97 protein-coding genes and 1 tRNA gene are annotated in these 108,703 nt (G+C 70.7%); 61 read left to right on the forward strand and 37 right to left on the reverse strand.

The features are described 5' to 3' along the window. Positions 1-101: 101 nt before the first annotated feature. Positions 102-548: a DUF4383 domain-containing protein gene (locus tag DEJ06_RS18290; protein WP_171907796.1), complete on the reverse strand. Its 447-nt coding sequence runs from the start codon at positions 546-548 to the stop codon at positions 102-104. 340 nt (positions 549-888) lie between these two features. Here DEJ06_RS18290 and DEJ06_RS18295 point away from each other — a divergent pair, with 340 nt between their 5' ends. Together DEJ06_RS18295 and DEJ06_RS11590 are read left to right on the forward strand one after the other, a co-directional pair. Beyond that, on the forward strand, positions 889-1,683 hold the full coding sequence (locus DEJ06_RS18295; RefSeq protein WP_181437344.1) for a phosphatase PAP2 family protein: 795 nt from the start codon (positions 889-891) through the stop codon (positions 1,681-1,683). A 160-nt stretch (positions 1,684-1,843) separates the two neighbouring features. Continuing rightward, positions 1,844-2,983, forward strand: coding sequence for a CE1758 family FMN-dependent luciferase-like monooxygenase (locus DEJ06_RS11590; protein WP_071404914.1), 1,140 nt, complete (start codon positions 1,844-1,846; stop codon positions 2,981-2,983). A 229-nt stretch (positions 2,984-3,212) separates the two neighbouring features. Here the strand turns inward: DEJ06_RS11590 and DEJ06_RS11595 are convergent, their stop codons facing one another. Together DEJ06_RS11595 and DEJ06_RS11600 are read right to left on the reverse strand one after the other, a co-directional pair. After that, complete coding sequence (locus tag DEJ06_RS11595; RefSeq protein ID WP_111039385.1) at positions 3,213-3,554, reverse strand: multidrug efflux SMR transporter; 342 nt, start codon at positions 3,552-3,554, stop codon at positions 3,213-3,215. A 1-nt stretch (position 3,555) separates the two neighbouring features. Beyond that, positions 3,556-3,870: a multidrug efflux SMR transporter gene (locus DEJ06_RS11600; protein ID WP_027464946.1), complete on the reverse strand. Its 315-nt coding sequence runs from the start codon at positions 3,868-3,870 to the stop codon at positions 3,556-3,558. 106 nt (positions 3,871-3,976) lie between these two features. On the opposite strand from DEJ06_RS11600, the gene DEJ06_RS11605 reads away from it, so the two are divergent. Genes DEJ06_RS11605 through DEJ06_RS11620 form a run of 4 tightly spaced genes read left to right on the forward strand, consistent with a single transcriptional unit; the run spans position 3,977 to position 7,813 of the window. Next, positions 3,977-4,555: a TetR/AcrR family transcriptional regulator gene (locus DEJ06_RS11605; protein ID WP_164941264.1), complete on the forward strand. Its 579-nt coding sequence runs from the start codon at positions 3,977-3,979 to the stop codon at positions 4,553-4,555. Positions 4,556-4,604: 49 nt separating this feature from the next. Next, the gene (locus tag DEJ06_RS11610) at positions 4,605-5,618 is read left to right on the forward strand and encodes a permease (protein WP_071246228.1); all 1,014 of its coding nucleotides are present in this window, start codon (positions 4,605-4,607) and stop codon (positions 5,616-5,618) included. Beyond that, positions 5,605-6,426: a TIGR03943 family putative permease subunit gene (locus tag DEJ06_RS11615; RefSeq protein WP_111039386.1), complete on the forward strand. Its 822-nt coding sequence runs from the start codon at positions 5,605-5,607 to the stop codon at positions 6,424-6,426. The genes DEJ06_RS11610 and DEJ06_RS11615 overlap by 14 nt, the downstream gene beginning before the upstream one ends. Then, positions 6,416-7,813, forward strand: coding sequence for a hypothetical protein (locus DEJ06_RS11620; protein WP_111039387.1), 1,398 nt, complete (start codon positions 6,416-6,418; stop codon positions 7,811-7,813). Before DEJ06_RS11615 ends, DEJ06_RS11620 begins: the two co-directional genes overlap by 11 nt. A 72-nt stretch (positions 7,814-7,885) precedes the next feature. Here DEJ06_RS11620 and DEJ06_RS11625 read toward each other — a convergent pair whose 3' ends face one another. The 4 genes from DEJ06_RS11625 to DEJ06_RS11640 form a co-directional block, all read right to left on the reverse strand. Then, positions 7,886-8,932: an NAD(P)-dependent alcohol dehydrogenase gene (locus tag DEJ06_RS11625; RefSeq protein ID WP_071404920.1), complete on the reverse strand. Its 1,047-nt coding sequence runs from the start codon at positions 8,930-8,932 to the stop codon at positions 7,886-7,888. Between the two features lie 136 nt (positions 8,933-9,068). After that, positions 9,069-10,148, reverse strand: coding sequence for a glycerate kinase (locus DEJ06_RS11630; RefSeq protein WP_111039437.1), 1,080 nt, complete (start codon positions 10,146-10,148; stop codon positions 9,069-9,071). A gap of 194 nt (positions 10,149-10,342) precedes the next feature. Then, a complete protein-coding gene (locus DEJ06_RS11635) occupies positions 10,343-11,479 on the reverse strand; it encodes an FAD-dependent oxidoreductase (protein ID WP_111039388.1) in 1,137 nt (378 codons plus the stop codon). Positions 11,480-11,501: 22 nt separating this feature from the next. Further along, positions 11,502-11,572: transfer RNA gene (locus tag DEJ06_RS11640), tRNA-Gly, on the reverse strand. A gap of 195 nt (positions 11,573-11,767) precedes the next feature. Between DEJ06_RS11640 and DEJ06_RS11645 the strand changes: the two genes are divergently transcribed. Continuing rightward, positions 11,768-12,877, forward strand: coding sequence for a DUF6177 family protein (locus tag DEJ06_RS11645; RefSeq protein WP_071404923.1), 1,110 nt, complete (start codon positions 11,768-11,770; stop codon positions 12,875-12,877). A 25-nt stretch (positions 12,878-12,902) separates the two neighbouring features. Next, a complete protein-coding gene (locus DEJ06_RS11650) occupies positions 12,903-13,214 on the forward strand; it encodes a hypothetical protein (RefSeq protein WP_146243392.1) in 312 nt (103 codons plus the stop codon). Positions 13,215-13,250: 36 nt separating this feature from the next. Here the strand turns inward: DEJ06_RS11650 and DEJ06_RS11655 are convergent, their stop codons facing one another. Beyond that, a complete protein-coding gene (locus DEJ06_RS11655) occupies positions 13,251-15,296 on the reverse strand; it encodes a cytochrome c oxidase assembly protein (RefSeq protein ID WP_111039389.1) in 2,046 nt (681 codons plus the stop codon). Positions 15,297-15,348: 52 nt separating this feature from the next. Beyond that, the gene (locus tag DEJ06_RS11660) at positions 15,349-16,440 is read right to left on the reverse strand and encodes a GNAT family N-acetyltransferase (protein ID WP_181436759.1); all 1,092 of its coding nucleotides are present in this window, start codon (positions 16,438-16,440) and stop codon (positions 15,349-15,351) included. 83 nt (positions 16,441-16,523) lie between these two features. On the opposite strand from DEJ06_RS11660, the gene dcd reads away from it, so the two are divergent. The 3 genes from dcd to DEJ06_RS11675 are packed head-to-tail and all read left to right on the forward strand — an operon-like array spanning position 16,524 to position 18,025. Beyond that, complete coding sequence (gene dcd, locus DEJ06_RS11665) at positions 16,524-17,111, forward strand: dCTP deaminase (protein WP_071404926.1); 588 nt, start codon at positions 16,524-16,526, stop codon at positions 17,109-17,111. Between the two features lie 54 nt (positions 17,112-17,165). Continuing rightward, positions 17,166-17,681 carry a helix-turn-helix domain-containing protein gene (locus tag DEJ06_RS11670; protein ID WP_110864943.1) on the forward strand — a complete coding sequence of 172 codons (516 nt, stop codon included), beginning with the start codon at positions 17,166-17,168 and terminating at the stop codon, positions 17,679-17,681. Then, a complete protein-coding gene (locus tag DEJ06_RS11675; protein WP_084740843.1) occupies positions 17,678-18,025 on the forward strand; it encodes a DUF86 domain-containing protein in 348 nt (115 codons plus the stop codon). The genes DEJ06_RS11670 and DEJ06_RS11675 overlap by 4 nt, the downstream gene beginning before the upstream one ends. Positions 18,026-18,202: 177 nt before the next feature. Here the strand turns inward: DEJ06_RS11675 and DEJ06_RS11680 are convergent, their stop codons facing one another. The 6 genes from DEJ06_RS11680 to idi form a co-directional block, all read right to left on the reverse strand. Then, a complete protein-coding gene (locus DEJ06_RS11680; RefSeq protein WP_111039391.1) occupies positions 18,203-19,306 on the reverse strand; it encodes a sugar-binding protein in 1,104 nt (367 codons plus the stop codon). 62 nt (positions 19,307-19,368) lie between these two features. Next, positions 19,369-20,661, reverse strand: a complete 1,293-nt coding sequence (gene mmsB, locus DEJ06_RS11685; RefSeq protein WP_111039392.1) for a multiple monosaccharide ABC transporter permease — start codon at positions 20,659-20,661, stop codon at positions 19,369-19,371. After that, positions 20,658-22,181 (reverse strand): multiple monosaccharide ABC transporter ATP-binding protein, encoded by a 1,524-nt coding sequence (gene mmsA, locus DEJ06_RS11690; RefSeq protein ID WP_111039438.1) that lies wholly within the window; start codon positions 22,179-22,181, stop codon positions 20,658-20,660. Before mmsA ends, mmsB begins: the two co-directional genes overlap by 4 nt. 818 nt (positions 22,182-22,999) lie before the next feature. Next, a complete protein-coding gene (locus DEJ06_RS11695) occupies positions 23,000-24,019 on the reverse strand; it encodes a LacI family DNA-binding transcriptional regulator (RefSeq protein WP_017886425.1) in 1,020 nt (339 codons plus the stop codon). Positions 24,020-24,135: 116 nt separating this feature from the next. Next, positions 24,136-25,185 (reverse strand): magnesium and cobalt transport protein CorA, encoded by a 1,050-nt coding sequence (locus DEJ06_RS11700; protein WP_071404930.1) that lies wholly within the window; start codon positions 25,183-25,185, stop codon positions 24,136-24,138. A 246-nt stretch (positions 25,186-25,431) separates the two neighbouring features. Beyond that, positions 25,432-25,974 carry an isopentenyl-diphosphate Delta-isomerase gene (idi, locus tag DEJ06_RS11705; protein ID WP_110864939.1) on the reverse strand — a complete coding sequence of 181 codons (543 nt, stop codon included), beginning with the start codon at positions 25,972-25,974 and terminating at the stop codon, positions 25,432-25,434. A 21-nt stretch (positions 25,975-25,995) separates the two neighbouring features. Here idi and DEJ06_RS11710 point away from each other — a divergent pair, with 21 nt between their 5' ends. The 7 genes from DEJ06_RS11710 (at position 25,996) to DEJ06_RS11740 (ending at position 32,426) form a co-directional block, all read left to right on the forward strand. Beyond that, on the forward strand, positions 25,996-27,054 hold the full coding sequence (locus DEJ06_RS11710) for a polyprenyl synthetase family protein (RefSeq protein WP_163343195.1): 1,059 nt from the start codon (positions 25,996-25,998) through the stop codon (positions 27,052-27,054). Next, entirely contained in the window at positions 27,051-27,989 is a 939-nt protein-coding gene (locus tag DEJ06_RS11715) for a squalene/phytoene synthase family protein (RefSeq protein ID WP_111039393.1), read from the forward strand. Before DEJ06_RS11710 ends, DEJ06_RS11715 begins: the two co-directional genes overlap by 4 nt. Further along, entirely contained in the window at positions 27,986-29,626 is a 1,641-nt protein-coding gene (crtI, locus tag DEJ06_RS11720; protein WP_111022696.1) for a phytoene desaturase family protein, read from the forward strand. The genes DEJ06_RS11715 and crtI overlap by 4 nt, the downstream gene beginning before the upstream one ends. Further along, on the forward strand, positions 29,626-29,958 hold the full coding sequence (locus DEJ06_RS11725) for a lycopene cyclase domain-containing protein (protein WP_027464925.1): 333 nt from the start codon (positions 29,626-29,628) through the stop codon (positions 29,956-29,958). The genes crtI and DEJ06_RS11725 overlap by 1 nt, the downstream gene beginning before the upstream one ends. Further along, positions 29,955-30,386, forward strand: coding sequence for a lycopene cyclase domain-containing protein (locus DEJ06_RS11730; RefSeq protein WP_181436760.1), 432 nt, complete (start codon positions 29,955-29,957; stop codon positions 30,384-30,386). The genes DEJ06_RS11725 and DEJ06_RS11730 overlap by 4 nt, the downstream gene beginning before the upstream one ends. Continuing rightward, positions 30,383-31,309 (forward strand): prenyltransferase, encoded by a 927-nt coding sequence (locus DEJ06_RS11735; RefSeq protein ID WP_071404934.1) that lies wholly within the window; start codon positions 30,383-30,385, stop codon positions 31,307-31,309. The genes DEJ06_RS11730 and DEJ06_RS11735 overlap by 4 nt, the downstream gene beginning before the upstream one ends. A gap of 73 nt (positions 31,310-31,382) precedes the next feature. Then, positions 31,383-32,426, forward strand: a complete 1,044-nt coding sequence (locus DEJ06_RS11740) for a Gfo/Idh/MocA family protein (protein ID WP_111039395.1) — start codon at positions 31,383-31,385, stop codon at positions 32,424-32,426. A 170-nt stretch (positions 32,427-32,596) separates the two neighbouring features. On the opposite strand, the gene DEJ06_RS11745 is transcribed toward DEJ06_RS11740, so the two are convergent. After that, complete coding sequence (locus tag DEJ06_RS11745; RefSeq protein WP_111039396.1) at positions 32,597-33,337, reverse strand: MBL fold metallo-hydrolase; 741 nt, start codon at positions 33,335-33,337, stop codon at positions 32,597-32,599. Between the two features lie 63 nt (positions 33,338-33,400). Here DEJ06_RS11745 and DEJ06_RS11750 point away from each other — a divergent pair, with 63 nt between their 5' ends. The 4 genes from DEJ06_RS11750 to DEJ06_RS11765 all read left to right on the forward strand — a co-directional run bounded on the left by DEJ06_RS11750 (position 33,401) and on the right by DEJ06_RS11765 (position 36,211). Continuing rightward, entirely contained in the window at positions 33,401-33,916 is a 516-nt protein-coding gene (locus tag DEJ06_RS11750; RefSeq protein ID WP_111039397.1) for a hypothetical protein, read from the forward strand. 4 nt (positions 33,917-33,920) lie between these two features. Continuing rightward, positions 33,921-34,952, forward strand: a complete 1,032-nt coding sequence (locus DEJ06_RS11755; RefSeq protein ID WP_111039398.1) for a YihY/virulence factor BrkB family protein — start codon at positions 33,921-33,923, stop codon at positions 34,950-34,952. Positions 34,953-35,013: 61 nt separating this feature from the next. Next, positions 35,014-35,505: a DedA family protein gene (locus DEJ06_RS11760; protein WP_111039399.1), complete on the forward strand. Its 492-nt coding sequence runs from the start codon at positions 35,014-35,016 to the stop codon at positions 35,503-35,505. Positions 35,506-35,515: 10 nt separating this feature from the next. Next, the gene (locus DEJ06_RS11765) at positions 35,516-36,211 is read left to right on the forward strand and encodes an SDR family oxidoreductase (RefSeq protein WP_111039400.1); all 696 of its coding nucleotides are present in this window, start codon (positions 35,516-35,518) and stop codon (positions 36,209-36,211) included. A 41-nt stretch (positions 36,212-36,252) separates the two neighbouring features. Here DEJ06_RS11765 and DEJ06_RS11770 read toward each other — a convergent pair whose 3' ends face one another. Beyond that, positions 36,253-37,884 carry an ABC-F family ATP-binding cassette domain-containing protein gene (locus DEJ06_RS11770; protein WP_111039401.1) on the reverse strand — a complete coding sequence of 544 codons (1,632 nt, stop codon included), beginning with the start codon at positions 37,882-37,884 and terminating at the stop codon, positions 36,253-36,255. A 274-nt stretch (positions 37,885-38,158) separates the two neighbouring features. Between DEJ06_RS11770 and DEJ06_RS11775 the strand changes: the two genes are divergently transcribed. After that, positions 38,159-38,584 carry a DUF3151 domain-containing protein gene (locus tag DEJ06_RS11775; protein WP_111039402.1) on the forward strand — a complete coding sequence of 142 codons (426 nt, stop codon included), beginning with the start codon at positions 38,159-38,161 and terminating at the stop codon, positions 38,582-38,584. Between the two features lie 49 nt (positions 38,585-38,633). Here the strand turns inward: DEJ06_RS11775 and DEJ06_RS11780 are convergent, their stop codons facing one another. The 8 genes from DEJ06_RS11780 to DEJ06_RS11815 form a co-directional block, all read right to left on the reverse strand. Beyond that, positions 38,634-39,530, reverse strand: a complete 897-nt coding sequence (locus DEJ06_RS11780) for a hypothetical protein (RefSeq protein WP_146245841.1) — start codon at positions 39,528-39,530, stop codon at positions 38,634-38,636. A gap of 86 nt (positions 39,531-39,616) precedes the next feature. Then, on the reverse strand, positions 39,617-40,129 hold the full coding sequence (locus tag DEJ06_RS11785; RefSeq protein ID WP_111039404.1) for an SdpA family antimicrobial peptide system protein: 513 nt from the start codon (positions 40,127-40,129) through the stop codon (positions 39,617-39,619). Between the two features lie 63 nt (positions 40,130-40,192). After that, complete coding sequence (locus DEJ06_RS11790) at positions 40,193-40,867, reverse strand: hypothetical protein (protein WP_111039405.1); 675 nt, start codon at positions 40,865-40,867, stop codon at positions 40,193-40,195. Between the two features lie 92 nt (positions 40,868-40,959). Further along, a complete protein-coding gene (locus tag DEJ06_RS11795) occupies positions 40,960-41,271 on the reverse strand; it encodes an SdpI family protein (protein ID WP_181436761.1) in 312 nt (103 codons plus the stop codon). Positions 41,272-41,585: 314 nt separating this feature from the next. Further along, the gene (locus DEJ06_RS11800) at positions 41,586-44,627 is read right to left on the reverse strand and encodes a glycoside hydrolase family 2 TIM barrel-domain containing protein (protein ID WP_111039407.1); all 3,042 of its coding nucleotides are present in this window, start codon (positions 44,625-44,627) and stop codon (positions 41,586-41,588) included. Beyond that, positions 44,624-45,559 carry a carbohydrate ABC transporter permease gene (locus DEJ06_RS11805; RefSeq protein WP_027464914.1) on the reverse strand — a complete coding sequence of 312 codons (936 nt, stop codon included), beginning with the start codon at positions 45,557-45,559 and terminating at the stop codon, positions 44,624-44,626. Before DEJ06_RS11805 ends, DEJ06_RS11800 begins: the two co-directional genes overlap by 4 nt. Further along, positions 45,556-46,677: a carbohydrate ABC transporter permease gene (locus tag DEJ06_RS11810; RefSeq protein WP_071404944.1), complete on the reverse strand. Its 1,122-nt coding sequence runs from the start codon at positions 46,675-46,677 to the stop codon at positions 45,556-45,558. The genes DEJ06_RS11805 and DEJ06_RS11810 overlap by 4 nt, the downstream gene beginning before the upstream one ends. Next, on the reverse strand, positions 46,674-48,032 hold the full coding sequence (locus DEJ06_RS11815) for an extracellular solute-binding protein (RefSeq protein WP_111039408.1): 1,359 nt from the start codon (positions 48,030-48,032) through the stop codon (positions 46,674-46,676). The genes DEJ06_RS11810 and DEJ06_RS11815 overlap by 4 nt, the downstream gene beginning before the upstream one ends. A 208-nt stretch (positions 48,033-48,240) precedes the next feature. Here DEJ06_RS11815 and DEJ06_RS11820 point away from each other — a divergent pair, with 208 nt between their 5' ends. The 3 genes from DEJ06_RS11820 to DEJ06_RS11830 all read left to right on the forward strand — a co-directional run bounded on the left by DEJ06_RS11820 (position 48,241) and on the right by DEJ06_RS11830 (position 50,683). Next, complete coding sequence (locus DEJ06_RS11820) at positions 48,241-48,582, forward strand: hypothetical protein (RefSeq protein ID WP_111029698.1); 342 nt, start codon at positions 48,241-48,243, stop codon at positions 48,580-48,582. Continuing rightward, positions 48,563-49,729, forward strand: coding sequence for a Vms1/Ankzf1 family peptidyl-tRNA hydrolase (locus DEJ06_RS11825; protein ID WP_111039409.1), 1,167 nt, complete (start codon positions 48,563-48,565; stop codon positions 49,727-49,729). Before DEJ06_RS11820 ends, DEJ06_RS11825 begins: the two co-directional genes overlap by 20 nt. A gap of 111 nt (positions 49,730-49,840) precedes the next feature. After that, positions 49,841-50,683, forward strand: coding sequence for a formate/nitrite transporter family protein (locus DEJ06_RS11830; RefSeq protein ID WP_111039410.1), 843 nt, complete (start codon positions 49,841-49,843; stop codon positions 50,681-50,683). Positions 50,684-50,740: 57 nt separating this feature from the next. On the opposite strand, the gene DEJ06_RS11835 is transcribed toward DEJ06_RS11830, so the two are convergent. Further along, on the reverse strand, positions 50,741-51,952 hold the full coding sequence (locus tag DEJ06_RS11835; protein WP_071404949.1) for an MFS transporter: 1,212 nt from the start codon (positions 51,950-51,952) through the stop codon (positions 50,741-50,743). 98 nt (positions 51,953-52,050) lie between these two features. On the opposite strand from DEJ06_RS11835, the gene DEJ06_RS11840 reads away from it, so the two are divergent. Further along, a complete protein-coding gene (locus DEJ06_RS11840; protein WP_239001395.1) occupies positions 52,051-52,752 on the forward strand; it encodes a GntR family transcriptional regulator in 702 nt (233 codons plus the stop codon). Between the two features lie 79 nt (positions 52,753-52,831). On the opposite strand, the gene DEJ06_RS18300 is transcribed toward DEJ06_RS11840, so the two are convergent. Continuing rightward, entirely contained in the window at positions 52,832-52,981 is a 150-nt protein-coding gene (locus DEJ06_RS18300; protein WP_155896754.1) for a hypothetical protein, read from the reverse strand. 228 nt (positions 52,982-53,209) lie between these two features. On the opposite strand from DEJ06_RS18300, the gene DEJ06_RS11845 reads away from it, so the two are divergent. The 7 genes from DEJ06_RS11845 (at position 53,210) to DEJ06_RS11875 (ending at position 62,055) form a co-directional block, all read left to right on the forward strand. Continuing rightward, complete coding sequence (locus DEJ06_RS11845) at positions 53,210-54,310, forward strand: LacI family DNA-binding transcriptional regulator (RefSeq protein ID WP_071250632.1); 1,101 nt, start codon at positions 53,210-53,212, stop codon at positions 54,308-54,310. Between the two features lie 202 nt (positions 54,311-54,512). Beyond that, complete coding sequence (locus tag DEJ06_RS11850; RefSeq protein ID WP_258366988.1) at positions 54,513-56,273, forward strand: ABC transporter substrate-binding protein; 1,761 nt, start codon at positions 54,513-54,515, stop codon at positions 56,271-56,273. Beyond that, positions 56,270-57,250, forward strand: coding sequence for an ABC transporter permease (locus DEJ06_RS11855; protein ID WP_111039412.1), 981 nt, complete (start codon positions 56,270-56,272; stop codon positions 57,248-57,250). Before DEJ06_RS11850 ends, DEJ06_RS11855 begins: the two co-directional genes overlap by 4 nt. Then, entirely contained in the window at positions 57,247-58,188 is a 942-nt protein-coding gene (locus DEJ06_RS11860) for an ABC transporter permease (RefSeq protein ID WP_111039413.1), read from the forward strand. Before DEJ06_RS11855 ends, DEJ06_RS11860 begins: the two co-directional genes overlap by 4 nt. After that, a complete protein-coding gene (locus tag DEJ06_RS11865; protein WP_111039414.1) occupies positions 58,185-59,981 on the forward strand; it encodes an ABC transporter ATP-binding protein in 1,797 nt (598 codons plus the stop codon). Before DEJ06_RS11860 ends, DEJ06_RS11865 begins: the two co-directional genes overlap by 4 nt. Next, positions 59,978-60,850 (forward strand): alpha/beta fold hydrolase, encoded by an 873-nt coding sequence (locus tag DEJ06_RS11870; RefSeq protein WP_111039415.1) that lies wholly within the window; start codon positions 59,978-59,980, stop codon positions 60,848-60,850. The genes DEJ06_RS11865 and DEJ06_RS11870 overlap by 4 nt, the downstream gene beginning before the upstream one ends. Before the next feature lie 8 nt (positions 60,851-60,858). Further along, the gene (locus tag DEJ06_RS11875) at positions 60,859-62,055 is read left to right on the forward strand and encodes a glycoside hydrolase family 1 protein (protein ID WP_111039439.1); all 1,197 of its coding nucleotides are present in this window, start codon (positions 60,859-60,861) and stop codon (positions 62,053-62,055) included. A gap of 107 nt (positions 62,056-62,162) precedes the next feature. Here the strand turns inward: DEJ06_RS11875 and DEJ06_RS11880 are convergent, their stop codons facing one another. Both DEJ06_RS11880 and DEJ06_RS11885 read right to left on the reverse strand, forming a co-directional pair. Then, positions 62,163-63,350 (reverse strand): ankyrin repeat domain-containing protein, encoded by a 1,188-nt coding sequence (locus DEJ06_RS11880; protein ID WP_111039416.1) that lies wholly within the window; start codon positions 63,348-63,350, stop codon positions 62,163-62,165. A 9-nt stretch (positions 63,351-63,359) separates the two neighbouring features. Beyond that, positions 63,360-64,427, reverse strand: a complete 1,068-nt coding sequence (locus DEJ06_RS11885; protein ID WP_181436762.1) for an acyltransferase — start codon at positions 64,425-64,427, stop codon at positions 63,360-63,362. A gap of 141 nt (positions 64,428-64,568) precedes the next feature. Between DEJ06_RS11885 and DEJ06_RS11890 the strand changes: the two genes are divergently transcribed. Next, entirely contained in the window at positions 64,569-66,221 is a 1,653-nt protein-coding gene (locus tag DEJ06_RS11890) for a glycosyl hydrolase (RefSeq protein WP_181436763.1), read from the forward strand. Between the two features lie 48 nt (positions 66,222-66,269). Here DEJ06_RS11890 and DEJ06_RS11895 read toward each other — a convergent pair whose 3' ends face one another. Genes DEJ06_RS11895 through DEJ06_RS11905 form a run of 3 tightly spaced genes read right to left on the reverse strand, consistent with a single transcriptional unit; the run spans position 66,270 to position 69,669 of the window. Further along, complete coding sequence (locus tag DEJ06_RS11895; protein WP_181436764.1) at positions 66,270-67,187, reverse strand: glycosyltransferase family 2 protein; 918 nt, start codon at positions 67,185-67,187, stop codon at positions 66,270-66,272. Continuing rightward, a complete protein-coding gene (locus tag DEJ06_RS11900; RefSeq protein WP_111039419.1) occupies positions 67,184-68,260 on the reverse strand; it encodes a polysaccharide pyruvyl transferase family protein in 1,077 nt (358 codons plus the stop codon). The genes DEJ06_RS11895 and DEJ06_RS11900 overlap by 4 nt, the downstream gene beginning before the upstream one ends. After that, on the reverse strand, positions 68,260-69,669 hold the full coding sequence (locus DEJ06_RS11905; protein WP_111039420.1) for a polysaccharide biosynthesis tyrosine autokinase: 1,410 nt from the start codon (positions 69,667-69,669) through the stop codon (positions 68,260-68,262). The genes DEJ06_RS11900 and DEJ06_RS11905 overlap by 1 nt, the downstream gene beginning before the upstream one ends. An 83-nt stretch (positions 69,670-69,752) precedes the next feature. Here DEJ06_RS11905 and DEJ06_RS18065 point away from each other — a divergent pair, with 83 nt between their 5' ends. From DEJ06_RS18065 to DEJ06_RS11915, 3 genes are read left to right on the forward strand one after another with little or no spacing between them, the layout of a single operon-like run. Then, on the forward strand, positions 69,753-71,090 hold the full coding sequence (locus DEJ06_RS18065; protein ID WP_146245842.1) for a hypothetical protein: 1,338 nt from the start codon (positions 69,753-69,755) through the stop codon (positions 71,088-71,090). Beyond that, the gene (locus DEJ06_RS18070; protein ID WP_146245843.1) at positions 71,087-71,680 is read left to right on the forward strand and encodes a low molecular weight phosphatase family protein; all 594 of its coding nucleotides are present in this window, start codon (positions 71,087-71,089) and stop codon (positions 71,678-71,680) included. Before DEJ06_RS18065 ends, DEJ06_RS18070 begins: the two co-directional genes overlap by 4 nt. Further along, entirely contained in the window at positions 71,658-72,782 is a 1,125-nt protein-coding gene (locus DEJ06_RS11915; RefSeq protein WP_258372427.1) for a glycosyltransferase, read from the forward strand. The genes DEJ06_RS18070 and DEJ06_RS11915 overlap by 23 nt, the downstream gene beginning before the upstream one ends. 83 nt (positions 72,783-72,865) lie before the next feature. Here DEJ06_RS11915 and DEJ06_RS11920 read toward each other — a convergent pair whose 3' ends face one another. Continuing rightward, positions 72,866-74,011, reverse strand: a complete 1,146-nt coding sequence (locus DEJ06_RS11920; protein ID WP_111039422.1) for a glycosyltransferase — start codon at positions 74,009-74,011, stop codon at positions 72,866-72,868. A 97-nt stretch (positions 74,012-74,108) separates the two neighbouring features. Here DEJ06_RS11920 and DEJ06_RS11925 point away from each other — a divergent pair, with 97 nt between their 5' ends. Beyond that, a complete protein-coding gene (locus tag DEJ06_RS11925; protein WP_111039423.1) occupies positions 74,109-74,570 on the forward strand; it encodes a DUF3060 domain-containing protein in 462 nt (153 codons plus the stop codon). A 151-nt stretch (positions 74,571-74,721) separates the two neighbouring features. Here DEJ06_RS11925 and DEJ06_RS11930 read toward each other — a convergent pair whose 3' ends face one another. Then, complete coding sequence (locus DEJ06_RS11930) at positions 74,722-77,976, reverse strand: Ig-like domain-containing protein (RefSeq protein ID WP_181436766.1); 3,255 nt, start codon at positions 77,974-77,976, stop codon at positions 74,722-74,724. Between the two features lie 1,409 nt (positions 77,977-79,385). Between DEJ06_RS11930 and dnaK the strand changes: the two genes are divergently transcribed. From dnaK to DEJ06_RS11950, 4 genes are all read left to right on the forward strand, one after another. Then, entirely contained in the window at positions 79,386-81,251 is a 1,866-nt protein-coding gene (dnaK, locus tag DEJ06_RS11935; RefSeq protein WP_071246129.1) for a molecular chaperone DnaK, read from the forward strand. A gap of 2 nt (positions 81,252-81,253) precedes the next feature. After that, complete coding sequence (locus DEJ06_RS11940) at positions 81,254-81,913, forward strand: nucleotide exchange factor GrpE (protein WP_111039425.1); 660 nt, start codon at positions 81,254-81,256, stop codon at positions 81,911-81,913. 41 nt (positions 81,914-81,954) lie between these two features. Next, positions 81,955-82,959, forward strand: a complete 1,005-nt coding sequence (locus DEJ06_RS11945; protein WP_017886377.1) for a DnaJ C-terminal domain-containing protein — start codon at positions 81,955-81,957, stop codon at positions 82,957-82,959. Between the two features lie 184 nt (positions 82,960-83,143). Beyond that, the gene (locus tag DEJ06_RS11950; protein ID WP_111039442.1) at positions 83,144-83,554 is read left to right on the forward strand and encodes a heat shock protein transcriptional repressor HspR; all 411 of its coding nucleotides are present in this window, start codon (positions 83,144-83,146) and stop codon (positions 83,552-83,554) included. 70 nt (positions 83,555-83,624) lie between these two features. Here DEJ06_RS11950 and DEJ06_RS11955 read toward each other — a convergent pair whose 3' ends face one another. Next, positions 83,625-85,682 carry an Ig-like domain-containing protein gene (locus tag DEJ06_RS11955; RefSeq protein WP_146245844.1) on the reverse strand — a complete coding sequence of 686 codons (2,058 nt, stop codon included), beginning with the start codon at positions 85,680-85,682 and terminating at the stop codon, positions 83,625-83,627. A 122-nt stretch (positions 85,683-85,804) separates the two neighbouring features. On the opposite strand from DEJ06_RS11955, the gene DEJ06_RS11960 reads away from it, so the two are divergent. Next, positions 85,805-86,950, forward strand: a complete 1,146-nt coding sequence (locus DEJ06_RS11960) for a class I SAM-dependent methyltransferase (RefSeq protein ID WP_258372428.1) — start codon at positions 85,805-85,807, stop codon at positions 86,948-86,950. Positions 86,951-87,022: 72 nt separating this feature from the next. On the opposite strand, the gene DEJ06_RS11965 is transcribed toward DEJ06_RS11960, so the two are convergent. Together DEJ06_RS11965 and DEJ06_RS11970 are read right to left on the reverse strand one after the other, a co-directional pair. Further along, positions 87,023-87,853, reverse strand: a complete 831-nt coding sequence (locus tag DEJ06_RS11965; RefSeq protein ID WP_111033081.1) for an aldo/keto reductase — start codon at positions 87,851-87,853, stop codon at positions 87,023-87,025. Between the two features lie 73 nt (positions 87,854-87,926). Further along, the gene (locus tag DEJ06_RS11970; RefSeq protein WP_027464885.1) at positions 87,927-88,346 is read right to left on the reverse strand and encodes a hypothetical protein; all 420 of its coding nucleotides are present in this window, start codon (positions 88,344-88,346) and stop codon (positions 87,927-87,929) included. Positions 88,347-88,584: 238 nt separating this feature from the next. Here DEJ06_RS11970 and DEJ06_RS18305 point away from each other — a divergent pair, with 238 nt between their 5' ends. The 17 genes from DEJ06_RS18305 to DEJ06_RS12065 all read left to right on the forward strand — a co-directional run bounded on the left by DEJ06_RS18305 (position 88,585) and on the right by DEJ06_RS12065 (position 108,660). After that, positions 88,585-91,302 (forward strand): glycoside hydrolase family 2 protein, encoded by a 2,718-nt coding sequence (locus tag DEJ06_RS18305; protein ID WP_181436767.1) that lies wholly within the window; start codon positions 88,585-88,587, stop codon positions 91,300-91,302. Positions 91,303-91,413: 111 nt separating this feature from the next. Beyond that, positions 91,414-92,946 (forward strand): sugar transferase, encoded by a 1,533-nt coding sequence (locus tag DEJ06_RS11990; protein WP_111039429.1) that lies wholly within the window; start codon positions 91,414-91,416, stop codon positions 92,944-92,946. Between the two features lie 151 nt (positions 92,947-93,097). Continuing rightward, the gene (gene tatA / locus DEJ06_RS11995; RefSeq protein ID WP_111039443.1) at positions 93,098-93,382 is read left to right on the forward strand and encodes a twin-arginine translocase TatA/TatE family subunit; all 285 of its coding nucleotides are present in this window, start codon (positions 93,098-93,100) and stop codon (positions 93,380-93,382) included. A 104-nt stretch (positions 93,383-93,486) separates the two neighbouring features. Continuing rightward, entirely contained in the window at positions 93,487-94,905 is a 1,419-nt protein-coding gene (locus DEJ06_RS12000; RefSeq protein WP_111029728.1) for an MFS transporter, read from the forward strand. 53 nt (positions 94,906-94,958) lie between these two features. Then, positions 94,959-97,127, forward strand: coding sequence for an ATP-dependent Clp protease ATP-binding subunit (locus tag DEJ06_RS12005; RefSeq protein WP_111039430.1), 2,169 nt, complete (start codon positions 94,959-94,961; stop codon positions 97,125-97,127). A gap of 74 nt (positions 97,128-97,201) precedes the next feature. Continuing rightward, positions 97,202-97,756, forward strand: a complete 555-nt coding sequence (locus DEJ06_RS12010) for a DUF2231 domain-containing protein (protein ID WP_071404319.1) — start codon at positions 97,202-97,204, stop codon at positions 97,754-97,756. Positions 97,757-97,801: 45 nt separating this feature from the next. Then, the gene (locus DEJ06_RS12015) at positions 97,802-98,455 is read left to right on the forward strand and encodes a response regulator transcription factor (RefSeq protein ID WP_111029730.1); all 654 of its coding nucleotides are present in this window, start codon (positions 97,802-97,804) and stop codon (positions 98,453-98,455) included. Continuing rightward, the gene (locus DEJ06_RS12020; RefSeq protein WP_111039431.1) at positions 98,452-99,660 is read left to right on the forward strand and encodes a HAMP domain-containing sensor histidine kinase; all 1,209 of its coding nucleotides are present in this window, start codon (positions 98,452-98,454) and stop codon (positions 99,658-99,660) included. Before DEJ06_RS12015 ends, DEJ06_RS12020 begins: the two co-directional genes overlap by 4 nt. Next, the gene (locus DEJ06_RS12025) at positions 99,657-100,187 is read left to right on the forward strand and encodes a hypothetical protein (protein ID WP_111039432.1); all 531 of its coding nucleotides are present in this window, start codon (positions 99,657-99,659) and stop codon (positions 100,185-100,187) included. The genes DEJ06_RS12020 and DEJ06_RS12025 overlap by 4 nt, the downstream gene beginning before the upstream one ends. Next, the gene (locus tag DEJ06_RS12030) at positions 100,184-101,320 is read left to right on the forward strand and encodes a peptidoglycan-binding protein (protein ID WP_111039433.1); all 1,137 of its coding nucleotides are present in this window, start codon (positions 100,184-100,186) and stop codon (positions 101,318-101,320) included. Before DEJ06_RS12025 ends, DEJ06_RS12030 begins: the two co-directional genes overlap by 4 nt. An 8-nt stretch (positions 101,321-101,328) precedes the next feature. After that, positions 101,329-102,045, forward strand: coding sequence for an ABC transporter ATP-binding protein (locus DEJ06_RS12035; protein ID WP_258372598.1), 717 nt, complete (start codon positions 101,329-101,331; stop codon positions 102,043-102,045). Then, on the forward strand, positions 102,042-103,229 hold the full coding sequence (locus DEJ06_RS12040; RefSeq protein WP_181436768.1) for an ABC transporter permease: 1,188 nt from the start codon (positions 102,042-102,044) through the stop codon (positions 103,227-103,229). Before DEJ06_RS12035 ends, DEJ06_RS12040 begins: the two co-directional genes overlap by 4 nt. Positions 103,230-103,516: 287 nt before the next feature. Next, entirely contained in the window at positions 103,517-104,842 is a 1,326-nt protein-coding gene (locus DEJ06_RS12045; protein ID WP_220036493.1) for a sugar ABC transporter substrate-binding protein, read from the forward strand. 3 nt (positions 104,843-104,845) lie between these two features. Further along, on the forward strand, positions 104,846-105,883 hold the full coding sequence (locus DEJ06_RS12050; protein WP_111039435.1) for a carbohydrate ABC transporter permease: 1,038 nt from the start codon (positions 104,846-104,848) through the stop codon (positions 105,881-105,883). Continuing rightward, the gene (locus DEJ06_RS12055; protein WP_241660478.1) at positions 105,880-106,767 is read left to right on the forward strand and encodes a carbohydrate ABC transporter permease; all 888 of its coding nucleotides are present in this window, start codon (positions 105,880-105,882) and stop codon (positions 106,765-106,767) included. Before DEJ06_RS12050 ends, DEJ06_RS12055 begins: the two co-directional genes overlap by 4 nt. 112 nt (positions 106,768-106,879) lie before the next feature. Next, positions 106,880-107,668: a DeoR/GlpR family DNA-binding transcription regulator gene (locus tag DEJ06_RS12060; protein WP_111039436.1), complete on the forward strand. Its 789-nt coding sequence runs from the start codon at positions 106,880-106,882 to the stop codon at positions 107,666-107,668. Next, positions 107,665-108,660, forward strand: a complete 996-nt coding sequence (locus tag DEJ06_RS12065) for a 1-phosphofructokinase family hexose kinase (protein WP_111033917.1) — start codon at positions 107,665-107,667, stop codon at positions 108,658-108,660. The genes DEJ06_RS12060 and DEJ06_RS12065 overlap by 4 nt, the downstream gene beginning before the upstream one ends. The last annotated feature ends 43 nt before the right edge of the window (positions 108,661-108,703 follow it).

Raw genomic sequence — 108,703 nt, forward strand, 5'->3', positions numbered from 1 at the left:
CCACCGCCGCCGGACCACCCCGCCGAAACGCCCCCCGCACACGACGACGCCCGCCTGCCGGAGCGGCAGACGGGCGTCGGGAGTGCAGTCGAGCGGGAGCGTCAGGCGCGCGCCGCACGCAGTGCGCGGAGGTTCTCCTTGTCGGCACCGAGCGCGGTGAGGAGCAGGAGCACACCGACGATCGCGTGGAACACGTTGTCGGTGGTGTTCAGCGCGAAGACGTTGGCCGAGGTGTCGACGAAGACGAAGCCGTACACCGCGAAGAGGACGAGCAGGACGCCGACGAGCAGGTTGCCGTTGCGCGATCCGACGGTGTTGCCGAGGCCGGTGATGAGCAGCACCGCGGCGAGCAGCACCCACACCAGGCAGAGCGCCGGGTTGACGCCGAACGCGTTCCACAGCATGCCGCCCTGGCGGTTGAAGAAGCCCGGGTCGCCGTCGGCGGCGAAGAAGAAGCCCAGGACGCCCCAGAGTGCGAGGACGCCGCCGGCCGTGAGTGCGAGACCCCGGTTCGGCGAGGCGATGATGCCCGGTTCCTTGATGGCCACTTCGGTTTCCTCCTCGTACACTGCCGACGCGACGTGCGTCGGTCCCGCGTGGTGCGACGGCCCGGCGGGGATCACCGATCCCCTCGTGTCAGCGCGCAGTGCACGGCCGACGGGGGTGCGGTTCCCAGCCTCCGGCCGGTGCTCCAACGGTATCGTGTCGGACCCCGACCGACCCAATCGCAGCGCCGCCGCCAGTCGTGCGACGAGCCCGACGACGACCACTCCCAGGAGGACCAGCCCGGTGACCTTGACACCCGAGCGCAGTGCATCCGAGTCGCGCGGACCGTGGGTCTCGCGGCGGGGGCGGTGGGCTGCGCTGGCGGCTCTGGGGTTCGTGATCGTGCCTCTCGTCTACGGGGTCGCGGTGCTGACCCCGGTCGGTCAGAAAGCGGAGGACGCCGCGCTCGGCGGGGTCCGGGAGTCCGACCTGTTCAGTTCGGACACTGCGCTCAACGTCATCTCGGTGCCGGTGATCCTGTTGCTCGTCGTCGTGATCGTCGCTGTGGCGTTCGCCAGACGGCGGCTCTCGGTGGGACTCGGCGCGGGGGTCGTGGTGCTCGCGTCGGCGGCCACCTCGACGCTCGTCAAGCGTATCGCCGTGCGCCCTGAGATCGCTCAGTCGACGACGCCGAACTCGTTCCCGTCCGGGCACGCGACGATCGCACTGGCGGCGCTGTTCGCGGTCCTGATGGTCACGCCTCGTCGGTTCCGCCCGCTGGTGACCATCGTCGGCGTCGGGTACGCGGTCTTCGTGGCGAACCAGACCGTGGTCTACGGCTGGCACCGCGTCAGCGACATCATCGGCGCCTGCGCGATCGCGATGTTCTGGCTCGGGATCGTCCGCGCGGTCGGACCCCGGGTCGACCGCGGGCTCCGGGGCGACCGTGACGGTCGGCGGGGGCCTCGGCAGGTGGTGAGCGTCGTGCTCCTCGTCGCGACCGGGCTCACGCTGGCGATCGGTGTCGCGGCGCTCGTGGTTGGCCTGACCGGTGACGGCGCGTACGACCACGCCGCGATCCTGGTGGCGGGGCGGTTGGCGTCCAGCGCGAGCGTCCTGGCGGTCGTGACCGTCGTGTGGTTCCTCGACGGGATGCACCACGCCGCGCGCACCGACCCGGCCACGCTCACCCCCTGACCCGGCCACGCTGCCGACCGCCGGCTGACCCGGGGAGCCGAGCCGGGCCTCCAGGCCGCCCGTCCGACGAGCGCGAGCCTGGCGGGAATGCCACGCCGTGCGCTACGTTGTACCCAGCAAGTCGATGCAAACGCATCGATATCGCGAAAGGCGGCGCATCATGCAGTTCGGCATCTTCACGGTCAGTGACGTCACGACCGACCCCACGACCGGCACCACGCCGGACGACACCCGGCGCGTCCGCGACATCCTGACGATCGCCGAGCACGCCGACCAGGCCGGGCTCGACGTCTTCGCGACCGGTGAGCACCACAACCCGCCGTTCGTGGCCTCGTCGCCGACCACGCTGCTCGCTTACCTGGCGGCGAAGACGAAGGACATCACGCTGTCCACGTCGACGACCCTGATCACCACCAACGACCCGGTGCGCATCGCCGAGGAGTACGCGATGCTCCAGGTCGTGTCCGACGGCCGCATGGACCTGATGATGGGCCGCGGCAACACCGGCCCCGTCTACCCGTGGTTCGGGCAGGACATCCGCCAGGGCGTCAACCTGGCGATCGAGAACTACGCGCTCGTCCGCCAGCTGTGGGAGAACGACGTCGTCAACTGGCAGGGCAAGTTCCGCACGCCGCTGCAGGGCTTCACCTCGACCCCGCGTCCGCTCGACGGTGTCCCGCCGTTCGTCTGGCACGGCTCGATCCGCACGCCGGAGATCGCCGAACAGGCCGCCTACTACGGTGACGGCTTCTTCCACAACAACATCTTCTGGCCGATCCAGCACACCGAGCAGATGGTCGGCCTGTACCGCCAGCGCTTCGAGCACTACGGGCACGGCCGCGCCGACCAGGCGATCGTCGGGCTCGGCGGTCAGTTCTTCGCGCGGAAGAACTCGCAGGACGCGATCAACGAGTTCCGGCCCTACTTCGACAACGCCCCGGTCTACGGCCACGGCCCCTCGATGGAGGACTTCACCGCCCAGACCCCGCTCACCGTCGGTTCGCCGCAGCAGGTCATCGACCGGTACGCCGCGATGAAGGACCACGTCGGCCACTACCAGCGCCAGCTGTTCCTCATCGACCACGCCGGTCTGCCGCTCAAGACGGTGCTCGAGCAGATCGACATCCTGGCCACGGACATCGTGCCGGAACTGCGCAAGCTGAACGACGAGGGTCGCCCCGCCGATGTCCCGTCGGACCCGCCGTCGCACGCGGCACGTGCTGCTGCCGCGATGGCGGCCGGCACGGTCGGCAGCGACCACGTCGCCGCCGAGGATGAGTGGACGGGCGCGTCGGTCTGACGCTCCCAGCGCTCCCAGCGCTCGCTTCGTGAGCAGGAACGGTCGGGTCCCGCGAGGTGACCCGACCATTGCTGCTCACCATGCGCGGTGGGCGCGACCCACAGGCGGACGGGAGGCGCCGTGCCAGCTGGCACCGGGCCTCCCGTCCGTCTCGGCGCGAGTTCTCGGACCGCCCTCGCCTCACGGGGTCAGCGACACCTCACGGGGTCGCTGGTGCGTGAGCTGTCGCTCAGCGCGTGAGGTCGGCGACGGGGCGGGCCGGCACGAGCTTGAGGCCCACGACGCACCCGACGATGCCGGCGATGAACAGCAGGCGCAGCACGGTGACGGGCTCTGCGCCGGTGGCCATGCCCCACAGCACGGTGAGGGCGGCGCCGGTACCGGTCCACACCGCGTACGCCGTGCTGATCGGGATGTGCTTGAGGACGTAGCCGAAGGCGACCAGGCTGATCACGATCGTGACGGCGAACACGATCGTCGGGCGGAGCTCGGTGAAGCCGTCGCTCTCGCCGAGTGCGGTCGCCCAGACGGTCTCGAGCGCGGCGCTGACGAACAGGACGATCCAGGCCACGTCAGCTCACCACCTTGAGGCCGATGACGCACGCCACCAGGCCGAAGACCAGGGCGAGGCGGGCGAAGGACGCGGCCTCCTGTCGACGGAGGATCGCGACGACCACGGTCAGGGACGCCCCGATGCCGACCCAGACGGCGTAGGCGGTGCCGACGGGGATGCTCTTCATCGCGAACGCCAGCCCCACCATGCTCAGGGCCATCCCGGCGACGAACACGATCGTGGGGACGACCTTCTTGAAGCCGTTCGAGGCGCTGAGGGCGGTGGCCCAGACGGCCTCGAGCACGCCGCTGAGCACGAGGATTGCCCATGCCATGACGATGTCCTTTCCTGCGGGAGTCGTTCGTTCTCGTTGTCGTACGACTGTGCGACAACGACCTCGACGGTAGCACGTCTTGGTACGACTGTGCGAGTATGGCGTCGTGGCCAGGAGCATGGACGTCGACGAACGGCGCCGCACCGTGTCCGAGGCGGCGTGCCGGGTCCTCGTGCGCGACGGGCTCGGAGCGTTGAGCGTGCGGAACGTCGCCGCCGAGGCGGGGCTGCCGCCGAGCACGGTCCGCTACACGTTCCCGACCCAGGCGAGCGTCCGCGAGCACACCATCACGCTCGTGTTCGACCGGATCCGCGAGCGCATCGACGCCATCCCCGACGACCTCACGCCGGCCCGACGCGCACGCCGGATCGTGCTCGAACTGCTGCCCCTCGACGAGGAACGGGTCGTCGAGCTCGAGGTCTACCTGGCACTCGGCAACGCCGCGCTCACCGACGTCGGGCTCCGGCCGACGCTCGACCGGACCGTCGCGGCGATGCGGACGTGGTGCGAGGAGGTCCTCGGGCTGCTCGGGGTACCGGCGGACGACCGGGAGTACGAGGCCTGCCGGCTCCACGCGCTCCTGGACGGGCTCGCGATGCAGGTCGTCCGACTGGCTCCGGGGGAGTCCGGCGACTGGGCGATCGACGTGCTCGACCGGCACCTGGACGGCGTCACCGCGGGTTGAGCCGCCCCGTGCGCAGCCCCGGGCAGGACGCGTCACCTATCCTGTCCCGGTGACGACGACCACGCGGCCGCCGCAGCGCACCCGGAGCCTCACCGGCCCCGGCCTGGTGCTGCTCGCCGTCGTCGTCCTGCTGGGCATCCGGCTGTTCTCCCCGAGCATCGGGTCGACCGGGCTGCCGGACGTCGTGCAGGACTTCCTCACGCTGGCGATCAGCGTCGTCGTCGAGTCCCTGCCGTTCGTGGTGCTCGGCATCGTGCTGTCGATTGTCGTCGAGGTCTGGGTGCCGGTCGGCGCGCTCGAGAAGGTCCTGCCGCAGAACGCCTTCGGCCGTCGCGCCGTGATCTCCCTGATCGGCATGCTCTTCCCGGTGTGCGAGTGCGGGAACGTGCCCCTCGCCCGCGGCCTGATGATGCGTGGGTTCACGCCGGCCGAGGCCGTCACGTTCCTCGTCGCGGCCCCGATCCTCAACCCGCTCGTCATCATCAGCACCGCGCAGGCGTTCGGTTGGTCCGGGTGGATCCTGCCGGTGCGCATCGTCGGCGGGTTCGTCATCGCGAACCTCGTCGGCTGGATCGTCGCCGCGCACCGCCGTCCGGCCGACCTGCTGCTCCCCGCCTTCGAGGCCCGGTGCCGTGCGGCCGTCGGGGCGCCCCGCGGCCTGCACCGCTGGCGGCAGAGCGCCGCGCAGTTCGGCGGCGAGACGGCGACGATGATGCCGGCACTGTTCGTCGGTGCCGGCCTGGCCGCGGCGATCCAGGTCGCCGTGCCCCGATCGACCCTGGTGGCCGTCGGCTCGAACCCGGTGCTGTCCGTCGCGGCGATGATGCTGCTGGCGATGACGGTGTCGCTCTGCTCGAACGTCGACGCCTTCTTCGCGCTGTCCTTCGCGTCGACGTTCCTGCCCGGGTCGATCACGGCCTTCCTGATCATCGGGCCGATCATCGACGTCAAGATGATCGCCCTGCTGCGCACGACGTTCCGGGTCCGCTTCCTGGTGCTGCTGTCCGTCGTGTGCGTCCTGTTCGCCGGAGCCGTCGGGTTGGTGATGAATGTCCTCGTCTGATGCACGCAGCAACGCGGCCGCGTACCTGGGTCTCGGGTCGGTGCTGGCCGCCGCCCTCTGCACGCTGTGGCTCGCGCTGGTCGGGCACCTCGACCTGTACATCAACCCGCGCTACTCGGTGTTCACGGTCGTGCTCGCCGCCGTCGGGGTGCCCGCGTCGATCGCCGGACTGGTGGCCACCGCCCGCGGGTACGGCCACACGCACGGCGACGACGAGGACGACCTCGACCTGCACCAGCAGCAGCGGACGGGAGGCCGCGGTCGCGCCGTCCGCCTCGCCCTCGGCGGAGCCGCCGCCGTCGTCACGATCGGTGTCACCGTCGCGATGCTCGTCCTGCCGCCGACGACCCTGTCCGCCCGCACCGCCCAGCAGCGGAGCGTGGACTCCGCGACCCTGTCCAACGCCACCGGCTCGGAGTCCGCGGTGCAGCTGCTCGGCAGCGAGGGCGTCGACACCTCGGAGTACGGCGTCAAGGACTGGGCCGCGCTGATCCGGCAGACCACGGACACCACGGCCCTGGTCGGCAAGCAGGTCGAACTGACCGGCTTCGTGGTGCCGGGCGACGACGGGTCCTTCACCCTCACCCGCTTCGTGATCAGCTGCTGCGCCGTGGACGCGCAACCGGTGGGCCTCGGTGTCGTGACCGGCGACGGCGACGGCACCGGGACCGTCCCCGACGAGGGCCAGTGGGTCACCGTCCGCGGAGCCCTGGCCGCCAACCCGGACCAGTCCGCCGACGCCCGCATCGTCGTCAAGGCCGCGAAGATCACCGACATCGCGCAGCCCGAGGACCCGTATGAGTTCTGAGCGCCGCCCCGTCGCACACCGCTTCCACCGCCGGTACGTCGCCGTCGTGGTGGTCCTCGCCGTGGTCGCCGCGCTCGCCGCGGTCGTCGGCTCGCAGCAGGGCCCGCGGCTCCGCGACGTGTCCTACGACGCGACCGGCCTCGTCACCCGTCCGGCTCAGCGGGTGATCCTGACGGCGAACCAGGCGCTGCAGCCGGTCGCCGCCGCCGACGTCCGGGTCAGCCCGGCTGCGGCGCACACCGTGACCTCGAGCGGCAACACCATCGCCGTCGAGTTCGCCGGACCCCTGGCGTACGACCGCGAGTACACCGTGACGGTCGCGGGCGTGCGGGCACCCGGGCAGCGCGCCACGTCCGACCTGACCGCGGCGATCCGCACCGGCAGCACCGACGTGCTCGCACTCGTGCCGGGGCAGGCCGGGGCGAAGGACCGCATCGTCCGTCGATCCCTCGACGCGGGCGGCGCCACGACGGTCTACGAGGGCATCGCGATCTCCGAGTACGCCCGGCTCGGCCGTTCCCTGGTGGTCGTGAGCGGCACGGACGCCAGCTCGTCCGTCGACATCGTGGCGCTGAGTGGTGGTGTGCAGGACGCCGACGCCCCCGTCGAACACCTCACCCTGCCGACCGCCGAGGGCCGCGTCACGGCGCTCCACGTCGCCGACGACGGTGCCTCGTTCGGGTTCGAGTACGCCGACACCTCGACCGGGCAGTCCCGGAACACCGGCCTGTACGTGGTCGACATGACGGGCACGCACATGCCCACCGCGATCGCGGCGAACGGCAAGCCGAAGACGGGGGCCGTGCCGATGACGGTCGGGCAGTGGGCCTACGTGCCGCGCACCGAGAGCGCACTGGTCCGGACGGGCAGCGACGACCTGGTGCTCGTCGACATGAGCGGGCGTGCCGACCCGGTCCGGCTCGGCAGCGCCACCTACCTGCACGGTTTCGTCGGCACCGGCACCACCGCCGTCGTCGAGACGGGCACCGGGATCGAGCGGCTGGACCTGACCGACGGGTCGAAGTCGGCGCTGCAGGCGCCCGCCGCCAGCACCGATGCGGCCGTCCTCGGCCGCATCGCCCAGCTGTCCGACGACACGTACCTGCGGGTGCTGGGGGACGTGCGGTCCGACGGCACCATCGCGGCACGGATCGTGCGCGTGGACGGGGGACGGGCCTCCCGGCTGCCGGTGACGATCCCCGACGACGCGAGCGTCACCGCGGTCTGCCCGTCCCCGAACAGCCAGTTCGTCGCGGTCGCGACGAAGTCGGCGGCCGGCGAGCTCGTGAGCATCGTCGACGCGGCCTCCGGCGCGCTCGAGGCGAGCATCGACGCGGGCTCCGTCGACTGGTGCGGCGCGCTGCCGTCCGGTGACGAGGTCGGCTGACGGCACCGAGACGACAGACGGGAGGCCCGGTACCAGCTGGTACCGGGCCTCCCGTCTGTCAGGTGGTGACGACTACGCCAGCGTGGCCGCGTCGATCACGAAGCGGTAGCGGACGTCCGAGGACAGCACGCGCTCGTAGGCCTCGTTGATCTGGTCGGCGCTGATGAGCTCGGTCTCCGGGAGGATCCCGTGCTCGGCGCAGAAGTCGAGCATCTCCTGGGTCTCCTGGATGCCGCCGATGGCGGAACCCGCCCAGCTGAGCCGACGCGGGATGAGCGCGAAGGCCGGCACCTCGAGCGGCTCGGACGGAGCACCCACGTTGACGAGCGTGCCGTCGACCTTGAGCAGGCCGAGGTAGGCACCCATCGGGATCTTCGCCGAGACGGTGTTGATGATCAGCTCGAAGGAGTTCGCGAGCTTCTCGAACGTCTCCGGGTCCTTCGTCGCGTAGTGGGCCTTCGCGCCGTAGCGGAGCGAGTCCTCCTGCTTCGAGGTGGTCTGCGACAGGACGGTGACCTCGGCGCCGAGCGCGACGGCGATCTTGACGGCCATGTGGCCGAGCCCGCCCATGCCGACGACGGCGACCTTGGTGCCGGGGCCGGCGTTCCAGTGGTGCAGCGGCGAGTAGGTCGTGATGCCGGCGCAGAGCAGCGGCGCGACCTTCTCGATGTCGAGCGACTCGGGGACACGGAGGACGAAGTCCTCGTTCACCACGACGGCCTGCGAGTAGCCGCCCTGGGTGATCGAGCCGTCGGCCGGGTCGACGCTGGCGTAGGTGCCGATGTTGCCCTTGAGGCAGTACTGCTCCTGGCCGGCGACGCAGTTCTCGCACTCGCCGCACGAGTTCACCATGCAGCCGACGCCGACGCGGTCGCCGACCTTGTGCTTGGTGACGTTCTCGCCGACCTCGGTGACGTGGCCGACGATCTCGTGGCCGACGACCTGCGGGTACTGGATGGGGCCCCACTCACCGCGGACGGTGTGGATGTCCGAGTGGCAGATGCCGGCGTAGGCGATGTCGATCGCGACGTCGTCCGGGCCGACGTCCCGACGGGTGATGGTGGTCTTGACGAGCGGCTCGGTCGCTGACGGTGCCGCGTACGCGTTGACGGTGCGCAATGATCTCCTCGTGGGGGTGGTGCGTTGCGGGCCGGTTCCGGCCCGGAACCAGTGTGCGCGCAGCCGCGGCCGGGTGGGAGGTACAACCAGGACACCCCTGTGCCCGCGGACGGGCGCGTCGCGTCGTTCTGCTCGCTCAGGCGAGCCGGGCCAGCCGCTGCCCGGCGATCGTGGCGAAGCGCAGCGGGTCGGCGAGGGCGTCGTCGGGTTCGCCGGTGGTCTGCGTCGCGAGCACGGTGAGCGACGCGGCGGCCGCGTAGTCGCCGAGCGGGGCCTCGATCGCGCCGGCGACGAGCATCGAGCGGGCTCCGGGAGCGTGCGCCGCGGTCAGGTCGCGGACCACCGAGGGCACCTTGCCAACGGCGCTCTGCCCGTCGAAGCGCCCTTCGCCGCTGATCACGACGTCGGCCCCGTTCGCTCCACCGGCCCCGTTCACGTCGGACCCCTCGAGCAGCCCCGGCAGCCCGAGGACCTCGGCGACGGCCGCGGCCCCACCGGCGAGCGTGGCGCCCCACACCAGCAGGCCGAACCCGACACCGCCAGCAGCTCCGGCGCCCGGGGTGTCCGGGTCGACGTCGGGGAACCGCGCGGCCCAGGTGGCGAGCCGGTCGTCGAAGGACGCCACACGATCGGGCGTGATGCCCTTCTGCGGGCCGAAGACGGCGGCGGCACCGGTCGGACCGAGCAGCGGGGAGGTCACGTCGGTGAGCACGGTGACACCGAGTGGGGGGAGCGCGCGGAGGCCGCCGGTGCCGGCTCCTTCGCTGTCGAGTCCGAGTGCCTCGAGCACCGGACGCCCGCCGTCGGTGGACGCGCTGCCCCCGATGCCGAGCACGAGCCCCGTGGCACCGGCGTCGAGCGCGGCGGCGATCGCCTCGCCGAACCCGCGGCTCGTCGCCGCGTCCGGCATCGGTGCGTCGAGCAGGGGGAGGCCGCTCGTCGCCGCGAGCTCCACCACCGCGCGGCCGTCGGGCAGCCGCAACCAGTGGGTGTCGACCGGCGTGCCGGCCGGCCCGGTGACGGTGACGGGGACCCGGACTGATCCGGGGACGGCGGTCTCGAAGGCGTCGAGCGTGCCCTCGCCGCCGTCGGCCATCGGGACGAGCACCACGTCGTCGTCGGGGCGTTCGGTCAGCCAGCCGGCACGGACCGCCGCAGCGATCGACGCCGCCGTCGCGGTGCCCTTGAACGAGTCCGGAGCCACGATGATGCGCACGGCTCCCACCGTAGCGGCCGGTCGCCAGACGACGGCGTGCGCAGAAGACGACGGCGTGTGCGCGGCTGTGAGACGCCGGTGTGTGCGCAGGACGCCGCGTCGTCCGCGAGACGCCTCCGGATTCGGCGGCGTCTCGACGACATGACGGCGTCGAACGAACACGCCGGCGTCTCGCGAACGACCGCGCGCTGGCGTCAGGACGCGGGCACCGCCTCCGGCAGGGCGAAACGCGGGTGCGGCACGCCGCCCATGGCGAGGTCCGCGAGCATCTCGCCGAGCAGCGGCGCGAACTTGAAGCCGTGCCCGGAGAACCCCGTCGCCACGGTCAGCGGCCCGACCCGGTCGATGACGAAGTCCTCGTCGGGGGAGTTGTCGTACAGGCAGCTGATGAACTCAGGCTTCGTCGCGTCGACCCCCGGCACGTACCGCGCGACGTACGCCTGCAGTCGCTCGGCCTCGGCCGGCACGGGAGTGAAGTCCCGGTGGTCCGGGTCGACGACGGGCCCGGTGCCGTGGAACCCGACCTTGACGCCCTCACCCGGCGTCAGCAGCCCGTACACGTCGTCGCCGTCGGCCCAGTGCACGAAGCTCGGCCAGGCGGCGTCCGGCAGGTGGCTGGGGAAGTGGGCCGGCTGTTCCTGGGTGACGCGGATGGCCGGGAGGTCCGCCCCGCGTCCGGCGAGCAGCTCGCCGACCAGCGTGGGGGCCCACGAGCCCACCGCGGCCACCACGGACGCGGTGCGGACGGCGCTGCCGTCGGACAGCGTCACGGTGACGTCGTCGCCGTGGTCCTCGAGCCCGGTGACCCGGGTGTCGAACCGCAGGTCGGCGAGACCGGTCGCTTCGGCCAGCGTGAGGAACACCTCGATCGTCCGCTCGGAGCGGATGCGCCCGGCGGAGGGATGGGTCAGCACGCGCCCCTCGAACGCGATGCCGGGCCAGCGCGCCGCCGCCTGGTCCGGGGTCAGCGACTCGTGCGGGATGTCCGCGTCGGCGAGGGCGGCGGCGATCGCGTCGATGACCTCGGGCCGACCGTGGTCGACGGCCCCCGTGCGGACGATGAGCTCCTCGCCGGCGGCGGCCTCGAGCGCTCCCCACAGTTCGAGCGCCCGGCTGGTCAGCGTGACGTACTCGGGGTCGGCGTAGCCCTGCCGGAAGATCCGGGTCGCACCGTGCGAGGAACCGAGGTGGTGGCCGCGAGCGTGCTGTTCCACGAGCAGGACGCGCTCGCCGCGGGCGGTGAGGGCGTACGCGGTCGCAGCGCCGACGACCCCGGCACCGATGACGACCACGGGTGCGGTGTGTTCGGGGAAACCGGAGGAGGAGGACATGCGGCGAGCGTACGTCCGACGGAGCGAGTGACGGGAATCGAACCCGCGCTACCAGCTTGGGAAGCTGGAGTTCTACCATTGAACTACACTCGCGCGCCCCGCAGAACGGGACTCGGCAAGCCTAGCGGATTCTCGCCTGGAAGCCAGCCGACCGCGCACCGTACGCCGTCTCGCGGGCGCGTGTCGCGCCTCCCGAGTCTCCGCTGTGAGGGTGCGAGCCTGACGGACAGGTGTCGCCCCCGTGTGTACCGTCCAGGGAGTTCCAGCCCCGAACCGAGGAGGACCCGGATGGTCAGGCATCCCCTCATCGACGACGTGGTCGGCTCGGCGATCGTGGTCGAGTCCGCCTCGCCCGTCGTGTGGCTGACGGACGCGCTCGCCTCGCTGCTCCGTCGGTCGGCGGACGCCGGACGGACGGTCGTGCTCCGCACCGGCCGGGCCGCGGCGATCACCCCGGCTCTCCGGCACGCGCTCGGCGCGTACGGCGCCGCGTGGGCGGTGTCCGACTTCGACGGCACACTGCGTGACGGCCGGACCGGCGTCGCCGCATCGGACATCGAGGACTTCGTGCACCGCGGCCCCGAACTCGTGGGCACGCCGTCGCCCGAGCACCCGGTCTCGGCCGACTCGGTGCGACAGATCAGCATCGACCTGACCCTCCGGCACCACCCCGGCCGTGCGGTCGACATGGGCTCCGCGATCGAGGCGCTGTGCCACACCGTCGGCACCTGCCCGACCCGGTGGGGCACCGCCGAACCGCTCACCGTGCCGTGGGACCGCTGGGTCGTCACGCAGTACGCGAAGCACGAGGCACCCGGCATCTCGACCTCGTACGCCGTCGGTGAGGGGTTCTCCGCGACGATGACCGCGCACCTGGTCGGCGGGGTCGTCGTCGAGACGATGTCCGCCGTGCTCACCGTGCCCGAGGAGAACACCGACCCGGGGCTGGCGAACCGGATGTTCGACGCCGTGCAGCGGGTCGCCGACCAGGTCGTCCCCGTGTTCGGCGTGGTCATGCAGCGCCGCGGCGACGCGGACCACCTGGTGCGGGCCGTCTCGCACGGCGAGCCGTCGCCGCTCGCCGTCGTCGTGGGCCCCGAGGCCGCCGGCTTCCTGGACCGCGACGGCGTCTGGCCGCCACCGCGCACCACCACCGCGACCTTCGCAGCCGGCTCCGGCTCGGCCGCTCGTCCGGATGCCGACGCGGCTGACGACGGCGGCATGATCGTCCGCTTCGAGGACGGCTGGGAAGCGCTCGAGTCGTTCCTCGACCGCATCGACGAAGACCGCTTCCTGCAGCTGGTCGGCGGCGCACCGCTCGACCCCGCGCACGACGAGGGCACGCTCGACGGACACGTCCGCGACGACCGGATGGTGGGCGGTCAGGGTGCCGCGTGACGTCACCATCCTCTGCCGCCAGCCGGTGGAGACGCGCGAGGTGGCGGAGGCGCTCCTGCTGCACGACGAGACCTGGGGTGTCCGGGCGCTCGACGACGGTCCGATGATGCAGGTCTGCCGTGACGCCACCCACCCGGTGATCACCGTGCTCGGCGTGCGGCGGGTGGACTCCTTCGACGAGGTCGAGCGGATCCTGCCGGACGCCCCGACCCTGGCGACGCCGCTGTGGTGGGTCGACACCGTGACGCCCGCCGGCCCCGACGGGGAATCGGGGATCTCGGCCGCGCTCGAGGCCGCGATGGACCTCGACGCGGTCTGTATCGTCCACGGGGACTGACCGGGGCTGCGCCCGCCGTGTGGCCGGTGCTGTGGGTCAGTCCCGCTTGCTCATCGCCGCCAGGCGCTCGTTGTAGGCCTTCAGGTCGGCGTCACCGTCGCGGTCGGCCTTGCGGTCGAGGCGCTTCGCGTCGCGCTTGTCCGAGCGCATCCAGTTCCGGACGACGAGCAGGGCCACGAACACCATCGGGAGCTCCGAAGCGCCCCAGGCGATGCCGCCGCCGGTGTGCTGGTCGTCGAGCAGTGCGGCGTCGTTCGTCTGGCCCAGCGCGTGGAACCAGTCGATCGCGAACACCGACTGCGACGTCATGACCGCGACGCCGAAGAACGCGTGGAACGCCAGGGTGGCCAGCAGGGTGATGATGAGCATCGGGTACGGCGGGCGCTGCGGGCCCGGGTCGACACCGACGAAGACCCAGAAGAACAGGTAGCCGCTCAGGACGAAGTGGATGATCATCGCGACGTGCCACTCGTGCGACTGCATCGCGGCCTGGTACGCCGGCGTGAAGTAGAACACCACGAGGGACCCGGCGAAGATGATCCCGGCGACGGCGGGCTTGCCGAGGAACTGCATCCAGCGGGAGTGCACGAAGAGCATGAGCCACTCGCGGGCGCCGCGTGAGCCGTCGTTCCGGACCGGCAGGGTGCGGAGCGCGAGCAGCACCGGGCCGCCGAGCACGAGCGGCAGCGGGACGAACATCATCAGCAGCATGTGCTGGAGCATGTGCGACGAGAAGTGGATCATGCCGTACACGGCGGGGCCGGCCGACGTGGTCCAGATGAACAGGGCGCAGCCGACCAGCCAGGCGATGGTGCGCCCGACGGGCCAGGCGTCGCCGCGCTTCCGGAGCTTGCGCACCGCCAGCAGGTACCAGACGGCCCCGACGACGGCCAGGCCGAGCCACACCCAGTCGATGTGCCACTGGGTCAGGTAGGTCTGCGTGGTCTGTGCCGGCGGGAACGGGAACCCGATCAGGCCGGAGCGGGTGTCCTCGCCCGTCGCCGGGGTCTGCGGGATCGGCGGCTGCGAGCGGGACACGGCGACCGAGACACCGATGGCCACGGCCATGAACACGATCTCGGCCAGGGCGAACCGGGTGAACAGGCGGCGGTCGAGCGGCGCGCGGAGGAGCCCGGGTACGAGCTTCCGGCGCTGCACGATGCCCGCGACGCCGAGCAGCACGAGGATGAGCGCCTTGACGGTGATGAGCCAGCCGTACGTGGTCGTGAACAGGTCGAGCGGGCCGGTCAGGCGGAGCGACGCGTTGACGATGCCGGAGAACGCCACGGCCCCGAACGACCAGCCGGCGAGCGTCGAGTACCGGGCGATCACGCGTCCGGTCGCGCCCTTGGTGCGGGTGCGGAGCAGGACCACGGCGACCAGGCCGCCGGCCCACACGCACACCCCGACCAGGTGGATCGCGAGCGAGTTCACCGCGTTCGCGTGCTCGAGCGACCCGGCGGCGTGGCCGGACAGGGCCAGGGGGAGCAGGGCGAACAGGCCGATCACGGTGGCGAACGCCAGGGTCGTCACCCGGGTGGCGAAGGCGGCGACCACCGTGGCGACGAGGATCGCGGCAGCCGACACCACGAGCGCCTGGCCGATCTCGACCTGGAACGCGAAGAGCATGAAGTTGCGGGCGAACACCGGGCTGGTGAGCGGGACACCGAGGGTGTTCGCGCCGGTCAGGACGATGCTCACCGCGGCGGCCAGGAACCAGACGGCGCCGGTCGCTGCAGCCCACCGGGTCGCACGGTGCTGCACGCTGGACAGGGCGCCGTGGTCCTTCTTCTGCGCGGGCAGCGCGAAGGCGGCGACGATGAGGAGCCCGATGGTCAGCGCCGCCATCGTGTCGTGCACGACGCGGGCGATCGGCAGGCCGTACTCGACGACCTCACCGGCGGACACCAGCTGCTGGCTCGCGCTGAAGGCACCGGTGATCGTCAGCCCGAGGATCGAGCACGCGACGGCCAGCGGGATCGCGATGACGAGGACCGTCGCGACGGTGGACGAGCGCCCGGTGGTGGGGGCGGCGTCCGGCGCTGACCCCGTGGGCTGGGTTTCGGGTGACGTGACGGTCATGACCGTCCAATCGTAGGCGTGTCGGCTGGACGGCGGCCCCTCGGATGCGCGCTCAGACCCGCCGTTCCCAGATGCCCTCGCAGCCGACGCCGACGAACCCCACGGCCTCGTTCACGTCGAGCATGTGGCGGTTCTCCTCCGCGTTGAACGTGATGACCGAGGGGCGCCCCGGGAACCGCCGGTCGAGCTCCTGGATCCCGACGACCTTGAGCAGCCAGCCGAGCCGGTGGCCGCGGTGCTCGCGGAGCACCAGGGTGTCCCACTGCTGTGCCGGCCGTGCGGGGTCGTCCGGCACGGACAGCTGCGTGAAACCGGCCAGGGCGGTCGTCGGCAGGTGCTCGACGGCCACGGTGAGCAGGGTGCGCGGTGCCCGGGCGAGCTCGTCCTCGTGCTCCCGGAGCCGTTCGGCGGTCCAGACGTCCTCGGGCTCCTCCATGTCCCCGGCGGGCGCGTCGGTGCTCATCCGGGTCTCGAGCAGGGCGATGCCGTCGAGCCACTGCTCCGGCGTCCGACCGGTCCAGGCGTGCACGCGGTACTCCGACCCGGCGGCAGCAGACGCCCGCTCGTGCAGTCCGCGCACCACGGATGCGTCGGCGGGCAGCGGGAGCCGGCTGATCCGGTTCACCTGGCCGAAGTGCCAGCCGCGGGCGGTCAGGAACCGCACCCCCGCCTCGTCCTCCGGGACGGCGCCGAACCCCGTCGGGGCCTGCACGTACCCGGGACCGGATGCGGGCCCGACCTGTCGCGAGACGGCGTACGTCTTCCACTGCGTGCGGCCGTCGGCACGGGCCATCGACTCCAGGAGGTCGGCGAGCAGCGTCCCGACACCGCGGCGCTGGTGCTCGGGGTCGACGCCGACCGACAGCCAGCAGTTGGTGGTGCCGGGCTCCTGCTTCGTGTCGTACGAGCCCGCACCGACCACGGTGCCGCGGTCGTCGCGGGCGACGACGAGCCGGCTCGGGGCACCCGGCTCGCGGCACAGCGGCAGGTACTCCTCCGGCGTCCAGGCCAACTCGTGCAGCCCGTGCACGGCGGCTTCGGCGCCGTCGGACACCGCGAGCCACTCGGCGAAGGTCGCGACGGTCGCCGGGTCGTCGTCCATGGTGGCGGGCACCGTGATCTCGTCGACGGTGTACGTGGTCATCACTGCTCCGAACGCCGCCCGCCCGGGTGGTGGGCAGCCTGGCAGCATACCGGCGCGACGCCCGCTGCCGCTAGGCTTCGTCCGTGCTGCTCTCCGACCGCGACATCACCGCCCAGCTCGCTGCAGGCCGGATCGGCCTCGACCCGTACGACGCCTCGCTCGTGCAGCCGTCGAGCATCGACGTCCGGCTCGACAAGTTCTTCCGGCTGTTCGACAACCACAAGTACCCGCACATCGATCCCGCGGTGGACCAGCCCGACCTGACCCGCCTGGTCGAGACCGACCCGGACGAGGCGTTCGTGCTGCACCCGGGCGAGTTCGTCCTCGGCTCCACGTTCGAGGTCGTGACCCTGCCCGACGACATCGCCGCTCGGCTCGAGGGCAAGAGCTCCCTCGGCCGCCTCGGCCTCCTGACCCACTCGACCGCGGGCTTCATCGACCCCGGGTTCTCCGGGCACGTGACGCTCGAGCTGTCGAACGTCGCGACGCTGCCCATCAAGCTGTGGCCGGGGATGAAGATCGGACAGCTGTGCTTCTTCCAGCTGTCGAGCCCGGCCGAGAAGCCCTACGGTTCCGCCGAGTACCAGTCCCGCTACCAGGGCCAGCGCGGCCCGACCGCGTCGCGCTCGGCGCAGAACTTCCACCGGGCGGACGTCTCCGACCCCCGCTGAGCGTGCGCCGCTCCCGCGGCGGACGAAATGTTGGATGCTGTGTATCGTTGCAGCATGTCCGCTGTTCCCCCACGGTCCGCCCCGCCACTGTCGGCCGCGGTGCTCATCCGCGACGCCCGTGAACGCGCCGAACTGACCCAGGTCCAGCTCGCCCAGCGCGCCGGCGTCACGCAGAGCGTCATCAGCACCTACGAGAACGGTCGGCGCGAACCGTCGCTCGCAGCCCTGCAGCGGATGCTCCGCGCGGCGGGCTTCACGACGACGATCGACCTGCAGCCGGTCGAGGAACCCCCGCCGCTCCTCGAACGCGTGGTCGCAGCCCGACAGGACCTCATCGAGATCGTGCAGCGGTTCGGCGGGCGGAACCCCCGGATCTTCGGCAGCGTCGCGCGGGGTGAGGACGGTCCGGACAGTGACGTCGACCTGATGGTCGACGTCGACGCGGGGCTCGGCATCTTCGCGCTGATGCGCATCCAGGACGCCGCCGAACGGTTGCTCGGAGTCCGGGTCGACGTGGTCGACGCCGCGGGCATGCGCCCCGGGGTCGTCCGGACCGCGGTGCCGCTGTGAGTGGGCAGCCCGGCATCCGCCGTGCCGTGGCCGACCGCCTCGACGACGTCATCCGAGCGTGCGAGGCGATCCGGCGCTACATCGACGACGAGCGGGTGCCCGAGGACCTGGTGCACGACGCGGTCCGGATGCGCCTGGTCGAGATCGGTGAGGCGGTCCGGGTGCTCCCCGCCGGGGTCACCGCGAGCGAGCCCGGCATCCCGTGGTCGCGCGTGTCCGACCTGGGGGAGCGGCTGACCCGGCGGTACTTCGACACGACGCGTGCGCTGGTGTTCGGCACCGCCCGCACCGACGTCCCGCACCTCGCCGACGCCGCGCGCCGGTTGCGCGCTGCCCACCCCTGACGGACGCGGGCGCGGACCGGACGCGGCCACGTGCCCTGGGTGGACCACACGGCGGACTGGAGGCACGGATCACGACGTGCACCGAGCCTCCCGTCCGCCGTGTGGCCGGCCCCCGGACGACGCAGGACGGCCCCGTCTCGCCGAGGCGAGACGGGGCCGTCCGTGGTGCTGGGGAGATCAGCCCTTCTTGGCGAGCTCCTCGAGGGTGTCGTTGCCCTTGTAGGCCTCGACGGCGTTGTCCTTGGTGACCAGGACCGGCGTGAGCTCGATCGCGGGGACCGTCTTCTTGCCGTTGTAGTTGTTCGTCTTGTCCATCGTCGTGTCGGGCTTGTCGCCCTTCGACAGCGTGGAGACGAGGTCGACGGCCGCCTGGGCCTCCTTCGACGTGTCCTTGAAGATCGTCGAGTACTGCGTGCCCTTCATGATGAGCGGGATGGACGCGGTCTCCGAGTCCTGGCCCGTCACGACGGGGTTGTCCTTGCCGGCGGCCTTGGTCGCGGTGAGGATCGCACGGGCGAGAGTGTCGTTCGGCGACAGGACGCCGTCGAGCTCGGTGTCACCCGTGTAGTACTGCGAGAGCAGGTCGGTCATGCGCGACTGGGCCTTCTGCGCGAGCCAGCCCTGCGTGACGACCTTCTGGAACGTGGTCTGACCGGAGACGACCTTGATCGTGCCGTCGTCGATCTTCGGCTGCAGGACGTCCATCGCACCGTTGAAGAACACGGTCGCGTTGGCGTCGTCCGGCGAACCGGCGAAGAGCTCGACGTTGTACGGCTTGTCGCCCTTCTTCTCCTCGAGGCCCTTGAGCAGCGCCTCGGCCTGGAGCTGGCCGACCTTGAAGTTGTTGAACGCCACGTAGTAGTCGACGTTCTTCGTGTTCAGGATGTTGCGGTCCCAGGCGATGACGACGGCGCCACGGTCCTTGGCGGACTTGACCTGCGCGGTCAGCTGCGAACCGTCGGCGGCACCGATGATGACGGCCTTGGCGCCCTTGGTGATCATGCCCGAGATCTGCGACTGCTGGTCGGGGACCGGGTTGCCGGCGTTGGCGTACTGGATGTCGGCCTTGAAGCCGGCGTCCTCGATCGACTTCTTGAACGCGGCACCCGCGAGGACCCAGTTCTGCGAGGTCTTGGCCGGCAGGGCGACGCCGATGAGGTCGCCCTTCTTGATGCTGCTGGTGCTGCCGGCGTCGTCGGACGAGCCGCGTGCCGAGCAGCCGCTGAGGGCGAGGCCCGCGATGAGCGCCAGGCTGAGGCCGGCGACGATCTTCTTGCGCATGTGAGTGCTTTCTCTTCGTTGAGGAGGTGTGGGGCCGGAGCCCCGCTGTGGGGAGGGGTGAACTAGGGGAGGGTGATCTTGTCCGGCTGGTCCTCGATGGACCGCGGCTGCTGGGCGGCCACCGTGTTCTGCTCGGTGTCCTTCCGCTGGAACTGCCGCATCATGCCCCCGATGAGGGACGGACGACCCTGCGACTTCGAGTAGACGTCGAAGGCGACGGCGACGAGCAGGACCAGGCCGCGGATGATCTGCACCTGGTTGGACTCGAGGCCCATGAGCTGCAGACCGTTCGACAGCAGCGCCATCACGAGACCACCGATGATCGAGCCGGAGATCGTGCCGACACCACCGGCGACCGCTGCACCACCGACGAACACGGCGGCGATCGCGTCGAGCTCCCAGCCGGTGCCGTCCGCGGGGCCCGAGGCGCCGGAGTAGGCGACGAACACCATGCCGGCGATCGCGGCGAGGACCGACATGTTCATCATGACGAAGAAGTTGACCTTCTTCGCGGAGACACCGGACAGGACGGCTGCGTTGGCGTTGCCACCGACGGCGTAGACCTGGCGACCGAAGATCGTGTTCTTCGTGACGAAGCCGTAGACGATGGTCAGGATGCCGAGGATGATCGCGACGATCGGGACCGAGGTGCCGACCGGACCGGCGCCGAACAGGTACGTGGCGACGAGCGTGACGGCGACCAGGATGCCGGTGCGGACGATCGAGACCCACAGCGGCGGGACCTCGGCCTGCATCTTCCGACGGCGGGCACGGCCACGGACCTCGATGATGATGAGCGCGAGGATCGTGACGAGGCCGATGAGCAGCGTGCCGTTGCTGAAGCCGAAGTCGGGGCCGAAGTCACCGAGGAAGCCGGCGCCGATCGGGGTGAAGGCGTCCGGGACGGGGACCGACGTCGAGTTGCCGATGATCTGGTTCACACCACGGAAGATGAGCTGACCGGCCAGCGTCACGATGAAGGCCGGGACCTTCACGAACGCGACCCAGAAGCCCTGCCACGCACCGATCAGGGCACCGCACGCGAGACCCAGGATGATGGCGGCCCACACCGGGAAGTCCCACACGGCCATGGACTGCGCCACGACGATGCCGACGACCGCCGCGACCGAACCCACCGACAGGTCGATGTGCCCCGCGATGATGACCATGACCATGCCGAGGGCCAGGATCAGGATGTAGGAGTACTGCAGGAACAGGTTGATGACGTTGGTCGGCTCGAGGATGAGCCCGTTCGTCGTGATCGAGAAGAAGATCAGCAGCACGATGAGGGCGATGATCATGCCGTACTGGCCGATGCTGTTGCCCTTGCCGAAGAGCAGTTTCAGGTTGTTCATGAGGCGGTGGCGCCCTTCCGCGCGGAGGTCATGCTGCGCATGAGCGATTCGGGATCGGCCTGGTCGGCCGGGAGGTCAGCGGTGATCTGGCCCTCGAAGATGGTGTAGATCCGGTCGGAGAGACCGAGGAGTTCGGGGAGCTCGGACGAGATGAGGATGATGCCCTTCCCCTCGGCCGCGAGCTGCTGGATGATCCCGTAGATCTCGAACTTGGCGCCCACGTCGATGCCGCGGGTGGGCTCGTCGAGGATCAGGATGTCCGGGTCGGTGAACATCCACTTGGACAGGACGACCTTCTGCTGGTTGCCACCAGAGAGCTTGCCGACGTTGTCCTCGACGCTCGGCACCTTGGTGCGGAGCATCTTGCGGTACTTCTCGGCGACCGAGTACTCCTCGAGCGAGTCGACGACACCGAGCTTCGAGATCTTCTGCAGGTCGGCGGCGACCGTCGAGCGCTTCACGGTGTCGAGCAGGTTCAGGCCGAGCGCCTTGCGGTCCTCGGAGACGTAGCCGAGGCCGTTCTCGATTGCCTGCTGGACGTTCGTGACCTTGATCTCGCGGCCGTCCTTGATGATCTGGCCGTCGAGCCAGGTGCCGTACGAGCGACCGAACAGGCTCATCGCGAGCTCGGTGCGTCCGGCGCCCATCAGGCCGGCGAAGCCGACGATCTCACCGCGGCGGACGTGGAAGTTCGAGGCCTTGCAGACCAGGCGCGACGAGTCGAGCGGGTGCTGCACGGTCCAGTTGCGGACCTCGAAGAAGGTCTCGCCGATCTTCGGGGTGCGGTCGGGGAAGCGCGACTCGAGCGAGCGGCCCACCATGCCGCGGATGATGCGGTCCTCGTTGACGCCGTCCGCCTTGACGTTGAGCGTCTCGATGGCCTTGCCGTCGCGGATGATCGTGATCTCGTCGGCGATCTGCTCGATCTCGTTGAGCTTGTGGCTGATGATGATGCTCGCGATGCCCTTGGCCTTCAGCCCGACGATCAGGTCGAGCAGGTGCTGCGAGTCGTTCTCGTTGAGCGCGGCGGTCGGCTCGTCGAGGATCAGGAGCTTGACGTCCTTGTGCAGGGCCTTCGCGATCTCGACGAGCTGCTGCTTGCCGACACCGATGTTCTTGATCTGCGTGTCCGGGTCGTCGGCCAGGCCGACGCGGGCGAGCAGGTCCTGCGCACGGAGCTGTGCGGCGGTCCAGTTGATGACGCCACCGCGGCTCGGCTCGTTGCCCAGGAACAGGTTCTCGGTGATCGAGAGCTCCGGGACGAGCGCCAGCTCCTGGTGGATGATGACGATGCCGGCCTGCTCGGACTGCTTGATGTTCGAGAAGCGGACTTCCTCGCCCTCGTAGACGATCTCGCCGCTGTAGGTGCCGTACGGGTAGACGCCCGACAGGACCTTCATCAGGGTCGACTTGCCGGCGCCGTTCTCGCCGCAGATCGCGTGGATCTCGCCGGCGCGGACGCTGAGGGAGACGTCGGCCAGCGCCTTCACACCAGGGAACTCCTTGGTGATCGAGCGCATCTCGAGGATCGTCTCGGGTGCTGTGATCGACCGGGTCTCGAGGCCGGTGTCGATCGGGGTTGACGCCACAGTGCATCTCCTTCTGCCGCTTCGGTGCGGCAGTGTGTTCGGGTGGTTCTGCTGCGGCAGCGAAAGCACAGGGGGCCTGTGTGGACTTCGTTGTCGCGTCCGGATCCGGCTCGGTGTGACGCTCATGTGAACGGTCACATCGGCTGGACGGAGGCAATTTACGCACAGCCTCGGTGCGGCTGTCAATTCGGATTGGTCGCGTTTTCGTAACGGCGTGCGTGATCCGGAGGGAACGCCCCCCGGGTTGGGGCCAGGGGGCTCGGGAGCGCGCGTTTCGTTGCGCGAATCCGCATGCGCGGACGGGAGGCCCGTGGCGGGCTGGCCACGGGCCTCCCGTCCGCTTCATGGTCGCGTCCGGAGCCGCGCTCGCCTTGTCGGAGCGGGCTTGGCTGGTGCTTCCGGGCGTACCTGGTCGGAAGTTCGTGGCAGGTACGCCCGTTTGTGGCAGGTACTCCGTTCCTGGCAGGTACTCCGGGGCGGCCGGGTGGTTCCGGGCGTCCCTGGTCGTTTCGGGCGTACCTGGTCGGAAGTTCGTGGCAGGTACGCCCGTTCCTGGCAGGTACTCCAGGGCGGCCGGGTGGTTCCGGGCGTCCCTGGTCGTTTCGGGCGTACCTGGTCGGAAGTTCGTGGCAGGTATGCCCGTTTGTGGCAGGTACTCCGGGGGCGCGGGGCGGTTCCGGGCGTACCGGGCGTCCCTGGGCAGAAGTTCGTGGCACGTACTCCGGGGCGCCGGACCAGCCCGAGGTGCGTCAGCGCGTGCGGGGCGCGCTGGTGGAGGCGCGCACGACCAGCTGCGGGACGATGTCGATGGGGCGGAGCAGTTCGCCCTCACTCGGCAGCAGCAGGTCCACGCAGCGCCGCCCGAGCTCGGCGAAGTCGACCTGCACCGTGGTGAGCGGTGGCCAGAAGTGCTTCGCCTCGGGGATGTCGTCGTAGCCGACCACGGACAGGTCACCCGGGACGTCGAGCCCGTACGAGCGCGCTGCGTGCATGACGCCGAGCGCCATCTGGTCGTTCGAGCAGAAGATCGCGGTGCAGTCCCGCCACCGCAGCAGCTCGCGGCCCGCGTGGTAGCCGAAGTCGGCGGTCCAGTCGCCCAGGATCGGTGGCGCGACGGCCATGTCGCGGTCGGACATCTCGCGCAGGAACCCCTGCATGCGGGCGTCGGCCTCGATCCAGTCCTGCGGTCCGGCGATGTGCCGCACGTACTCGTGACCCAGGTCGAGCAGGTGCGCGGTCGCGAGTCGTGCGCCCTCCATCTGGTCCACCCACAGGGCCGTCGGGTCCTCGCCGACGCTGGCGCGCATGGTGACGTAGGGGGTGCGGATGCCGAGCTCCGCGATCAGGTCGAAGACCCGCTGCTGGGGTGCGATGACGACGATGCCCTCGACGTCGAGGTCGAGCAGGTGCCCGAGTCCTTCCCGCACGGCGGCATCGGTCGCCTCAGCGATGTTCGCCGTCGTGACCGAGTAGCCGCGGAGCATCGCGGCGTCCTCGATCGCCTGCAGTGCCACGGCCGGACCGTAGTGGGCGCGGCGGGCCGTCAGGACGCCGATCGTGTGGGTCCGGCTCGTGACCAGGGCGCGTGCGGCCCGGTTCGGCCGGTACTGCAGCTGCTCCATGGCCGCCAGGACCTTGTCGCGTGTCTCGGCCCGGATCGCGTCCGAGTTGTTCAGCACCCGCGAGACGGTCTGGTGCGAGACGCCCGCGATCCGTGCGACGTCACGGATGCTGGGCGAACGCGGTTGCTGTGTCCGCGATGACGCCATTGCTGCTCGTTTCCGCCCGGGTGTCGTGGCACATCGATGTGCACGTTCACATCCGGGCCAGATCATTATGCACGTCCGACGGATCGACGCCACCTGTGCGCCGATCCGCCGTCCGCTCAGAGCCAGTTGCGCTTGCGGAAGATCGCCCAGAGCACGCCCATCAGCAGGAGCATGCCGAGGATCGCGACCGGGTAGCCGTAGTGCCAGTGCAGCTCGGGCATGTGGTCGAAGTTCATCCCGTAGACACCGGCGATCAGGCCGGGTGCGAACAGGATCGCCGCCCACGACGAGATCTTCTTGACCTCCTCGCCCTGGCGGTGTGCTGCCCGGGCGAGTTGCCGGCTCTCCTCACCCTGGGCAAGGCTCGCGCTGGTCATCCGGCGCATCGCCTCGTTCTGCTCCTGCGACACCAGGGTGGCGTGCAGGGTCAGGGCGTTCTCGAGCAGGGCGCGGAACGAGTCGACCCGCTCGGTGACACGGAGCGCGTGGTCGTGCACGTTGCGGAGCCGGTGCTGCACGTCGTCGTCCACGCCGTACTTGTCGGCACCGCGGAGCAGCCCCGTGACCATCGCCGGCACCGGGGTGGTGGCCCGCTGGAAGGCGAGGACCTCGCTGAGCAGCTGGTAGATGCGCTTGGAGACCCCCGGGTCGACCTGCCCGGCGAACAGCTGGTCCTCGATGGCGTCGATCTGCTCCTGCAGCACCTGGACGACGGGGCCGTAGCCGTCCACGACCTCGTCGAGCACGGCCGCGGTCACGGCCTCGGACCCCTTCGCCAGGAACTCCGGGTCCGCCTCGACCTGTGCCCGCAGCACCGCCAGGTCGGGTCGGGCGGCGTGCCGGACGCTCACGACGAAGTGGTCGCCGACGAACAGGTGCACCTCGCCGAACTCGACGGTGCCCTCGGACGGGTCGAACCACGCGGGCCGGAGCACCAGGAACAGGGTGTCGCCGTAGCGCTCGAGCTTGGCGCGCTGGTGTCCCTTGCGGGCGTCCTCGACGGCGTTCTCGTGCAGGTCGAACTCGGTGGCGACGGCCTCGAGCTCGTGCGGGTCGGGCCGGAGCAGCCCGATCCACGTCAGGTCGCCACGAGCCGGGCGCGACAGGGTCGACGGAGACTCCACGCGGCGTCCCCGGACGTAGATCGCGTTGTCGATCAGTGCCATGTGCGTGCTCCTTCGGTGGGGAGCAGGCGGGCGCGATGGCGCCCCGGAGGTGATCCGGGGCGGGGCGGGGTCAGCGAGCGGGCGCGACGACCGACACGGGCGGCCGGCCCGATCGAGGATGGTCACCCGACATCGCGCCTCACCTGCCCTTCTCGTCTCGTCGTGGCGGCGCCCAGAGCGCTGCCGACGGTCGAGCGTACGCCTGCGGCGCGGGTCGGACAACCCGTCGCGGCAGACGCAGGAGCGTCAGCGCGTGACGTGCAGCCCGGCGGTCTCGAGCTCGGCGAGCTGCCACCCGAGCCACGGGCTCCAGGCGAACGGCGCGCCGGCGACGGCCTGCCTGAGAGAGTCCTCGGACACCCACGCCCACTCGGCGACCTCGTCGTCGGCGGGCGCCGGGGTGTCGTCGGTCACGGCGCGGAAGACGGGGCAGACCTCGTTCTCCACGATGCCCGAGGCGTCGACCGCGCGGTACCGGAACTCCGGCAGCACGACCTCGACGTCACGCACGGTGATGCCGAGCTCGCGAGAGGCACGACGGCCGATGGCGTCCTCGAAGGACTCGTCCGGACCGGGGTGGCCGCAGAAGGTGTTCGTCCACACCCCCGGCCAGGTCTTCTTCGACAGTGCTCGTCGGGTCACCAGGACGTCACCGTCGGTGTTCCGGACGTGGCACGAGAACGCCAGGTGCAGGGGCGTGTGGGCTGTGTGCACCGTGAACTTGTCCGCCGTGCCGATCGGGGTACGGTCGTCGGCCAGGAGCACCACGGATTCAGGGAAAGCGTTCATCTGTGTCGATAGGTTAGGCCAATGAGCGAGGAAGCGACCACCGTGCCGCACATCGACCTCGCGCTCGTCGACGACTGCCTCGAGCGCTTCTTCGCCGTGTCGTCGGCACGCGCCGAGCGCTACGGCCGACCGTCGGAAGAACTGTGGCGCGTGCTCCGCAAGGCGAGCATGGGCGGCAAGCGCTTCCGGCCCCGCATGGTCATGACCGCGTACGCCGGCATGGGCGGCACCGACGCGCACGCAGCCGCCAACGTCGCCGCGGCCTACGAACTCCTGCACACCGCACTCGTGGTGCACGACGACGTCATCGACCGTGACTGGTCGCGCCGTGGGCAGCCGAACGTCGCCGGGTCCTTCCGTGACAACGGGACGACGGGCGGCCTGCCGTTGCCGACGGCCGAGCACCGGGGGATGAGTGCCGCGGTCATCGCCGGTGACCTGGCGCTCGCCGGTGCGCCCCGCTTCATCGAGGCTGCGGGCGTCGACGGCACCCGCCGCGAGCGGCTGCTCGAACTGCTCGACGAGGCGGTGTTCGCCAGCGCCGCCGGCGAGATGACCGACGTCGACCTGGCACTCGGCGTGATGCCGACGGTGGACGAGGTCCTGGCCATGGAGCGGGCGAAGACGAGCGTGTACTCGTTCGAGGCGCCCCTGCAGTCCGGCGCCGTGCTGGCCGGCGCCGACGAGGAGATCGTCACCGCCCTCGGGGCCTTCGGTCGCGAGATCGGCATCGCGTACCAGATCGTCGACGACCTGCTGGGGGTCTTCGGCGACGAGACCATGACCGGCAAGACCGTGCTGGGCGACCTGCGCGAGGGCAAGCGCACCATGCTGATCGCGTACGCGGCGACCACCGACTGCTGGCCCGACCTCGAGCCGTACCTCGGCGACCCGGACCTGACCGAGGCCCGCGCGGACGAGGTCCGTGCGACCCTGGTCTCCTGCGGTGCGCGCGGCGCCGCGGAAGCACGTGTCGCCGACCACACCGCACTCGCCCGGGCCGAGCTCGCCCGGCTGCCGTACGACCTCGCCGACCGCCTGGAGGCCCTCGTGACCGAACTCGTGGAGCGCGCCCGGTGACCCACAGCACCACCACGGCGACCGGATCCCGTCCGGCTCGCCTCCAGCTCTACGACGCCACGGCCGAGGCCGCGTCGGGTGTCGTCATCGACCGGTACTCCACGTCGTTCGGCCTGGCGAGCCGCATGCTCGCCCGCGACACGCGCGAACACATCCGGAACGTCTACGCGCTGGTCCGCGTCGCGGACGAGGTCGTCGACGGGCCCGCGACCGAGGCCGGGCTCGACCGCGAGCTCGCCCGCACGGTGCTCGACGAGCTCGAGGCCGACACCGAACGGGCCATCGCGCTCGGCTTCTCGGTGAACCCGGTCGTCCACGCCTTCGCCCGCACGGCCCGCGCCACCGGCTTCGGCGCCGAGCTCACCGCCCCGTTCTTCGCCTCGATGCGCATGGACCTCGACCGCACCGAGCACGACGACGCCTCGTTCGACGCGTACGTGTACGGCTCCGCCGAGGTCGTCGGCCTGATGTGCCTGCGCGCGTTCGTGTACCGTGCCGGTCGGCCGACGTTCGACCAGGCCGAACTCGTCGCCGGTGCACGTGCGCTCGGCGCCGCGTTCCAGAAGGTGAACTTCCTGCGTGACCTGCACGCCGACTTCGAGGTGCTCGGTCGCTCGTACTTCCCGGGCGTCGACATCCGGTCGTTCGACGAGGCCACGAAGCACCGCCTGGTCGCCGACGTGCAGGCCGACCTCGACCACGCAGCGCGGACGATCCGGCTGCTGCCGGCCGACGCCCGCAACGCGGTCGGACTCGCGCACGCGCTGTTCCAGGAACTCAACGACCGCCTCGCGCGCACGCCGGCGAGCCGTCTCGTCACGACGCGCGTGCGCGTCCCCAACCCGGTGAAGGTGCGCCTCGCGGCGCAGGTCCTCGCCGGACGCGCACCGCTCCGGTCGCGCGTCACCACCCACCGGCCGGGAGGCTCCTCATGACCCCGCCCCGCGCCTCCCGACCGACGACGGTCGCCACCACCACCCGGCGCAAGGTGCCCGCTCGCCGCGCCGTCGTCATCGGCGGCGGCATCAGCGGCCTGGCGGCCGCCGCGCTGCTCGCACGCGACGGCTTCTCGGTGACGGTGCTCGAGCAGCGCACGCAGCTCGGCGGCCGTGCCGGTTCGTGGGAGCAGGACGGGTTCCGGTTCGACACCGGGCCGTCGTGGTACCTCATGCCCGAGGTCTTCGACCACTTCTTCCAGCTGCTCGGGACGTCGGCCGAGGCCGAACTCGACCTGGTGAAGCTCGACCCCGGCTACCGCGTCTACAGCGAGGGCCACGACGAGCCGATCGACCTGCGCGCCGACGCCGAGGCCAACATCGCGCTGTTCGAGTCCATCGAGCCCGGTGCCGGCGAGCGGATGCGGAAGTACCTCGCGTCGGCCGAGGACACCTACACGATGGCCGTGCGCCGGTTCCTCTACACGAGCTTCCAGGACCTCACGAAGCTCGCCGCACCCGACGTCCTGCGTCGTCTGCCCAAGCTCGCGCGCCTGCTGCTCGAGCCGCTCTCCACCTTCGCCGAGACCGCCGTGCGCGACCGTCGCCTGTGGCAGATCCTCGGCTACCCGGCGGTGTTCCTCGGCACGAGCCCGTACGCGGCGCCGAGCATGTACCACCTGATGAGCCACCTCGACCTGGCCGACGGCGTGCTCTACCCGAAGGGCGGCATCACCGAGGTGATCTCCGCCGTCGAGCGGGTCGCCCGTGCCGAGGGCGCGAAGATCATCGCCGGTGCGAAGGTCGAGCGGATCGTCGTCGAGGACGGCGTCGCCACCGGGGTCGTCCACCGCGACCGCGACGGCGTGCAGCACACGGCCCCCGCCGACCTCGTGGTCAGCGCTGCCGACATGCAGCACACCGAGATGCAGCTGCTCGAGCGTGAGCACCGCACCCACGGCGCCGACCACTGGAAGAAGCGCGACCCGGGCCCGAGCGCGGTGCTCGTGTACCTCGGCATCGACGGTCCGACGCCGGGCCTGCTGCACCACACCCTGATGTTCACCGCGGACTGGAAGGCGAACTTCGGCGCGATCTTCGGGGACGACCGGCACGTGCCGGACCCCGCCTCGATCTACGTCTGCGCCCCGTCCGAGACCGACCCGAGCGTCTCCCCGCCCGGTACCAGCAACCTGTTCATCCTGGTGCCGCTGCCCGCCGACCTGTCGATCGGCAAGGGCGGCATCGACGGTGCCGGTGACTACCAGGTCGAGCAGATCGCCGACCGTGCCATCGACGTGCTGGCCGAGCGCGCCGGGGTGCCGGACCTGCGCGACCGCATCCGGGTCCGACGGACGATCGGACCGCGCGACTTCGCCGACGACCTGAACGCCTGGAACGGCTCGATGCTCGGCCCGGCGCACACCCTGAAGCAGAGCGCGTTCTTCCGCGAGAAGAACGCGTCGAAGAAGGTCGAGGGGCTGTACTACGTCGGTGCCTCGACGATCCCGGGCATCGGTCTGCCGATGTGCCTGATCAGCGCCGAGGTCCTGCTCAAGCGCATCCACGGCGACCGGAGCACCGAGCCGCTGCCGACGCCCCTCGGGGCCCCGCGGGACCGGACCGAGACCGCCTGATGCCCGGGGTCTACCTCGCCGGCCTGGTGGTGTCCCTGGTCGGCATGACCGTGCTGGACGCCCGCTTCCGGTTGTTCTTCTGGCGGGCACCGTGGCGGGCGGCGGCCGTGATGGTCGTCGGCGTCGCGTTCTTCATGGTGTGGGACGTCGCCGGTGTCGCTGCCGGCATCTTCTTCATCGGGCCGCAGAACCTGCTCACCGGGGTGCTCCTGGCGCCCGAGGTCCCGCTCGAGGAGCTCTTCTTCCTGCTGCTGCTCTGCTACTCGACGATGGACCTGGTCGGCTTCGTCCGGCCCCTGGTGCAGCGCGCGACCGATCGGCGGCGCGCGTGAACGGCACCGGGGCGTACGCGCTCCTGGCCCTGCCGTTCTTCGGCGTCACGGCCGTCGTGGCCGTGGTCGCCGGTGTCGTCGCCGCACGCCGTGCCCGTGCGGCGGGTCGACGGCCCGCGGTCGGGCGCCGGGTCGCGGTGCTCACGTCCGTGATCGCCGGCGTCGCGCTGCTGGTGATGACGATGGTGTTCGACAACGTCATCGTCACGCTGCGGATCGTCGCCTACGACCCCTCGCTCATCAGCGGTGCGAAGATCGGTGCGATCCCGGTCGAGGACCTCGCCTACGCGATGTCCGCCATCGTGCTGCTGCCCAGCCTGTGGGTCCTGTTCGACCGGACCGGCGCACGCGACCGGACCGGCGCGCGCCCCGCGCCCGACCCGACCCCAGCACCAGCGGAGCCAGCACCAGCAGAGGACATGAAGTGAACGCCAGCACCGCCTCCAGGCCGTCGACCCTGCGCGCCCTGTTCGTGTCGTCGCGCCCGATCAGCTGGGTGAACACCGCCTACCCGTTCGGCGCCGCGTACCTGCTCGGCAGCGGGGTCGGTGTCGAGGGCGGCGGCGGATTCTCGCTCGTCGCGTTCCTGGTCGGCGTCGTGTACTTCCTGGTGCCCTACAACCTGGCGATGTACGGCATCAACGACGTCTTCGACTACGAGTCCGACCTGCGCAACCCGCGCAAGGGCGGCGTCGAGGGTGCCCTGCTCGACAAGAGCGTCCACCGCACCACGCTGTGGGCCGTCGTCGTCACGAACGTCCCCTTCCTCGTCGCGCTCGTGGTGCTCGGCGCGGTCAGCGGCAACGGGCCGTGGTCGTGGCTCGTCCTGGCGATCAGCGTGTTCGCGGTCATCGCGTACTCGGCACCGGGGCTGCGGTTCAAGGAGAAGCCGTTCCTCGACTCGCTCACGTCGAGCACGCACTTCGTCTCGCCCGCGATCTACGGCCTCGCCCTGGCGGGCCCGCACTGGACCGGTGAGCTCGTCGCCGTGTGCATCGCGTTCTTCCTGTGGGGCGTGGCCTCGCACGCGTTCGGTGCCGTGCAGGACGTCCTGGCCGACCGCGCCGGCGGCATCGGCTCCGTCGCGACCGTGATCGGCGCCCGGGCCACCGTCCGCCTGGCCTTCGTCGCCTACCTGGTCGCCGGCGTCGCGCTGCTGTTCTCGGCGTTCCCCGGGCCGATCGCCGCGATCGTGGTCATCCCGTACGCGCTCAACGTGCTGCCGTGGTGGAACATCACCGACCAGGGCGCCGAGGCCGCGAACGCCGGGTGGAAGCGCTTCCTCTGGATCAACTACCTGGCGGGCTTCATCGTGACGATGGCACTCATCGCGTACGCCTTCACGCACTGACAGACTGGACGCACGCACCGCGGCGTCCGTGGTGCGTCACCAGTCACGACGGCAGTCACGAAGGAGTGCGCGCATGAGCGTCCGGATCATCCACGTCGGTCTCGGAGGGTGGGGCGGCAACTGGGCCCGCACCGCCATCCCAGAGGTGTCGGAAGTGCAGGTGGTCGGGATCGTCGACCCGTCGGCGCCGACGCTCGAGGCCGTGCGGACCGACCTCGGGCTCCCGGCCTCGGCGGCGTTCGGGTCCCTGACCGAGGCGCTCGCCGCGGTCGAGGCCGACGCCGTCGTCATCACCGCCCCGGCCGTGACGCACGTGCCGCTCGCGCTCGAGGCCCTCGACGCCGGCAAGCACGTCCTGGTCGAGAAGCCGTTCGCCAACACCACCGACGAGGCCGTCACCGCGGTCCGTCGCGCCGAGGAGGCCGGCCTGGTGCTGCAGGTCAGCCAGAACTACCGCTGGTACCCGGCGCCGCGGGTCGTGCAGGAGATGCTCGAGGCGGACGTGGTCGGCGAGGTCTCCGCGATCAACGTCGACTTCCGGCAGTGGGACAACGACCAGCCCGCCGAGACGTACCCGCACTACCGGTTCCCGCACGCGATGATCAACGACATGGCGATCCACCACTTCGACCTGCTCCGGATGATCACCGGGCAAGAGGCCGTCCGGGTCTTCGCCAAGGCCAGCTACCCCGCCTACAGCAAGTACCAGGACGAAGCGGTCGCCTCGATGATCATCGAGCTCGACGGCGGCACGGTCGTCAACTACCGCGGCAGCTGGCTGAGCCGCGGCCCGCGCACCGCCTGGGCCGGGGAGTGGAGCATCGAGGGCGAGGACGGCGAGCTCTGGTTCACGAGCCGCGACGGTGAGCCGAACGCGGTCGACGGCGACCGGGTCACCGTCCGCCGCACGCAGGACGACGTCGCCGAGCCGGTCGAGCTCCCCGTGCTCGCGCACACCGACCGCCAGGGCGGGCTGCAGGCGTTCGCCCGCTCCGTGCAGGGCGGCCCAGCCCCGGAGACGAGCGGGCGCGACAACCTGCGGAGCCTCGCGCTGATGGAGGCCGCCGGCCGCTCCGCGGCGTCCGGTCTACCCGAGGACGTCGTCGTCCCGTCCTGACCGCAACCACCCACGGCCTGGAGGCGCGGGGCGGGCCCGCACCGCGCCTCCAGGCCGGCTCTGGTCGCGTCCACCGCGTCAAAGCGACAGTGGGTTGCGGAACGTTCGCGGCATACTGTCGCTTTCGCGAACCAGACCCGGTGCGGTCCGCCTGATCTGTCGCTCGCGCGTCAGGCGGCGCCGGCCACCCGCCGCGCCTGCGCGACGCCCCGCCGCACGCCGAGCGACCAGCCCGGCCCGTGGCCGGGCAGCACGTGCTTCGCCTCGGTGTCCGCGAGCCGGTCGAGCGACGCGACAGCCGTGTCGACGTCGGAGGTCGCCGCGGGTGCGACGATCCGCGGTCCGATCCCGCCCGTGTACGGGTCGAAGGTGACGAGCGCGTCCCCGGCGATCACGGCGTCACGGTCGGCGAAGTGCAGCGCCACGTGGCCGTCGGTGTGCCCCGGGGTCTCGATGATCCACGGGTTTCCCGGCACGTCGGCGCGGCTCTCCAGCGGTTCGGTGTCCGCGATGCCGTCGACCGTGACCGCACCGGCCAGCAGCATCCGGCCCAGGGGGCGCAGACCACCCGGGTGGAGCGCCACGAACCCGAAGCGGTTCGTCTGCGGTCGGTACGAGTACGGGTGCGCGGCGAGGTGCCGATCGCCCGGGTGGACGAACACGGGCGTGCCCCAGTCGCGGTGCATCCGCGCGGCGGTGCCGACGTGGTCGAAGTGCCCGTGCGTGAGCAGGAGCCCCTCGACCTGGCCGGGCGTGTAGCCCAGGTCGTGCACGGCGAGCTGCAGGTGCGGCCACGCGGCGGGCAACCCCGCGTCGACGACGAGCAACCGATCGCCGGTCTCGACGAGGTACGTGTTGGTGTGTGCGATCTCGAGGCGGTGGATCCCCTCGGCGGCGTCCCGGAAGAGCATGTGCGGGACGGTAGACGCGGCCCGCTGGGCACGATCCCGGGTGGGACGTGTACGAAATGGGGAATGGCCAAGGACAGTCTGCCCGAGCTCGAACTCGCCAACGTGCGCACCCGTGAGGGCATCACGGACACCGTGACGGAGCTGAAGCGACGTGCGGACCTGCCCGCCCGGACGCGGCTCGCCGTCGCGAAGACGAAGCAGCGGTGGCACCGCGACCCCACGCCCCTGGTGGCGATGGGCATCACCGGGCTGACCGGTGTCGCGGCGATCGTCCTCGGCATCGCACTGCGGAACCGCCCCGCCGGGCACCTGGCCCAGCCGCCGGCGAACTCGGCCTTCACCGCGTTGCTGCCGTTCGGCGCGCGTGGCGACGCCCCCTCGGCGAAGGAGCAGGCGCAGGCAGGTCGCAAGGGCCGGAAGGCGCGGGCCAAGGCGGCGGAGGAAGCCCTGGAGCAGGACCCGGCGCACCGCGCCCGCGTGAAGCAGCAGGTCGGCATCGCGGCGGTGCAGCGACGGGCGAACAAGAACCGCAAGCAGGCGGTCAAGCGGTCGAAGCAGGCCCTGAAGGCGAGAGGGTAGTCACATGGCGCACGAAGAGCACAAGCCGGATCCGGACGACGCCCGGAAGCCCGACAACCCCACCGACCTCAAGAAGCCGACGCTCGTCTACACGCTGAAGAAGACGCTGCGCGAGTTCACGAGCGACCAGTGCACCGACCTGGCGGCGAGCCTGACGTACTACTCCGTGCTCGCGCTGTTCCCCGGGCTGCTGGCGGTCGTGTCGATCCTGGGCCTGGTGTCGGACCCGGCGAAGACCATCGAGACCCTGCTCCAGGTGATCCGCAACGTCGGCGGCGGTGACGTCGCGAGCCTGCTGAAGGAGCCGGTGAACGGCCTGGTCCGCTCGCCCGCTGCGCCGGTGACGTTCATCGTCGGTCTGCTCGGCGCCCTCTGGTCGGCCTCCGGGTACGTCGGCGCCTTCGGCCGTGCCATGAACCGGATCTACAACGTCCGCGAGGGCCGCCCGATCTGGAAGCTCCGCCCGACCATGCTCGGCGTGACCGTCACCACCGTCGTCCTGCTCGTGGTCGGTCTGCTGGTCCTGGTGAGCGCGCCGCTCGCCCGCAGCTTCGGCGACGTCATCGGTCTCGGCGACGTGGCCGTCACCGTCCTGTCGATCGTGCAGTGGCCGATCCTGCTCGTCATCGCGATCATCGTCGTCGCGGTGCTCTACTACTGGTCGCCGAACGTCAAGCAGCCGAAGTTCACCTGGGTCAGCGGCGGCTCGATCCTGGCGCTCCTCATCTGGATCATCGCGAGCGTCGGCTTCGGGTTCTACGTCGGGAACTTCTCGAACTACAACGCCACGTACGGCTCCCTCGGTGGGGTCATCGTGTTCCTGCTGTGGATCTGGATCACGAACAACGCCCTGCTCTTCGGTGCCGAGTTCGACGCCGAGATCGAGCGGGGCCGCGAGCTGCAGGCCGGCATCCGCGCGGAGGAGGACATCCAGCTCCCCGAGCGCGACACCCGCCAGATCGAGAAGCAGGACGAGAAGCGGGCGCAGGACGTGCTCGAGGGCATCCGCATCCGCCAGGGCGTCGACAACGACTGACCGCGGCTCGTCCGACCACCGCTGACGGGCGCTCTCCGGGTCGGGACGCTACGGTGCGAGCGTGCCGTCCTTCCTCGAGGGGCTCCCGTTCCGGTGGCTCGTCCTCGCGCTCTTCGTGATCGTGTTCTGCCGCGCGCAGGCCACGTACTGGGTCGCGCGGCTCGCGGTGACGGGTGCGTCCCGATCGCGGTGGGGCGGCAGGCTGCGCTCGCCGGCGGTCCGTCGCGGTTCGGCGCTGCTGGATCGCTGGGGATTGCCGATCGTGACGGTGAGCTTCGTCGTGGTCGGCCTGCAGACGGTGATGAACGCCGCAGCGGGGCTGGCACGGGTCGCCTGGTGGCGGTACACGATCGCGATGGTGCCGGGGTGCGTGGCATGGGCGTTCCTGTACGCGACCGTCGGGCTCGCCGTGTTCTGGGCGGTCGTCGCGGCGCTCGCCGGTTCGCCGTGGGGCATCGCGGCGCTCGTGGGCCTGGCGGTCGTCGCCGGCGTCGCGCTGACGGTCCTGCGTCGTCGCCGTGACCGCACAGGAGGCCCGGCCCGGCTTCCGTAGGCTGGCCTCCGTGACGACAGACCAGCTCCAGAACCGTCCGGTCGCCCTGGTGACCGGAGCCACCCGCGGCATCGGCCGCGCGATCGCCGCCGACCTCGGCCGCACCCACCACGTGCTCGTCGGCGGCCGGTCCGCCGACGCCGTGGACGCCCTCGTCCAGCAGCTGCCGAGCGCGGCGCCGTTCGTCGGCGACCTGGGCGCGGGCGAGGTCCCGGCGCTGCCCGATCGGCTCGACGTCCTCGTGCACTCGGCCGGGGTCGAGCAGGGCACCACCGTCGCCGACACCCCGCGCGCAGTGTGGGAGCAGGTCTTCGCGACGAACGTGTTCGCGGTCGCCGAGCTCACCCGGCTGGCGCTGCCGGCACTGCGGGCAGCCCGGGGCATCGTCGTACCGATCAACAGCGGCTCCGGGTTCCACTCGGGCCCCGGTGGTGGGGTGTACGCGGCGTCGAAGTTCGCGCTGCGGGCCTTCGCCGACGCCCTGCGCGAAGAGGAGCGGGCGAACGGCGTGCGGGTGTCGAGCGTGCACCCGGGCCGGACCGACTCGGACATGCAGCGGCAGCTCGTGGCGAAGCTCGGGGAGTCCTACGACACCGACTACTACCTGGCACCCGAGGACGTGGCCGCCGCGGTCCGCACCGTCGTCGACCTGCCCGAGCGCGGCACCGTCGAGTCGCTCGCGATCCGGCCGACCCGACGGCGCTGATGTTCGGACGGCGCTGACGCGCTGACGGCGACGACTACCGACTACCGCAGCTCGATCCGTTCGTCGAGCTCGAGCCGTTCCAGGAACGTCTCGTCGTGGCTCACCACGACGAGGGCTCCCCGGTAGGCCCGCAGCGCGTCGACGAGCTGGTCGACGCTCGTCAGGTCGAGGTCGTTCGTCGGCTCGTCGAGCACGAGCAGCTGCGGTGGTGGGTCGGCGAGCACCAGGGCCGCCAGCGCCACCCGGAACCGCTCCCCGCCGGACAGGTCCCCGGCCGGGCGGTCGACGGTGTCCCCGCGCACCAGGAACTTCGCCAGCCGGTTGCGGACCTCGGCGACGGGCACGTGCGGGGCGTCCCGGCGCACGTTGTCGAGCACCGTGGCGGTGTCGTCCAGGCTGTCCTTCCGCTGCGGCAGGTACGCGATCCGGTCGACGTGGGCGACGGCCGCGGTCTCGGGCAGCGGGTGCTCCCGGGTCGCGGGGTCGCCGACGAGCTGCTCGAGCAGGGTGGACTTGCCGACGCCGTTGTCCCCGGTGACGGCGATCCGTTCCGGCCCCTGCACGATGACGTCCCGTCCGCGGACGGTCACGGTGGCGATCCGACGCGATGCCGGCACGTCCGGGTCGGGCAGGGTGACGTGGATCGACTCGTCGTCGCGCAGGCGGAGCTCGGCCTCGCGCTTGGTGGCGAGTGCGGCGGCTTCGTCGTCCGCGTACCCGACGCGCAGTCGACCGGCGGTCTCCTGCGCCTTCTTCCGCTGCTCGTTCGCCAGGATCTTCGGCATCGAGCGGCCCGCCTTCTCACCGGCCTTGGCACGACGCGCGATCTTCGTCTGCGCCTCGATGCGCTGCCGCTTCTCGGTGCGGTGCCGCTGGTCGGCGACGCGGACCTCGCGCTCGACGGCCGCCTGCTGCACGGCCAGGTGCTCCTCGAACGCGCTGAACGTCCCGCCGAACACCGTCATCGACCCGGCGCGGAGCTCCACGGTCTCGTCGACGTGCTCCAGGAGTTCCCGGTCGTGGCTGACGAGCACCAGGGTGCCGCGCCAGTCGTCGACCAGGTCGAGGAGCAGCCCGCGGGCCCGGCGGTCCAGGTTGTTCGTCGGCTCGTCCAGGAACACGATCGGCCGGGCGCGCAACCGCACCCCGGCGACGGCGACGAGCACCGACTGCCCGCCGGACAGCGTCGACACCGGCCGGTCGAGGTCGGTGCCGTCGAGCCCGACCCGGTCGAGCACCGCGGCGGCCCGTTCCTCCAGGTCCCAGTCGTCGCCGACTGCCTCGAGCTGTGTGGACGTGGCGTCGCCGGCCAGGACGGCCCGGAGCGCGGTGAGTGTGGGCCGGATGCCGAGCAGGTCGGCGACGGTGTCGTCCTCGCCTGCGTGGGCCCACGGCGCCGGTTCCTGATCGACGCGCCAGCGGCGATCAGGCCGTGCCGGTGGGGAGAGGCGTTGCGGCAGGTGGTCGACGGGACCCGACGTCGTGATGCTGCCCGACGTGGGGTGGAGCTGGCCGGTCGCGAGCCGGACCAGCGTGGACTTGCCGGCCCCGTTCCTCCCGACCAGGCCGGTCCGGCCACGTCCGAACGCGGCCGTGAGGTGGTCGAGCGCGACGGTGCCGTCGGGCCAGGCGAAGGTGACGTCGTGCAGGACGACGGACGGACTGGTGAGCATGGGGGTGTCTCCCGGTGTCGATGCTGGGCGCACGACACCGAGGCCACCGCGGTGCGGTGGAGCGCCCGACGGGGCGCACGATCACGGTGTCAGCGCGTGGGCTGAGCGGTACCGGTGATCGACAGCAATCCGTCTGCTTCCGTCGGGGGACCCCCGTGTCCGCCATCCGTTCCGCCGGTCGGTCTCCCGCCCCGGCGGCCCCGCGATGACGACGAGGTGACCTCCACGGTAATCCCGTGACACGGGCACCCGCAAGGGATGACAGGCTGGGGGCATGCCGGAGAACCTGTTGCCGACCCCGTCGTCGAACCCCGAGACCCTGCTGCCCGCCGAGCCGGAGGTGACCGCCGCGATCGAGGCGGAGGCCCCCGTCGCCAGCGTGGTGGTGTCCTACCCGTCGTCGAGCCTGGCGTGGGCGCTGCTCGCCGACGAGGCGTGGGCGCGCGGTGCGACCCTCGAGTCCTACGCGTACGCCCGTGTCGGGTACCACCGTGGGCTCGATGCCCTGCGCAAGGCCGGCTGGCGCGGTGTCGGTCCGGTGCCGTGGTCGCACGAGCCCAACCGTGGCGTGCTGCGGGCGCTGTTCGCCCTGCGGCGTGCGGCCGAGGCGATCGAGGAGCCGGGCGAGGCCGAGCGCCTGACCGACTTCCTGAACGCGAGCGACCCCGAGGCCCTGCGCGCTTTGTCCGCCGGCGCGTAGGCGGCGGGAGCGACTCGTCCTGCGCCAGCGACTCGTCGTAGACGCGCGATCAGCCGGACCATTTCTCGGTCGACTGGACCAAAGGGCCACGGCGCGAGCTCCCGTCACCTCGCTCATGGGAGCCAGAGCGCGCCAGGCGAAAGACTTTCCACGGCATCGCGTCCCCTGAGCGCCACATGAGGACGAGCATTGAACCGAGCATCGAGATCTCGAACGTGACCAGTCCGAGAACCATCGAGAAGACGAGGTGCAGCGTCGCGGAGGCACCGAGCGTCAGCAAGCGAGGCGTACGACGTCGGGCGGCGAGCACTGAGACAGCGAGAACGTACTCGGTGACGATGACCCCCCACGTCGTAGCGTGGAGGATGGTTCCATGTGACAGAACCCATTCGAGGAACTCTCGAACCTCGGAGCGGGCACCAAAGTTCGGTTGTTGCACCCAGTACCACAAGGCGCTTCCATCTGCCCATATGGGATGGGCTTGTTTGACGGTGGCGGCTTCGAGGTACACGTAGGCGAGTTGCAGCTTGAGCGCGAGCAACAGGACGTGGGCCGGGATGTTCCGCCGCTGGCGGAGCGCCGTATCGCGCGGACGCCAACCGTTCCACCGTCGATCGGTGCAGCAGACGACCGCCAGCACGACGCTGACAGTGGTCTCGAGGTAGTCGCCTCCCTCGATCCCGACCGTGTTCGATGCAAGGCTGAAAGCGGCGTAGGCGTGCAAAGGAGCCGATACCGCGGGCATGACCCCGAGCAGCGTGGGGATGCACATCGCCACCAGGAGCCAGCGAACCAGTTCGCCGAGGTTATCCGGTGCAAGGCAGAACGCACCTGCCGAAGCGATACCAGTGCAGGACGACGGTGTCGTACCGACCAGTGAAGGATCGTGTAGCAACACTGAAGTCGGATTGAGCAGCAGCACGAGGAAGGTCGACGAGGCCAGCACCGAGCGTGCGAGCGTTAGCTGGAAGCCGTGGGGTGACCGCCCCCACGCAATCATCACTCGATCGCCCCAGCGATCCAAGAGACGACTCAGCCGAGGCATCTGACCTCCAGCGCCAGGACAGCTCCCGGAGCCGCGACCCGGAAACGAGAGAACGCGAACGGAATCGGCGGTTGTCGGGTGAGGATCAGCGTTCCGCATAGAGACTCCGATGAACTGTGAAGCCGCACCACCGGAGCGTTTCGCAGGCCGGTCGTCGTCAAGCACGAGCCAGGGGCACTCAGTGCCCGGCAGTCGGTCCAACGGGTGCCGGCAGGCAGGCTTTCGAGCAGGAACGACAGGTCCTGGTCGAAGTTCCGGGATCGGCGTGAGAAGCCGAACAAGTTCTCCCTCGATGAAGTGACGTTGCCCTCCGCTACCCGCCATTCGTTGCCGTGCCGATGAGCGACTCGGACTATGTCTTCGCGTGCATCGCGGGTGAAGAAGCCCCATCCTTGTCGGAACAGTTGGGCGGCGGGCTGTCCTGAAAGTTGCCGTCCTGTCGGATCGCTCACGGTCTGTGACACCTTGTTGCCGGCGAACGACGCGAGCGTCAGGATCATGGCTCCTGCTACGGCGAGAACGGCGATTCCGAGCGCGGTCTTCGACCGCTGCGCACTCACGTTCTACGCGAAGACCGTCGCCACTCGTGCGGCGACCTCGGACTCGTTCAGGTGGGGGTACTGCTCCACGATTCGGGCGGGATCGGGGGAGGGGAGGTTTCCGTCGACGCGTGGAGTTGACCGTGAACCGAACACCCCGTTGTTCGACCACAAGCCGTTTTGATTGACGACCATGTTGACGTTGCCGGCGACGTTGAAGTTGACCGCGGCGAGAACCGTTCCGACCGCGATCACTGCCACGAGTGCCGCAGCGCACACAGTGGGCCCACACACTCGTGGTTGCATTGCGTCTGATCGCTCTGAGATCACCTCTGGGTACTGCGAACGCAGCGACTTCTCGAAAGCTTCGCGGAGATCACCGAAGGCCGACAGCGTTTTGTAGGGATCTCCGGACTTCACGGCTTCGATGGAGCTGTCGGTTCCGTACGCGCTGTTGTCGACCAGGTCGGTGACGATGTTGTCCATCACCTCGTCGTACTTCTTCAGTCCGGATTCGTCGAGATCCTCGGGAAGTTCGACCCTGGTGTTGATGCGGTCGGCGAATTCACCCTGGCCGAAGACCAAGCCTCGGACGATCTGCTCATCGGAGAACACATCGCGCTGGTCCGCGTGTGCGGCTGTCACGCTCCCCAAGGCGATCACTGCGGTGAGTGTGACTGCGGTGGTGATCAACTTCATGGCTACCCCTTTGTGAGTTGGTGGGTCGTGCTGTTGGTCTTCAGCGGCGGCGAATCAAGTGGTCCGGCTGCGGGTCGTTTCGAAGCGTCAGTTCAGTCGTCATCTCTGTTGGCTTCAACCAGCCGGGCGGCGCGATGGGCGACAACGGCACCGACGATGAGGAAGCAAACTGCGAGCGCCATCCCGATGGGGAGGTACGTGTCAGCAACGCGACTGGGTGCCACGATGTCCAGGACCCCGGAGCCGGCCAACGCTGCAGCACCGGAGTGGAGCCACCTTCGGGCCGCACGGTGGCCGACCTGCCAAGCAGCTTTGGACCGCATCACGGAAGCGATGCGGATTCCAGCGCCACCGTTCGGCCCGACGACGCCGCGCGCAGTCAGCTCGGCGACGACGGTGATCACCGACGCGCTAGCAAAGAGGGCCAAGCCGGAGAGAAGCATATGAGTACTGAAACGTAGAATGTCACCTGTGTCAAGAGCGAATGAACCCTTTCGTGCATGCGGCATTGAGCAGCTGCCTCGCTGTGCTTCGATCGGAGGAGGTTGCGTCAACGGAGCGCTCTTGCAGGAGCGCGGCACACGGGAAGCGCCAACGGCCCCAATAGATTGGTGGGCTATCCGCTGCGCACACAAAACACCGGTGTTCACACTGCACGCCGCGGGATGCGGGTGTGCAACGTGCGAACACCGGTGTTTTGCGAGAGAGCCGACCCCGACTAGCCCAGCAGCACGCTCCAACTGAACGCCTGCGGCCAGAGCTGGTGCTCGGGCAGCACGTCGAGCCCGCACGCCCGGCTGCCGAGCCCGTGCTGCGCGGCGTCGAGGTACAGGTACAGGTGGTCCGACGTCGGCAGCTCGTACGGGTGCTCGGCGCGGTCGATCTGCTGCGCGGTCCACGGCGACAGGGTGAACCCCGCACGGTGCGACCCCACCGTCGTCACGGTGAACGGCCCGACCGACAACGAACGCAGCGATGGCCGGTGCCCGGTCTCCTGCGGCCGCGAGTACTCCACCCCGAGCGAGCGCACGGGCGCGGTGAACCGGCCGACACGGGCAGCGTGCGAGGAATCGGCGTACGACTCCAGCGGTCCGGTCCCGAACCAGGTCGCGTCCCCATCCGCCAGCGACGCCGGCAGGTCGAACCGCACCCCGATCCGCGGCCACGTGACGTCCCAGGCGCCGAACGGCACGGCGTCGGTCTGCAGCACGAGCCCGTCGGACGTCAGGGTCCAGCGGTGCGTGACCTCGAGGCCCCACCCGCTGTTCGCCGCCGCCACGCGGACGCGCTGCTCCAGACCGGAGTCTGTCCGCGACACCGACACCGGCCGGTGCGTCAGCCGGTCCAGCCCTCGGTCGCGCCAGCGCGACGCCGACGGGGGAGCGGTCGGATCGCCGACACCGTGCGTGAGCACCGGGTCCGCGGTCTCGTAGCCGCCCTGTGACGCCAGGCTGTCGTTGTCCGTCGGCGCACGCCAGAGCTCCAGGCGGGGCCCGGCGACCTCGTGCCCCTTCCAGGACACCAGGTCACCGCGGGCGCTGAAGGTGCCGTCACCGAGTCGGTCGCCGTCCCACCCCTGCCGGGAGGCCCGTGGTGCGTCCGCCGCGCGCGCCGCGACGAGCCGCTGGGTGCGGGCGACGACGTGGCCGGTGTCCGCCCACGCGGTCGGCCCCGCCAGTTCCACGGTCAGGTCGAACCAGAGCTCGTCGCCGGGTGCGAGTTCGGACGTGGCCGCGTCGAGCACCTCCGCGGGCACCGGGACCGTCGCCGACTCCCGGGCGGCGACGATGCCCGTGGACAGGCGCCCCGAGGCCTCGACGACGCCGTTCCGCGACAGGGTCCAGCACAGCCGGAGCCCGGCGGTCGAGGCCGAGTGGTACCGGTTCTCGACCAGCACCGTGGTGTCCGAGACTGCGAGCCGGATCGGGGCCACGACGGCGGCGAACTCGGCGAGCCCCGGTGTCGGGGTGTCGTCGGGCAGTACCAGGCCGTCCATCACGAAGTTGCCGTCGTGCACGACCTCGCCGAAGTCCCCGCCGTAGGCGTAGTAGTCATCGCCGGCGGGCGTCTTCGCGAGCAGGCCGTGGTCCCGCCACTCCCACACGAACCCGCCGTGCAGCCGCGGGTACCGGTCGACCAGGGCCTCGTACTCGGCGATCTGCCCGGGGCCGTTGCCCATCGCGTGCACGTACTCGCAGTGGATGAAGGGCTTCGACCGCTGCCGTGCGGCCTCGGCCGGGCCGCAGCCGAGCAGGGGCGTCGGGGTGCCGCCGCCGATCGACTCGGTCTCCTGCAGCGTCGGGTACATCCGCGAGTAGACGTCGGTGTACTCGCCCGTGTAGTCGCCCTCGTAGTGCACGGGGCGCTCGGCGTCGCGGTCGTGCACCCACTGCGACATGGCCGCGAGGTTCTGGCCGGTGCCGGACTCGTTGCCGAGCGACCACATCACGATCGACGCGTGGTTCTTGTCGCGCTCGACGGTGCGGGCGATGCGGTCGAGGTAGGCCTCGGCCCACGCCGGGTCGTCGGAGGGGTTGCCGACCCAGCCGGTGAACAGGAACCCGTGGGTCTCCAGGTCGCACTCCAGGATCACCCAGAACCCGAGCTCGTCGGCCAGGTCGAGCACGCGGGGGTGCGGCGGGTAGTGCGAGGTGCGGATGGCGTTGACGTTGTTCCGCTTCATCAGCGCCATCTCGGCGCGGGCGTGCTCCTCGTCGAACACCCGGCCGCGCACGGGGTGGGTCTCGTGCCGGTTCACGCCGTGGAACACCACGCGCTCGCCGTTCACCAGGAACCGGTCGCCGACGATGGACACGGTGCGGAACCCGAGTCGGAGCGACACCGTCTCACCGCCCGAGGCGCCCGCGCCGGCCGCCGCGGAACCGGTCGACAGCGTCGCGTCGTACAGCTTCGGCAGCTCGGCGCTCCACGGCTCGACGCCCTCGACCTCGATTGGCGCGACGTCGTCCGCCGTGGCCCAGGTGACGTCGACGCCCAGGTCGGGCACCGCGAACCGCACCGGGAACACCGCGTCGAGCGTCGGGAACGTGATCGTGCCGGTCCCCGTCTCCGGCCGTCCCGACGCCGCGGTGCCGGACGAGGCAGCCGTGCCGAGCGTCGCCCGCCAACCGGCGCGCACGAACGCGTCGTCGATCGGCGCCGTGGGCCGGGCGAGCAGGGTGACGTCGCGGAAGATGCCGGGCAGCCACCACTGGTCCTGGTCCTCCAGGTAGGACGCCGCTGACCACTGGTGCACCCGGACCGCGAGCTCGTTCGCCCCCGGGCGCACCAGTTCGGTGACGTCGAACTCGGTCGCCAGGCGCGAGCCCGTCGACCACCCCACGAGCGTCCCGTTCAGCCACACCCGGAAGTGCGACTCGACCCCGTCGAACCGCAGCAGCACCCGGCCGGCACCGTCGAACGACGACGGCAGCTCGAACGTGCGGCGGTGGTCACCGGTCGGGTTCTCCTCCGGCGGGTGCGGCGGGTCGATCGGGAACGGGTACTGCAGGTTCGTGTAGCTCGGAGCGCCGTGCCCGTGCAGCACCCAGTGCGACGGCACCGGGAGCTCACCCCAGGCCGGGTCGTCGTCCTCCCCACCCTCGGTCGCGAAGTCCTCGGAGACCGAGGCGACGGGCGACCACCGGAACCGCCAGTCCCCGTTCAGCGACAGGGATGGGGCGTCGGTGTGCAGCCAGGCACGGGGTGCCAGCCGCGAGTCGGAGCCGGGTGCGGTGGACGAGAGTGCGGAGTGGGTCAACCCTTGACCGATCCTTCCGTGAGGCCTCCACGCCAGAAGCGCTGGAGGACGATGATGGCGATGACGAGCGGGATGACCGAGACGAGCACCCCGCCGGTGGTGAGCTGGTAGAACTCCGGCAGGCGGTCGACCTGCGAGCGCCAGTTGTTCAGACCCAGTGTTATCGGGTACAGCTTCTGGTCTGCCAGCATGATGAGCGGCAGGAAGAAGTTGTTCCAGATCCCGACCACCTGGAACAGGAACACGGTGACGAGCGCCGGGGTCATCTGCCGGAGCACCACGGTGTGGAAGATCCGCAGTTCGCCGGCCCCGTCGATGCGTGCCTGTTCGAGCAGGGTGGTGTCCACCGACGCGGCGGCGTAGACCCGGCACAGGAACAGCCCGAACGGTGACACCAGGCTCGGGATGAGCACGCTCCAGTACGTGTCGGTCAGGCCCATCGACGAGAACAGCAGGAACAGCGGCAGTGCGGTCGCGGTCCCCGGCACGAGCACGCCGCCGAGGATCGTGCCGAACACGAACTGGCGCCCCCGGAAGTCGTACTTCGCCAGCGCGTACCCGCCGGCCGCGGCGAAGTAGGTCGCCAGGACGGCACCGACGCCGGAGTACAGGATGCTGTTCGCGATCCACCGGACGAAGATGCCGCCGTCGTAGGTGAACACCTGCTGCAGGTTGCTCCAGAGCGCGAACTCGCCGCCGAACCAGAACCCGTTGGTCGAGAACAGCGCGCCCGTGGTCTTCGTCGCGGCGATGACGACCCAGTACAGCGGGACGATGAAGTACAGCGCGACGACGACGAGGATCCCCGTGACGACGATCTGCGAGCGCGGCGACCGGTCGAGCTTGCGGCGCTGGTGCGCACTGATCGACGTGGTGTCGACGGGGACGGCGGTCTTCGCCGTGGCCGGCGCTTCGATGGCTTCGCTGGTCATGCGTCGGCCCCCTTCGTTCCGTTCTGCAGACCGGACCTGGCCTGGAGGCCCGGTGCGGCTTGGGAAGTACCGTTGCTGCCCGCCGCAGCGCGCGTCTGGAGCGCGGTGCGGGCCTCCCGGCCGTCGCGCCGTGCGCGCTTGCGGCGGTCGCGTTCGTCCTTGGGTGGTCGGTTCGTCAGCGCGAGGAACGTGAACGACAGGATGAACGCGGCCAGCGCGATGATGACCGCCTGCGCACTCGCGACGCCGTACTCGTTGAACGCGAACGCGTTCGTGTAGGCGGCGTAGTTCGGCGTGTACTCGGTGTCGATCGCCGGGGCGACGGTCGACAGGATCTGCGGCTCCGCGAAGAGCTGCAGGGTGCCGATGATCGAGAACACCGTCGTGAGCACCAGGGCCGGCGCGATGAGCGGGATCTGGATCCGCCACGCGACCTGGAACGCGTTCGCGCCGTCGACCTTGGCGGCCTCGTAGACCTCGCCGGGGATGGACTTCAGCTGCGCCACGATGATGAGCATGTTGTAGCCGGTGTACGTCCACGTGACGATGTTCGCGATCGACCACAGCACGCTGTTCGCGCCGAGGAAGTCCGGCTGCAGCCCCATCGACTGCAGCAGCGACACGATCGGCGACAGGCCGGGCACGTACAGGAACGACCACAGGATCGTGGCGATGACGCCCGGGACGCCGTAGGGCATGAAGTAGATCGCCCGGAAGAAGCCCGGCCAGCGGGCGCTCGCCGACTCGAGCAGCAGCGCGAGGATCGTGCAGGCGATGATCATCACCGGGACCTGGACGATGCCGAAGAGCAGCATGCGGCCGATCGAGGCGACGAATCCGCTGTCCTGCAGGGCGATCGCGTAGTTGTCGAACCCGGCGAACCGGCCGACGACGCCGTCCTCACCGAACAGGCCCTCGCGGTCGACGGTGGTGAACGACTGGAACAGGGCACTGATGATCGGGATGACGAACGTCAGCAGGAACAGGGCCAGGAACGGGGCGAGCAGGATCCACGGGGCACGCTTCTGCGCGCTCGTGGCCTTCGTGCTGGTGCGGAACGCGGGGGTGCCGCCGGCCGGTCGGCCGGTGGACTGCCTGGTGGTGGTCTGCTGGGTCATCGTGCCGTCCTGACGCTGAGGCCCTTGTCCTTGAAGGACTGGACGATCTCCCGCTGTGCGAGCTCCACGGCGTCACTGAGCTTCAGGCCCGACGTGAGCTTGCGGCGGAACTGGTTCTGCAGGCTGGTGAAGGCCGACTGGGTCACCGGGGACCACGACCAGTCGATGTTCTGCTCCTTCGAGGCCGGCACGAAGACGTCCTCGTTGTAGTTCTGGCCGGAGAACCACTTCGACGGCTTCTCGCGCTGCGCCCCGATGTAGTCGACGGCGGGCGACCAGCCGATGCCGCAGTGCTTGATCATCGCGTCGATGCCCTCCTTCGAGGTGGTCATCCACGTGATGAACTCGAGCGCCTCCTTCGGGTGCTTCGCGTTCGCCAGCACCGCGGCCGTCGAACCGCCGATGGCGCTCGAGCCGAAGCCGTCGGCGCCCCACTTCTGCATCGGGGCGACCTTCCACTTGCCCTCGCCGCCCTGCACCGACTCGATCAGTGCGTCACCCCAGCTCGCGCTCGTGACCGCAGCGATCTTGCCGCTCGCGGCCGCGGCGTACCACCCGGGGGAGTACGCGCCGGCACTCGTGTCGACCAGCTTGTCGTCGATGACCCCGTCGAAGAAGTCCGCGACCATCAGGGTCTTGTCGTCGGTCATGTCGACGACCCACTCGTCGCCGTCGACCTTGAACCAGCGCGCGCCGGCCTGCTGTGCGTACGCGGCGAACGGTGACGCGTCGGCGACCGGGAACACCTCGAGGTAGTTCTGCTTCCCGGTGCTCCGGACCTTGTCGGCCAGGTCACGCCACTCGTCCCACGTCGTCGGGGGTTCACCGCCGGCCTGCTCGAGGATCGCGGTCTGGTAGTAGAACCCCATCGGGCCGGTGTCCTGCGGGATGCCGTAGATGCCGTCGACGAACGACACCTGCGCCCACGCGGCCTCGTCGTACTTCGACTCGAAGTCCTTCGCGCCGTACCGGGCCAGGTCGACCAGGCCGTTCGCGAGCATGAACTCGGGGATCTGCCGGAGCTCGACCTGCCCGATGTCCGGGCCGCCGCCGGCCGCGAGCGCGGAGTACATCTTCTGGTACCCGCCGCTGTTGCCGCCGGGGATCCAGTTCGCCGACACCTGGATGTCCGGATGTGTCCTGTTCCAGACGTCGCAGACCTTCTGCAGGTCCTTGAGCCAGGCCCAGTAGGTGAGCTGGACGGTCTCACCCGAGGCCGCGGCGGGCACGAGGGCCGCCTTGTTGACGTTGGTCGAGCCCGGGACCGCACAGCCGGCGAGGAGTCCCGCCGCCGCGGTGCCGAGGCCGAAGCCCAACAGGTGTCGTCTCGTGATGGGTCGTGGTCGTGGCGCCATTGCCGCACTCCGTTCGTCGTTGATCGGGGTTGTCGACACCCAATCACAGAACCGAACGCCGTTGTGGTTTCGTGACCGTACCGACACTGCGCGTTCCCGGCGCACCTTGGAACGGCCCCAGGCCCGGGCGCGGACGGTGGGGTCACAGAGCAGACACCGACGCCCCGGACGGCGAAGGCCGCCGGTGGCACGACCGGGAGGACAAGCGATGACCGAACGCGGGAACACCACCCATCGCCCCGAACTCGACGAGCAGCTCGCGCACGAGGCGCAGAGCATCGTCCAGGGGCACGGCAGCAACGCCCACGTCGAGGAGTTCCGGCAGTCCGAGCCGGTCCCCGACGACACCGACAGCCCGGAGACCCTCGCCGCGTCGGGCTACGACGGCGAGCTCGAGGGCGAGCTGCAGGACGACACCACCGACGTGCTCCCCGAGGACGACGCCGACCGTGCCGACCCGTTGCCCACCGGCGACGGCGACGGAGCCGACGCGACCGTGTACCGCACCGAGACCGGGGAGGGCAGCACCGATGGCTCTGACGCAGAATGACGCCCCGCACCTGCAGTCCGGGATCGCCGAACGCCTGAAGCGCGGGGGCACGTGGACGTGGGCCTACGTCGACGCGTCCGGTGACCGTGAGGACCCGCAGCACCTCGCCGCCCTGCAGCGCCGGAAGGCCGAGGACGTGCTGCGGTCGGCCGGGGCGGACGCCGAGGTCATCGACACGGTGATGGCCGAGCTCGAGGAGACGCCCGGGGTGCCGGCACCCGTCAGCCGGTACGTGCTCGTGCACGACGGCGAACTCGTGCTCAGCGAGGTCCTGCCCGGGGCGATGCACGCCCCGACGTCGATCGGCCACGACCCCGTGCCCGACCTGCTGCCGCTCCTGGCGCACCGGCCGCTCGACCTGCCGTTCCTGATCGTCGAGGTCGGTCGCGAAGGTGGTGGCTACCGCGCCTACCGCCTGGGCCACGCGGACGTGCCGGACCGTCGCGACGAGCAGCGCGTGCAGGGCCGCACCGACACGCTCCACAAGTTCCAGGGCGGCGGCTGGTCGCACCTGCGGTGGCAGCACCACACCGAGGAGATCTGGCGCGACAACCAGAACGAGGTCGCCACGTCCGTCGACGAGGCCTTCCGGCGGCTGCAGCCGAAGCTCATCGTGGTCGCGGGGGACATCCGCGCACGGGGGCTCCTGCTCGACCAGTTGTCCACCGAGGCGCGCGCCGTCGTCTCCGAGGTCCCGGTCGACACCCGGGCTTCGGATGCGTCGGAGACCGCGCTCGTCGAGCACGTCGACATCGCGCTCGCCCGGGTCATCGCGACCCGCCGGCACGACTTCGAGGACCTGCTCCGCACCCACGTCGGCCGCGGGGACAACCAGACGGTCGCCGGCCTCGGGTCCGTCGTCGAGGCGCTGCAGCAGGCGCAGGCCTCGGTCGTCGCGATCGACGCCGCCGCGATCGGCGACCGCACCCTGCTCGCGCTGGGAGCGGTGCCGTGGATCGCCACGGCACCCGAGCAGGCGGCGGGCGCACCGGTCATCGGACCGGTCCCGGCCGTGTGCGCGATCGTGCGGGCGGTCGCCCTCACCGACGCGGAGCTGCTGCTCGTGAACGCCGCGTCGCTCCCGAACGGCGCGCCCGCCGCGGCGTTGCTGCGGTGGCCGGTGGGACCGGCGGTGCCGGCCGCCTGAGCGGTGACCGGACGACGGACGGGAGGCCCGGTGCCGGCTGGTACCGGGCCTCCCGTCCGTCACGGTGCGATCCTGCGGGCCGCCACGACGGCCGCGTATAGCGTCCCGGCCATGACCGACGACCGCCGACGTGAGCTCGGCACCAGCGACGCACCCGTGGAGGACGAACTCGCGGAGTCCTTCGACGCGACCATCGAGGAGGGCGCGGAGCGGCTGCAACGGACGACCCGGGCCGTCCTCGTCACGGGGTTCTTCGGTGGCCTCGAGGTCGGTCTCGGGGTGATGGCGTACCTCGCGGTGCTCACCGAGACCGACAGCCACCTGCTCGCCGGGCTGGCCTTCGGCATCGGCTTCATCGCACTGCACCTGGCGCACAGCGAACTCTTCACCGAGAACTTCCTGATGCCGGTCGCGGCCGTGGTCGCCCGCGAGGGGACCGTGCTGCAGCTCGTTCGGCTGTGGGGCGGCACACTCGCGGCGAACCTGGCCGGGGGATGGGTGTTCATGTGGCTCGTCGTCCAGGCGTTCCCGCAGTGGCACGCAACGCTCTCGGAGTCGGCGCACCACTACGTCGACGCGCCGTTCGGACTGCAGAGCATCGTGCTGGCGGTCCTGGGCGGCAGCACCATCACCCTGATGACGCGGATGCAGCAGGGCACCGACTCGGACCCCGCGAAGCTCGTCGCCGCCGTCGCCGGAGGCTTCCTGCTCGCCGGGCTGCAGCTCTTCCACTCGATCCTCGACTCGCTGCTCGTCTTCGGGGCGATTCAGTCGGGCGCGGACATCACCTACGGGCAGTGGCTCGGCTGGTTCGGGTACACGCTGCTGTTCAACGTCCTCGGTGGGCTGGTGCTCGTGACGGCGCTGCGCCTGCTCCGGACGAAGGAGCTCATGCAGGACCGCCGCCGGGACTCCCAGGACGACCCCGAGCGCGCCGACCACGAACAGGGGTGACGGGCGCGACGGGCGGAGCGGACCGACGGGGCCGTTCGCAGTCAGTCGTGCGGACGGTCAGTCGTGCGACCGGTCGCGTCGGGGCACCAGCGGGACCGCGAGCAGCGGGAGCACCGCCACGATGCCGAACGACGCCGCGAACCCGAGCGCACCGACCAGCGCCCCGATGCCCGGACCGACGGCGCTCGCCGCGATGAACTGCCCGGTGTTCTGCGCACCGAGCGCCCGGCCGGACCAGAACGGCCCCGCCGCCTCGGCGACCGACGTGTACGCCAGCCCGTTGTCGGCGACCGTCACGCTCGTCGCGAGCACCAGGAACACCGCGGCCCCGGCCAGGTGTGTCGCGTCGACGACCGCGAGCACCGCCATCACCACCGCGGCGCTCACCGCGACGATCCGCAGGGGTCCGACGCGCGACCCGGCCCGGTCGCTCCAGCCACCGACCAGGATCCGGCCGATCGCCCCGACGAACTGCGCGGCGCCGACGAGCAGCCCGGCCGCCGGTGTCGACCAGCCGAGGCCGACGAGCCAGACGAGCCCGTACGTCGACAGGGTGAACTGCGGCACCACGAGCAGGACCGACACCGCGTGCACCCGCCACAGGAAGCCGCTCGAGCGGTAGGGGTTCGCGGTCGCCGTCGTCGCCACCGTGGCCCGGGCAGGGCGTGGCGGGTCGGTGATCCCGATCGCGCAGCAGACGGCGAGCACGGCGCACAGCACGATCGGCAGGACCAGGGCCGTGCGGATCCCGGAGCCCTCGGCGAGCTGCGGCACCGTGACCGCCGCGAGTGTCACGCCGAGCGGCTGCGACATCTGCCGGATGCCCATCGCGAGCCCCCGGCGCTCCTTCGGGAACCACCCCACCACGACCCGACCGCTCGCGGCGTTCGTCGAGGCACTCGTCATCCCACCGGCCAGGAACGCCAACCCGAGCAGCACCGGGTCGCCCGCAGCGAGCCAGGCGCCCACCACGGCCAGCGTGGTGAGCACGAGTCCGCCGGCGATGACGACGCGCTCGCCGAACCGGTCGGTGATCGCGCCCCAGGCGATGAGCGTCAGCACCATGCCGAAGGTCGGGGCGGCCGCGAGCAGCCCGGCGGCCGGCAGGGACGTGCCGCGGCTGAGCAGGTGGGGGATGAGGAGCGCCGGCGCGGACACGACGAGCGTCCCCGCCGCCTGGGCCGCGACCCCGAGGGCGAGCATCGTCCAGGCGCGGGCGGAGACCGGCGGCGTCGTGGTGGATCGCTGCGGGGCGTCGGTCGTGGGCATGGGGAGTGTCGGCCGTTCGTCGTCGTTCCATCGCGGAACGGATTGGTATACCAGAACGGTATACCATTCCCGCCGTCACGCCGCTAGGCTTGTCCGCCGTGACCGACACGACCGACGCCGCGCCCGTGTCGCAGACGGCCCAGCTCTACGACAACCTGCGCGCGGCCATCCTGACCCTCGACATCGCACCGGGGGAGCGCATCTCGGAGCGGGGGCTCGAGGCACGGTTCCACGCCTCGCGCACGCCGGTCCGCGCCGCACTGTCGCGGCTCGAGCGCGAGGGACTCATCCTGCACGAGGGTCGCTCGTGGACGGTCACCCCGATCGACCTCGACGAGATCGCCTCGCTCGCCGAACTCCGCGGCATCCTCGAGCCCGCTGCCGTCCGGTTGGCCGTCCAGCGTGCCACCCCCGAGCAGCTGGCCGAGGTCCGCGGGCACCTCGACGCGCTCCAGCCCACCCCCGACCAGCAGGCCGGCATCCGCATGGGGTCGACGTTCCACCTGGACCTCGCCGCGCTCGGTGGCAACCGGTTCGTCACCGACGCCATCGCCGACGCCCTGACGCGGCTCGAGCGCACGCGCTGGATCGAGGTGCGCACGCCCGAGGCGCGCGACGCCGCCTGGGACGAGCACAGCGCCATCATCGACGCCGTGCGCGACGGCGACGCGGACCGCGCAGCGGACCTCGTCGCCGCCCACGTCGCCGGCACGAACGACCGGCTCCTCAGCTGGATCGCGCAGGAGCGCCGACGCCTGCGCGGGGCAGGCATGACGATCGTGGGCGCGACCGAGCGCTGAGTGCGCGCGGACGTGAGCGGTCTGCGGGCGCCTGCCCGGGCCTCCTGGCCGTGTCCGGGGGGAGGCCGGGCGGGAGCCGCTAGCGCAGGTCCGTCGTCTCCTGCGGTGCGTCGAGGTCGTCGAACGTGCGGATCGAATCCGTGCGTTCGAGCAGCGCGTCGCGCACCTCGGCCTCGTCGTGGCTCGCGCGGAGTGCGAGCTTGCTCCCGGAACGTGTCGACTGTGACATGTCGTGTCCTTCCCCTGTGTGTGGGCAACCTGATCGGTGCGGGCACGCGGCCCGCTGGTGCGCTTCCTCACGGGACGTACTGAGGTCGGAACAGTGTCGCGCGACCCCCGCTGTCCCGCAAGCGTTTCCGGCACCGTGTGGAGAACTCCCGGCACACGGCATGCCTAGGATGGTCCGGCCGCACAGCGCGAGGCGCGGCACCAGCGGACGTCGAAGGGGAGGCACGGGTTGGCCGACCAGCGCACCGCACCTCCCACGGTCTACGACGTCGCCTCTGCGGCCGGCGTCTCCATCGCCACCGTCTCGCGCGTGCTCCGCACGCCCGACGCCGTCCGCGAGGGCACCCGGGACCGCGTGCAGGCGGCGATCCGGAGCCTCGGGTACGTCCCATCCGGCAACGCCCGGGCCCTCGCCGGCAAGCGCACCGGCGTCGTCGGACTGCTGCTGCCCGGGTTCGACGTGGTGCCCGATGAGCGGCCCGACCTGGTCACCGACGGCGGCGTCCGCGTGGTCGACGACCGGCGCCACGTGACGCAGCCGTTCTCGTCCAACCTGTACTTCGACGAGGTCCTGCGCGGTGCCGAGACCGAGGCCTGGCAGCGGGGGCTGGCGCTCATGGTCGCCGCCGGGCGGGGTTCGTCGCGCGACGTCATCGTGAACGACGTCGCCGGCCGGGTCGACGGGCTCGCCGTGCTGGCGCAGACCGTGCCCGACGACCTGCTCGAGCACGTCGCCCGCCGCATCCCCGTCGTGGTGCTCGCCGACGACCGGCGCTCGCACGGGTTCGACTCGGTGAGCGTGGACAACGCCGCGGGCATGCGGACCCTGGCGTCGCACGTCATCGGGCGCCTGGGGATCCGGTCACTCGCGTACGTGGCGGGGCCGATCGACTCGCCCGACGACATGGAGCGCTCGGCGGGGTTCCGCGCGGCGCTGGCCGACCACGGGGTGCCGGCCTCGGCGGTGCGCACCGTGCACGGCGACTTCGGGCGGGCCCGGGCGCGGGAGCTCGCGGTGTCGCTGCTGGCCGACGACGTCCCGCGCGCCGTGGTCTGCTCGAACGACCAGTCTGCGCTCGGGGTGCTCGACGCCGCCGCTGCCCGGGGGCTCCGGGTGCCCGAGGACCTCGTCGTGACCGGGTTCGACGGCATCGACGCCGGCCGGTTCTCGTCGCCGCGCCTGACGACGGTGCACCAGCCGATGGGGGCGCTCGGGCGTGCCGCCGTCCTGGCGATCGTCGACCGGCTCGAACGTCGCGAGGGGCCGCCGCGCGCCGTGCGCCTGCCCGTCGAGGTGCTGCTGCGCGAGAGCTGCCCGCCCGCGCTGTAGGCGTGCGTGCCGTCGCGAGGCCGCACCGTGCGGCCTTCCGCATCCCGTGCGACCTTCCGCGCCCCGTGCGAGTCCGTAGCAGCGCACAGAGCGGGCAACCTCGCACCAGTCGGCGCACCTCGCACCGTGCCGCCCCGCGAAACAACACCCGCAGTTGCACGCCGCGATGTAAGCGCATACATTGAGCACGTACCGAATCGACATGGAGGTCGACCGAGCAATGACGCTTCCCCCACAGCGCACGCGCGGCACGCGTGACCCAGGCCCCCGCCGCCGAGGCCGCCTCGTCGCGGCCATCGCCGGCCTCGCCGCAGTGGCCCTCGTGGCCACCGGCTGCAGCATCCAGGTCCGATCCGAACCCGATCCCACCATCGGCAAGGACACGATGCTCATCAACGCGGACCGCGGCAACCCGCTGTTCGACCGCAACTTCAACCCGTACATCGCGAACGCCCGCACGGCCTCCAAGTGGATGTACGAGCCCCTCATCGAGGTGAACCCCCTCGACGGCAAGCGCAACCCGTGGCTCGCCAGCGCGTGGAGCCAGCCCGACGCGAAGACGATCGACATGACGATCCGCTCGGGTGTCGAGTGGTCCGACGGGTCGCCGTTCAGCGCGAAGGACGTCGTCTTCACCTTCGACCTGCTCAAGAAGTTCCCCGCCATGGACGTCAAGGGCGCCTGGCAGCACATCAAGAGCATCGAGCAGGACGGCGACCACGTCGTCTTCCACCTCAAGAGCGAGGACGTCCCGAGCCTGACGATCATCGGGCAGACGTACATCCTCGGCGAGGACCACTGGGGCGGCGTGAAGGACCCGACGACCTGGCGCGACCCGAACCCGGTCGGCACCGGGCCGTTCGTCCTCGGCAACTACACCGACCAGCAGTACTCGATGAACAAGAACCCGAAGTACTGGCAGGCCGACAAGATCGCCATCAAGCACCTCATCCTGCCGGCGACGAACACGCAGCTCGACACCGTCACCCGCGGCTACGACTGGGCGTACTCGTTCATCTCCGACGTCAAGGGCACCTGGGGCGCCGCGTCGAAGACGAACGAGTGGTGGTTCCCGGCCGGCGGTGTGATCGGCCTCATCCCGAACCTCACGAAGGCGCCGTACAACGACGTCAACGTCCGCCGGGGCATCTCGCTCGCGCTGGACCGTGACGCGATCGCCGAGACCGCGTCCGAGGGCAACCTGTCGGCGGCGGGCCAGACCGGCCTGATCCTGCCGAACCAGGAGCGCTACCTCAACCCGGACATCCCCGACAAGGGCATGATCACGCAGGACACGAAGGCGGCGCTCGCCAGCCTCGAGAAGTCCGGCTACACCGTGCAGGGTGGCAAGGTCGTCAAGGACGGCAAGCAGCTCGCCATCACGATCATGACCGCGAACGGCTACTCCGACTGGCTCCGCGCCGCGCAGGAGGTCCGCCGCGAGCTGACGGCCATCGGCATCAAGGTGACGATCCAGGCGCCGCAGCCCGCCGGGTACCAGCAGAACATCAACAACGGCACGTTCGACATGGCGATGGGCGGCATGGGCAACGGTGACGTCTACCAGGCGTTCAACTCCCTGCTCAGCAGCGAGTTCTACCAGCCCGTCGGCAAGTCGACGGTCAACAACTACGAGCGGTACAAGAACGCCGACACCCAGAAGCTCCTCGACGAGTACAAGGCGACGACGGACACCGCGAAGCAGCAGGAGATCCTCGACCAGCTGCAGCAGACCGTCTACGACGAGCTCCCCGTCATCGGCATGTACTACGGCGGGCTCTGGGGCCTGTTCAACACCGGCAAGTTCGTCGGCTGGCCGAGCGCGAAGGACCCCTACATGGCACCGCAGAACTACGACTCGGCACCGCTGCTCATCTTCACGAAGCTCCGTCTGCGCGACAGCGCCGCCGGCAAGCAGATCCTGCAGGAGCAGGACGCCGCGCAGCAGGAGGACCAGAAGTGAAGTACATCCTCCAGAAACTCGTCCTCTTCGTCCTGACCCTCTGGGCCGCGGTCACGCTGAACTTCGTGCTCCCGCGCCTGATGCCCGGCAGCCCGGCCGACGCCGCACTCGCGAAGCTCAGCCAGAACGGCCCGGTCACCGACGCCACCAAGAAGGCCATCGAGGCCCAGCTCGGGGTGCCGACCGGCAACCTCTGGGACCAGTACGTCAGCTACCTGCACCAGGTCATCACCCTCGACTTCGGCACGAGCTACACGTTCTACCCGCAGCCCGTCGGTGACCTCGTGTCGAAGGCCCTGCCCTACACGCTGATCCTGGTCGGGGTCGTCACGATCCTGGCCTTCGTCCTCGGCACCCTGATCGGTGTCGCGGCGGCGTGGAAGCGCGGGACCTGGCTCGACTCACTGCCCACCCTGTCGGGCAGCTTCATGTCGACGTTCCCGTACTTCTGGACCGCCCTGCTGCTGCTGTTCTTCCTCGGCTACGTGCTGCACTGGTTCCCGACCACGGGCGCCTACTCGGCGACGACGACGCCCGGCCTGAACGGTGCCTTCGTCGGCGACGCACTGCAGCACGCGGTGCTGCCGGCGGTCACGATCCTGGTGACGAGCCTCGGTGGCTGGATCATCGGCATGCGCAACGCGATGATCAACACCCTCGGTGACGACTACGTGACCTTCGCCGAGGCCAACGGTCTCCGCGGACGCACCGTCGCCATCCGCTACGCGGCCCGCAACGCGATCCTGCCGAACCTGACCGGCTTCGGTCTGGCGCTCGGTGGCGTGGTCGGCGGTTCCGTCCTGGTCGAGCAGGTCTTCGGCTACCCGGGCATCGGCTACCTGCTGTTCAACGCCGTGATCGGGCAGGACTACCCGCTCATGCAGGCCCTCTTCCTGATGATCACCGTGTCGGTGCTCATCGCCAACTTCATCGTGGACGTCATGTACGGCGTCCTGGACCCGAGGACGCGTCGATGACCAACAACGCAACCATCGCCGTGCGAACGCAAGACACGGAAGAACAAGCAGCGCCGTCCAAGTGGCGCGCCGCCGCCCGCCAGTTCGGCGTCGTCTGGTCGAACAAGAAGGCCCGGATCGGCATCATCATCCTCGGCGTCTTCGTGTTCGTGGCGATCTTCGCCCCGCTCCTGGCCCCGTACGGCGCCAGCCAGAACGGCTTCGCCCGGTCCGCCGACGCGACGCCCGACCACTGGATGGGCACCACCGCCGCCGGCGAGGACGTCCTGTCCCAGATCATCTACGGCGCCCGCATCTCGGTCATGGTCGGCGCGGTCGCGGGCATCCTGTCCACGCTCGTCGCCGTCGCGATCGGCCTCAGCTGGGGCTACGTCCGCGGCTGGATCGCCGAGGTCATCGGGTTCATCGTGAACCTGTTCCTCGTCATCCCGGGTCTGCCCCTGATGATCGTCATCGCCGCCTACCTGCAGAACGGCGGCATCGCGGTGATCATCGCGGTCATCGTCGTGACCGGTTGGGCGTGGGGCGCTCGCGTGCTCCGCTCGCAGACGCAGTCGCTGCGCGGCCGGGACTTCGTCACCGCCGCCCAGTTCTCCGGTGAGGGCGCGACCCGCATCGTGTTCCGCGAGATCCTGCCGAACATGACGAGCCTCATCGTCGGCAGCTTCTTCGGGGCCGCCACCAGCGCCATCCTCGCCGAGGCGGGCCTCGAGTTCCTCGGACTCGGCGACTCGTCGATCGTCAGCTGGGGCACGATCCTGTACTGGGCGCAGAACTCGAACGCGCTCCTCACCGGGCAGTGGATCCTGCTCTTCGCGCCGGGTCTCTGCATCGCGCTGCTCGCGATGAGCCTCACCCTGATCAACTTCGGCGTCGACGCCGTGTCCAACCCGCGGCTGCGCGACGGCGCACGGCCCCGTAAGGAGAAGCGCGCATGAGCGGCTTGCCAGAAACGCACCCGGCAGACGGCCTGGAGGCGCCCACCGGCGCCGCCACGGGCCTCCAGTCCGACGCCCGTCACGACCAGGGCGACGCCTCCGTCCTGCTCGACGTCCGCGACCTGTCGGTCGTCTACGAATCGGCCGGCCAGAGCGCCGTCCAGGCCGTCGACCACGTGTCGTTCCAGCTCAAGAAGGGTGAGTTCGTCGGCCTGGTCGGCGAGTCCGGTTCCGGCAAGTCGACGCTCGGCTACGCGCTGACCCGGCTGCAGAAGCCGCCGGCGCGCACGAACGGCGGCAGCATCGTCTTCGCGGGCAAGGACATCCGCGACCTCGACGACGAAGCCCTGCGGCAGCAGCGGCAGGGCGGCTTCGCGATGGTGCTGCAGTCCGGCATGAACGCGCTCAACCCGGTGCGTACGATCCGGAACCACTTCATCGACGTCTTCAAGGCGCACGGCCACGTGTCGCGCGACCGCTGGGACGCCCGGATGAAGGAGCTCATCGAGAAGGTGAAGCTGCCGACGTCGATGCTCGCCCGGTTCCCCGGGGAGCTCTCCGGCGGCATGCGGCAGCGCGTCTCCATCGCGCTGGCGCTCTCGCTCGAGCCGCAGCTCATGGTGTTCGACGAGCCGACGACGGCGCTCGACGTCCTCGTGCAGCACGCCGTGATGGACACCATCATCGAGCTGCAGCGCACCGAGGGCTTCACGGCGATCCTCATCAGCCACGACCTCGGCATCGTCCTCGAGGCCACCGAGCGCGTCCTCGTCATGCACGAGGGCCGGATCGTCGAGGACGGCGGCTCCCGCGAGATCCTCCGCGACCCGCAGGACGAGTACACGCAGATGCTCCTGTCGCACTACGCCGACCCCCGCGCCGAGGTGGTGTCGCTGCCGGGCTTCCCGGACCGCTCGCTCCGCGCCGAGGCCGGCGAGAAGCGGCAGGAGACGACCTCGTCGTTCAGCACCGTCGGCTCCCGCGAGCGCAGTGCCGCCCGCAACCCGATCGTCGTCGACCACATCGTGAAGACCTACCCGGCTCCCCGCCGCGGTGAGCAGCCGGTGCAGGCCGTGCGCGACGTGTCGTTCACCCTCGAGCCCGGGCAGTCGCTCGCCCTGGTCGGCCAGTCCGGTTCGGGCAAGTCGACCATCGCGAAGCTGCTCACCGGCGTCGAGAAGCCGACCACCGGCACGGTCCGGTTCGGGGACCTCGACGTCGCCCGCCTCGGCAAGCGCGGTCTGCGGGACCTCCGCTCCGAGGTCCAGATGGTGTTCCAGGACCCGTACTCGGCGCTCAACCCGCTGCACACGGTCGAGTACACGCTCTCCCGGCCGATCGCGAACTACACCGGGCTGACCGGCCGCGATGCCCGGCGCCGGGTGCTCGAGCTGCTCGAGACGGTCGGGCTCACCCCCGTCGAGCAGTTCGCGCAGAAGCTCCCGCACCAGCTCTCCGGCGGGCAGCGGCAGCGTGTGGTGATCGCCCGGGCGCTCGCGAGCGACCCGCAGGTGATCATCGCCGACGAGCCGGTGTCCATGCTCGACGTGACGCTGCGTGCCGGTGTGCTCGCGCTGCTCGAGGACCTCCGCGAGCAGTGGGGCGTCTCGCTCCTCTACATCACGCACGACCTGCTGAGTGCGCGGCTCATCACGGACGACATCATGGTGCTCCACGAGGGCGCCGTCGTCGAGCGGGGGCACACGGCCCAGGTGCTGCAGGACCCGCAGGACCCGTACACGATCGCCCTCCTCGACGCCGTTCCCAACCCGCGGAGGACCCTGCGCGCATGACGAACCTGCACGACTTCCCGACGGTCCCGCCGTTCGGGCACCTGCCCACCCCGGACGGCGTCGACGTCGTCGGGATCGACGTCCCGGTCGGGCGGCTCACGGCCTACCGGATCGTGCCCGAGGGGGTGTCGAAGGGCACCGTGCTCATCGTCCCCGGGTACACCGGCTCGAAGGAGGACTGGCGGACCTTCCTGCCCGTCCTCCGCGACGCCGGCTGGACCGCGGTCGCGATCAGCCGGCGTGGTCAGGCCGACTCGGCAGCGCCGACCGAGCCGCGGGACTACTCCCTCGACGAAGAAGCCGCCGACGTCGTCCGGGTCGCGCGCCTGCTCGACGACGGTGCCCCCGTGCACTTGATCGGGCACTCGCTCGGCGGGGTGATCGTCCGGGCCGCCGCGCTCCAGGACCCGACGGCGTTCCGCGACGTCGTGCAGTTCTGCTCCGGGCCGCACGGGTGGCCGTACCGCAAGGTCGCCGAGCTGACGATCCTGCACGACACCGGCGGGAACCTCCGGCAGCTGTTCGACTCGACGAACCCGCTCTGGGCGTACCGCCCCGACGCCGAGCTGCCCGACGACGTCCGGATGGTGCGCGACCGCTTCGACGCGACGAGCCCGCTCAGCGTCGTCGCCGGTGGCCACATCCTCGAGGACCACACCGACGCCTCCGACGCCCTGCGCGCCACGGGCCTGCCGGTCCTCGTCGCCCACGGCGAGTGGGACAACGCCTGGCCGATCCCGTGGCAGCGGGCGATGGCCGAGCAGACCGGCGCCGAGTACGTCGTCATCCCCGCGAGCTACCACGGCCCCCAGGTCGAGAACCCGCTCGGGACGGTCGCCGTCTTCGACGCATTCTTGTCACAGCACTGAAAGGCACCATCATCTCCACGCTGCAGTTCCCCGACGGCTTCCTCTGGGGTGCCGCCACCGCCGCCCACCAGATCGAGGGCAACAACGTCAACAGCAACTGGTGGGTGCACGAGCACGAGCCGGACACCACCATCGTCGAGCCCTCGGGCGACGCGGCGGACAGCTACCACCGGTACCGCGAGGACATCCGCATCGCGGCCGACCTCGGGCTGAACTCCTACCGGTTCAGCATCGAGTGGGCCCGCATCGAGCCCGAGCGCGGGTTCGTCAGCCGTGCCGAGGTCGACCACTACCGCCGCATGGTCGATGCCTGCCACGAGTTCGGCATCGAGCCGATCGTCACCCTCATGCACTTCACCGTGCCACGCTGGTTCGAACGCGACGGCTTCTGGCGGGCACCCGACGCCGCCGACCTGTTCGCCCGCTACACCGAGGCCGCGCTCCCCGTGGTGCAGGACGGTGTCCGCTACGTCTGCACGATCAACGAGCCGAACATCGCGGCGATGCTCGCCGGCGGCGAGGACGCGGCCAACCTGGTGGCGTTCGGCCTGCCGAACCCGGACCTGGGGGTCGCCGACGCCCTGCTGGCCAGCCACAAGCGGTCGCGCGAGGTCCTGTCACAGGTGTCGGGCCTCCAGTCGGGGTGGACCATCGCGACCCAGGCCTTCAAGTCGTCCGGCGAGCCCGGGGCGGACGCCATGCTCCGCGAGTACGGGTACCCGCGCGACGACTGGTACCTCGAGCAGGCCGCCGGCGACGACTTCCTGGGCGTGCAGGCCTACACTCGCACGTTCATCGGTCCGGACGGGCCCCTGCCAGTGACGGACGACGTCGAGACGACCCTCACCGGCTGGGAGTTCTACCCCGAGGCCTCGGCCGACGGGCTCCGCAGCGCGTGGGAGCTCTCCGGCGGCGTCCCGCTGATGATCACCGAGAACGGCATCGCCACCGCCGACGACTCCCGCCGACAGGCCTACACGCAGGGCGCCCTCGAGGGCATCCACCGCTGCATCGAGGACGGCATCGAGGTCCTGGGCTACCAGCACTGGTCGCTCCTGGACAACTACGAGTGGGCCTCCGGCTTCCGCCCGACGTTCGGGTTGGTCGCGTGGGACCGCGAGACCTTCGAGCGCACGCCGAAGGACTCCGCCCGCTGGTACGGGCGGGTCGCGCAGGCGAACGCCCTCGAGTCGGTCACCGTCTAGGACGGTCGACCCCGCAGGCGCGCGGCGGACGGGAGGCCCTGCTCCCGTCCGCCGCGCTTCGTCACGTCCGGCACGGGTCGGCCCACGGGCCGTGGTGCGGACAGCGCTCAGGCGGCGGCGAGCAGGTCGGCGACGGCCGTCTCGCGGAGCAGCTCCGCCCTGTCCGCGGCGCTCGAGCCCTCGTCGTCGACGGCGTCCCGGTCGACGTCGAGCGACAGCACGACCCGGACCGTGTCGAGGTCGCCGGAGTCGACGGCCGCGATCAGCAGCGTCGCGCCCCGTGACCCGCGCGCCCTGGTGTCCGCACCCGCGGTGGCGAGCGCACGCACGATCGCGGCGTGCCCACCCCACGCAGCGCGGACGATCGGGGTGTTGCCGTCGCCGTCACGGGCCTCCAGGTCGGCACCCGCTCCGACCAGCACGTCGACCGCCCGTCGCGCGTCGCGGTCGATCGCCAGCGTCAGCGGCGTCCGCCCCTCGGTGTCCTCCAGCTGCAGGGTCGCGCCGCGGCGCAGGAGTTCCTCGAGCATCTCGGGGTGGTCGAACCACGCGGCGGCGTGCAGCGGGGCGAAGCCCCAGCGGGGGTCGACGTCGTCGACGTCGCTCGCGTCGTCGGCCAGGTGCAGTCCGCCGAGGTCGCCGTAGGCCGCTGCCCGCACCACCTCGGTCGTCCACTCGACCCAGCCGTCCGGCACCGGGCCGTGCCAGCCGCGTGCCGGGCGCGCCTCGAGGTCGGCGTACACGCTCTCGGCGACGCTCCGGATCGCCACCCGGACGCCCCGGAACCGGATCGCGACCTCGCCGACGGGGGAGATCAGCAGACGGAGTTCCCAGGCGTCGTGCTCGTTCAGGTACTCGAGCTCGCCCCGGGCGACGTGGGCGTCACCGGCGAGCAGTGCTGCGGCGTCGAGACCCGGCGGGTCGATGACGGCGTCCCGGAGCCGGAGCGACACCCTGGCGTGGTTCCAGCGGCGCCACAGGCCGCTCGGGGTGTCGAGGACCTCGTCGTTGCGCACCACGATGTCGGCGTGCACGACGACCGGGTCGGGCACACCGTGTCCCGGCAGGTCGACGGGGGTCGTCACGTCGTCCTCGTCGGCGTCCGGGTCGACGACGGCGTCGGCGGACTCCACGACCCAGCGTTCGATCCTCGAGTCGGTCCACTTGACCGTCAGGAGCGCGGCGACCGTGGGCGGGGCGTCCTCGAGCAACCGGGTCACGTGTTCGCGCTGGCCGTCGAAGTCCTCGAGGGAGACGTAGCCAACGGAGGGCCAGTTCACTCGACTCCATCGCACGGGACGACACTACCCGGCGGGTAGCCGGTGCCTCGCGGTGCGCGGGGTCCGTGGTGGTGTGGTCCGTCGCCGCTGGAGCCGCCGGATCACCGGACGGTCGACCGCGAACCACACCACGACCGAGGCGGCCACGGCGGCGACCGGTGCGGCGATGCCCGCGACGACCGGGGCCGCCGGGCCGGAGACGACAGCGGCGACCACGGCCACCGTCGCCGGTGCGACGATCGGGTGCGTCAGGTACAACGCGTACGAGGCATCGCCCAACGTCCGCCCGACGGTGCCGGCGCACCGGCGCAGGAGCGGCTCACCCGCCACCGTCGTCGCCAGCGCCACGGCCGCGAGCGGCAACAGCAGCAGGCTCGGCACGGACGCGCCCGCGACGGTGCCCGCCGCGAGCCAGATCGCGGTGATCGCCGCGGTCCGGAGCAGTGCCAGCCGGGTGCGGCGGTCGAGTGCCCACCGGCCGATCACCATGCCGATCAGGAAGCACAGGACGATGCGGTTCGCGTGGAACTGCCAGACCGGCCACCCGTCCGGCCCTCGGAACGCCGAGGCGACCGCGAGTCCGACGAAGACGACGGACGCCAGCCGGAGGGGGTCGATGCGCGTGGCGAGCGCGATCGTGACGACCACGTAGAACAGCAGCTCGAACGACAGCGTCCAGGTGACGGTGTAGAACGGCTCGACCACGCCGTTCGGGCCGCGGCCGGGCAGGAACACGTAGGACAACGCGATGTACGTCGGTGACGTGGCCGCGCGTTCCAGGGCCTGCGGGGCCACCAGCAGTGTGCCGAGCTTGATCGTCATCACCGCCCACGCGAGCGGCAGGATGCGGACCAGCCGACGGGAGATGAACTCGCGCCAGGTCGGCCTCGGGGTCCGCTGTGTCACCAGCACCGCGACGAACCCGCTGATCGCGAAGAAGACCGTCACCCCGACCTGGCCGACGGGGATGTCGACCAGGGGTGTGCCGAGACGGGCGTGCAGGTACGTCGGCAGGTGCGAGAACACGACGAGGAGCGCGGCGACGAACCGCAGCACCTGGACGCCGGTGAAGGTCGGTCGTTCGGCTGGCATCGAGCAACTGTGGGCGGGAACGATCGCCGTCCGCCAACAGTTCGCATGTTGTGTATCGCCCAGGATCGAGTCGATCGCATAGCGGGTGCCGTGCATTCGGATCGCTCGCCAGCACCTGCCCGTGCTGCCCATGATGGCCGGATGGAACACGTCGGGCCATCCGTTGGCCGCCCCGCTCCCCGTCCTCCGTCCACACGCCGCCGTGGCCTCACCGCCGCTGCCGTCACGGGCGTCGTGCTCGCGGCGATCCTGTCCGAGCACGCCCAGCCCCAGTCCGCACGCGGTACCACGCCGACGGCCACGACGACGCCGACGCTCCGACCCATCGGCGGGAGCGGTCTCTTCGGGCCCGACGAGCAGCCCGGGTTCACGGTCGCCGGTGTCGAGCGAGCGGCAGACGTCACCTGGCGGATCAACGACACCACGGGAACGATCGTCGACTCGGGGAGGGGCCGGGCCGGCACCCGATCGGTCGAGGTGCACCCCACGAGCGCTCTCCCGTCCGGCACGTACCGATTGACCGTGCAGACGCCGGGGTCGACGTCCGCGTCGACCCGGTTCGTGCGCACCATCGCCGGTCCGGTCGGCTCCGACCCGTACTTCGGTCTCGGCGTCAACCCCGTGGCGAGCGCGCTGCCGTCACTCGCCGCACTCGGTGCCGGCAGCTACCGACAGGACCTGCAGTGGAGCGCGGTCGAGAAGGTCGCCGGCCGGTTCGACTTCACGGCGACGGACGCCCGCATCGACCCGATCGTGCGTGACATGGGTGTCAGCCCACTCTTCGTCCTCGATTACGGCAACGTCGCGTACACGAACGACCCGATGGCACCGCCGGACGTGTCGGTACCCGCCCAGGCCGCCGCCTGGAAGCGCTACGTCAAGGAGACCGTGTCCCACATGCGGGACCGGCACCCGGACACCGATCTGTCCTACGAGGTCTGGAACGAGTGGACGAACAACCACGGTTCGCTGCCCGCGACGCCCGCCGCCTACATCGAGCTCGCACGGGTCACCGCACAGGTCATCCGTGCGACCGACCCGGCGGCGACGATCGTCGGGCCGACCCAGAACTCGGTGTCCGACGACGAGCGCGCCTGGATCGGCGAGTGGTTCCGCCTCGGCGGCGCAGACCACGTGGACGCGGTCAGCGTCCACCCCTACAACAACCCGTGGGGCCCCGAGCTCTGCGTCCCGACCAACCCGTGCATCGAGGACGCGCTCGCGTGGCTCCGGACGACGGCCGACCGGTACCCGCGCCCTGACGGCAGCGCCTTGCCGATCTGGATCACCGAGGTCGGGTGGCCGACGCAGTTCGCCGGACCGGGGTGGGTCCGACCGGAAGACCAGACCGCGTACGTCCTGCGCACCTACGCCATCGCCGCGCAGTACGGCGTCGAGCGGCTGTTCCTGTTCGAGATGGCCGAGCCCGCCCTGGCGAACGGCACCGCACGGACGTTCGGACTGATCGGCAACGCCGACGGCGGCTACGAGCCGAAGACCTCCGCCGCGGCCTGGGCGACCATGCAGCGGGTCCTCGCCGGCAAGCGGTACGTGGCGGAGCACCGGATCGGTCCTGTCCGCCACATGCGGTTCACCTCGCCGGACGGCAAGCACCACGCCCGTGTCGTCTGGCAGTCGGAGGCGCAGCACCTGTCGACGCCCGTGCGCGTCTCACTTCGCGGAACAGGGCGGATCGTCGAACCCACCGGGTCCGAGAAGACCGTGCGGGGCACCGCCGGGAAGCTCGACATGTCCGCGAAGTGGATCCCGCGGTTCGTCGTCTGGGACGAGTGACTCCGAGCGGCCCCGCGGCGCACCTGGTGCGCTGCGGGGCCGCTCGTGTCACCCGTGCTGCGGCGTCGTGGTCCGGTCGAACGCGTGGTGCACGCCGTGGTCGTCCGCGCCGTGCCACCCCTGCCACCGGCCACGGAGCTGTGCCTGTTGGAATCGGGTCGCATCGTGGTCCCGCTTGACCCGTGCCACGAGGACGGCCGCCATCGACCGGGTGACCCAGTAGGCCGCCTGGCCGCGGAGCCGGTGCTTCCGGAGCACTCGGCCGAACCCCCGGTTGTACCGCAGCACCTTGGCCAGGGTCTCGTCCGTCATGCCGTCGTGCCGGAAGTCGCCGTGCCGCACGGTCACGTCCGGCATGTAGGCGATGTGGGCACCGCGACGGAGTGCACGGATGACGAGGTCGTTCTCCTCGCCGGAGCCGAACGGCGTCGCCGAACCGGTCCCGAGGGCGACGTCGAAGAGTCCGTGCCTCTCGAGCAGATCGCGTCGCAGGAAGATGCCTGCAGCGACGATCGTCCGGGGAACCCGCCAGCTCGTGACCCGGCATGCCCGTCGGCGCCAGCGGAGCATCGTGCCGCTGTCGTCACTCGCACGGCAGGGGATCGCTGCCCCGTCGAGGTTCCGGTCGTCCATCCGCTCGGACAGGAGTTCGAGGACACCGTCGTCGAACCAGCAGTCGTCGTCGGGGAACGCCACGATGTCCCCACGGATCGTGGCGAGCCCGCGGTTCCGGCCGCGGCTGACCCCACGGACGACGGGCTCGTGCACGTGTTCTGCGTGACCGGCCTCGATCAGGTCCCGGAGGAGCGGCAGCGCGTCGGGCGTCAAGCGCTGCTCGACCACGGTCACGAAGACCGGCAGTCGTGTTCGGCGGATCGAGTCGAGGCACCGCTCGATGTGTTCCGGCGAGCGGATCGTCGAGATGACCAGGTGGAACCGGTGGTCGGACCCTGCGACGGCGTTCACACCGACACCGTGTTCATCGTCAGCAGGTCCGTCGTCGAGCGCGTCCCCGACTTCCAGCCGAGCAGCTCGCCCCTGATCCGCTGCAATCTGTCCTGCAGTTCGCGGACCCGGTCGGCGATGTCCGAACGCTCCTGTTCTGCCGCGCGCATGGCGTCGACCAGGTCGTCCGCCGAGTGGCCCACCGTGACGGGGGCGGCACGACCGGTGACGCTCGACCAGAAGTCGTCGCACTTCGAGGCGTAGGACAGCGGGACCGTCGCGATGCCGAGCGACACTGCGGCGACCGCGCCGTGCAGCCGTTCCGACACCACGAGGTCGCAGCTGCCGATCGCGGCCATCGTGGCCGCGACGTCCGTGTAGGCGTGGACGACCGACGACGTCGTCAGGCGGTCCGAGAGTCGGCGTGCGGCGTCCTGGTCGGCTGCTGACAGGGCGAACGCGACCACCTCGGTGGCACCGACATCGCGTGCGTGTTCGTCGACGGCCGCGGCGACGATGTCGATGTCGAAGCGGGAGTGGGGATCGGAACCGAGGCTCACGCCGATCCGCGGAGCAGCTCGAGCGGGGCGGGGCACGTGCTGGACGAGCGGGTAGAGCAGCGCCGGGTCACCGCTGATGTCGACGGGCATCAGGTGTGCGGAGACCTCGTCCTGGGTGAGGGGACCGCGAACGCCGGCGATGTGCAGCCGCTCGAGCGTGCGCCAGGCCTCCCAGCGTTGTTGCTGCCGCGCCAGGGAGTACGTGTCCGATGCCGACGCGGTACCGAGGCCCACACCGATCAGGCCGTCCGTGCCGAAGTTGCGGATCGCCAGCCGTGCGTGCTCTGCCCACGACGCGAACCCGACGGACGTCCCACCGCCGAGCAGGACGACCCGTTCCGCGCCGAGTGTGCGGAGCCGGTCGAGCCCGAATCGTGGCGCCGATCGGAGGTAGTCGCGTGCGTTGAGCGGCGCCTGGACCGTGAGGGGGTCGTCGAGAGCAGCGCGCCAGGTCTCGTACAGCAGGTCGTCGCCGAAGTTGGCGTTGCCCTGCCAGCCGAGGTAGACGAGGGAACGGCGTGCGGGCGGCTTCATCAGTGGTCCTCCGGGGTGCGGCGAGCTCGCGACGATCGACGAGGGCTCTCGCTGACCGGCGCCGACGGCTCGTAGTTGTAGTAGGTCTTCGCGCGGCGCTGCACCGGCAGGCGGTTCACGACGAGGCCGAGCAGGCGGGCGCCGACCTGGGTCACGGTCCGTTCTGCAGCGGTGAAGTCGGCGCGTCTGGTCCGCCCGTCCACGCTCACCACGAGCAGGACACCGCTGCAGATCGTGCCCAGCACAGCGGGGTCGGTGACCGGGAGCATCGGAGGGGCGTCGACGATCACGTACTCGAAGCGGGACTCGAGTTCGCGGACCAGTTCGACCATGCGGCTCGAACTCAGGAGTTCACTCGGGTTCGGGGGAACGCGCCCCGCTGCGAGGACGTGGAGGGGCGTGTCCGCGCCGACCTGCTGGATGGCGTCGTCGAGGGCGACCTGCCGGGTGAGCACGGTGGAGAGTCCGACGCGGCTCTCGATGCCCAGGTAGGTGCCGGTGGTCGGTCGTCGGAGGTCGGCATCGACGAGGACGACGCGCGACCCGTTCTGGGCGAGCATGAGCGCGAGGTTCACGGCGGTGGATGACTTCCCCTCGCCCGGCGTCGCGCTGGTCACGACGATGCTCTGCGCGTCCCCGTCGAGGTTCGTGTAGGTCAGGTGGGTCCGGAGCTGGCGGAACGCCTCGGCTCGCGTGCTGTAGCGGTTGCCGAACGAGACGAGTGGTTCCTTCACGACCGAGTCGTCGAGTGCGAACTCACCCAGCACGCTCGCCTGGGTCAGCCGGCGCAGTGCTTCGAACGAGCGGAGGCGGGTGTCGAGGACCTCGCGGAGGACGGCTTGGGCGATGCCGAGGGCGAGGCCGGCGAGCACACCGATCGCGATGTTGACGGCCAGGCGGGGCGAGAACGGTGTGCTCGGAGCGGTCGCGGGCTGGAAGACGCTGAGGTGCACGAGGCCGGTGGTGGCGGCCCCCTCGTTCTCGACCTGTTCGACCACTTTCACCAGCTGAGCCGTGACGGCGTTCGCGATGGCGGCGGCCTGCGACGGAGATCCGTCGGTGGCGCTGATCGAGATGAGCACGGTGTCGCGCTTCGACTCCGCCGTCACCACCCGCGAGAGGCCGCCACCACCCGGCAGACCGAGCTGCTTCGCGGCCTGTCCGAGCACCTGGGGTGTGACCGCGAGCGCCTCGTAGGACTTGACGCGCGCGGCCGAGAAGGTGTTGGCCTGGCTGAGGTCGGTGACCGAGTCCCCGCCTGCCACGGACACGAACACCTCGCTCGTCGCACGGTACTGCGGCGCCTGGACCGCGGAGAAGGCCGCCGCGAGTCCGGTCGCGAGCAGCAGCACCGCAGCGATGGAGATCCAGCGGTGCCGGAGCACGTCGATGAACTGCGCGAGTGTCATCCGAGCCTTTCCTTCGGGTTTCGATGTGTGATACTCATAGTAGTTGATATGAAATATTACGCAACCAAGTGGAGGAAGCCCGGATGACCGTCCTCGGAGCCGTGCTCCTCGTCGCGCTCGGCGTCGGACTGACGGTGCGTCGTGAGTGGTTGCCGGTGATCATCGGGGCGGCCGCCGGGTTGCCGTACTCCGCGGGCGTCGTCGTCGGGGGGAACGGCGTGCCGCTGTTCACCGTCGCGGCAGCAGCCAGCGCCTGCGCACTCCTCGGGACGCGTCGGCTGGGGACGTCGCACTGGACTGCGAACGCCTTCGCCGTCTTCCTCGGTTGGACGACGGTGATCACCGCGGTGGCTCCGTGGCTGTTCGGCGGCATCCGGGTGCTCGTCTCCCGCGGTGGTGTCGATCACCAGGTGGCCGACCCCGGTGTGCTCGCCTACACGGTGAGCAACGGCGCACAGCTCGCCTACCTGCTCCTCGCCGCCTGCTGCACGCTCTACCTGGTGCGCGTCCGGGGCGCCGTCCTCGCGGTCGGTGTCGCGCTGGTGGTGGGGACGGTGACGACGAGCATCCGCGGGTTCCTCCTCCTGTTCCGAGCGGACGTGACGGCTCCCCTCTTCGACACCCTGCCGAACGTCGCGTACGCCTGGACCACGACGGAGGACCGGTTGCGCGGGGTCTTCAGTGAACCGAGCGAGCTCGCCGCGTTCTCCTTGCCTGCGGTCGCGTTCTTCGTCGTTGCGGCGCTGCGCTCGACGGGCCGGGCCCGGTTCCTCTGGTCCGCGGCAGCTGCCCTCGCGTGCTCCAACCTGCTGCAGGCGTCGTCGGGCACTGCCGTCGTCGCATCCGCCGTCGTGATCGGTTTGGGCATCGTCGTACTGGCCGTCCGGTACGTCGTCCGCGGTGGTGTCGGCACCCCGTGGCTCGTCATCGGCGTGCTCACCGTGGCCGTGGTCGCCCTCGTCGCCGGTGACCACCTGCTCGCGCCCATCCGGGAACTCGTCGTCGACAAGGTGGACAGCAAGTCGTACGACTCCCGGACCGGTGCGGACACGTTCAGCTGGGGCGTCCTCGCGGACACGCTCGGGATGGGCGCCGGCATCGGCAGCAGCCGGCCGTCGTCGTTCGGCATGTCCCTGCTGTCCACCGTCGGCATCCCGGGCACCGCTGCGTTCGCGGCACTCGTCCTGGGCATTATCGCCAACGCGATCCGGCGTCCGGGCACGGTCGCGGCAGCCACGGCACTCGTCGCGTTGCTCGTCGCCAAGGTCGTCGGGACTCCCGACTTCTCGACCCCGGTCCTCTGGGTCCTCATCGCGGCCTGCGCGACCCCGACGTGGGTCCCGACCGCCGTCGCCGCCCTCCGGCCCACGATTCCCACCCTCCGGCCCACCGTCCCCGCACTGACAGGAACTCGATCGTGATCGCCATCCTCATCGTCTGCGAAGGGAACGTCTGTCGTTCTCCCTACGTCGAACGCGTGCTCCGAGCTCGCCTGGACGCTGTCGCCCCAGGAGCGTTCCAGGTGTCGAGCGCGGGGACCGCCGCCGAGCAAGGGGCAGCGATGTTCCCGCGCTCGTCCGACGCCGTCCTGCGCCACGGAGCCGACCCCTCCGGCTTCGCAGGGACGCCCCTGACGGCACGCGTGCTCGACGGCCCCGCGCTCGTGCTCACCCTGGAACGCCAGCACCGTGCCGCGGTGCTCGACATCGCTCCCGCGCTGTTGCGGCGGACGTTCACGCTGCGCGAGTTCGAGCGGCTCGTCCGTCCGCTCCTCGATCAGGACGCCGTCGGCGCGGGGTTCTGGGACGACTTCCCCAGGTTGGTCGCAGGCTCACGACTCGGCACCGCCCCCACCGACCCAGAGGCGGACGACATCACCGACCCGGTCCGCGGGGACGACGCCGACCACGCCCGGATGTGCGCCCTGGCCGACGAGGCGGTCGACGCCGTCGTCGCCTGTGCCGCACGAGCGACGGAAGGAGCTCGCGATGCGCGGACTGCTCGTGCATGAGTGGATCGAAGCGGTCGGCGGCGCCGAACGTGTCCTCGACGCCATGGCGGACGAGTACCCGGACGCCGACCTCTTCGGCCTCTGGAACGACGCCCCGGGCCGGTACCCCGGCCGGAGGGTGATCGAGAGCGCCCTCGCGCCGACGCCGCTGCGGGGGCGCAAGGCCCTGGCTGTCCCGTTCCTCCCCGCGCTCTGGTCGCACGGGCTGCGCGACCTCGGGCCGTACGACTGGGCGCTCGTCAGTTCGCACCTGTTCGCACACCAGGCCCGTGTGCCCGGGGTCGATCCCGAGCGCCAGTTCACCTACGTGCACACGCCCGCGCGGTACCTCTGGAACCCGGAGCTCGATGCCCGCGGCACGTCCGTCGCCGCACGGCTCGCGGGCCCCGCGCTCCGCGCAGTGGACCGCCGTCGGGGTGGGGCGCTCCGGCACGTCGCTGCCAACAGTCGCTTCGTGCAGCAGCGCATCCGCGCGAGCTGGGACGTCGACGCGGTCGTGATCCACCCACCCGTCGGGGTCGAACGGCTCACCGCTGTCGACGACTGGGCACGGGAGCTCGACGACTGCGAGCGTGCCCTGCTCGAGTCGTTGCCCGCGGGATTCCTGCTCGGGGCCTCCCGGTTCGTGCCGTACAAGCGACTCGACGTGGTGATCGAGGCCGGCCGGGCATCTGCGCGACCGGTGGTGCTCGCCGGAGACGGACCCGACCTCGAACGGCTCCGGGCGCTCGCCGCGGACTCGGACGTCGACGTCCGCATCGTCGTCCGGCCGTCCGACGCGCTCCTGGCGGCGCTACTGCAGCGTGCGGCCGTCTACGTGTTCCCGCCGGTGGAGGACTTCGGCATCATGCCGGTCGAGGCCATGGCGCTCGGCACGCCGGTCGTCGTGAACGCTCTCGGCGGCGCGTGCGACTCGGTGGAGCCCGACCGGAGCGGCGTCGTCCTGCACGACTTCGCCCCGTCGACGCTGCGGTCGGCCGTCGAAGCGGCGGCGGCACTCGACGGTGCGGACTGCCGAGAGCGGGCCGACACGTTCTCCACCACGCGCTTCCGGCGCGAGATCGGTGCGTGGACCGGGATCCCGAGCGCCGTCCGTTCCTGACGCGCGCCGGCCAGGAGGCCCGCCCTCCGTCGCCGGGTCGACCCGCGACAGGCGACGCGCACGTGCAGTGCCGCCGTCCGGCGTCAGCGGGCGGTCGCCACCAGGATCGCCTCGAGCTGCGCGACGACGCGGGGGAGATCGAACCGTCTGGCGGTCCGACGGCCGTTGTCGGCGAGCCGGCCCCGGGCCTCCTGGTCGTCTGCCAGTCGCACCATGGCGGACGCGAGCGCTGCGACGTCACCGGGCGAGACGAGGAGACCGTCCCGGTCGTCGGTGATGATCTCGGCGGGGCCACCCGCGTCGCTGGCGATCACGGCCCGGCCCAGCGCCATCGCCTCGATGACGACCTGTCCGAACGGCTCTGGCCGTGTGCTGGCGTGGACGACGACGTCACATGCGGCCATCTCGGCGGCGACGTCGTGCTGGTGCCCACGGAAGTCGACGGAGTCGCGGACGCCGAGGTCGGACGCGAGTGTGTGCAGCGCTCGGGCGAACGCGTCGTCAGCGCCGAACAGCGGTGCGCCCACCAGGCGGAGTCGCGCGTCGGGGTCGAGACCGGCTGCGCGGGCGGCCGCGAAGGCGCGGAGGACGACGTCCTGCCCCTTCCACGGCGTGAGGCGTCCGACCATGCCGATAGTGAACGCCGAAGCGGTGTGCGGCGCTGCTTCCGCCGGGACGGACACGGGGCAGGCGACGACGGCGACGGGCCGGGGCAGGCGACCGAGCGATCCGGCCGTGGTCCGGGAGTTCGCGATCACCGTGTGGGGGAGGACCGCGAACGCGAGCCGGAGCAACGCTGCGTTCGCTCGCGACGACCCATCGGCACCGACGAGGTCATGTGCGTGGGCGACCACGGGGATCCCGGCCTGCCGTCCGGCGAGTCCACCCCAGATGTGCGCCTTCGCCGAGTGGGTCGTGAGCACGTCGACGCCGAGGGCGCGCAGGATGCGGGTGAGCTCGTGGGTGGCGCGGAGTGTGCTGACCGTCTTCGCGAGGAGCCCGGCTCCCGCCGCGGCGGTGTGATTCCGGACGGTCGCATCGAGGGGCACGACCTGACAGCGCACCCCGGAGTCAGCGAGGAGTCGTTCGAGCGGGCCGTGTTCACCGAGGATCACGATCGGTTCGATCCTCGTGCACGCCGCCGTCACGCGGGCGACCAGCAGTTCTGCCCCGGAGAGGGCTGCGGAGTGGCTGAGGAAGGCCACCCGAGGCAACCGATCAGTTGTCATGCATTCAGCATATCAAGTATTGTATAGAACGTGACATACAAATGTCCTCGGGTCCACTGACGCGCCCGACATCTCCCGCTCCAGATCGGAACACACCATGGCCCTGAGCTCTCATCCCCCCGTCCGCCGCTTGCTCGTCACCGGACTCACCGTCGTCGGCATCCTCGCTGCAGTGACCGCGTGCTCCGGCACCGGCGACGACAAGTCGAGCCCGAAGCCGAGTGCAAGCGCGACGGCCAAGGCCGACAAGCAGGTCTTCTCCAACCCGCCCGCCGACATCGAGAAGGTCCAGGCCGGGTGCAAGGACGGCAAGGCCGTCGTCGACCAGGCCAACAAGGACGTCACCGTCGGGGACTGCGCGTCGGTGGAGATCACCGCGGGCAACGCGGTCGTCCACCTCGGGAACGTCGAGGAACTCGTCGTCTCCGGTTCCATCAACGACATCGCCGCGAAGCAGGTCGGCTCGGTGCGGGTGACCACCGACGGCAACCGCCTGACGAGTGACAACGAGCCGAAGATCAGCGACGACGGCGAGGACAACGTGTTCCGCACGCGCTGATCGTCACGCACGCAGAACGACGAATGCCGCCGGCCCGAGGCCGGCGGCATTCGTCGTTCTGTCCCGCTGTTCTTCTCGAGCATCGCGGTTGACGCACGGGAACGGGCGCCCCTCCTGGTGGAGGGGCGCCCGTCGCATGGTGCTGGTGGTGTTACCGGATGACGTTGATGGTGCGCTGGTCAGCAGGGCCGTTGAGGTTGCCCTTGGTGATCTGCTTGGTGAACAGCGTGTACGCCTGCGGGGTGAGGGTGCGCTCGACGGAGATCGTCCATGCGCCCTGACCGTTCACCGTTGCGGAGCCGAGGCGGCTGACGGTGCCGTTCAGGACGACCTTGGCTCCCGGGGCACCGGTTCCCGTGAAGACGACCCGGTCGCCGCGGAGGGTCCCGCCGTTGCCGGGGGTCTCGATGACGAGGTCCGCGGGCGTGCCGTAGTCGAGCGTCGCGGTCTTGGGCGCCGAGACCGTGCCGTTGACCGTCTGGGTGACGGTGAACGTGCGGACGCCGGCGACGGTGGCCGGGATCGTGACGGAGTACTGCCCGTCGACGGCCTTGACGCTCTCGATGACCGTCGTGCCTTCGCGGACGATGACGTCTGCCCCGGTCTGGGCGTTGCCCGAGACGACGGCGTTCTGCTCGACGTCCTGCGCGAAGACCCCGTTGGCCGTCAGTGCCGTGATCTGCTCGTTGCGGACGGTGACGGTGATGTTGACGCGCTGGGTGAGGCCGCCCTTGCTGGTCTGGAGTGCGTGGAGGGCGTAGACCGCCGGGCTGAGCTGGCGGGAGACGTCCACGGTCCAGGCGCCGTCGGTGATCTTGGTGTCACCGATGGAGGAGGTGTTGCCGCGCATGTCGAGCTTGGCGCCGGTGGCTCCGGTGCCGGTGAAGCGGATGGAGCCGTTGGTGACGGTGTCGCCGTTGGCCGGGGTCTGGATGACCGGGGCTGCGGGGTTGCCGTAGTCGAGGGAACGGTCCAGTGGTGCGGAGACCTGGCCTCGGACGGTCTGGGTGACGGTGAAGTCGTTGACGCCGAAGTGGGCCTTGTTCGCGGGGATCGTGATCGTGTAGCGGCCGTTGGTGGCGACGGCGGTGCCGATGGTGTCGCCGTTGCTGTCCTTCACGGTGACGGTCGCGCCGGGGTTGGCGGAGCCGGTCATCGTCGCGGGCAGGTTCTCGTCCGTGGTGTTGAACGCGGCGGTCGCGGTCAGCGGAGCAACCGGAGCCTCGTTGCGGACGGTGACGGTGATGTTGACGCGCTGGGTGAGGCCGCCCTTGCTGGTCTGGAGTGCGTGGAGGTCGTAGACCGCCGGGCTGAGCTGGCGGGAGACGTCCACGGTCCAGGCGCCGTCGGTGATCTTGGTGTCACCGATGGAGGAGGTGTTGCCGCGCATGTCGAGCTTGGCGCCGGTGGCTCCGGTGCCGGTGAAGCGGATGGAGCCGTTGGTGACGGTGTCGCCGTTGGCCGGGGTCTGGATGACCGGGGCTGCGGGGTTGCCGTAGTCGAGGGAACGGTCCAGTGGTGCGGAGACCTGGCCTCGGACGGTCTGGGTGACGGTGAAGTCGTTGACGCCGAAGTGGGCCTTGTTCGCGGGGATCGTGATCGTGTAGCGGCCGTTGGTGGCGACGGCGGTGCCGATGGTGTCGCCGTTGCTGTCCTTCACGGTGACGGTCGCGCCGGGGTTGGCGGAGCCGGTCATCGTCGCGGGCAGGTTCTCGTCCGTGGTGTTGAACGCGGCGGTCGCGGTCAGCGGAGCAACCGGAGCCTCGTCGGTGATCGTGATCGTGATCGGTGCCTGCGTCGTGAGGCCACCCTTGGTGGTCTGCACGGCGCGCAGGTTGTAGACGTTGTTCGACAGGTCGATCGTCACCGGTGCGTTCCAGGTGCCGTCGGTGACGGTACCGGTCGCGATGGCTCGGACGGAACCGCGGACATCGATACGAGCGCCGTTGTCACCCGTGCCGGTGAAGGTCAGGCCGTTCTTCTGGACCGTCGAGCCGTTCTCCGGGCTGGTGATGCGGATCGGTGCCGGCGTGCCGTAGTCGAGCGAGACGTCCTTCGCGGGCGAGGTCGTGTCGTTCTTCGTCTGGGTGACGGCGAAGTCGTTGACGCCGGTGTGGGCGAACGACGGCGGGACCGGGATGGAGTACTTGCCGTCGACGGCCTCGGTGCGGCCGACCTCGTTGCCGAGGCTGTCCTTGACGATCACGGTCGCGCCGGTGGTGGCGTCGCCGGAGATCGTGGCGGGCTTGGTGACGTCGTCATCGAACGCGCCGACCGCGGTGAGCTCGGTCGTGAGCGGGTTCGTCGCGACCGTGAAGGAGACCTTCTCGGTGCTCGGCGCCCCGGCGAGCGGGGTCTGGGTCACGTCGAACTCGTAGGAGCCGTCCGCGAGGTCGGCGGCTGCGGGAACGCTCCAGGCGCCGTCCTCGACGACGGTGGTCGCGATGAGGTTGTCGTCGGCGTCGCGGATCTCGATCGTGGCGCCCTCGTCGCCGGTACCCGAGAACACCGGGCGCTTGGAGTCGACCGTGGAGTCGTCGGCTGGCGTGGTCACGACCAGTTCGTCAGGTGCGGGTACCTCGGCGGCCTCGACCGTGGCCTGCGTGGTGCTGGTGGTGTTGAACGCGCCCTCGACGGCGGTGCCGCTCAGGACGGTGCGCATCGGGAAGGTGCCGGCGTCGGCGTCCTCGGGCGTGTTCACGTTGATGTTCCAGCGCATCAGCGACGCATCGGGGAGGTTCCAGGTCGTGGTGGTGGTCGCGAAGTCGTAGGTGTACTTCGTGCCGTCCTCGGAGCGGACCCCGTTGGTCAGGGTCATGGCGGCGTTCGTCCAGGCGTCCTCACCCGGCTTCTTGAACGAACCTTCGATCGTGCCCTGGTCCTCGGCGAACGTGGTGCCCTCGGGCGCGGTAAACTCGACCTTGCCCTGCGGGCGGCTGATCGAACCGTTGGTCTTGAACAGGGACTCCACCGAGGTGACCTCGCCACGCTCGAGCGTGACAGCGGTGCCGTCCTGGCCCGAGATCGCGGCGTCGTTGATGACGACGTCGAGATCCTTCGAGTCGTGCTCCTCGCCGTCGATCTCCTGCACGATGTGCAGCGGGTTCGTCCCGCGGTCGAGATCGTCGACCGTGATGCTCCACGCACCGGTCTCGGCGTCGGCTTCGACGCTCTTGTCGCCGATCGTGATCTTTGCGCCCGGGGTTGCGGTACCCGAGATGACCGCGGTCTTGCCCGCGTGGTCAATCGAACCGATGTTCGCGATCAGGTCGGCGATCGAGGTGCCGACGGTGGTGGTGGTCGAACCTTCGGCGCGGAAGTCCCCGGTGTTGCTGGTGCCCGGCATGACGAAGTCCATCGCGCTGGCACCTTCGGGAGCGTCCGTGTCGGTGGTGACGTCGACCATGAAACGGTACTGCTGATCCGCAGGGCGTTCGGGTGCCCAGTCGAGGTCGAAGGTGATGGTCGTGTTGTCGTTGGACAGCGTGCCATTCGTCAGTGGGATCGAGGTGGAGGCGTTCCATGCCGTGTTTCCGACGCGGCGCCATGAACCCTGGATCGTGTCCTGCTCTGAGAAGGTCGCGCCGTCCGGCGCATTGAGAGTGACCGTACCCTTCGTGCTGCTCCGCGCCTCCCGGTTCTCCACGACAAAAGGAACCGGTGCAGTCTTGCCGCGCTCGAGGTTGACCGGGCCCTGATCAATCCCGACGAACGTCCCGCCTTCTACAACCGAAATGTCGAGGCTCTTCGAGTCATACTCGACACCATTGATTTTCTGAACGAATTTCAGCGTATTGACCCCGACCTTGAGACCCGCGACCGTCATGGACCATCTACCGGTCACGCGGTCGGCCGAAGCCATTTGTCCGCCAAAGGACACCTTCGCCCCGGGAGTGGCCGTTCCTCCGACTACCGCTGTCTTTGCAATGTTGTTGACGCCCGTCACGCTCGCAATCAGAGGTGATCCGTATTCGGACATCTCGCCGAGCTGGAAGGGATCCGTGTTGGCGTTTTGTTCCCTGAGAATGACATCGTTGGGGTTGCCAGTGCCGAACGACATCGCAAAGTTGCCTTGGCTGTCCTTCAGGAGCTGTCCGCCAGATTTTGCAGCCCATGACCACATCTGGCCGACGCTGTCGTTGCACGTTTCGATGCGCACGGCAGCATAGCCGTACGCGCTTCCGGTTCGGTCGGCGCAGAAGTTGGTGCCCGCGAGGACCATAGCGCCGGTTGAACCCGGTTTCGGAACGACCCAGCCGCTTGAGGAACTGACAGCCGCGGCCTTGCTGGTGTACCAACTCATCCGGACAGGCGCGCCTGCCCGGGCATTTGCTTGCACGCTGTAGTAGTAGGTCACGCCGTCATAGCCAGTTTTGGTCGAGTAGAGCTTGCCAGTAAGGGCGCCGGAGCTCTGAATCGTGGCCGCTTTGGCACTGGGGGCTGCGGCGGCTGGGGGGGCACCGAAGGACAGGCCGGACACGATGGTGGCTGCGGCCAGCCCGGCCGCACCCATGGACTTGAGGGCAGTCGATGCCCTCTTCTTGTGAGACATGTGCATCTTTCAGGACAGGCCGCAGACAGCGGCTGTGCGGGAAGGGGCACGCCCGTCAACAGACTCTGACGGCGCATGTGTATTCAGAATATCACGTGAAATACCAACATACGAACGTGCTAGCAGGCGGACGGTGAGCTGAGAGTTGAGTGGGACTGACGCAGGTTTGCTCTCTCTGAAGTTGACTCCAGCCGACTCAGGAGTAGAGTTGAGCCCATCGGACGCAAGTCCAACGACTTACCCCCAAGCAAGAGGAGCAACACATGGGACGTGCAGTAGGCATCGACCTCGGAACCACCAACTCCGTCGTCTCCGTTCTCGAAGGTGGCGAGCCCACCGTCATCGCCAACGCCGAGGGCATGCGCACCACGCCGTCGATCGTGGCGTTCACGAAGGACGGCGAGGTCCTGGTCGGCGAGACCGCGAAGCGCCAGGCCGTGACGAACGTCGACCGCACCATCGCGTCGGTCAAGCGTCACGTCGGCACCGACTGGACCACCGAGATCGACGGCAAGAAGTACACGCCGCAGGAGATCTCGGCCCGCACCCTCGGCAAGCTCAAGCGTGACGCCGAGCAGTACCTCGGCGAGGACGTCACCGACGCGGTCATCACCGTGCCGGCGTACTTCAACGACGCCGAGCGCCAGGCCACGAAGGACGCCGGTGAGATCGCCGGCCTCAACGTCCTCCGCATCATCAACGAGCCGACCGCGGCCGCCCTGGCCTACGGCCTCGACAAGGGCAAGGAAGACGAGCTCATCCTGGTCTTCGACCTCGGTGGTGGCACGTTCGACGTCTCCCTGCTCGAGGTGGGTAAGGACGACGACTTCTCGACGATCCAGGTCCGCGCGACCTCCGGTGACAACCGTCTCGGTGGCGACGACTGGGACCAGCGCATCGTCGACTACCTGGTCAAGAAGTTCAAGGACGAGCACGGCGTCGACCTGTCCACGGACAAGATCGCCAAGCAGCGCCTGAAGGAAGCGGCTGAGCAGGCCAAGAAGGAGCTGTCGTCGCAGATGTCGGCGAACATCCAGCTCCCGTACCTGACGCTCACCGCCGAGGGCCCGCTGAACCTGGACGAGACCATCTCGCGCGCACAGTTCGAGCAGATGACCTCCGACCTGCTCGACCGCACCAAGAAGCCGTTCAACGACGTCATCAAGGAAGCCGGTGTCTCGGTCAACGACATCGCCCACGTGGTGCTCGTCGGTGGCTCGACCCGCATGCCCGCCGTGGCCGAGGTCGTCAAGTCGCTGACCGGTGGCAAGTCCCCGAACCAGGGCGTCAATCCGGACGAGGTCGTCGCCGTCGGCGCCGCACTGCAGGCCGGTGTCCTGAAGGGCGAGCGCAAGGACGTCCTGCTCATCGACGTCACGCCGCTGTCGCTCGGCATCGAGACCAAGGGCGGCCTGATGACGAAGCTCATCGACCGCAACACCGCGATCCCGACCAAGCGGAGCGAGACCTTCACGACCGCTGACGACAACCAGCCGTCGGTCGCCATCCAGGTCTTCCAGGGCGAGCGCGAGTTCACCCGCGACAACAAGCCGCTCGGCACCTTCGAGCTCACCGGCATCGCACCGGCTCCCCGTGGCGTCCCGCAGGTCGAGGTCACCTTCGACATCGACGCCAACGGCATCGTGCACGTGTCCGCCAAGGACAAGGGCACCGGCAAGGAGCAGTCGATGGTCATCTCCGGCGGTTCGTCGCTGCCGAAGGAGGACATCGAGCGCATGGTCCGCGAGGCCGAGGAGCACGCAGCCGAGGACAAGGCCCGTCGCGAGGCCAACGAGCGTCGCAACCAGGCCGAGCAGCTCGTCTACTCGATCGAGAAGCTCATCAAGGAGAACGACGAGAAGCTCCCCGCGGACGTCAAGTCCGAGGTGCAGGCCGACGTCGACGCGCTCAAGTCCGCGCTCGCGGGCGAGGACGACGACGCCGTGAAGTCCGCCTTCGACAAGCTCAACGAGTCGCAGGGCAAGCTCGGCCAGGCCATCTACAGCCAGCAGGACGCAGCAGCCGGCACCGCCGGTGGCGAGCAGCCCGCGGGTGAGCAGCCGGCCGACGACGAGGACATCGTCGACGCCGAGGTCGTGGACGACGAGGACGACAAGGACAAGAAGTAACGATGACGGATCCCAAGGACAACGCGCCCAACGAGGACGAGCCCCAGGTCGAGGGCGACGCCACGAACGCTGCCGAGCCCGAGGACCTCATCGAGGCGGAGGGGCCCGACGTCGAAGTACCGACGGACGGCCCCGCCGCCGGGGGCCCGGCGGCCGATGCGGCGAACGACCTCTCCCCGGAGGACGAAGCGCTGCTCGCCGACGCCGCCCGCGGCATCGCCGAGGACAAGCTGAGCACCGAGGACCGCGACCTCGTCGCCGAGATGCGTGCGGACATGCTTCGTGCGCAGGCCGAGCTGGTGAACTTCCGGAAGCGCGTCGAGCGTGACCGTGAGGCCAACCGCGAGGTCGCCATCGCCGAAGTGGTGCGGGCCTTGCTGCCGGCGCTCGACGACCTCACCCGGGCCGAGGCCCACGGTGACCTCGCCGAGGGCCCGATGCAGGTCATCGGCCAGAAGATCCGCGGGGGCTTCGAGAAGTTCAAGCTCGTGCAGATCGGCGAGAAGGGCGAGGCGTTCGACCCGAACATCCACGAGGCGATCGTCCAGCTCCCCACCCCGGGTGCCACCGGACAGACCGTCGCGGACGTCGTCGAGCCGGGCTACAAGCTCGGTCAGCGGGTCCTCCGCGCGGCCAAGGTCGCGGTGGCGGTCCCGGCCTGAGCCGGGTCCCCACGGTGACGACAGAAGAAGGCAGGTGATCCATGGCCAGTCAGGATTGGTTCGACAAGGACTTCTACAAGGTCCTCGGCGTGTCCAAGGACGCCTCCGACGCCGAGCTGAAGAAGACGTACCGGAAGCTCGCGCGGCAGTTCCACCCGGACTCCAACCCGGGTGACGCCGCCGCCGAGAACCGCTTTAAGGAGATCAGCGAGGCGTACTCGGTGCTCTCCGACAAGGAGCAGCGCCAGGAGTACGACCAGGTCCGCGCCATGGGCTCCGGCGCTCGCTTCACGGCGGGCGGCGGGGGCCAGGGCGGGTTCGAGGACGTCTTCGGCGGGATGTTCGGGCAGCAGGGCGGTGGCGGACAGCGCGTCCGCTTCGGCCAGGGCGGCCCCGGCGGTGCCGGCGGGTTCGAGGACATCCTCGGCGGGATGTTCGGCGGGGGTGGTGGCTTCGGCCAGACCTCCGGCGGCTACCGCGGCTTCGGTGGGCCGACGAAGGGCCGCGACGTCACGGCGTCGACGACCCTCGACTTCACGACGGCGATCGCCGGTGACACCGTCAAGCTGTCGCAGGGCAACGGCCGACCGGTGAACGTCCGCATCCCCGCGGGTGTCGCCGACGGTCAGAAGATCCGTCTGCGCGGCCGCGGCGAGCCCTCGCCCGACGGTGGTGAGGCCGGTGACCTCGTGGTCGCCGTGTCGGTGCGGAAGCACCCGGTGTTCGAGCGCGACGGGCTCAACCTGCGCGTGGACGTCCCCGTGACGTTCACCGAGGCAGCGCTCGGCGCGACGATCGAGGTCCCGACGCTCGGCGGTTCGCCCGTGAAGCTCAAGGTCGCCCCCGGCACGCCGTCGGGTCGCGTCCTGCGCGTCAAGGGCCGCGGTGTCACGACGAAGAACGGCACGGGCGACCTGCTCGCGACCGTCCAGGTCGCGGTGCCGTCGCACCTTTCGGACAAGCAGCGCGAGGCCGTCGAGGCACTCGCGGCTGCGCTGCCCGACGAGAACCCCCGCGAGGACCTCCTCGCCAAGGCGCGCGACTAGCCCGCACGCAACCACAGCAGGAGACCGGTCTGGGCCCACGCCGCCGGTACCGGCCCGTCGCGAAGCGGCGGGCCGGCCGTGCCGGTGGGGAGAGGCCCGGCGCGGCTCCGTCAGGAAGCTGCCCGAGCCTCCAGGCTGGTTTCCACCCCACGCGGACGACGGAAAGGAACGCGCCATGACCGACATGGACGAGAACTCGCCCGTCTTCGCGATCGCGGTGGCTGCGGAGCTCGCCGAGATGCACCCGCAGACGCTGCGGCAGTACGACCGGCTCGGCCTGGTCGTGCCGGGCCGCACCCGGGGTGGGTCGCGGCGCTACTCGATGCGCGACGTGGTGCAGCTGCGCGAGATCGCGCGCCTCGGCTCCGAGGGAGTGTCGCTGGAGGGGATCCGGCGGGTGCTCGACCTGGAGAACGAGAACAGGGCGCTCCGCGATCGTGTGCGGGAGCTCGAGTCGGCGCTGGCCGACCAGCTCATCAACCGGCCCGGTGCACGGGTCTTCGCCGCCACCGCGAGTGGTGCGGCGATCTCCCTCAAGGCGGGGTCGCGGCCGCAGCGGAACACGCAGATCGTGCTGTACCGCGGGCCGCGCTGACGCGGACCGACAGGCGAACGCCCCCGGTGACCGAGTGGTCACCGGGGGCGTTCTGTGTGGGCTGTGTGGCTTACTTGACGGTGAAGCGGACGGGGAGCTCGCTGGTGGCGTTGCCGGTGGTGGTCTGCTTCGCGGTGAGGGCGTAGCTGCCACGACCGAGGTCGATGTTCGACGGGGCGCTCCACTTGCCGTCGGCGCTGACCTCCGCGGTCGCGACGACGCGGGAGGTGCCACGGATCTCGATCGTCGAGCCGACCTGGCCGGTGCCGGTGAAGGTGGGGCGGGGTCCGGTGGCGGTGCCGTTCATCCCGGGGGACGTCACCGTCAACGGCGCTGCCGTGGCGGTGATGGAGAAGCGGACGGGGGCTTCGCTGGTGGCGTTGCCGGTGGTGGTCTGCTTCGCGGTGAGGGCGTAGCTGCCACGACCGAGGTCGATGTTCGACGGGGCGGTCCACTTGCCGTCGGTGTTGACCTCGGCGGTCGCGACGACGCGGGAGGTGCCGCGGATCTCGATCGTGGACCCGGCCTGGCCGGTGCCGGTGAAGGTGGGGCGGGGGCCGGTGGCGGTGCCGTTCATCGCGGGGGTCTCGACCACGATCGGTGCAACGGAGTCGTTCTCGGTGGTGAAGGCGATGTTGCGCATCACCGACGTGCGGCCGTCGGTGGTGGTCTGCGTGAAGGTGAGCTCGTACCCGGCCGTGCTGGTCAGGGCGGCCGAGGCCTTCCACGTCCCCACGCCGGAGCGCGCACCGGTGACCGGCGTCTTGAAGAGTTCACGGCCGCGCTGATCGGTGGCGGTGATCGTCGCACCGGCCTCGGCCGTCCCCTCGAACGCGCGTGCACCGGGCGTGTAGGTGTTCTCGTCCGTGACGCCGTCGACCTGCAGGAGGCGGGGGAGCGCCACCCGCTCGGACGTCCCGCTGAAGTCGCGGCCGTCGAAGACCAGGTTGACCATGTCGAGCTGCTTGCCGGTTGCGGCAGCGGCGATCGTGTAGCTCCACACTGCATCGGCGCTGGTGGCGTGCCCGACGACCCGGTCGCCGTCGAGGATCCAGAGCCCAGGAGCGTCGTCGTGCTCCCCGACCACCTGGACGCGCCCGTTCGGGTGGACGAACACGGACCGGAGGGACGGTGCGGCGGCAGTCGGGTCGATCGGCAGCTGCTCGAGTGCGACGGGCACACGGGGCGACGAGGTGCCGTCGGCAGTGCGTCCGACCACGTAGACCGTGGAGCCGATGCGGTCCTGCGGGAGCTGCGCAACCCAGCCCGTTTCGGTGAGGGTCGCGTTCGCGATCGGCCGTCCCGACGCGTCCTGGACGACGACCGAGTCGACGGAGTCCGCGTGCTTGCCGGTCAGCACGAACGAGCCGTTCAGGCGCCGTTCCGTGGTCTCGAGGGTGGGGGCGGCAGGGGCTTCGCCCACGATCGGCGCGAACCGGACGCCGCGCAGTTCGTTGGTCCGGCCGTCGGTCGTCGTCTGCGTGAGGGTGATCACGTGGTCGGCGGCGGCGAGGTCGGCGTCGGCGCTCCACGTGCCAGTGCCGTTCCGGGTGTTGCTGACGTCGGTCGTGAACAGGGTGTCACCGGACACGGTGTCCTTCGCGACGATGGTGGCACCGGCGGTCGCGCTGCCCGCGAAGTGGGTGCTGCCCGGCGTGAACAAGTTCTGCTCCTTCAGCCCGTCCATCTTGACCATGCGGGGCATCGCGATGCGCTCGGTCCGGGTCTGCGTGCCGTCCGCGGCGGTGTGGACGCGGATGGCCTCGAGCCCGAGGTCCTTGTGGCGGTCCTGCACGTTCAGGAAGAACACGCCGCCGGCGCGGGAGTGGTCGAGGACTTCGTCACCGGCGAGCAGCCAGACGGCGTCACTCCCGGCGTCACCCGCGACGATCCGCGAACCGTGCGGTGTGCTCCAGTCCTGCAGGAAGCGGGGGGCACCCAGTGCCGGGTCCACCGTGATGGAGTCGAGGTCGTAGACCGCGTCGGTCGAGGTGCCTGCGGCGGAGGCAGAGGCGGGGGTGGAGGTGGGGGCAGCGCTGGCGACGGCCGGCGTCAGCAGGCCAAAGCCGAGTGAGGCGGTGAGGACGCCGCAGACCACTGCGGCGCTCCGGAACGAGGTGGATGCCATTGGGGGCTCCTTCTGGTGGGGGGATTCCCAGTGTATTGACATGTGAAATACGCAGCCTGTTGATATCGCGAGTGCGATCACCACTCGCTCCGGTGTGGGCCGCCGCCGGGTACGCTGACGCGGTGCCAGACTTCGCCGACCTCTTCCGCCGACGCGACGACGACGCGCCCGACCTCATCGCGATCGACGGCACCGACCGCTTCCTGCTCGACGAAGCACCGCACGTGCACGGCGACGCACTCCGGCAGCCCGGCGAGGTCGCGGTCGTCGACGACCGGTACGGGGTGCTGACGCTCGGCCTCATCACGCAGTACGGGGCGAGCGACATCCGCGTCGTGCAGGACTCCCTGGTGGGGGAGCGAGCGCTCGAGGCCAACGCCGGCACGTTCGGGCTGCGCGGCTTCCACCACCCCGACTCGCTCGAGGACGCGTTCCGCGACGTGCGGCTCGTGGTGCTGCGGCTGTCGAAGTCGCACGATCGGCTCGACGAGATCGCCCGCGCGGTCGCGAGGTTCGCGGCGCCGGACGTGGTGCTGCTCTGCGGTGGCAACGTGAAGTACATGCACGTGACGCAGAACGACGTGCTCCGGCGCTCGTTCGGCGAGGTCACGGCATCACGAGGTCGTGGCAAGTCGCGACTGCTCATCGCGCAGGACCCGCTCCGCGCACAGGCGAACCGCGCCGCCACGACGAACCCCTGGCCCCGGTCGGTGCACGTCGATGACCTCGGCATGACCCTGGTCGCCCACGGCGGTGTGTTCGCCGGGACGTCGCTCGACCAGGGCACGCGGGTGCTGCTCGACGCGATGGACCAGGCGGTCCCGACCGCGCGCACGATCGTGGACCTGGGGAGCGGCAACGGCGTGATCGCGGCTGCGGTTGCTCGTCGGCGACCGTCGGTGCGGGTGATCGCCACCGACGTGTCCCGGATCGCGGTCGAGTCGACGCGCGCCACGGCGGAGGCCAACGGTGTGGCCGACCGGGTGACGGCGCTGCGCACCGACGCGGGCGACGAGCTCGCGGAGGGGTCCGCACAGCTCGTGCTCTGCAACCCGCCGTTCCACGCGGACACCACGGTGACCACGGACACGGCCGAGGCGATGTTCCGGAACGCGGCCACGATCCTCCAGGCCGGCGGTGAACTGTGGTGCGTCTGGAACACACACCTGCGCTACCGGCCGGTGCTCTCGCGCCTGGTCGGTCCGACCCGTGAGGTCGTCCGGACCCCGAAGTTCACGGTGACGGCCTCGGTCGCGACCAACCGCTGACCGGCCACGGACGGCGAGAGCCGCCCGGGCTGACCCGGACGGCTCTCGCCACGTGGTGCGGTGGGGGACCGATCAGGCCGGCACGTAGTCGAACGTGTCGGGGTCGGGGCCCGTGCGGTGACCCTTGTCGAGGGCGGTGATGTCCGTCATGTCCTCGTCCGAGAGCTCGAAGTCGAAGATCGCGAAGTTCTCCTCGACGCGGGCACGCGTGACCGACTTCGGGAACACGATGTCGCCGCGCTGGATGTGCCAGCGGAGGACGACCTGGGCCGGGGACTTGCCGACCGACGCGGCGACGCGGGTGATGGTCTCGTCGTCGAGGACGAGGCCCTGCGCGATCGGGGACCAGGCCTCGGTCGCGATGCCGAGCTCGCGGTTCACGGCGCGGAGCTCGTCCTGCGCGAGGTACGGGTGCACCTCGATCTGGTTGACCGACGGCGGGACGTCGGTCTCGGCGCGCAGACGGTGCAGGTGGTGCGCCTGGAAGTTCGAGACACCGATCGAGCGGGCGGTGCCGGCGTGGTACAGCTCCTCGAGGGCCTTCCACGTCGGGACGAAGTCCGAGACGGTGGGCAGCGGCCAGTGGATGAGGAACAGGTCGGTGTAGCCGCCGAGCAGGTCGGCCGACTTCTTGCCGTTCTCCAGCGCCGCCTCGGGGGCGTGGAATCCGTTGTTGAGCTTGGAGGTGACGAAGATCTCGGAACGGTCGATGCCGGACTCGGCGATCGCCTCGCCGACCTCCTTCTCGTTGCCGTACATCTCGGCGGTGTCGATGTGGCGGTAGCCGACCTCGAGCGCGGCCAGTGTGGCGGCCTTCGTCTCGGAGGGGTCGATCTGGAAGACACCGAAGCCGAGCTGCGGGATGGTCTTGCCGTCGTTCAGGGTGATGTTCGGAACGGTCATGGTGTCATGCAACCAAACGCCCTTCAGCGCCCATTCCGCCAACACCCAGGAACGGCGACCCCGGGCGTGCCGTTCAGGCGAGCGCGGCCGTGATGTACGCCTGGAGGGCCTGGCCGTACGCGATCGCCGGCACCTCGGACGCGAAGCTGCGGTCGGCCCCGCCGATCGTCGCCGTCACGGTGAAGACCACGCGACCGCCGACCTGCACGCGGGTCAGTCCGATGAACGACGGCCCGAGCAGTTCGCGCAGCTGGTCCTCACGGGGGAGCCAGAGCGACTCGGTGGCGGTGACCGAGTCGAGCGCCCACTCGGTGGTGCCGTTGAAGCCGAGGATCGTGCCGGTGGGGGAGTCGTGCCGCTCGACGGTCATCTCGGACACCGTGTAGACGTCGTCGTCGATGCCGGGCTTGTCGATCACGAACCGGTCCCCGGTCTCGGGGTGCCAGCGGAGGCCGGCGTCACGGAGGGACCTGGCGAGTTCGACGGTGATCACGTTCCCACCTTGCCCGCGCGACCCGCCCCTGTCACCACCTAGGTTGCCGAAAGCATCCCGTACTAGCATCGCCGAGCACCCCTCGCGCGAGCGCAACCCGTTCGTGCGCGCGACGTGACGACGCCCGGGCAACCGGTGCCGAGCCTCCAGGCCGTGGGAACCGGCCGCGGGTCGGACCGCCGGTCGGCGTCCCCGACCGAGGCTGACGGACACCCTGCCGCCGAAGAGAAGGACCCGCATGACCCTCGAACGCGAGGAACTCCGCGACGACTGGACCGTGACGATGGCCGGAGGAACCGGTGCGCCGGACGGCGTGGCGGGCCGCACCATCCCGGCGACGGTGCCGGGTCAGGTCCACACCGACCTGGAGCGGGAGGGCCTGCTGCCGGACCCGACGTTCCACCTGAACGAGCAGGCCGCGAAGTGGGTCGGCCGCGCCGACTGGGCCTACCGCCGCACGGTCGACGTCGACCCGCGGGGCCACGAGCGCGTCGACCTGGTCTGCGACGGCCTGGACACGGTCGCGGAGCTCAGCCTGGACGGCGTCGTCGTGGGCACGACCCGCAACATGCACCGCCGGTACCGGTTCGACGCCCGCGTGCAGACGGGGTCGGGCGGCACCACGAAGGACCTCGAGATCCTGTTCGAGTCGCCCTACCGCGAGGCCGGCCGGGTCGCCGCGAAGGCCGGCAGCATGCCCGGTCCGTACGACGAGCCGTTCCCGTACGTCCGCAAGATGGCGTCGAACTTCGGCTGGGACTGGGGGCTGACGGCGGTCACGAGCGGCCCCTGGCGGCCGGTCGCGATCGAGCGCTGGTCGACCGCGCGCCTGCGCGAGGTCCGCCCGCTCGTCGACGTCGAGGCCGGCGAGGGCGTGCTCGACGCGCACATCACCGTCGAGCGCTCCGGCATGAACGACCTGGACCAGGACGGCGAGGACGACGACCTCGTGCTCGTCGTCACCGTGAGCGGCGAGACCGAGGACGGCGGCACCACGCGCCAGCGGTCCCGCGCGCAGCTGACCCCGAAGGACGACGAGACCGTCGTCACCGTGCGCGTGCCCGAGGCGCGGCGCTGGTGGCCGCGCGGCTACGGCGCGCAGCCGCAGTACGACGTCGTGGTCGAGCTGCAGACCGTCGACGGCGAGGTGCTCGACCGCGACACGTTCCGGACCGGGTTCCGGTCCACCCGCATCGAGACCCAGGTCGACGGCATCGGCCGCCCCTTCGCCGTGCACGTCAACGGCACGCTCATCGACGTCCGGGGCGTCAACTGGATCCCCGACGACGTCATCGTCTCGCGCGTCGACCGTGCCCGACTCGAGTCCCGGCTGGGTGCCGCGGCCTCGCTCGGCACGAACCTCGTGCGCGTCTGGGGCGGCGGAGTGTACGAATCGCGCGACTTCTACGAGGTCTGCGACGAACTCGGTCTGCTGGTCTGGCAGGACTTCCCGTTCGCGTGCTCGGCGTACCCCGAGGTCGAGCCCATCCGCAGCGAGGTCATCGCCGAGGCGCGCGACAACGTCGCCCGCCTCGCCCGCCACCCCTCGCTGGTGGTCTGGAACGGCAACAACGAGAACATCTGGCTGCACGACGCCGACGGCTGGGGTGCGGAGCTGGGCGATCGGGGCTGGGGACTCGACTACTACCTCGACCTGCTGCCGACGATCGTCGACGCCGTCGACCCGTCGCGCTTCTACACGGTCGCGTCGCCGTGGTCCGGCTCCGAGTCGCTGCCCGCGAACGAGGTCGACCACGAGACGCACCATTCGTGGGACGTCTGGAACCGGCTGCCCGACACCGCCTACCGCGAGTCGGTGCCGCGCTTCGTGTCGGAGTTCGGCTGGCAGGCGCCGCCCGCCTGGCGCACGCTGCGCGAGGCGGTCACGGACGCGCCGCTGCGGGTCGACTCGCCCGGTGTGGTCCACCACCAGAAGGCGGCGGACGGGATGGCCAAGCTGGCCCGCGGGCTGGAGCCGCGCTTCGGCGCGGTCGACCCGGCCGCGTTCGACGCGTGGCACTACCTGACGCAGCTGCAGCAGGCGCGGGCGATCGCGACCGGCATCGAGCACTGGCGCACGCACTGGCCGCGCAACACGGGCGTCGTGGTGTGGCAGCTGAACGACCTGTGGCCGGTGTCGTCGTGGTCGGCGATCGACTCGGCGGGGCGGCTGAAGCCGCTGGCGCACGAGCTGCGCCGCCTGTACGACGACGTGCTGCTGACGATCCGTCCGGTGTCGTCGGTGACTGTGACGCCGGGTGCGGCCGGTACCGCTGGCGCGTCGGGCGCGGTCGCCGCGTCGGGTGCGTCGGGTGCGTCGGGTGCGGAGCGGACGGGAGGCCCGGATCACCCGGGTGCGTCCCCTGCGGTCGGCGAGACGGCTGACCTGGGCGAGCTCGCGGACACGCTCTCGCTGGGCGTCTCGCCCGGTGCGTTCGGGTCCTCGCCCGTCGAGGTGGCCGTCCGGTCGACCCGCACCGGGCACGACAGCGTGGTGCGGGTGCGCCGGATCACCACGGCCGGCACGATCCTGGCCGAGGCGTCGCTGCCGGTCCGGCTGTCGTCGGCCGGCGTCGCGGTCGTCGCCCTGCCCGAGTCGGTCGGTATCGTCGACGACCCGGCCAACGAGCTCATCATCGCGGACATGGACTGGCGCCGCGCGGTCTGGACCCCTGGTCCCGACGCCGCGATGCGGTGGGAGCCCGCGCGCTACCGGACCTCGTTCGCGGTGGTCGACGGTGGCCTGGACCTGACCGTCGAGGCCGACTCGCTCGTCCGCGACCTGCTGGTGCAGCCGGACCGGGTCGCGGCCGACGGCACGGTCGACCGCGGGTTCATGACGCTGCTGCCCGGCGAGCGGGTGGTGTTCCGGCTCGGCGGTATGACCGAGGCCGACATCCCGGCGCTCCGCGAGGCGCCCGTGCTGTGGAGCCTGGACCGCGCGCTCGTCCGTTGATATGCAGAACGACACGGTGATATATTCAAGGGTGCGCCGCTCGATGTCGTGACCTGAGCGACTCCGGCGTCCGGTCGACCACCTCGTCGACCGGTCGACAGGAGGCCCCAGATGTCGCTCGCGATGCGTCCACCCACCGGGGCGGTGCCGACCGTGCTGCCCCCGACCGTGCCCGTGGCGTTCCCTTCCAGAGCTGCTCCGGCCACCGCGTCGCACCGGACGGTCGCTCCGGCGGGGGCGCGCCGAGGGTTCGTCCCCGCACTGGCGCTGCTCGACCTCGTGCTGCTGCTCACCGCGTTCGTCATCGCCCACGTCGTGCGGTTCCCCTGGGAGCTCGCATCCGTCCGGCCGCGGTCGGGCTGGTTCGAGTTCGTCGTGGCCCCCGCCATCGTCGTGGTCTGGATGCTGCTCCTCTCGGTGTTCCGCACCCGCGACCCGCGGATCGCCGGCATCGGCGGCGACGAGTACCGCCGACTCGTCACCGCGAGCCTCGTCGCCATCGCGGGTGTCGCGGTCGTGGCGTACGCAGCGCAGCTCGACCTGGCCCGCGGGTACGTCGCGATCGCGTTCCCGCTGGGGCTCGCGTTCCTGGCGCTCGGTCGCAAGGGCGTCCGGACGGTTCTGGCCCGGAGCCGCGCCCGGGGTGAGCACCTGCAGGACGTCCTGATCGTCGGTGACGCCGAGGACGTCCGGTACGTGGGCGCGCGCATCGCCGCTGCGCCGAGTGCCGGCTACCGCGTGCGTGCCGTCGTCACGGACTGCGCTCCGGCGGGGGCCCAGGTCGACCTGGGGGCGGCAACGGCTCCGGTCGTCGGCGGCATCGATGACGTGCTCGCGCACGCGCGGGCCGAGGGCGTCTCGGCCGTCGTCGTCGCGGGTGCTGTCCGTGGTGGGCACGCGCGCCTCCGTCGCCTCGGGTGGCAGCTCGAGGAGCACGGCGTCGAGCTCGTGGTGTCCTCTCCCCTGGCCGACATCGCCGCCGGGCGGGTGCACGAGCGCCCCGTCGACGGGCTGCCGCTCATGCACGTCGAGACCCCCGACTACCGTCGCCGGATGGGCAAGCGGGCACTCGACGTCGTCGGCGCCGTGCTCGGCCTGACGTTGCTCTCCCCGGTCCTGGCCGCGGTCGCGCTGGCGGTCCGCGCCGGCGACGGCGGTCCGGTCTTCTTCCGGCAGGTCCGCGTCGGTCGCGGTGGCGCGGAGTTCCCGATCCTGAAGTTCCGGACGATGTGCGTCGACGCCGAGGCGCGCATGGCTGCCCTGCAGTCCGAGAACCAGGGCGCCGGCCCGCTGTTCAAGATGCAGGACGACCCGCGGGTGACCCGGGTCGGTGCGTTCCTGCGACGGACCTCGCTCGACGAACTGCCGCAGCTGTGGAACGTCCTCACCGGTTCGATGAGCCTGGTCGGCCCCCGACCGGCCCTGCCGCGCGAGGTCGCGCTGTACGAGGACTTCGCCGACCGCCGGCTCCTCGTGACCCCGGGCATCACCGGTCTGTGGCAGGTCAGCGGCCGGTCGGACCTCGACTGGGCCGAAGGGGTGCGGCTCGACCTGCACTACGTCGAGAACTGGTCGTTCCTGCACGACCTCGTGATCCTCGCCCGCACCGTCCCGTCGGTGCTGCGGTCCCGGGGCGCGTACTGAGTCCTGCGCTTCCCTGGACGAACGGTGTCCGTTCCGAGGACCGGCCTGGGCATCCAGGGACGGGAGAGTTACGATGGGGGGACACGGACTTCCGCCGCGGTGATCGACGACGATCAGCGGACGGCGACCAGTTCCAGATCAAGGAGTCATGATGATTGGTAACCTGACCGGCCTTCACCTGCTGATCATCCTCGGGATCGTCATCCTGCTGTTCGGCGCGACCAAGCTCCCGGCGCTCGCCAAGGGCCTCGGCCAGTCGATCAACATCTTCAAGAAGGAGATGTCCGATGACGAGAAGAAGGCCCAGGCCAACGGCACGGCTGCGGACGGCACCGTGCAGAACAGCACCGTCCAGAACGTCCCCGCCGAGCCCGCCGCCGGTCCGGTCCTGAACCCCGGGCCGACCGCGCAGCCGAACACCGACTCCCGGCGCTAGGACACCCAGCCCCGTCCTGTCGGCAGCCCCCGCGACCACATCGGTCGCGGGGGCTTCGTCGTGCGGGATCGACCCCGGGGTACCCGGTGCCGCAGGATGAGCACATGACCGCTCCCGTTCCCGTTCCGGCCCCCGTGCCGCACGGCGTCGCGCCGCTCCGGGACGACCGGCGGATCGTGCTGGTGGTGGCGATCCTGGCGTCGTTCGTCGTCGGGCTCGACTCGAGCGTCGTGAACGTCGCACTCCCCGCGATCCGGCAGGAGCTCGGCGGCGGACTCGTCGTGCAGCAGTGGGTCGTCGACGCGTACCTGGTCACCCTCGGCTCGCTCATCCTGGTCGCCGGCAGCCTGTCCGACCTGTTCGGCCGCGTCCGGATCATCACGTGGGGGCTCGTGGTCTTCGGCATCGCGTCCGTGGTGTGCGCGATCGCCCCGACCGGCGAGGTGCTCATCGTCGCCCGGGCGCTGCAGGGCGTCGGCGGGGCGCTCGTCATGCCGAGCGCGCTCGCCCTCATCGTCGCCGCGTTCCGCGGGGCGGCGCAGGCGAAGGCCATCGGCACGTGGACGGCGTGGTCGAGTGCAGCCACGATCCTCGGTCCCGTGGTCGGCGGGCTCGTGGTGGACGGCATCGGGTGGCGGTGGGTCTTCGTGCTCACCGCGGTGCCGATCGCCGTGACGATCCCGCTGGTCCTGCGCATCACCGGCGACGTGCACCCCGCCGTCCGCCCGCGCATCGACGTCGTCGGGGCCGTGCTCGCCGTGGTGGGTGTCGGCGGTGTCGTGCTCGGCCTCATCGAGCAGGAGCGGTTGGGGTGGGGTGCGCCCGTGGTGGTCGGCGCGCTCGTGCTCGGCGCCGCCGCACTGGTGGCGTTCGTGCCGTGGGAACTGCGGGTGACCCGGACGACGGGGTCGCCGCTCGTGCCGCTCGAGCTGTTCCGGGCGCGGAACTTCACGGTCGGCAACCTCGCGACGCTGTCCATCTACGGGGCGCTCGGCATGGTGTTCTTCGTCGTCACCCTGTTCCTGCAGGAGGTCTGGCGGTTCCCGGCCTGGCTCGCCGGCCTCGCGACGCTGCCGCCGACGATCATGCTGCTCGCGCTGTCCACCGCCGTCGGGTCCTTCGCCGGTCGGTACGGCCCGCGGTGGTTCATGGCCGCGGGTCCGGCGGTCGGCGCGGTCGGGGCGCTCCTGCTGCTGCTCGCCGGCGACGACCCGACCGGGTACTGGTGGTCGGTGTTCCCCGGACTGGTGCTGATCGGCGTGGGCATCGCCCTGATGGTCACGCCCCTGACCAGTGCGGTGCTCGGGTCGGTGCCGCAGTCCGAGGCCGGGTCCGGTTCGGCCGTGAACAACGCGGTCGCGCGGATCGCCGGACTCGTGACGGTGGCACTGGCCGGCGTGGTGCTCGGCGGTGAGGTGAGCGTCGACGGGCTGCACCGGGCCATGGTGGTGATGGCGCTCCTGCTGGCGGCCGGTGCCGTCGTCTGCGCCGTCGGGATCCGGAATGTCCCGGAGCGCACGTAAGTTGAGTGGAGTAGACTCAACTCCAGGACCACCGCAACGAAAGGACGGAACGCATGGCGAACCTCCAGGGCGCTCCTGACTCGCAAGAACGACAGAAGACCGCCCTCGAGCAGTACGGCATCGACCTCACGGCGATCGCCCGCAGCGGCAAGCTCGACCCCGTGATCGGCCGCGACTCCGAGATCCGGCGCGTCTCCCAGGTGCTCACGCGCCGAACCAAGAACAACCCGGTGCTCATCGGCGAGCCCGGCGTCGGCAAGACCGCCGTCGTCGAGGGGCTCGCGCAGCGCATCGTCGCCGGGGACGTCGCCGACTCCCTCAAGGACAAGCGGCTCATCTCGCTCGACATCTCCGCCCTCATCGCCGGCGCCAAGTACCGCGGCGAGTTCGAGGAGCGGCTCAAGGCCGTGCTCAAGGAGATCAACGACTCCGACGGGCAGGTCATCACGTTCATCGACGAGCTGCACACCCTGATGGGTGCCGGTGGCGGCGAGGGCTCCGTCGCGGCGTCGAACATGCTCAAGCCGATGCTCGCCCGCGGGGAGCTCCGGCTCATCGGCGCGACGACCCTCGACGAGTACCGCGAGTACATCGAGAAGGACGCCGCGCTCGAGCGTCGCTTCCAGCAGGTCTACGTCGGTGAGCCGAGCGTCGAGGACGCCGTGGCGATCCTCCGCGGACTCAAGGAACGCTACGAGGCGCACCACAAGGTGACGATCAACGACTCCGCGCTGGTCGCGGCCGCGAGCCTGTCGAACCGGTACATCTCCGGCCGGCAGCTGCCCGACAAGGCCATCGACCTGATCGACGAGGCCGCGAGCCGACTCCGCATGGAGATCGACTCCAGCCCCGTCGAGATCGACGAGCTGAAGCGGAACGTCGACCGTCTGCGTGTCGAGGAGTTCGCGCTCAAGCAGGAGAAGGACGACGCCTCCAAGGCCCGCCTCGAGACCCTGCGCAACGAGCTGCACACGCGCGAGGAACGGCTGGCCGAGCTCGAGCAGCGCTGGCAGGCCGAGCGTGCCAGCCTGAACCGCATCGGGGAGCTCAAGCAGCAGCTCGACGACCTGAACATGCGGTCGCAGCGAGCCCAGCGCGAGGCCGACTACGAACTCGTCTCCCGACTGGAGTACGGCGAGAAGCCCCGCATCGAGGCCGAGCTCGCCGCCGCCGAACAGGCCGAGAGCGCCGACCGGATGGTGAACGACAGCGTCACCGACGAGGACATCGCCGCCGTCATCGCGCAGTGGACGGGCATCCCGCTCGGCCGGCTGCTGCAGGGTGAGACCGAGAAGCTCCTGCACCTCGAGAGCGAGCTCGGCCGCCGCATCATCGGGCAGCGCACCGCCGTGACCACCGTGTCCGAGGCCGTCCGTCGCACCCGCGCCGGCATCTCCGACCCGGACCGCCCGACGGGTTCGTTCCTGTTCCTCGGCCCGACCGGCGTCGGCAAGACCGAGCTGGCCAAGGCGCTCGCCGAGTTCCTGTTCGACGACGAGAAGGCCCTCGTCCGCATCGACATGAGCGAGTACGGCGAGAAGCACTCCGTGGCCCGCCTGATCGGTGCCCCGCCCGGGTACGTCGGGTACGAGGCCGGTGGACAGCTCACCGAGGCGGTCCGCCGCCGTCCGTACTCGGTGATCCTGCTCGACGAGATCGAGAAGGCCCACCCCGAGGTGTTCGACGTGCTGCTGCAGGTACTCGACGACGGGCGACTGACCGACGGCCAGGGGCGCACGGTCGACTTCCGGAACACGATCCTCGTGCTCACGTCGAACCTGGGATCGCAGTTCATGACCGACCTGTCCCTGAGCGACGCGCAGCGGGAAGAGGCGGTCCGTGAGCTCGTGCAGCAGGCGTTCCGACCGGAGTTCATCAACCGCCTCGACGACATCGTGGTGTTCCAGGCCCTGACGGCCGACGACCTCGGGCAGATCGTGTCGCTCTACGTCGACCGGCTGGCCCGCCGTCTGACCGACCGCCGACTCGAGCTCGCCGTCACCCCGGAGGCGCGCGGCTGGCTCGCGGAGCGCGGGTACGACCCGCTGTACGGCGCGCGGCCCCTGCGTCGCCTGATGCAGCGGCAGATCGACGACCGGTTGGCACGCGCCATCCTGTCGGGTGACGTCCGTGACGGCGACACCGTCCGGGTGGACGTCGCCGCGGACGGCGACGGCCTGACCGTCGAGCCCTTCGAGCTGGCCGAGATCGTCGAGGAGTAGCCCACCACGACGGACAGGAGGCCCGTCACCGGTTCCTGGGACCGGTGACGGGCCGTTCGTCTACCGTCCACGGCATGCCTGAGATCCGCGCGATCCGTCGCCTCACCGACGCCGTCGAGCACGCGAGTGTGCTCGACAAGGCCGTCGACATCGACCGTGCCGTCGTGAACGCCCTCGCCAAGCCGAAGGCGCTGCGCCAGCTGTTGCACGGTGTGCCGTTCGGCCACCCGATCCACCCGCTCATGGTGCAGGTACCCCTCGGTGCCTGGATCTCCGCCGCGGTGCTCGACCTGGTCGGCGGGAAGGGCAACGCGAAGGCGGCCAAGACCCTGGTCGGCGTCGGGGTCGTCTCGGCGAGCAGCGCCTCGGTCGCCGGCTACGTCGACTGGTCCGAACTGAATCGCGAGCAGCTCCGCACCGGATGGGTGCACCAGGCCGTGAACTGGACCGGCCTGTCGCTGTACGGCCTGTCGTGGCTGCAGCGGAAGCGCGGCAACCACGGCGCCGGCAAGCTGCTCGGCTTCGCGGGTCTCGCCGTCGTCAGTGTCGGCGGGTACCTCGGCGGACACCTGTCCTACCGGCAGCGTGCCGGCGTCAGTGACCACGGTGAGGTGCCGTTCGACGCCTGATCCGGTTCCCAGGTCCGGCAAAGGTACGTCACGTGTGATGTATCGATGCGCGTACTCGTGGTGGACGACGAACGGGCCCTCGCCGACCTGGTCGCGACGGGCCTGACCCGGCAGGACATGGCGGTGGACGTCGCCTACCGCGGCGACGACGCCGACGAGCTGCTGGCGGTGCACGACTACGACGTCGTCGTGCTCGACCGTGACGTCCCCGGGCTGCACGGCGACGAGGTCGCACGGCGGCTCACCGCGCGCGGCGCGCTCACACGGATCCTCCTGCTCACCGCCGCGACGACGTTGAGCGACCGTGTGCACGGGCTCGAGCTCGGTGCCGACGACTACCTGACCAAGCCGTTCGAGTACCCGGAACTCGTCGCCCGGGTCCGCGCACTCGGTCGGCGGAGCGTCGCACCCGTCGCCCCGGTGCTCGAGCGTGCGGGGTTCGTCGTCGACACGAACCGGCGGATGGCCACGCGCGACGGACGGCCGCTCGACCTGACCTCGAAGGAACTCGGGGTGCTCGAGACCCTCCTCCGCGCGGACGGTCGGATCGTCTCCGCCGAGCACCTGCTCGAGAAGGTCTGGGACGTGAACACCGACCCGTTCACCGCCGCGGTCCGCGTGACGATGTCGAAGCTCCGCCGGAAGCTCGGGGACCCGGACCCGATCCGGACGGTGCCCGGCCAGGGCTACGCGCTGTGAGCCGGTGGGCCCGGGGCTGGAGCATCCGGACCCGGACGGCCCTGACGTTCGCGCTCGCGGCCATGGCGCTCGCGACCGGGGTCGTCCTGTTCACGAACACCATGTCGTTGGCCGGTGTCGGTGCCGGCCTCGACACCGCGGCCGTGCAGCGCCCGCCGTCCGGATCGCCGGGTGCCACGACCGCTCCGGCGCCGATCGAGGTCGACGGAACCGACGACGACGGTGCGGTGGCGGTGATCCGGCTCGTGGCCGTGCAGCAGTGGCAGTGGTCCGCGATCGGGATCGCGGGTGCCGGGGTCGCGGCCGGGGGCATCGGCTGGCTCGTCAGCCGCCGGGTCCTCCGGCCCATCGACCGGATCACCGCGACCACGAACCGCATCTCGGCGTCGAACCTGCACGAGCGCATCGCGCTGGACGGTCCCGACGACGAGCTCCGGCGGCTCTCGCGCACCGTCGACGACCTGCTGGCCCGCCTGGAGACCGCGTTCGAGAGCCAGCGCCGGTTCGTCGCCCAGGCGTCCCACGAACTCCGGACGCCCCTGGCGGTGCAGCGCGCGGCGGTGCAGATCGGCCTGCACGACGACGCCGACCCCGCGGAGGTCCGAGCGGTCCGGGCGGAGCTGCTGGAGCAGAACCGCCGCACCGAGCGGTTGGTCGAGTCGTTGCTCGTGCTCGCCGAGGCCGATCGTGGCCTGGCGGGCGCGACGCGCGCCGTCGACCTCGACGAGGTGACCGCCGAGGTCGTCGCGGGAGCGGCCCGGGACGCGGCCGAGGCGGGGGTGACGCTGACCCACGAGCGCCGCACCGGGCCTCCCGGCCTGGTCGTCCCGGGGGAGCCGACGCTGCTGCGGCAGCTGCTCGGCAACCTGGTCGGCAACGCCGTCGAGTACAACGAACCCGGCGGCACCGTCCTGGTGACCACGGAGCCGGACGGGTTCGTCGTCGAGAACGGTGGGCCGGTGGTCGCGGCGGACGAGGCGGAGCTGCTCGTCGAACCGTTCCGCCGCGGCGGGACGGACGACGCACGCGGCCAGCACAGCGGTCTCGGGCTGTCGATCGTGGCCGCGATCGTGCACGCGCACGGGTGGCAGCTGTCGATCACCGCACGGCCGATCGGCGGGCTGCTCGTCCGGGTCCGTGTTTCGTCGGTGCAACCCGACGTGCACGCGGGGCGAAACAGCCGTTCCGGTGTGCTGGAGGCATGAACCACACCACGAAGACGACCACCCGGCGCACCCGGTCCCTGATGAGCGCGGCCGCTGCCGTCGTCCTGCTGCCCCTGTTCCTGGTCGGCTGCTCGGACGCGTCACCGGACGCGTCACCGGACGCCGGCGGGACCGCGGCGTCCGGCGGTGCGGCACCCGGCGTCGCCCTCGCCGAGTGCATGCGCGACCGCGGCTACGACATGCCCGACCCCGGCACCGGCGGTGGCTCGATGCAGCTCAGCGCACCCGACGGCGTCGATCCCGAGCAGTACCAGGAGGACCTCAAGGGCTGCCTCGACGACTCCGCAGCGGCCGGCGACGCGCAGGCCGCGCAGCCGATGCCGGGCAGCGAGGAGATCGCGAGGAAGACGGCGGAGTGCCTGCGGGAGCAGGGGTTCCCGGACTTCCCGGACGACCAGGAGGCGCAGAACCGGTTCCAGCCCGACGACCAAGAGGCGTTCGACGAGGCCGCCCACACCTGCACCGACGCGGCCTTCGAGGCCGTCCAGGGCGGAGCCGGGTCGTGACCCACCGTCGCGTCCGTCGCCGGGTGATCGTGTCGGTGTGCCTCGTCGCGGCGGTGGCCGCGGGGGCCGGGACGTGGGCCCTCGCCACGGTGCCGAGCGGTCCGGGAGCCTCGGCCAGCAGCGGGTCGCGCGGCGGGACCGCGTCGACCGGAGCCACCGCCACGGTCACCCGCGGCGACCTGACCGACTCGAAGGTGTTCGCCGGGACGCTCGGGTACGGCGCGGCGACGGGGGTCCCCGGTGCCGCCGCCGGCACGATCACCTGGCTGCCCCGCGCCGGCGACGTCATCGAACGCGACGGGGCCCTGTACGCCGTCGACGAGCGGGACGTCCGGTCGATGTACGGCACCGTGCCGCTCTGGCGGGACCTTCAGCGTGGGCTGCAGGGCGCCGACGTGCGGCAGCTCAACGAGAACCTGGCCGCGCTCGGGTACGACGTGTCCGTGGACGACCGGTTCGGTCCACGGACCGAGCGAGCCGTCCGGCAGTGGCAGCAGGACCGCGGACACGAGGTGACGGGGGTGCTGACGGCGGACGACATCGCCTTCGTGGACGGCGCGGTCCGGGTCGCCTCGGTCGACGGTCGGCTCGGGGAGCGGATCGCCGGCGGAGCCGGAGCGGGAGCGGGTGCCGGTGGCGCTGGTGGTGGCGCGGGTGCGGCGGCCGGCGCGGGTGCGGCGGGCGATGTCCTGCAGGTCACGAGCACCCGGCGCGTCGTCGCGGCGACCGTTCCCCAGCGCGACGCCGAGCGGCTCGCGGTCGGCACCGACGTCGAGGTCCGGGTGAACGGCGCCGGGGCGGCGATGCCCGGTTCCGTCGTCGACGTGCAGCCGACGACGAGCGAGGACGGCGGCACGGCCGTCGACGTCTCGGTGTCGTTCGACCCCGGGAAGCGCACGTTGCCCGCGGCAGCCTCCGCGCAGGTCGATGCGAAGGGCACCACCGAGCACGACGTCCTGTCCGTGCCGGTCGCCGCACTCGTCGCGGGCGCCGGTGGTCGGTACGCCGTCGACGTCGTGCAGCGGGACGGCACGACGGAGCGGGTCCGGGTCGAGCCCGGCTTCAGCGCGGACGGACGGATCGCGGTCACGGGTGACCTGGCCGCCGGCGACCGCGTGGTGGTGCCCGGATGAACGCCGCCGTGCTGCGATCCGCCGCCGTGCGGCCCACTGCCGCCGTGCTGCCGCCGGACTCCGTCCTGTCACTCCGGGACGTCACGAAGACCTACGGCGACGTCGGGGCCCTGCGCGGGGTGTCGCTCGAGGTCACCGCGGGTGAACTCGTCGCGGTCGTCGGCCCGTCGGGGTCGGGCAAGTCGACGATGCTCAACGTCGTCGGGACCCTCGACCGTCCCACGTCCGGCACGGTGACGATCGCCGGCAACGACGTCGCGACGATGTCCGACGACGCCCTGTCCGGACTCCGTGCCGACCACATCGGGTTCGTCTTCCAGCACTTCCACCTGCAGGCCGGCGCGACCGCCACCGAGAACGTCGCCGACGGCCTGCTCTACCAGGGCGTGCCCCGGCGCGAGCGGCACCGACTGGCGGTCGAGGCCTTGGGACGAGTGGGCCTGGCGCACCGGGTGGACCACCGACCGCACCAGCTCTCCGGCGGGGAGCGCCAACGCGTCGCCATCGCGCGGGCCGTCGTCGGCGACCCGACGATCCTGCTCGCCGACGAACCGACGGGTGCGCTCGACACAGCGTCCGGTGCCGCGGTGGTCGCGCTCCTGCGCGAGCTCAACGCGGCGGGCACGACGGTCGTGGTCATCACGCACGACCTCGACCTGGCGGCGTCGCTGCCACGACAGGTCCGGATGCGCGACGGCATGATCGAGCCCGAGGTCACCCGATGAGCCGGCGTCGGTCCGTGGGCGCGGTCGACCTGCTCCGCCTCGGCGTCTTCGGGCTGCGGACCCGGCCCGGACGTGTCGTGCTGTCGGCGCTGGGCATCGCGATCGGCATCGCGGCGATGCTCGCGGTCGTCGGGATCTCGTCGTCGAGCAAGGCGAAGGTCGACCAGGTGCTCGACACGCTCGGCACGAACGTGCTCACCCTCACCCAGGCGCAGGGCCTCGGCGAACCGGTCCCGTTGCCGTCCACCGCACTCGAGTCGGTGCTGCGGCAGGACGACGTCGAGTCGGCCGCCGCCGTCGGCACCGTGCCGGACACCGGCGTGTACCGGAACGACCGCGTCCCGGCGCCCGAGACGAAGGGCCTCGGGGTGCTCGCCGCGTGGGGCGACGTGCCACGGGTCCTCGGCGGGCAGCTCGCAGCCGGGCGGTGGATCGACGACGCCGCCGGGGCGCCGCCGCAGGTCGTGCTGGGGGCACGGGCGGCCGTGGTCCTCGGCATGGAGGACCTGCATCCGGACAGCCGGGTCTGGATCAGCGGGCGGTGGGTGCAGGTGGTCGGGGTGCTCGACCCCGTCGCGCTCGCCGAGGACCTCGACTCGCGGGTGTTCGTGCCGCGCGGGTTCGCCGGGCAGCTGGGCTTCGACGGGGCCCCGACCGCGGTCTACACGCGCGTCGACCCGGCGCACGTCGAACGGTCGCGGGACCTGCTCGCCGGTGCGGTCCGACCCGGGGCACCGCAGGACGTCGGCGTGACACGGCCGTCGGACGCGTTGGCCGCGAAGGACGCCACGGACGACTCCTTCACCGGGCTGCTGGTCGGCATCGGCGGGGTGGCCCTGCTCGTCGGGGGCATCGGGGTGGCGAACACGATGGTGATCACCGTCCTGGAACGCCGCGCCGAGGTCGGCGTCCGTCGTGCGCTGGGGGCCCGTCGTCGGAGCATCCGCGACCAGTTCCTGGTCGAGTCGTTGCTGCTGTCGTTCCTGGGCGGCTTGGCCGGCGTCGTGCTCGGCGTCGCGGTGACGGTCGTCTTCGCCGTCACGCAGGGCTGGCCGGTCGCACTGCCGGTGTGGGCCGTCGTCGGGGGACTCGGTGCCACGGTCGTGATCGGCGGGGTCTCCGGGCTCTACCCGGCGGCACGCGCGGCGCGGATCCCGCCGACGTCCGCCCTGGCGGCCGTCTGACGCGTGCGGTGGACGCGCGCACTGGAGGCCCGGTGCCGGTCCGGCGGACCGGCACCGGGCCTCCAGGCGGTCGCTTCCCCGCACCGGACGCGAGTCGCAGATCATGCCTGGTCATGACCACCTGGTCAAGCATCTGCGTCGATCTGTTCGACATCCGTGATGCCCCGGAAACACGCGGATCGAAAGCGGTCACAGGGACCGATCCAACGGTTGACAAGGGGCCGTGCAGGGTCTTCTATTGCGAATACGCAACGTCCTTTCATAAAGGTCGGACCAAGGGAGTCATCGTGACACGAACGCGTTTCGCCGCACTCGGTGCGCTCGCCCTCGCAGGCGCGCTCGCCCTCACCGGGTGCTCCGCCGGGAGCAACGCCGCTTCCGACGGCGGCACGAAGTCCATCGGCACACCCGATGGCAAGGGCAAGACCATCACCGTCTGGATGATGAACGGCGACCTGAGCGACAAGGTGCTCGACGCCGCCGGCAAGCAGTTCACCGCCGACACCGGGGCGAAGGTGAAGATCCAGACCCAGCAGTGGGACGGGATCACCACCAAGCTCACCACGGCGCTCGCGCAGAGCGACGCCCCCGACGTCGTCGACCTCGGCAACACGCAGGTGCCGGTCTACGCGGCAGCCGGCGGGTTGACCGACCTGACGCCGTACCGCGACGAGCTCAAGGACGGCCAGACCTGGCTCACCGGGCTCGAGGGCCCCGCCACCGTCGACGGCAAGCTCTACGGGGCACCGCTGTTCGCCGGCAACCGGGCCGTGGTCTACGACAAGAAGGTCTGGAAGGACGCCGGCGTGACCGACGTGCCGACCACCTACGACGAGCTCACGGCCGACCTCGACAAGGTCAAGGCCGCCAACCCGGCCAGTGACTTCTCCGCCTTCTACATGCCCGGGCAGTACTGGTACGGCGGGCTGCAGTGGGTCTGGGACGCCGGCGGCGAGATCGCCACGGACAAGGGCGGCAAGTGGACCGGCACGCTCGACTCCGCGGACGCGGTGAAGGGGCTGACCGCCTGGAAGGACTTCCAGAACGCGTACTCGGCGAAGTCCACGCAGGACATCAACACCGACAAGCCATCGCAGAGCGACGTCTTCGCGCAGGGCAACACCTCGGCGTTCCTCGGGTCCGCCTGGGAGATCGGCTCGATCACCACGGCGAAGCCGGAGCTCGCCGACCGCATCGGCACGTTCCCGATGCCGTCGTCCACGGCGGGGAAGACGCAGCCGGTGTTCCTCGGCGGCTCCGACCTGGGGATCCCGGCCAAGGCGAAGAACCAGGAGCTCGCGCTCTACTACCTGAAGATCCTGACCTCGAAGGAGTTCCAGCAGGACCAGGTGTTCGGGGTCGACGGCTGGGAGCCGAACTCCACCGAGCTGCTCGACGCGGTCGCCGGCGACGTCGACGAGCTGCACAAGCCGTACTTCGAGGCGGCCGGCACGAGCCGACCGACCCCGGCCACCCCGGGCTGGGCCACCATCGAGGGTGACGCCTCGTTCCAGTCGATGTTCGCCGACGTCGCCACCGGCCGGAAGTCGCCGGAGCAGGCCGCCGAGGGCTTCTCGAAGCACCTCACGACCGCGCTGAACGCGCAGCCGTAGGCGATGACGTCCACTGCGGAACCGGTGACCGACGCGGAGCAGTCCGCGCCGGTCACCGGCGGGCAGGCCGACGGGCAGGCTGGCGGGCCGGTTCAGGGTCCGTCGCGGGGTTCCCGTCGAGGCGGGCGGGGCACGGGTCGTCGGTCGCCGGTCGGGTCGCGGGCGCCGCTCGTCCTGCTGGCCCCGGCGGCACTGCTGCTCCTGGCCCTCGTCGTCTACCCGCTCGTCCGGCTCGTCGTCATCTCGTTCCAGGACTACGGGCTGCGGGCGATCTTCACCGGGCAGGCCGGGTTCACCGGGCTGACGAACTACACGGACGTCCTGGCGGATGCGTCGTTCTGGCCGGTCATCCTGCGCACCGTGCTCGTGACGGGCGCGATGGTCCTCGGCACGATCGTCATCGGCATGGGGGTGGCGCAGCTGCTCACCCGTCTCGGGGTCGCGATGCGCACGATCGTCAGCGTCGTGCTCGTGCTGGCCTGGGCGATGCCGAACGTGGCCTCGAGCCTGGTCTGGCAGTGGCTCTTCCAGCCGTTCTACGGCGTGCTCAACTGGCTCATCACGCAGCTGCGGGTGTTCGGCGACCACACGCAGGACAACTGGGCCTCGCATCCGGGGCAGGCGTACACGATCGTGCTGACGCTCGTCATCTGGCAGGCCGTGCCGTTCGTGGCGCTGACGCTGTACGCCGCGCAGTCCCAGATCGCGCCGGAGTACTACGAGGCCGGTGCGCTCGACGGGGCATCGGTGTGGACGATGTACCGCGCGATCACGCTGCCGGCACTCGCGCCGACGCTGCTGCTCGTGTCGATCCTGTCGGTGATCTGGGACTTCAACGTCTTCAACCAGATCTGGCTGCTCACCCGCGGCGGACCGGAGGAGGCCACGCTGACCCTCGGCATCTGGACCTTCGTGCAGTCGTTCGTGTCCAACGCCTACGGGCAGGGCGCGGCGATCGCCGTGATCTCGACCCTGATCCTCGGGGTGCTCACCAGCTACTACATCCGCCGGCTCGTCCGCAGCGGTGAGGAGGACCTGTGACCGTCTCGAGAACGGCGCCGCGTGCGGGCAGCGCATCCGCGCCGGGCCCCGTGCGGGTGCGCAAACGCAAGCCGCGCATCGTCGCGAACACCATCGCCGTGGTGTTCTGCCTGGTCTGGGTGTTCCCGATCTACTGGATGGTGAACACGGCCTTCAAGCCCGCCGACGAGGTCACCACGATGACCCCGATCTGGGCGCCGCTGCACCCGACGCTCGACAACTTCACGCGGGCGCTCACGCAGGAGGGCTTCCTGGTCTACCTGCGCAACTCCACCATCGTCGTGGTGGCGGCCGTGCTGCTGTCGATCGTCGTCGGGTTCCTGGCGTCGGCGGCACTGTCGCGGTTCCGGTTCCGCGGACGGCGGGCGATCCTGGTCGCGATCCTGTTCGTGCAGATGATCCCGTCGGGCGCACTGCTCATCCCGCTGTTCCTGTCGTTCCAGACCCTCGGGCTGCTGAACAGCTACGTCGGGCTGATCCTGGCGTACGTGGCGAGCGTGCTGCCGTTCTCGATCTGGGTGATGCGCGGCTTCTTCGTGGCCGTCCCCGTCGAGATCGAAGAGGCAGCGAAGGTGGACGGCGCCGGCACCTTCCGGATCCTGTGGAGCGTGCTGTTCCCACTCGTCATGCCCGGGGTCATCGCCACGAGCGTGTTCGCGTTCATCGCGGCGTGGAACGACTACCTGATCGCGTACGTGATGCTCAAGGACCAGGGGATGTACACGCTGCCGGTCTGGCTCGCCGGGTTCTCGACGAACAAGGGCACCGACTTCGGTGGGCTGATGGCGGCGAGCGTGCTGTTCTCGATCCCCGTCGTGGTGTTCTTCCTCATCGTGCAGCGCCGGCTGGTCAGCGGGATGACGGCGGGTGCCGTGAAGGGGTAGCGCTCGGACGGCCGGCGCCTGTGGACGTGTTGGTTGCATGTCGGAACGGTTGCGTTCTTGTGGGTTTCAGACGTACAGTGCTCGAAACCCAACGGAACGAAGGAGTTCGGGCATGTACGCAACCGAGCGGCACACCGCCATCGCCGCCGAGCTGCAGTCCGCCGGTCGCGTGTCGGTCGCCGGTCTGGCCGAGCACTTCGACGTCACCACCGAGACCGTTCGCCGTGACCTCGACGCCCTCGAGTCCGCCGGGGTCCTGCGCCGGGTGCACGGGGGAGCGGTCCCCGTCGGCCGCTCGAGCGTCGTCGAACTCAGCGTCGCCGAGCGCGAGGGCCAGCACGGCACCGCGAAGTCCGCCATCGCCCGCGCCGCGATGCGCCTGGTGCCGCCGACCTTCACCGGCTCGATCGCCCTCGATGCCGGCACCACCTGCGCCGCCGTCGCCTCCGAACTCGCCCGCTGGGAGCCCGAGGTCGCCGGCTCGACCATCACCGTCATCACGAACTCGGTGCCGATCGCCGCGACCCTGCAGCACAGCGAGCACCTCGAACTGCACCTGCTCGGCGGCCGCGTCCGTGGCGTCACGAGCGCCGCCGTCGGCACGGCCACCGTCGAGCAGATCGGCGCGCTCCGGCCCGACATGGCGTTCATCGGCACGAACGGCCTGTCCGCCGGCTTCGGTCTGAGCACCCCGGACGAGTACGAGGCCGCCGTGAAGGGCGCCTACGTGCTCGCCGCCCGACGGGCCGTGGTGCTCGCCGACGCCGCCAAGCACGGCGTGGAGGCCCTGATGCGGTTCGCGCGCCTGGACGAGATCGACACGCTCGTCACCGATGAGCAGCCCCCGGCCGACCTCGCCGGTGCGCTCGCCGACGCCGACGTCGAGGTGGTCGTCGCGTGAACGCCCGCATCGTCACGGTCACCCCGAACCCGTCCCTCGACCGCACGATCGAGCTCGCCGGTGAACTGCAGCGTGGCGCCGTCCAGCGTGCGACCCGGTCCACCGCGGAACCCGGCGGCAAGGGCGTCAACGTCTCCCGCGTGGTCGTCGCGAGCGGCGGGGACACCGTCGCCGTCCTGCCCGGCGACGAGCTCGACCCGGTCCTGCTCGGCCTGGCCACCCGCGGCATCCCGACCGCCGCGCTGCCGATCGGGGCGCCCCTCCGCTCGAACGTCACCGTGACCGAGCCGACCGGCACCACGACGAAGCTCAACGAACCCGGCCCCTCGCTCGCCGGCCGCCTCGACGACCTCGCTGCGCTGGTCGCCGACACCGCCGCTGCGACCGCCACCGGCCCCGCCGCACGCTGGGTCGTGGTCGCCGGGTCGCTGCCGCCCGGTCTGCCCGACGACGCACTCGCCGTGCTCGTCCGTGCCGTCCGTGCCCGCCACGGTGCGGACGTCCGGATCGCCGTCGACTCGTCCGGGGTGCCGTTCACCGCGCTGCTGCAGTCGGGTGAACGGATCGACCTGGTGAAGCCGAACGCCGAGGAACTCGCCGAGGTCGTCGGCGGCGACCCCGAGGAGTACGAGCGCGACCTCGACGCCGCGGTGGCCGGAGCCCAGCGGCTGCGGCGGAAGAACGTCGGCACGGTCCTGCTCACCCTGGGCAGCGCCGGCGCCGTGCTGGTCTCCGACGAGGGCGCGTTCGCCGCAGCTGCACCGAAGATCGTCGCCCGGTCGACCGTCGGCGCGGGGGACTCCTCCCTCGCCGGCTACCTGCTCGCCGAGGTCGCCGGAGCCGCACCCGAGCAGCGTCTCGCACAGGCCGTCGCCACCGGTGCCGCCGCTGCGGCACTGCCCGGCAGCGACGTGCCGGCACTCGACCACACCGACCCGACGGCGGTCTCCGTCCGGGTGCTCGACACGCACCCGGCCCCCGAACCCGCCTGATCCCCTCCCCACCCCGCCCCACCCCCCCCCGAACAACCGCACC

Origin of the sequence: Curtobacterium sp. MCLR17_051 (assembly GCF_003234395.1) — a bacterium.
Lineage (GTDB): Bacteria > Actinomycetota > Actinomycetes > Actinomycetales > Microbacteriaceae > Curtobacterium > Curtobacterium flaccumfaciens.

Coding starts and splice junctions, on each gene's coding strand:
- DEJ06_RS11590 (WP_071404914.1), top strand. CDS start 1,844: ATGCAGTTCGGCATCTTCACGGTCAGTGACGTCACGACCGACCCCACG.
- DEJ06_RS11600 (WP_027464946.1), bottom strand. CDS start 3,870: ATGGCATGGGCAATCCTCGTGCTCAGCGGCGTGCTCGAGGCCGTCTGG.
- DEJ06_RS11615 (WP_111039386.1), top strand. CDS start 5,605: ATGTCCTCGTCTGATGCACGCAGCAACGCGGCCGCGTACCTGGGTCTC.
- DEJ06_RS11620 (WP_111039387.1), top strand. CDS start 6,416: ATGAGTTCTGAGCGCCGCCCCGTCGCACACCGCTTCCACCGCCGGTAC.
- DEJ06_RS11635 (WP_111039388.1), bottom strand. CDS start 11,479: ATGTCCTCCTCCTCCGGTTTCCCCGAACACACCGCACCCGTGGTCGTC.
- DEJ06_RS11645 (WP_071404923.1), top strand. CDS start 11,768: ATGGTCAGGCATCCCCTCATCGACGACGTGGTCGGCTCGGCGATCGTG.
- DEJ06_RS11655 (WP_111039389.1), bottom strand. CDS start 15,296: ATGACCGTCACGTCACCCGAAACCCAGCCCACGGGGTCAGCGCCGGAC.
- DEJ06_RS11660 (WP_181436759.1), bottom strand. CDS start 16,440: ATGACCACGTACACCGTCGACGAGATCACGGTGCCCGCCACCATGGAC.
- DEJ06_RS11670 (WP_110864943.1), top strand. CDS start 17,166: ATGTCCGCTGTTCCCCCACGGTCCGCCCCGCCACTGTCGGCCGCGGTG.
- DEJ06_RS11680 (WP_111039391.1), bottom strand. CDS start 19,306: ATGCGCAAGAAGATCGTCGCCGGCCTCAGCCTGGCGCTCATCGCGGGC.
- mmsB (WP_111039392.1), bottom strand. CDS start 20,661: ATGAACAACCTGAAACTGCTCTTCGGCAAGGGCAACAGCATCGGCCAG.
- mmsA (WP_111039438.1), bottom strand. CDS start 22,181: ATGCGCTCGATCACCAAGGAGTTCCCTGGTGTGAAGGCGCTGGCCGAC.
- DEJ06_RS11695 (WP_017886425.1), bottom strand. CDS start 24,019: ATGGCGTCATCGCGGACACAGCAACCGCGTTCGCCCAGCATCCGTGAC.
- DEJ06_RS11700 (WP_071404930.1), bottom strand. CDS start 25,185: ATGGCACTGATCGACAACGCGATCTACGTCCGGGGACGCCGCGTGGAG.
- idi (WP_110864939.1), bottom strand. CDS start 25,974: ATGAACGCTTTCCCTGAATCCGTGGTGCTCCTGGCCGACGACCGTACC.
- DEJ06_RS11710 (WP_163343195.1), top strand. CDS start 25,996: ATGAGCGAGGAAGCGACCACCGTGCCGCACATCGACCTCGCGCTCGTC.
- crtI (WP_111022696.1), top strand. CDS start 27,986: ATGACCCCGCCCCGCGCCTCCCGACCGACGACGGTCGCCACCACCACC.
- DEJ06_RS11725 (WP_027464925.1), top strand. CDS start 29,626: ATGCCCGGGGTCTACCTCGCCGGCCTGGTGGTGTCCCTGGTCGGCATG.
- DEJ06_RS11740 (WP_111039395.1), top strand. CDS start 31,383: ATGAGCGTCCGGATCATCCACGTCGGTCTCGGAGGGTGGGGCGGCAAC.
- DEJ06_RS11745 (WP_111039396.1), bottom strand. CDS start 33,337: ATGCTCTTCCGGGACGCCGCCGAGGGGATCCACCGCCTCGAGATCGCA.
- DEJ06_RS11750 (WP_111039397.1), top strand. CDS start 33,401: ATGGCCAAGGACAGTCTGCCCGAGCTCGAACTCGCCAACGTGCGCACC.
- DEJ06_RS11755 (WP_111039398.1), top strand. CDS start 33,921: ATGGCGCACGAAGAGCACAAGCCGGATCCGGACGACGCCCGGAAGCCC.
- DEJ06_RS11770 (WP_111039401.1), bottom strand. CDS start 37,884: ATGCTCACCAGTCCGTCCGTCGTCCTGCACGACGTCACCTTCGCCTGG.
- DEJ06_RS11775 (WP_111039402.1), top strand. CDS start 38,159: ATGCCGGAGAACCTGTTGCCGACCCCGTCGTCGAACCCCGAGACCCTG.
- DEJ06_RS11785 (WP_111039404.1), bottom strand. CDS start 40,129: ATGATCCTGACGCTCGCGTCGTTCGCCGGCAACAAGGTGTCACAGACC.
- DEJ06_RS11790 (WP_111039405.1), bottom strand. CDS start 40,867: ATGAAGTTGATCACCACCGCAGTCACACTCACCGCAGTGATCGCCTTG.
- DEJ06_RS11805 (WP_027464914.1), bottom strand. CDS start 45,559: ATGACCAGCGAAGCCATCGAAGCGCCGGCCACGGCGAAGACCGCCGTC.
- DEJ06_RS11810 (WP_071404944.1), bottom strand. CDS start 46,677: ATGACCCAGCAGACCACCACCAGGCAGTCCACCGGCCGACCGGCCGGC.
- DEJ06_RS11815 (WP_111039408.1), bottom strand. CDS start 48,032: ATGGCGCCACGACCACGACCCATCACGAGACGACACCTGTTGGGCTTC.
- DEJ06_RS11820 (WP_111029698.1), top strand. CDS start 48,241: ATGACCGAACGCGGGAACACCACCCATCGCCCCGAACTCGACGAGCAG.
- DEJ06_RS11825 (WP_111039409.1), top strand. CDS start 48,563: ATGGCTCTGACGCAGAATGACGCCCCGCACCTGCAGTCCGGGATCGCC.
- DEJ06_RS11830 (WP_111039410.1), top strand. CDS start 49,841: ATGACCGACGACCGCCGACGTGAGCTCGGCACCAGCGACGCACCCGTG.
- DEJ06_RS11835 (WP_071404949.1), bottom strand. CDS start 51,952: ATGCCCACGACCGACGCCCCGCAGCGATCCACCACGACGCCGCCGGTC.
- DEJ06_RS18300 (WP_155896754.1), bottom strand. CDS start 52,981: ATGTCACAGTCGACACGTTCCGGGAGCAAGCTCGCACTCCGCGCGAGC.
- DEJ06_RS11850 (WP_258366988.1), top strand. CDS start 54,513: ATGGAGGTCGACCGAGCAATGACGCTTCCCCCACAGCGCACGCGCGGC.
- DEJ06_RS11860 (WP_111039413.1), top strand. CDS start 57,247: ATGACCAACAACGCAACCATCGCCGTGCGAACGCAAGACACGGAAGAA.
- DEJ06_RS11865 (WP_111039414.1), top strand. CDS start 58,185: ATGAGCGGCTTGCCAGAAACGCACCCGGCAGACGGCCTGGAGGCGCCC.
- DEJ06_RS11870 (WP_111039415.1), top strand. CDS start 59,978: ATGACGAACCTGCACGACTTCCCGACGGTCCCGCCGTTCGGGCACCTG.
- DEJ06_RS11885 (WP_181436762.1), bottom strand. CDS start 64,427: ATGCCAGCCGAACGACCGACCTTCACCGGCGTCCAGGTGCTGCGGTTC.
- DEJ06_RS11890 (WP_181436763.1), top strand. CDS start 64,569: ATGGAACACGTCGGGCCATCCGTTGGCCGCCCCGCTCCCCGTCCTCCG.
- DEJ06_RS11900 (WP_111039419.1), bottom strand. CDS start 68,260: ATGAAGCCGCCCGCACGCCGTTCCCTCGTCTACCTCGGCTGGCAGGGC.
- DEJ06_RS11905 (WP_111039420.1), bottom strand. CDS start 69,669: ATGACACTCGCGCAGTTCATCGACGTGCTCCGGCACCGCTGGATCTCC.
- DEJ06_RS18065 (WP_146245842.1), top strand. CDS start 69,753: ATGACCGTCCTCGGAGCCGTGCTCCTCGTCGCGCTCGGCGTCGGACTG.
- DEJ06_RS11915 (WP_258372427.1), top strand. CDS start 71,658: ATGCGCGGACTGCTCGTGCATGAGTGGATCGAAGCGGTCGGCGGCGCC.
- DEJ06_RS11920 (WP_111039422.1), bottom strand. CDS start 74,011: ATGACAACTGATCGGTTGCCTCGGGTGGCCTTCCTCAGCCACTCCGCA.
- DEJ06_RS11925 (WP_111039423.1), top strand. CDS start 74,109: ATGGCCCTGAGCTCTCATCCCCCCGTCCGCCGCTTGCTCGTCACCGGA.
- DEJ06_RS11930 (WP_181436766.1), bottom strand. CDS start 77,976: ATGGTCGACGTCACCACCGACACGGACGCTCCCGAAGGTGCCAGCGCG.
- dnaK (WP_071246129.1), top strand. CDS start 79,386: ATGGGACGTGCAGTAGGCATCGACCTCGGAACCACCAACTCCGTCGTC.
- DEJ06_RS11940 (WP_111039425.1), top strand. CDS start 81,254: ATGACGGATCCCAAGGACAACGCGCCCAACGAGGACGAGCCCCAGGTC.
- DEJ06_RS11945 (WP_017886377.1), top strand. CDS start 81,955: ATGGCCAGTCAGGATTGGTTCGACAAGGACTTCTACAAGGTCCTCGGC.
- DEJ06_RS11950 (WP_111039442.1), top strand. CDS start 83,144: ATGGACGAGAACTCGCCCGTCTTCGCGATCGCGGTGGCTGCGGAGCTC.
- DEJ06_RS11955 (WP_146245844.1), bottom strand. CDS start 85,682: ATGGCATCCACCTCGTTCCGGAGCGCCGCAGTGGTCTGCGGCGTCCTC.
- DEJ06_RS11965 (WP_111033081.1), bottom strand. CDS start 87,853: ATGACCGTTCCGAACATCACCCTGAACGACGGCAAGACCATCCCGCAG.
- DEJ06_RS18305 (WP_181436767.1), top strand. CDS start 88,585: ATGACCCTCGAACGCGAGGAACTCCGCGACGACTGGACCGTGACGATG.
- DEJ06_RS11990 (WP_111039429.1), top strand. CDS start 91,414: ATGTCGCTCGCGATGCGTCCACCCACCGGGGCGGTGCCGACCGTGCTG.
- tatA (WP_111039443.1), top strand. CDS start 93,098: ATGATTGGTAACCTGACCGGCCTTCACCTGCTGATCATCCTCGGGATC.
- DEJ06_RS12000 (WP_111029728.1), top strand. CDS start 93,487: ATGACCGCTCCCGTTCCCGTTCCGGCCCCCGTGCCGCACGGCGTCGCG.
- DEJ06_RS12005 (WP_111039430.1), top strand. CDS start 94,959: ATGGCGAACCTCCAGGGCGCTCCTGACTCGCAAGAACGACAGAAGACC.
- DEJ06_RS12010 (WP_071404319.1), top strand. CDS start 97,202: ATGCCTGAGATCCGCGCGATCCGTCGCCTCACCGACGCCGTCGAGCAC.
- DEJ06_RS12015 (WP_111029730.1), top strand. CDS start 97,802: ATGCGCGTACTCGTGGTGGACGACGAACGGGCCCTCGCCGACCTGGTC.
- DEJ06_RS12025 (WP_111039432.1), top strand. CDS start 99,657: ATGAACCACACCACGAAGACGACCACCCGGCGCACCCGGTCCCTGATG.
- DEJ06_RS12040 (WP_181436768.1), top strand. CDS start 102,042: ATGAGCCGGCGTCGGTCCGTGGGCGCGGTCGACCTGCTCCGCCTCGGC.
- DEJ06_RS12050 (WP_111039435.1), top strand. CDS start 104,846: ATGACGTCCACTGCGGAACCGGTGACCGACGCGGAGCAGTCCGCGCCG.
- DEJ06_RS12060 (WP_111039436.1), top strand. CDS start 106,880: ATGTACGCAACCGAGCGGCACACCGCCATCGCCGCCGAGCTGCAGTCC.